Source organism: Pseudomonas sp. Seg1, from assembly GCF_018326005.1.
Classification (GTDB): Bacteria; Pseudomonadota; Gammaproteobacteria; order Pseudomonadales; family Pseudomonadaceae; genus Aquipseudomonas.
This window is the reverse complement of the sequence record NZ_AP021903.1, coordinates 1,271,929-1,387,271: the sequence shown is the minus strand read 5'-3', so window position 1 is coordinate 1,387,271 and position 115,343 is coordinate 1,271,929. Positions and strand designations below refer to the sequence as shown.

Annotated in this window: 96 protein-coding genes and 2 pseudogenes (2 of these 98 only partly in view); 47 read left to right on the top strand and 51 right to left on the bottom strand. The window is 58.3% G+C overall.

The features are described from left to right. From dnaE to rpsB, 16 genes are all read right to left on the bottom strand, one after another. Positions 1-1,534 carry the beginning of a DNA polymerase III subunit alpha gene (gene dnaE / locus KI231_RS05965; RefSeq protein WP_213027700.1) on the bottom strand. It extends 1,988 nt beyond the left edge of the window, so 1,534 of the gene's 3,522 nt are visible here — the first part of the coding sequence; it begins with the start codon at positions 1,532-1,534; its stop codon lies beyond the left edge, outside the window. Positions 1,535-1,610: 76 nt separating this feature from the next. Further along, positions 1,611-2,237, bottom strand: a complete 627-nt coding sequence (gene rnhB / locus KI231_RS05960; RefSeq protein WP_007908845.1) for a ribonuclease HII — start codon at positions 2,235-2,237, stop codon at positions 1,611-1,613. 11 nt (positions 2,238-2,248) lie between these two features. Further along, positions 2,249-3,379, bottom strand: a complete 1,131-nt coding sequence (gene lpxB / locus KI231_RS05955) for a lipid-A-disaccharide synthase (protein WP_213027699.1) — start codon at positions 3,377-3,379, stop codon at positions 2,249-2,251. 2 nt (positions 3,380-3,381) lie between these two features. Continuing rightward, positions 3,382-4,158 (bottom strand): acyl-ACP--UDP-N-acetylglucosamine O-acyltransferase, encoded by a 777-nt coding sequence (lpxA, locus tag KI231_RS05950; protein ID WP_103303027.1) that lies wholly within the window; start codon positions 4,156-4,158, stop codon positions 3,382-3,384. Continuing rightward, a complete protein-coding gene (gene fabZ, locus KI231_RS05945; RefSeq protein WP_003222142.1) occupies positions 4,155-4,595 on the bottom strand; it encodes a 3-hydroxyacyl-ACP dehydratase FabZ in 441 nt (146 codons plus the stop codon). The genes lpxA and fabZ overlap by 4 nt, the downstream gene beginning before the upstream one ends. 105 nt (positions 4,596-4,700) lie before the next feature. Beyond that, entirely contained in the window at positions 4,701-5,756 is a 1,056-nt protein-coding gene (lpxD, locus tag KI231_RS05940) for a UDP-3-O-(3-hydroxymyristoyl)glucosamine N-acyltransferase (RefSeq protein ID WP_213027698.1), read from the bottom strand. Positions 5,757-5,759: 3 nt separating this feature from the next. After that, complete coding sequence (locus KI231_RS05935) at positions 5,760-6,263, bottom strand: OmpH/Skp family outer membrane protein (protein ID WP_007908849.1); 504 nt, start codon at positions 6,261-6,263, stop codon at positions 5,760-5,762. Positions 6,264-6,308: 45 nt separating this feature from the next. Beyond that, positions 6,309-8,684 (bottom strand): outer membrane protein assembly factor BamA, encoded by a 2,376-nt coding sequence (bamA, locus tag KI231_RS05930; RefSeq protein ID WP_213027697.1) that lies wholly within the window; start codon positions 8,682-8,684, stop codon positions 6,309-6,311. A 74-nt stretch (positions 8,685-8,758) separates the two neighbouring features. After that, the gene (rseP, locus tag KI231_RS05925) at positions 8,759-10,111 is read right to left on the bottom strand and encodes a sigma E protease regulator RseP (protein ID WP_213027696.1); all 1,353 of its coding nucleotides are present in this window, start codon (positions 10,109-10,111) and stop codon (positions 8,759-8,761) included. A gap of 54 nt (positions 10,112-10,165) precedes the next feature. Next, the gene (gene ispC / locus KI231_RS05920) at positions 10,166-11,356 is read right to left on the bottom strand and encodes a 1-deoxy-D-xylulose-5-phosphate reductoisomerase (protein WP_213027695.1); all 1,191 of its coding nucleotides are present in this window, start codon (positions 11,354-11,356) and stop codon (positions 10,166-10,168) included. Further along, on the bottom strand, positions 11,353-12,159 hold the full coding sequence (locus KI231_RS05915; RefSeq protein WP_103303032.1) for a phosphatidate cytidylyltransferase: 807 nt from the start codon (positions 12,157-12,159) through the stop codon (positions 11,353-11,355). The genes ispC and KI231_RS05915 overlap by 4 nt, the downstream gene beginning before the upstream one ends. Then, complete coding sequence (gene uppS, locus KI231_RS05910; RefSeq protein ID WP_103303033.1) at positions 12,159-12,914, bottom strand: polyprenyl diphosphate synthase; 756 nt, start codon at positions 12,912-12,914, stop codon at positions 12,159-12,161. The genes KI231_RS05915 and uppS overlap by 1 nt, the downstream gene beginning before the upstream one ends. A 14-nt stretch (positions 12,915-12,928) precedes the next feature. Next, a complete protein-coding gene (gene frr / locus KI231_RS05905; RefSeq protein ID WP_096819627.1) occupies positions 12,929-13,486 on the bottom strand; it encodes a ribosome recycling factor in 558 nt (185 codons plus the stop codon). Beyond that, complete coding sequence (gene pyrH, locus KI231_RS05900) at positions 13,483-14,226, bottom strand: UMP kinase (RefSeq protein ID WP_011332683.1); 744 nt, start codon at positions 14,224-14,226, stop codon at positions 13,483-13,485. The genes frr and pyrH overlap by 4 nt, the downstream gene beginning before the upstream one ends. 209 nt (positions 14,227-14,435) lie before the next feature. Further along, positions 14,436-15,299, bottom strand: a complete 864-nt coding sequence (gene tsf, locus KI231_RS05895; RefSeq protein WP_103303034.1) for a translation elongation factor Ts — start codon at positions 15,297-15,299, stop codon at positions 14,436-14,438. Between the two features lie 203 nt (positions 15,300-15,502). Further along, a complete protein-coding gene (gene rpsB / locus KI231_RS05890) occupies positions 15,503-16,240 on the bottom strand; it encodes a 30S ribosomal protein S2 (RefSeq protein ID WP_103303035.1) in 738 nt (245 codons plus the stop codon). Between the two features lie 373 nt (positions 16,241-16,613). Here rpsB and map point away from each other — a divergent pair, with 373 nt between their 5' ends. The 4 genes from map (at position 16,614) to KI231_RS05870 (ending at position 22,455) form a co-directional block, all read left to right on the top strand. Next, on the top strand, positions 16,614-17,396 hold the full coding sequence (gene map / locus KI231_RS05885) for a type I methionyl aminopeptidase (protein ID WP_213027694.1): 783 nt from the start codon (positions 16,614-16,616) through the stop codon (positions 17,394-17,396). Between the two features lie 41 nt (positions 17,397-17,437). Further along, positions 17,438-20,140, top strand: coding sequence for a [protein-PII] uridylyltransferase (locus tag KI231_RS05880; protein WP_103303037.1), 2,703 nt, complete (start codon positions 17,438-17,440; stop codon positions 20,138-20,140). Between the two features lie 198 nt (positions 20,141-20,338). After that, positions 20,339-21,541, top strand: a complete 1,203-nt coding sequence (gene dapC, locus KI231_RS05875; protein ID WP_103303038.1) for a succinyldiaminopimelate transaminase — start codon at positions 20,339-20,341, stop codon at positions 21,539-21,541. 194 nt (positions 21,542-21,735) lie between these two features. Beyond that, positions 21,736-22,455: a M12 family metallopeptidase gene (locus KI231_RS05870; RefSeq protein ID WP_249412102.1), complete on the top strand. Its 720-nt coding sequence runs from the start codon at positions 21,736-21,738 to the stop codon at positions 22,453-22,455. Here the strand turns inward: KI231_RS05870 and KI231_RS05865 are convergent. After that, positions 22,448-24,079 carry a Na+/H+ antiporter gene (locus KI231_RS05865; protein WP_103303039.1) on the bottom strand — a complete coding sequence of 544 codons (1,632 nt, stop codon included), beginning with the start codon at positions 24,077-24,079 and terminating at the stop codon, positions 22,448-22,450. The two genes, KI231_RS05870 and KI231_RS05865, sit on opposite strands and share 8 nt — an antisense overlap. A gap of 293 nt (positions 24,080-24,372) precedes the next feature. Here KI231_RS05865 and KI231_RS05860 point away from each other — a divergent pair, with 293 nt between their 5' ends. The 4 genes from KI231_RS05860 to KI231_RS05845 all read left to right on the top strand — a co-directional run bounded on the left by KI231_RS05860 (position 24,373) and on the right by KI231_RS05845 (position 27,540). Further along, positions 24,373-24,735, top strand: a complete 363-nt coding sequence (locus KI231_RS05860; RefSeq protein ID WP_213027693.1) for an ArsC family reductase — start codon at positions 24,373-24,375, stop codon at positions 24,733-24,735. A 31-nt stretch (positions 24,736-24,766) separates the two neighbouring features. Beyond that, positions 24,767-25,801, top strand: coding sequence for a 2,3,4,5-tetrahydropyridine-2,6-dicarboxylate N-succinyltransferase (gene dapD / locus KI231_RS05855; protein ID WP_011332675.1), 1,035 nt, complete (start codon positions 24,767-24,769; stop codon positions 25,799-25,801). A gap of 132 nt (positions 25,802-25,933) precedes the next feature. Beyond that, on the top strand, positions 25,934-27,139 hold the full coding sequence (locus KI231_RS05850; protein WP_213027692.1) for an aminotransferase class V-fold PLP-dependent enzyme: 1,206 nt from the start codon (positions 25,934-25,936) through the stop codon (positions 27,137-27,139). Further along, a complete protein-coding gene (locus KI231_RS05845) occupies positions 27,136-27,540 on the top strand; it encodes a SufE family protein (RefSeq protein WP_103303042.1) in 405 nt (134 codons plus the stop codon). Before KI231_RS05850 ends, KI231_RS05845 begins: the two co-directional genes overlap by 4 nt. A gap of 115 nt (positions 27,541-27,655) precedes the next feature. Here KI231_RS05845 and tcdA read toward each other — a convergent pair whose 3' ends face one another. After that, positions 27,656-28,468 (bottom strand): tRNA cyclic N6-threonylcarbamoyladenosine(37) synthase TcdA, encoded by an 813-nt coding sequence (gene tcdA / locus KI231_RS05840; RefSeq protein ID WP_502937279.1) that lies wholly within the window; start codon positions 28,466-28,468, stop codon positions 27,656-27,658. Between the two features lie 220 nt (positions 28,469-28,688). Between tcdA and KI231_RS05835 the strand changes: the two genes are divergently transcribed. The 4 genes from KI231_RS05835 (at position 28,689) to KI231_RS05820 (ending at position 33,907) form a co-directional block, all read left to right on the top strand. Next, positions 28,689-31,280: a glycosyltransferase gene (locus KI231_RS05835; protein WP_213027690.1), complete on the top strand. Its 2,592-nt coding sequence runs from the start codon at positions 28,689-28,691 to the stop codon at positions 31,278-31,280. A 213-nt stretch (positions 31,281-31,493) separates the two neighbouring features. Continuing rightward, on the top strand, positions 31,494-32,645 hold the full coding sequence (gene dapE / locus KI231_RS05830) for a succinyl-diaminopimelate desuccinylase (RefSeq protein ID WP_122843241.1): 1,152 nt from the start codon (positions 31,494-31,496) through the stop codon (positions 32,643-32,645). Continuing rightward, positions 32,645-33,454: a putative RNA methyltransferase gene (locus KI231_RS05825; protein ID WP_213027689.1), complete on the top strand. Its 810-nt coding sequence runs from the start codon at positions 32,645-32,647 to the stop codon at positions 33,452-33,454. Before dapE ends, KI231_RS05825 begins: the two co-directional genes overlap by 1 nt. 75 nt (positions 33,455-33,529) lie before the next feature. Next, entirely contained in the window at positions 33,530-33,907 is a 378-nt protein-coding gene (locus KI231_RS05820) for a hypothetical protein (protein ID WP_103303048.1), read from the top strand. Positions 33,908-34,018: 111 nt separating this feature from the next. Here KI231_RS05820 and KI231_RS05815 read toward each other — a convergent pair whose 3' ends face one another. Next, on the bottom strand, positions 34,019-34,228 hold the full coding sequence (locus KI231_RS05815) for a cold-shock protein (protein ID WP_007908870.1): 210 nt from the start codon (positions 34,226-34,228) through the stop codon (positions 34,019-34,021). A gap of 238 nt (positions 34,229-34,466) precedes the next feature. On the opposite strand from KI231_RS05815, the gene plsB reads away from it, so the two are divergent. The 3 genes from plsB (at position 34,467) to KI231_RS05800 (ending at position 38,192) form a co-directional block, all read left to right on the top strand. Beyond that, positions 34,467-36,971 (top strand): glycerol-3-phosphate 1-O-acyltransferase PlsB, encoded by a 2,505-nt coding sequence (gene plsB, locus KI231_RS05810; RefSeq protein WP_213027688.1) that lies wholly within the window; start codon positions 34,467-34,469, stop codon positions 36,969-36,971. Positions 36,972-37,076: 105 nt separating this feature from the next. Next, positions 37,077-37,475 (top strand): YbaY family lipoprotein, encoded by a 399-nt coding sequence (locus KI231_RS05805; RefSeq protein WP_213027687.1) that lies wholly within the window; start codon positions 37,077-37,079, stop codon positions 37,473-37,475. Positions 37,476-37,502: 27 nt separating this feature from the next. After that, positions 37,503-38,192, top strand: coding sequence for a DUF4197 domain-containing protein (locus KI231_RS05800; protein ID WP_213027686.1), 690 nt, complete (start codon positions 37,503-37,505; stop codon positions 38,190-38,192). Here the strand turns inward: KI231_RS05800 and KI231_RS05795 are convergent. The 3 genes from KI231_RS05795 to KI231_RS05785 form a co-directional block, all read right to left on the bottom strand. Next, entirely contained in the window at positions 38,189-39,577 is a 1,389-nt protein-coding gene (locus tag KI231_RS05795; protein ID WP_213028752.1) for a Fic family protein, read from the bottom strand. The genes KI231_RS05800 and KI231_RS05795 overlap by 4 nt on opposite strands. Before the next feature lie 937 nt (positions 39,578-40,514). Continuing rightward, positions 40,515-43,583 (bottom strand): efflux RND transporter permease subunit, encoded by a 3,069-nt coding sequence (locus KI231_RS05790; protein WP_213027685.1) that lies wholly within the window; start codon positions 43,581-43,583, stop codon positions 40,515-40,517. 6 nt (positions 43,584-43,589) lie between these two features. Continuing rightward, positions 43,590-44,690: an efflux RND transporter periplasmic adaptor subunit gene (locus tag KI231_RS05785; protein WP_213027684.1), complete on the bottom strand. Its 1,101-nt coding sequence runs from the start codon at positions 44,688-44,690 to the stop codon at positions 43,590-43,592. A gap of 94 nt (positions 44,691-44,784) precedes the next feature. On the opposite strand from KI231_RS05785, the gene KI231_RS05780 reads away from it, so the two are divergent. Then, positions 44,785-45,420, top strand: coding sequence for a TetR/AcrR family transcriptional regulator (locus KI231_RS05780; RefSeq protein ID WP_213027683.1), 636 nt, complete (start codon positions 44,785-44,787; stop codon positions 45,418-45,420). A 131-nt stretch (positions 45,421-45,551) separates the two neighbouring features. On the opposite strand, the gene KI231_RS05775 is transcribed toward KI231_RS05780, so the two are convergent. Beyond that, the gene (locus KI231_RS05775) at positions 45,552-46,334 is read right to left on the bottom strand and encodes a class I SAM-dependent methyltransferase (protein WP_502937277.1); all 783 of its coding nucleotides are present in this window, start codon (positions 46,332-46,334) and stop codon (positions 45,552-45,554) included. Positions 46,335-46,427: 93 nt separating this feature from the next. Here KI231_RS05775 and KI231_RS05770 point away from each other — a divergent pair, with 93 nt between their 5' ends. Further along, entirely contained in the window at positions 46,428-47,048 is a 621-nt protein-coding gene (locus KI231_RS05770) for an energy transducer TonB (protein WP_213027682.1), read from the top strand. Between the two features lie 3 nt (positions 47,049-47,051). Here KI231_RS05770 and KI231_RS05765 read toward each other — a convergent pair whose 3' ends face one another. The 7 genes from KI231_RS05765 to ppc form a co-directional block, all read right to left on the bottom strand. Next, complete coding sequence (locus KI231_RS05765) at positions 47,052-47,744, bottom strand: extensin-like domain-containing protein (RefSeq protein WP_213027681.1); 693 nt, start codon at positions 47,742-47,744, stop codon at positions 47,052-47,054. A 2-nt stretch (positions 47,745-47,746) separates the two neighbouring features. Beyond that, positions 47,747-48,583: an isocitrate lyase/PEP mutase family protein gene (locus KI231_RS05760; protein WP_213027680.1), complete on the bottom strand. Its 837-nt coding sequence runs from the start codon at positions 48,581-48,583 to the stop codon at positions 47,747-47,749. Between the two features lie 33 nt (positions 48,584-48,616). Next, positions 48,617-49,477, bottom strand: a complete 861-nt coding sequence (locus KI231_RS05755) for a DUF72 domain-containing protein (RefSeq protein WP_213027679.1) — start codon at positions 49,475-49,477, stop codon at positions 48,617-48,619. Further along, on the bottom strand, positions 49,477-49,785 hold the full coding sequence (locus KI231_RS05750) for a hypothetical protein (RefSeq protein WP_103303061.1): 309 nt from the start codon (positions 49,783-49,785) through the stop codon (positions 49,477-49,479). The genes KI231_RS05755 and KI231_RS05750 overlap by 1 nt, the downstream gene beginning before the upstream one ends. 316 nt (positions 49,786-50,101) lie before the next feature. Continuing rightward, on the bottom strand, positions 50,102-50,776 hold the full coding sequence (tsaB, locus tag KI231_RS05745) for a tRNA (adenosine(37)-N6)-threonylcarbamoyltransferase complex dimerization subunit type 1 TsaB (RefSeq protein WP_103303062.1): 675 nt from the start codon (positions 50,774-50,776) through the stop codon (positions 50,102-50,104). A gap of 94 nt (positions 50,777-50,870) precedes the next feature. Then, a complete protein-coding gene (adk, locus tag KI231_RS05740) occupies positions 50,871-51,518 on the bottom strand; it encodes an adenylate kinase (RefSeq protein ID WP_103303063.1) in 648 nt (215 codons plus the stop codon). A 301-nt stretch (positions 51,519-51,819) separates the two neighbouring features. Then, positions 51,820-54,450, bottom strand: coding sequence for a phosphoenolpyruvate carboxylase (gene ppc / locus KI231_RS05735; protein ID WP_213027678.1), 2,631 nt, complete (start codon positions 54,448-54,450; stop codon positions 51,820-51,822). Between the two features lie 215 nt (positions 54,451-54,665). Between ppc and KI231_RS05730 the strand changes: the two genes are divergently transcribed. The 3 genes from KI231_RS05730 to lptF all read left to right on the top strand — a co-directional run bounded on the left by KI231_RS05730 (position 54,666) and on the right by lptF (position 56,625). Beyond that, the gene (locus KI231_RS05730) at positions 54,666-55,010 is read left to right on the top strand and encodes a pilin assembly protein (protein WP_103303065.1); all 345 of its coding nucleotides are present in this window, start codon (positions 54,666-54,668) and stop codon (positions 55,008-55,010) included. 366 nt (positions 55,011-55,376) lie between these two features. Next, positions 55,377-55,781 (top strand): DUF4398 domain-containing protein, encoded by a 405-nt coding sequence (locus tag KI231_RS05725; protein WP_103303066.1) that lies wholly within the window; start codon positions 55,377-55,379, stop codon positions 55,779-55,781. Between the two features lie 55 nt (positions 55,782-55,836). Then, positions 55,837-56,625, top strand: coding sequence for a lipotoxin F family OmpA-related lipoprotein LptF (lptF, locus tag KI231_RS05720; protein WP_016983302.1), 789 nt, complete (start codon positions 55,837-55,839; stop codon positions 56,623-56,625). Between the two features lie 261 nt (positions 56,626-56,886). Here lptF and KI231_RS05715 read toward each other — a convergent pair whose 3' ends face one another. The 7 genes from KI231_RS05715 to prfB form a co-directional block, all read right to left on the bottom strand. Beyond that, positions 56,887-57,216 carry a PA3694 family proteiin gene (locus KI231_RS05715; protein WP_194933264.1) on the bottom strand — a complete coding sequence of 110 codons (330 nt, stop codon included), beginning with the start codon at positions 57,214-57,216 and terminating at the stop codon, positions 56,887-56,889. After that, the gene (locus KI231_RS05710) at positions 57,213-58,118 is read right to left on the bottom strand and encodes an alpha/beta hydrolase (RefSeq protein WP_213027677.1); all 906 of its coding nucleotides are present in this window, start codon (positions 58,116-58,118) and stop codon (positions 57,213-57,215) included. The genes KI231_RS05715 and KI231_RS05710 overlap by 4 nt, the downstream gene beginning before the upstream one ends. Positions 58,119-58,299: 181 nt before the next feature. Beyond that, positions 58,300-59,577 (bottom strand): flavohemoglobin expression-modulating QEGLA motif protein, encoded by a 1,278-nt coding sequence (locus tag KI231_RS05705; protein ID WP_103303069.1) that lies wholly within the window; start codon positions 59,575-59,577, stop codon positions 58,300-58,302. A gap of 32 nt (positions 59,578-59,609) precedes the next feature. Next, positions 59,610-60,164: a hypothetical protein gene (locus tag KI231_RS05700; protein WP_213027676.1), complete on the bottom strand. Its 555-nt coding sequence runs from the start codon at positions 60,162-60,164 to the stop codon at positions 59,610-59,612. 155 nt (positions 60,165-60,319) lie between these two features. Continuing rightward, a complete protein-coding gene (locus tag KI231_RS05695) occupies positions 60,320-61,033 on the bottom strand; it encodes a TetR/AcrR family transcriptional regulator (RefSeq protein WP_103303071.1) in 714 nt (237 codons plus the stop codon). A gap of 105 nt (positions 61,034-61,138) precedes the next feature. Next, positions 61,139-62,641 (bottom strand): lysine--tRNA ligase, encoded by a 1,503-nt coding sequence (gene lysS, locus KI231_RS05690; RefSeq protein WP_213027675.1) that lies wholly within the window; start codon positions 62,639-62,641, stop codon positions 61,139-61,141. A gap of 111 nt (positions 62,642-62,752) precedes the next feature. Beyond that, positions 62,753-63,848, bottom strand: a protein-coding gene (prfB, locus tag KI231_RS05685; protein WP_098967418.1) for a peptide chain release factor 2 whose coding sequence is annotated in 2 segments (ribosomal slippage) — positions 62,753-63,775 and positions 63,777-63,848 — 1,095 coding nt in all. Because the reading frame shifts where the segments join, the coding sequence is not laid out codon by codon here. 251 nt (positions 63,849-64,099) lie between these two features. Here prfB and KI231_RS05680 point away from each other — a divergent pair. The 6 genes from KI231_RS05680 to KI231_RS05655 all read left to right on the top strand — a co-directional run bounded on the left by KI231_RS05680 (position 64,100) and on the right by KI231_RS05655 (position 73,414). Continuing rightward, positions 64,100-66,166 carry a type VI secretion system Vgr family protein gene (locus KI231_RS05680; protein ID WP_213027674.1) on the top strand — a complete coding sequence of 689 codons (2,067 nt, stop codon included), beginning with the start codon at positions 64,100-64,102 and terminating at the stop codon, positions 66,164-66,166. Then, entirely contained in the window at positions 66,163-66,858 is a 696-nt protein-coding gene (locus KI231_RS05675; RefSeq protein WP_213027673.1) for a DUF4123 domain-containing protein, read from the top strand. The genes KI231_RS05680 and KI231_RS05675 overlap by 4 nt, the downstream gene beginning before the upstream one ends. After that, positions 66,855-70,583 (top strand): toxin VasX, encoded by a 3,729-nt coding sequence (locus KI231_RS05670; protein WP_213027672.1) that lies wholly within the window; start codon positions 66,855-66,857, stop codon positions 70,581-70,583. Before KI231_RS05675 ends, KI231_RS05670 begins: the two co-directional genes overlap by 4 nt. Continuing rightward, the gene (locus KI231_RS05665; protein ID WP_249412101.1) at positions 70,580-71,644 is read left to right on the top strand and encodes a hypothetical protein; all 1,065 of its coding nucleotides are present in this window, start codon (positions 70,580-70,582) and stop codon (positions 71,642-71,644) included. Before KI231_RS05670 ends, KI231_RS05665 begins: the two co-directional genes overlap by 4 nt. A 140-nt stretch (positions 71,645-71,784) precedes the next feature. Next, positions 71,785-72,849 (top strand): hypothetical protein, encoded by a 1,065-nt coding sequence (locus tag KI231_RS05660; RefSeq protein WP_249412100.1) that lies wholly within the window; start codon positions 71,785-71,787, stop codon positions 72,847-72,849. A 40-nt stretch (positions 72,850-72,889) separates the two neighbouring features. Next, entirely contained in the window at positions 72,890-73,414 is a 525-nt protein-coding gene (locus KI231_RS05655) for an AP2/ERF family transcription factor (RefSeq protein WP_213027671.1), read from the top strand. Between the two features lie 45 nt (positions 73,415-73,459). On the opposite strand, the gene KI231_RS05650 is transcribed toward KI231_RS05655, so the two are convergent. From KI231_RS05650 to KI231_RS05620, 7 genes are read right to left on the bottom strand one after another with little or no spacing between them, the layout of a single operon-like run. Continuing rightward, positions 73,460-74,461, bottom strand: a complete 1,002-nt coding sequence (locus KI231_RS05650) for a response regulator (protein WP_103303078.1) — start codon at positions 74,459-74,461, stop codon at positions 73,460-73,462. Between the two features lie 48 nt (positions 74,462-74,509). Continuing rightward, positions 74,510-75,520, bottom strand: coding sequence for a chemotaxis response regulator protein-glutamate methylesterase (locus KI231_RS05645; protein ID WP_213027670.1), 1,011 nt, complete (start codon positions 75,518-75,520; stop codon positions 74,510-74,512). Next, a complete protein-coding gene (locus KI231_RS05640) occupies positions 75,517-77,805 on the bottom strand; it encodes a hybrid sensor histidine kinase/response regulator (RefSeq protein ID WP_213027669.1) in 2,289 nt (762 codons plus the stop codon). Before KI231_RS05640 ends, KI231_RS05645 begins: the two co-directional genes overlap by 4 nt. Continuing rightward, positions 77,802-78,485: a chemotaxis protein CheW gene (locus KI231_RS05635; RefSeq protein WP_213028748.1), complete on the bottom strand. Its 684-nt coding sequence runs from the start codon at positions 78,483-78,485 to the stop codon at positions 77,802-77,804. The genes KI231_RS05640 and KI231_RS05635 overlap by 4 nt, the downstream gene beginning before the upstream one ends. After that, complete coding sequence (locus KI231_RS05630; protein WP_213027668.1) at positions 78,485-79,753, bottom strand: CheR family methyltransferase; 1,269 nt, start codon at positions 79,751-79,753, stop codon at positions 78,485-78,487. Before KI231_RS05630 ends, KI231_RS05635 begins: the two co-directional genes overlap by 1 nt. Further along, on the bottom strand, positions 79,750-80,286 hold the full coding sequence (locus KI231_RS05625; RefSeq protein WP_213027667.1) for a chemotaxis protein CheW: 537 nt from the start codon (positions 80,284-80,286) through the stop codon (positions 79,750-79,752). Before KI231_RS05625 ends, KI231_RS05630 begins: the two co-directional genes overlap by 4 nt. Next, a complete protein-coding gene (locus tag KI231_RS05620; RefSeq protein WP_213027666.1) occupies positions 80,286-81,908 on the bottom strand; it encodes a methyl-accepting chemotaxis protein in 1,623 nt (540 codons plus the stop codon). The genes KI231_RS05625 and KI231_RS05620 overlap by 1 nt, the downstream gene beginning before the upstream one ends. Before the next feature lie 516 nt (positions 81,909-82,424). Here KI231_RS05620 and KI231_RS05615 point away from each other — a divergent pair. The 9 genes and pseudogenes from KI231_RS05615 to KI231_RS29910 all read left to right on the top strand — a co-directional run bounded on the left by KI231_RS05615 (position 82,425) and on the right by KI231_RS29910 (position 93,494). Continuing rightward, positions 82,425-82,940 carry an Hcp family type VI secretion system effector gene (locus KI231_RS05615; RefSeq protein WP_047601845.1) on the top strand — a complete coding sequence of 172 codons (516 nt, stop codon included), beginning with the start codon at positions 82,425-82,427 and terminating at the stop codon, positions 82,938-82,940. Positions 82,941-83,071: 131 nt separating this feature from the next. Further along, complete coding sequence (locus KI231_RS05610) at positions 83,072-85,162, top strand: type VI secretion system Vgr family protein (RefSeq protein ID WP_213027665.1); 2,091 nt, start codon at positions 83,072-83,074, stop codon at positions 85,160-85,162. Next, positions 85,159-88,383, top strand: a complete 3,225-nt coding sequence (locus KI231_RS05605) for a hypothetical protein (RefSeq protein ID WP_103307319.1) — start codon at positions 85,159-85,161, stop codon at positions 88,381-88,383. Before KI231_RS05610 ends, KI231_RS05605 begins: the two co-directional genes overlap by 4 nt. Beyond that, positions 88,380-89,633 carry a hypothetical protein gene (locus tag KI231_RS29920; protein WP_249412099.1) on the top strand — a complete coding sequence of 418 codons (1,254 nt, stop codon included), beginning with the start codon at positions 88,380-88,382 and terminating at the stop codon, positions 89,631-89,633. The genes KI231_RS05605 and KI231_RS29920 overlap by 4 nt, the downstream gene beginning before the upstream one ends. Before the next feature lie 2 nt (positions 89,634-89,635). Then, positions 89,636-89,761: pseudogene (locus tag KI231_RS29915) on the top strand (Hcp family type VI secretion system effector); the annotation flags it as partial. A 596-nt stretch (positions 89,762-90,357) separates the two neighbouring features. Next, on the top strand, positions 90,358-90,954 hold the full coding sequence (locus tag KI231_RS05595; protein ID WP_213028747.1) for a hypothetical protein: 597 nt from the start codon (positions 90,358-90,360) through the stop codon (positions 90,952-90,954). A 41-nt stretch (positions 90,955-90,995) separates the two neighbouring features. Next, positions 90,996-91,151, top strand: a pseudogene (locus KI231_RS05590) (Hcp family type VI secretion system effector); the annotation flags it as partial. 209 nt (positions 91,152-91,360) lie between these two features. Beyond that, positions 91,361-92,092, top strand: coding sequence for a hypothetical protein (locus KI231_RS05585; protein WP_213027664.1), 732 nt, complete (start codon positions 91,361-91,363; stop codon positions 92,090-92,092). Positions 92,093-92,444: 352 nt separating this feature from the next. Continuing rightward, positions 92,445-93,494, top strand: a complete 1,050-nt coding sequence (locus tag KI231_RS29910) for a hypothetical protein (RefSeq protein WP_249412098.1) — start codon at positions 92,445-92,447, stop codon at positions 93,492-93,494. A 1,007-nt stretch (positions 93,495-94,501) separates the two neighbouring features. Here the strand turns inward: KI231_RS29910 and KI231_RS05575 are convergent. Then, positions 94,502-95,221 (bottom strand): tellurite resistance TerB family protein, encoded by a 720-nt coding sequence (locus KI231_RS05575; RefSeq protein ID WP_213027663.1) that lies wholly within the window; start codon positions 95,219-95,221, stop codon positions 94,502-94,504. Positions 95,222-95,399: 178 nt separating this feature from the next. Here KI231_RS05575 and KI231_RS05570 point away from each other — a divergent pair, with 178 nt between their 5' ends. The 8 genes from KI231_RS05570 to KI231_RS05535 all read left to right on the top strand — a co-directional run bounded on the left by KI231_RS05570 (position 95,400) and on the right by KI231_RS05535 (position 105,457). Further along, positions 95,400-96,314: a LysR family transcriptional regulator gene (locus tag KI231_RS05570; RefSeq protein WP_007967749.1), complete on the top strand. Its 915-nt coding sequence runs from the start codon at positions 95,400-95,402 to the stop codon at positions 96,312-96,314. Positions 96,315-96,444: 130 nt separating this feature from the next. Further along, positions 96,445-97,902 (top strand): gamma-aminobutyraldehyde dehydrogenase, encoded by a 1,458-nt coding sequence (locus tag KI231_RS05565; protein WP_213028745.1) that lies wholly within the window; start codon positions 96,445-96,447, stop codon positions 97,900-97,902. An 83-nt stretch (positions 97,903-97,985) separates the two neighbouring features. Further along, a complete protein-coding gene (ydcS, locus tag KI231_RS05560; protein WP_213027662.1) occupies positions 97,986-99,137 on the top strand; it encodes a putative ABC transporter substrate-binding protein YdcS in 1,152 nt (383 codons plus the stop codon). A 259-nt stretch (positions 99,138-99,396) separates the two neighbouring features. Next, positions 99,397-100,434, top strand: coding sequence for an ABC transporter ATP-binding protein (locus KI231_RS05555; protein WP_213027661.1), 1,038 nt, complete (start codon positions 99,397-99,399; stop codon positions 100,432-100,434). Between the two features lies 1 nt (position 100,435). Then, positions 100,436-101,371, top strand: a complete 936-nt coding sequence (locus KI231_RS05550; protein WP_213027660.1) for an ABC transporter permease — start codon at positions 100,436-100,438, stop codon at positions 101,369-101,371. Beyond that, positions 101,361-102,170 (top strand): ABC transporter permease, encoded by an 810-nt coding sequence (locus KI231_RS05545; RefSeq protein ID WP_007967757.1) that lies wholly within the window; start codon positions 101,361-101,363, stop codon positions 102,168-102,170. Before KI231_RS05550 ends, KI231_RS05545 begins: the two co-directional genes overlap by 11 nt. A 164-nt stretch (positions 102,171-102,334) precedes the next feature. After that, positions 102,335-103,759 (top strand): gamma-aminobutyraldehyde dehydrogenase, encoded by a 1,425-nt coding sequence (locus KI231_RS05540; RefSeq protein WP_213027659.1) that lies wholly within the window; start codon positions 102,335-102,337, stop codon positions 103,757-103,759. 213 nt (positions 103,760-103,972) lie between these two features. After that, entirely contained in the window at positions 103,973-105,457 is a 1,485-nt protein-coding gene (locus KI231_RS05535) for an APC family permease (protein ID WP_213027658.1), read from the top strand. 75 nt (positions 105,458-105,532) lie between these two features. Here the strand turns inward: KI231_RS05535 and KI231_RS05530 are convergent, their stop codons facing one another. Together KI231_RS05530 and KI231_RS05525 are read right to left on the bottom strand one after the other, a co-directional pair. After that, positions 105,533-105,934 (bottom strand): type II toxin-antitoxin system VapC family toxin, encoded by a 402-nt coding sequence (locus KI231_RS05530; RefSeq protein ID WP_103306411.1) that lies wholly within the window; start codon positions 105,932-105,934, stop codon positions 105,533-105,535. Continuing rightward, positions 105,934-106,179, bottom strand: a complete 246-nt coding sequence (locus tag KI231_RS05525; protein ID WP_082341390.1) for an AbrB/MazE/SpoVT family DNA-binding domain-containing protein — start codon at positions 106,177-106,179, stop codon at positions 105,934-105,936. Before KI231_RS05525 ends, KI231_RS05530 begins: the two co-directional genes overlap by 1 nt. Before the next feature lie 419 nt (positions 106,180-106,598). Between KI231_RS05525 and KI231_RS05520 the strand changes: the two genes are divergently transcribed. Then, the gene (locus KI231_RS05520) at positions 106,599-107,111 is read left to right on the top strand and encodes a BRO-N domain-containing protein (protein WP_213027657.1); all 513 of its coding nucleotides are present in this window, start codon (positions 106,599-106,601) and stop codon (positions 107,109-107,111) included. 49 nt (positions 107,112-107,160) lie between these two features. On the opposite strand, the gene KI231_RS05515 is transcribed toward KI231_RS05520, so the two are convergent. Then, positions 107,161-107,346 carry a hypothetical protein gene (locus tag KI231_RS05515; RefSeq protein ID WP_103306409.1) on the bottom strand — a complete coding sequence of 62 codons (186 nt, stop codon included), beginning with the start codon at positions 107,344-107,346 and terminating at the stop codon, positions 107,161-107,163. 404 nt (positions 107,347-107,750) lie between these two features. Here KI231_RS05515 and KI231_RS05510 point away from each other — a divergent pair, with 404 nt between their 5' ends. After that, on the top strand, positions 107,751-109,379 hold the full coding sequence (locus KI231_RS05510) for a glucan biosynthesis protein D (RefSeq protein ID WP_103306408.1): 1,629 nt from the start codon (positions 107,751-107,753) through the stop codon (positions 109,377-109,379). A gap of 158 nt (positions 109,380-109,537) precedes the next feature. Here the strand turns inward: KI231_RS05510 and KI231_RS05505 are convergent, their stop codons facing one another. The 3 genes from KI231_RS05505 to KI231_RS05495 form a co-directional block, all read right to left on the bottom strand. Next, positions 109,538-110,644, bottom strand: a complete 1,107-nt coding sequence (locus KI231_RS05505; protein WP_213027656.1) for an NADH:flavin oxidoreductase/NADH oxidase — start codon at positions 110,642-110,644, stop codon at positions 109,538-109,540. Between the two features lie 268 nt (positions 110,645-110,912). After that, complete coding sequence (gene recJ / locus KI231_RS05500; protein WP_103306406.1) at positions 110,913-112,622, bottom strand: single-stranded-DNA-specific exonuclease RecJ; 1,710 nt, start codon at positions 112,620-112,622, stop codon at positions 110,913-110,915. Between the two features lie 55 nt (positions 112,623-112,677). Next, the gene (locus KI231_RS05495) at positions 112,678-113,220 is read right to left on the bottom strand and encodes a YaeQ family protein (RefSeq protein ID WP_007908961.1); all 543 of its coding nucleotides are present in this window, start codon (positions 113,218-113,220) and stop codon (positions 112,678-112,680) included. A gap of 146 nt (positions 113,221-113,366) precedes the next feature. Between KI231_RS05495 and KI231_RS05490 the strand changes: the two genes are divergently transcribed. Next, entirely contained in the window at positions 113,367-114,566 is a 1,200-nt protein-coding gene (locus tag KI231_RS05490; RefSeq protein ID WP_213027655.1) for a CaiB/BaiF CoA transferase family protein, read from the top strand. Further along, a protein-coding gene (locus tag KI231_RS05485; RefSeq protein ID WP_213027654.1) for a TIGR02285 family protein crosses the window boundary here: on the top strand, positions 114,520-115,343 show its 5' portion. The gene runs 130 nt beyond the window's last position; 824 of the gene's 954 nt are visible here — the first part of the coding sequence; it begins with the start codon at positions 114,520-114,522; its stop codon lies off the right edge, out of view. Before KI231_RS05490 ends, KI231_RS05485 begins: the two co-directional genes overlap by 47 nt.

The following is a 115,343-nucleotide window of genomic DNA, read 5'->3' as shown; positions in this document are numbered from 1 at the left end:
TACCGACGTTACGCACAACGCCTTCGAGCTTGCGCGCCATCTCCCAGATTTCCGCAGCCTCTTCATCGACCTTGATGAAGTCACGGAGGATTTCTTCCTGCTCGTAGGCTTTTTCCAGGGTCATGCCGACTTCGAACGGGATCATCTTCGACAGACGATCCGCCAGGCCGTAGGACTTGCCCTGCACCCGCGCCACGTCACGCACCACAGCCTTGGCGGCCATGGAACCGAACGTGATGATCTGGCTTACCGCGTTGCGGCCGTATTTCTCGGCCACATAGTCGATCACCCGGTCACGGCCGTCCATGCAGAAGTCGACGTCGAAGTCGGGCATCGATACCCGTTCCGGGTTAAGGAAACGTTCGAACAGCAGGTCATATTCCAGCGGATCAAGGTCGGTGATCTTCTGCACGTAGGCCACCAGCGAGCCGGCACCCGACCCACGGCCAGGACCGACCGGTACGCCGTTGTTCTTGGCCCACTGGATAAAGTCCATCACGATCAGGAAGTAACCGGGGAAGCCCATCTGGATGATGATATCCAGCTCGAAATTCAAGCGATCGACGTAGACCTGACGCTTGGCTTCATAGTCTTCGGTGGTGTCTTTGGGCAGCAGTACCGCCAGTCGCTCTTCGAGTCCGTCGAAGGAGACTTTGCGGAAATACTCGTCGATGGTCATGCCATCGGGAATCGGGAAGTTGGGCAGGAAGTGCGTGCCCAGTTTCACTTCGATGTTGCAGCGCTTGGCGATCTCGATGGTGTTTTCGATAGCGTCAGGAATGTCGCTGAACAGCTCGGCCATTTCCTCGGCGCTTTTGAGGTATTGCTGATCGCTGTAATTCTTCGAACGGCGCGGATCGTCGAGGGCGCGGCCCTCACCGATGCACACGCGGGTCTCGTGGGCGGCGAAGTCTTCCTGCTTGATGAAGCGCACATCGTTGGTCGCCACCAGCGGCGCACCAAGCTTGTCGGCCAGAGCCACGGCGCCGTGCAGTTGTTCTTCATCGTTGGGGCGATTGGTGCGCTGGATCTCCAGATAGAAACGATCCGGGAACACTGCCATCCATTCACGCGCCAGGGCTTCAGCCTCGGCCGGGTTGCCGCCGATCATCGCCATGCCGATCTCGCCTTCTTTGGCAGCGGAGAGCATGATCAGGCCTTCGTTGGCTTCGGCGACCCACTCGCGCTCGACAATGATCATGCCGTTGCGCTGGCCTTCGATGAAGCCGCGCGAGATCAATTCGGTGAGGTTGCGATAGCCCTTGGCGTTCATCACCAACAGGCTGATCCGGCTCAGCGGTGCGTCCGGATCCTTGTTCGACAGCCACAGGTCGGCACCGCAGATCGGCTTGATGCCCGCGCCCATGGTGTTTTTATAGAATTTGACCAGGGAACACATGTTGTTCTGGTCGGTGACCGCGACCGCCGGCATGTTCATGGCGGTCAGCGCCTTGACCAGTGGCTTGATCCGCACCAGCCCGTCGACCAGGGAGTATTCAGTGTGCAGGCGTAGATGAACGAATGAAGCCGGCATAGTGATCCTGTCCAGTTACATAGAGACAACAAGGCCCGGATTGTACCGGGCCTTGAATAAAACATCAGCCTTGCGACTAAACCTGCGTCAGACCTTCCAGCGCCTCATAAGCCTGACGCACCGGGGCGAACGAGCGCCGGTGGATCGGCGTCGGACCAAGACGCACCAGCGCTTCCAGATGAACGGGCGTCGGGTAGCCTTTATGGCCCCCAATGCCGTAACCCGGATAGATCAATTCAAACGCGGCCATTTCGCGGTCACGGCTGACTTTGGCCAGAATCGACGCAGCGGCAATCGCCGGCACCTTGCCGTCGCCTTGCACAACAGCTTCAGCGCGCATCGGCAGTTGCGGGCAGCGGTTGCCGTCGATCATCGCCAGTTTCGGCTGAATGTGCAGACCCGCCACTGCGCGCTGCATGGCCAGCATGGTCGCGTGGAGGATGTTCAACTCGTCGATTTCTTCGACTTCGGCGCGGGCGATGCACCAACTGAGAGATTTCTCGATGATCTCGTCGTAGAGCTTTTCGCGCTTGGCTTCGGTGAGTTTCTTCGAATCGTTGAGACCGAGGATCGGCCGGTTCGGATCGAGGATCACCGCCGCCGTCACCACTGCACCGCACAACGGGCCACGACCGACTTCATCGACACCGGCAACCAATTCTTCAACTTCGGCGACCAAGGTGAAATCCAGACCCATTTGCATATCTTTCTTGCTCATCGTGTTTGACCGATCAGGTTGAGGACGGCGTCCGCCGCCTGATTGGATGCGTCCCGGCGCAGGGTGCGATGAATCTCGTCAAAGCCGCGCGTCTGTTCCTCGCCACCCTCGATCAATGGCGACAAGGTCTGTGCGAGTGCCTCAACTGTCGCATCATCCTGCAACAATTCCGGCACCAGCAAGCGTTGGGCCAGCAGGTTAGGCAAGGACACATAAGGACTCTTGACCATGCGTTTGAGAATCCAGAACGTCAGGGGCGCCAGGCGATAAGCGACCACCATCGGCCGCTTGTACAGCAACGCTTCAAGGGTCGCCGTGCCGGAAGCGATCAATACTGCGTTGCACGCTGCCAAGGCCAGATGGGACTTGCCGTCGAGCAACGTCACCGGCAGATCGCGGCCGACCAACAGCGCCTCGATCTGCGCACGCCGTTCTGCGTTGGCGCACGGCATGACGAAACGCAAACCCGGGCGCATGGCACGCAGACGTTCGGCAGTATCGAGGAAAAGTGCGCCCAGCCGACTGACTTCTCCGCCGCGACTGCCGGGCATCAAAGCAACCAGCGGGCCATCGGGCAAGCCCAACTCGGCACGCGCTGCGGCTCGATCAGCTTCCAGAGGAATGGTATCGGCCAGCGTATGACCGACGAACCGCACCGGTACGCCCTTATCTTCATAGAATCTGGCTTCGAACGGCAGCAGGGTGAGCATCAGATCGCAGCCTTCACGGATCTTCAGCACACGCTTCTGCCGCCACGCCCACACCGACGGGCTGACGTAGTGCACGGTCTTGATCCCGGCCTGACGCAGTTTGAGTTCGATATTGAGGTTGAAATCCGGCGCATCGATACCGATGAACACGTCCGGTTTCTCGGCGATCAACGTGGCGATCAGATCCTTGCGGCGCTTGAGCAACTCACGCAGCCGGCCAAGCACTTCCACCAAACCCATGACCGACAAGCGCTCCATGGGAAAGTAAGACGTCAGGCCTTCAGCCTGCATCAACGGACCGCCGACACCGATGAATTCGACCGCCGGATGCTGTGCCTTGAGGGCGCGCATAAGACCGGCGCCCAGAATGTCACCGGAAGCCTCACCCGCCACCAGCGCAATACGCAAATTGGCCATGATCAGCGAGTGATGCCGCGAGTCGACGACTGGATGGAGTCGCGGAACACCGCAACTTCCGGGAATTGGGCCGCAGGCTCAACCAGCTCCGCCAGAGCCTGCTCGACCGTCAGTCCTTGGCGATAAACGGTTTTGTATGCGCGGCGCAACGCATGGATAGCGTCTTCGCTGAAACCGCGACGGCGCATGCCTTCGAAGTTCATGCTGCGCGCTTCGGCAGGGTTGCCAAATACGGTGACGTACGCCGGAACGTCCTTGCCGATGGCGGTACCCATGCCGGAAAAGCTGTGAGCACCGATGTGGCAATACTGGTGAACCAGGGTGAATCCGGAAAGGATCGCCCAGTCTTCAACGTGCACATGGCCGGCCAATGCGGTGTTGTTGACCAGAATGCAGTGATTGCCGATGACGCTGTCATGACCGATGTGGGCATAGGCCATGATCAGGTTGTGATCGCCCAGCGTGGTTTCCGAGCGGTCCTGCACGGTACCACGGTGAATCGTCACACCTTCGCGGATGACGTTGTGGTCACCGATCACCAGACGGGTTTCTTCACCCTTGTATTTCAGATCCGGCGTGTCCTCACCTACCGAGGAAAACTGGTAGATGCGATTGTGCTTGCCGATGCGGGTCGGGCCTTTGAGGATCACATGCGGCCCGATCACGGTACCCTCGCCGATTTCCACACCTGCGCCGATGATCGACCACGGGCCGACCTCGACGCCGTCTGCCAGTACGGCCGACGGATCGATGATTGCGCGAGGGTCAATCAAACTCATAGCTTGCGTTCCGCGCAGATGATTTCAGCGGAGCAGACTGGCTTGCCGTCGACCGAAGCCTGGCATTCGAATTTCCAGATCTGGCGCTTGCAGCTGATGAACTTGGCTTCGAGGATCAACTGATCACCCGGAAGCACAGGCTGGCGGAAGCGCAGCTTGTCGGAACCGACGAAGTAATACAGGGTGCCGTCGGCCGGTTTGACGTCGAGCATTTTGAAACCGAGGATCCCGGCAGCCTGAGCCATCGCCTCGATGATCAGCACGCCCGGCATGATTGGATGCGCCGGGAAGTGACCATTGAAGAACGGCTCATTGATGCTGACATTCTTGTAGGCGCGAATGCGCTTGCCTTCAGTGTCCAGTTCCACCACCCGGTCCACCAGCAGGAACGGGTAACGGTGAGGCAGGTATTCGCGAATCTCGTTGATGTCCATCATTTCGGGGGAAGCCTATGTAAAGATTGGGAGCGCGACTGACGCGCACTCCTCTAGCAAATCAAGGAGGCAGTCTAGAGGCTGTGCACACTTGATATGGAAATGGTATCAGCCATCTGATGAAGCATTGCCGTCAGGGGTCACTTCCCCTACGCGCTTTTCCAGCTGTTTCAAACGTCGCGCGATGTCATCGAGCTGACGGATGCGTGCCGCGCTTTTGCGCCATTCGGCCGCTGGTTGCATGGCTGTGCCGGAAGAATAAGCGCCCGGCTCGGTAATCGAGTGGGTCACCATGGTCATCCCGGTCAGGAAAACGTTGTCGCAAATATCAATGTGACCGACCAGACCGACACCGCCGGCGAGCATGCAGTGCTTGCCGATTTTGGTGCTGCCGGAGATCCCCACGCACGCCGCCATCGCGGTGTGATCACCGACCTGGACGTTGTGGGCAATCTGAATCTGGTTGTCGAGCTTCACGCCATTGCCGATCACGGTATCGGCCAGGGCGCCGCGGTCGATCGCGGTATTAACGCCGATTTCGACATCGTCGCCGATGGTCACGCCACCGATCTGGGCGATTTTCTGCCAGATACCTTTCTCATTGGCGAAACCGAAGCCTTCACCACCGAGCACCGCACCGGACTGGATCACCACCCGCTTGCCGATGCGCACATCGTGATACAGCGTCACCCGTGGAGCGAGCCAGCCGCCCTCACCGATTTCGCTGCGCGCACCGATCACGCAATGGGCACCCAAGGTCACTTGCGCACCAATCCGCGCACCGGCCTCGATCACCACGAAAGGCCCGACACTGGCGGTCGGATCAACCACCGCGTCTGCAGCAATCACCGCTGTGGGATGGATACCCGCTGTGGCTTTTGGCTTGGGATCGAACAAGTGAGAGAGACGTGCGTAAGCCAGATAAGGGTCCGGCACGACCAGCGCATTACCGGAAAAACCTTCGGCATCCGCGTCCTTGAGCAGCAATGCTGCTGCCTGCGAACCCGCCAGGTATTTACGATATTGAGGATTTGCCAGAAAGCTCAACTGAGCTGGGCCAGCCTCTTGCAAAGTGGCTAGCCCAGTAATTTGCTTCTCCGGGTCGCCACGCAGGGTGGCGCCGAGGAACTCGGCCAACTGGCCGAGCTTGATAGTCACGGTCATGGGTTACTTCAGCTGATTCATGCGCTCGATAACCTGGCGCGTGATGTCGTACTGAGGTTTGACATCAATCACTGCGCCACGCTCGAACACCAGGTCAAAACCACCTTTTTTGATGACTTCTTCCACTGCGCTATCCAGTTTCGGCTTCAGTTGCTTGAGCATTTCGCGGTCGGCAACGGCTTTGGCTTCGTTCAGCTCCTTGGACTGAAACTGGAAGTCACGGGCCTTTTGCTTGAATTCCAGCTCCAGACGCTCACGCTCGCCTTGCTGCATCTTGTCGCCACCAGCCATCAGACGATCCTGGATACCCTTGGCACTGCTTTCCAGAGTCTTCAGTTTGGTCAGTTGAGGACCGAACTTTTTCTCGGCATCCACGGCGTACTTCTTCGCCGCATCGGATTCGAGCAGGGCCATCTGATAGTTCAGAACGGCAATTTTCATGTCGGCAAATGCCGGACCTGCCACCATCAAGGAGGCCAGGAGAACCAATTGAGTCAACTTACGCACGATGCACTCCTACAAAATCCATTGTCGTTATCTTGGGTCAGACGCTTAGAACGTCTGGCCGAGGGAGAATTGGAACACTTGAGTTTCAGCTTCATCCGGTTTCTTGATCGGCATGGCCAACGCGAAGCTCAGAGGACCCAGTGCGGTGACCCATGTCACACCAACACCGACGGAACTGGCCATGTTGCTCAGGCTGATGTCGTTGCACTTGGTGTTCGACGACGAGCCATTGGCGTTGGTGGTGTCCTTGCACTGCGAATCGAATACGTTACCCACATCCCAGAATACCGACGTACGCAGGGAGCGTTGATCCTTGACGAACGGCAGCGGGAACAGAACTTCCACGCCGCCCTGAATCAGGACGTTGCCACCGAACGGCAGTGGGTCCTGGTCCGGGTCTATCGAAGTACCCGGGTTGGTGCCACGGCTCGGGGTACTGCGTGGACCCAGCGTACTGTCCTTGAAGCCACGTACCGAGTTGAAACCACCAGCATAGTAGTTTTCATAGAACGGCAAGCCGTCAGTCGAACCATAACCGTCGCCATAACCCAGCTCGGTATGCAGACGCAGGGTGTAGTTTTCGCTGATCGGCTGGAACAGCTGACCACGGTAATCAAGCTTGTAGAACGACAGGTCGCTGCCCGGAATGGTGGTTTCCAGGGTCAGGCTCTGGGAACGACCACGGGTTGGCAGTACGCCTTTGTTCAGGGTCGACTCGGACCAGCCGGCCGACGCCTTGAAGTTCAGGTAGTTGTCGCCTTCCTTGTTAACGAAGTCAAAAATCTCGTCAACGGTGTATTTACCGGTCTTGATCTTGTCTTGCTGCGCGGACAGACCGAAGGTCAGACGCGAAGTCTCGCTGATCGGGTAGCCCACGTTCACGCCGGCACCCAGGCTGTCTACCGCATAGCTGGCTACGTCGACGTCGAGGTCTTTGTAGTCGGTGGTGCGATAGAACGCGTTGTAACCCAGGCTCACGCCATCGGCGGTCCAGTACGGGTCAACATAGCCAAAGTTGTAGCGGCTCTGGTATTCGCTTCGGGTCAGACCGACGCTGACGCGGTTACCGGTACCGAGGAAGTTGTTCTGGGTAATCGAACCACCGAGGATCAGACCGGCGCTCTGGGCGAAACCGACGCTGGCAGTGATCGAACCGGAAGCCTGCTCTTCAACGCTGTAGTTCACATCAACCTGGTCATCGACACCCGGAACAGCCGGAGTCTCGACGTTGACTTCTTTAAAGAAGCCCAGACGCTCAAGACGGGTCTTGGACTGATCGATCAGGTAGGTCGAAGCCCAGCCACCTTCCATCTGACGCATTTCACGACGCAGCACTTCGTCTTCGGACTTGGTGTTGCCACGGAAGTTGATGCGGTTGACGTAGGCACGCTTGCCCGGATCGACAGCAAACAGGATGTCCACGGTGTGGTCATCATCGTGCGGCTGAGGCACGCCGTTGACGTTGGCGAAGGTGTAACCCTCGTTACCCAGACGGCGGGTGATCAGTTCGGAGGTGGTGGTCATCAGCTTGCGCGAGAACACCTGGCCTTTCTGCACCAGCAACAAGGACTTGACCTGATCTTCAGGGACTTTCAGATCACCGCTGAGCTTGACGTCGCGGACGGTGTACTTCTCGCCCTCGGTCACGTTGACGGTGATGTAGACGTGCTTCTTGTCCGGGGTGATGGACACCTGGGTCGAAGCGATATCCATGTTGATATAGCCGCGGTCCAGATAGTAGGAACGCAGACGTTCCAGGTCACCGGAGAGTTTTTCACGGGCATATTTGTCATCGTTCTTGAAGAACGACAGCCAGTTGGTGGTTTTCAGCTCGAACAGATCGGTCAGGTCTTCCTCGGGGAAAACCGTGTTACCCACCACGTTGATGTGCTGAATGGCAGCAACGGTGCCTTCGTTGATCTTCACTTTCAGACCGACGCGGTTACGCGGCTGCGATACCACTTCGGTATCAACGGTCGCCGAGTAGCGGCCCTGTGCAACGTACTGACGTTGCAGTTCGTTACGCACACCTTCAAGGGTAGCGCGCTGGAAGATCTCGCCTTCGGCCAGACCGGATTGCTTGAGGCCTTTCATCAAGTCTTCAGTGGAGATCGCCTTGTTACCCTCGATCTCGATACTGGCGACGGATGGACGCTCGACAACCGTGATTACCAGAACGTTGCCTTCGCGGCCCAGCTGGATATCTTGAAAGAAACCGGTTTTGAACAACGCACGAGTGGATTCCACCAGGCGACGATCATCCGCCTGCTCGCCGACGTTCAACGGCAAGGCACCAAAGACACTACCCGCGGAGACCCGCTGGAGGCCATTGACGCGAATATCAGAGATAGTGAAGGACTCGGCGTGAACTTCGGCGATCATCAATACGGTGAGAACCGCAGTTAGCAGCAGACGTTTCATGAAGTCCTTTCTTATTCCAACTGGCAATAAACAAACTGCCGCAAAATGCGGCAGATTCGCAATTCAGCGAAGCGTTACAGTCGACCCAGATCGTTGACCAGAGCAAGCAACATCACCCCGACCACCAAACTGATACCGATCTGTATCCCCCAACCTTGCACCCGATCCGACAAGGGACGACCACGCGCCCACTCGATCAGATAAAACAACAGATGCCCCCCATCCAGTACAGGAATGGGCAGCAAATTCAGAACCCCCAGGCTAATACTCAGATAAGCAAGGAAATTCAGGAAATCAGCGACGCCCGACTGGGCAGAAGCGCCCGCCACTTTAGCAATGGTTATCGGTCCACTCAAGTTTTTTACCGAGAGCTCGCCGAAGAGCATTTTCTTTAGCGAATCGAGCGTCAGAATGCTCATGGTCCAAGTGCGACGGGCACCCTCGCCAATTGCGGCCAACGGCCCGTAACTGACCTCGCGAATCATCTCCGGCGGCCAGTCGATGGCTTTCACGCCGGCACCCAGGTAACCGCTTGGCGACTTGCTTTCACCGCGAGCGGCCAAGGTCACCGGGACGTCGATTTGAGCACCATCACGCTCGACGCGCAGCATGATTTTGGTATCAGGACGCGTACGAACGGTATCCACCACTTGCTGCCAGTCATTGAGTGCCTGGCCATCAAGCGTCAGCAGACGATCACCGGTTTTCAGGCCAGCCGCCTGAGCCGGGCCCTTCGGATCAAGCTCGGCAAGCACCGGCGGCAAGGCCGGACGCCATGGACGAATACCCAGAGAACGGATCGGATCCGGCTCATCAGCACCCTTGAGCCAGTGATCCAGCGCCAGTTCGCGCGGCGAATCTGCAGTAGAACCCTGCTCACGGACCAGCAACTGCAACGAGCCGCTCTCACCGAGTCGACGAACCAGTTGCAGATTGACAGCAGCCCAGCCAGAGGTCGGCTCGCCATCAATCGCAACAATTTCCTGACCTGCGCTCAAACCAGCCTTGGCCGCAATGCTACCGGACTCGACCGCCCCGATCACCGGACGCACCTGCTCGCTTCCGAGCATGGCCAGCACCCAGAAGAACACCAAGGCCAAAAGGAAGTTGGCAATTGGGCCGGCGGCGACAATGGCGATACGCTGGCGAACCGACTTGCGGTTGAACGACTGGTCGAGTTGATCGACCGGCACTTCACCTTCGCGCTCATCGAGCATCTTCACGTAACCACCCAACGGGATGGCAGCGACGACGAACTCGGTGCCTTGCTTGTCGTGCCAACGCAGCAACGGCATACCGAAGCCTACGGAAAAGCGCAGAACCTTGACGCCGCAGCGACGCGCGACCCAGAAATGGCCGAATTCGTGAAAGGTGACCAGCACACCCAAAGCGATCAGGGTGCCGGCAATCATATAGAGCGCGCTCATCTACTTTCTCCGCAATCCCGTTCAGTGCCGCGTGAAGCCATTGTGTTTCTAAATCTATCGGTCGTGACGCTTCAACCATTGTTCCGCCAGGACTCGCGCCCTGGCGTCTGCCGTGAAGACCGCATCGAGATCGCCGAGTGCCACAACCGGCTCAAGACTCAAGACCTCCTCGATGATACTCGCGATTTCCAGATAACGAACCCGTCCGTCGAGAAACGCTGCGACCGCCACTTCATTGGCGGCATTGAGCATCGCCGGCGCGCTGTCGCCCGCCTCGGCAGCCTGCCGCGCCAGACGCAGGCAGGGGAAGCGCTCTTCGTCCGGCGCTTCGAAGTCCAGACGCGCGATCGCAAACAGGTCCAGCGGCGCCACGCCGGAATCAATTCGCTCCGGCCAGGCCAGTGCATTGGCAATTGGCGTACGCATGTCGGGATTGCCCAACTGCGCCAACACCGAACCATCGACATAATCGACCAGCGAGTGAATCACGCTCTGCGGATGGATCACCACCTCGACTTGGGACGGCTTGGCATCAAACAACCAGCAGGCCTCGATCAGCTCGAGACCTTTATTCATCATGCTTGCCGAATCCACGGAAATCTTGCGCCCCATGGACCAGTTCGGGTGCGCACAGGCCTGGTCAGGTGAAACATGCGCCAACTCACTCATGGGCGTCTGTCGGAACGGGCCGCCAGAGGCTGTGAGTAAAATCCGACGCACGCCGACGTTGCTTAATCCACGGGCGAAATCCTGTGGCATGCACTGGAAAATCGCGTTGTGCTCACTGTCGATCGGCAGCAGCACCGAACCGCTCTTGCGTACCGCCTGCATGAACAAGGCGCCGGACATCACCAACGCCTCTTTATTGGCCAACAGGATCTTCTTGCCCGCCTCGACGGCTGCCAGTGTCGGGCGCAAGCCTGCCGCACCGACGATCGCAGCCATGACCGCATCGACTTCCGGCGCAGAGGCGACCTGACACAGGCCCTCCTCCCCCACCAGCACACGGGTTGGCAAACCGGCTGCGCGCAAATCGTCCTGCAAACCGCGAGCGGCGGCGACTTCCGGCACCACGGCATACTGCGGCACATGACGTACGCACAAGGCCAGCAGCTCAGCCAGACGAGTGAACCCACTCAAGGCGAAAACCTGGTAACGCTCAGGGTGGCGAGCAATCACATCCAGAGTGCTCAGGCCGATCGAGCCGGTAGCCCCCAGAACGGTAATCTGCTGCGGGCGGCTCACGGTGCAGCCATCCACAGCAATACAGCGAAGACTGGAATAGCCGCCGTCAGACTGTCGATGCGATCAAGCACGCCGCCATGACCCGGCAGCAAATTGCTGCTGTCCTTGATGCCGGACTGACGCTTGAACATGCTTTCGGTGAGATCACCGACGACCGAGATAAATACGATCAGTGCCGCGCCAATCAGGCCTTTAAGCAACTCTGCCACTGTCCAGTCGCGCACCAGCCCGACAATGGCGGTAATCACCAGGCTCAGCGCCAGGCCACCATAAACGCCTTCCCAGCTTTTGCCCGGGCTGACCTGAGGCGCCAACTTGCGCTTGCCGAATGCACGACCCGAGAAGTAGGCGCCGATATCCGCACCCCAGACCAGCACCATCACCGCCATGATCAGCCAGTTGCCCAACGGGTACTGCTTGATCTGCACCAGGCCTTGCCAGGCCGGCAGCAGAATCAACAGGCCAATCACCAGTTTGGTGGCCGCACTGGACCAATGCTCGCTGGAGCGCGGGTATGTCAACACGAGAAACGTTGCCACGGCCCACCACAACACCGAAGCACCGAGCACCCAAGGCGCAAGACCGGGTAGCACATACATGACGAACAGCATCAATGCGACGACAGCGGCAAAGCCGACGCGGAACGATTGTGCGGTGAAGCCCGCCAGACGCGCCCATTCCCAGGCGCCGAGACTCACGACCAGACCAATGAACAGCGCAAAAGCGGAACCTTCGAGCAGGAAAAACCCGCACAAGGCAATCGGCAGCAGGATCAGCGCAGTGATGATTCGTTGTTTAAGCATTAAACCCGGGCTCCAGCTTCGACCTGCTCGCTCGTTTTACCGAAGCGACGCTGGCGCGAAGCGAAATCGGCCAGCGCATTGCGCATGGCATCGTGTTTGAAGTCCGGCCAGAACAGGTCGGAGAAGTACAACTCGGCGTAAGCCAGTTGCCACAGCAGGAAGTTACTGATGCGGTGCTCGCCACCCGTGCGAATGCACAGGTCCGGCAACGGCAGATCGCCGGTCGCCAGACAGGTTTGCAACAGATCAGGGGTGATGTCTTCCGGACGCAGATGCCCGGCCTGGACTTCACGGGCCAGACGCTGCGCAGCTTGCGCGATATCCCACTGACCACCATAGTTGGCGGCAATCTGCAGGATGAAGCGGTTGGCACCCGCAGTCATGGCCTCGGCTTCGCGCATCGCGGTTTGAAGCTCCGGATGAAAGCGCGAACGATCGCCAATGATGCGCAGGCTGATGTTGTTGTCATTGAGACGCTTGGCTTCACGACGCAAGGCCTTGAAGAACAGATCCATCAAGGCACTGACTTCATCGGCCGGGCGCTGCCAGTTTTCACTGGAAAAAGCGAACAGGGTCAACACTTCGACCTTGGCTTCAGCGCACACCTCAATAACGGCCCGCACAGCATCCACGCCCGCTTTATGCCCGGCGACACCTGGCATAAAGCGTTTTTTCGCCCAGCGATTGTTGCCATCCATGATGATCGCGACATGGCGCGGCACCGCGGACGGCGCAGTCTGCTTGGTCTTGTCCATTTAAAGCTCGACCCTTATACGGCCATCAGGTCTTTTTCTTTCTCTGCCAGCTTCGCGTCGATTTCAGCCACGAATTTCTTGGTCAGATCGTCGATCTCGCCAGTGGCGCGACGCTCTTCGTCTTCGCTGATCTCTTTTTCCTTGACCAGGTCCTTCAGCGAGCTGTTGGCATCACGACGAATGTTGCGCACGGCAACACGGGCGTCTTCAGCCACATCACGCGCCTGCTTGGTGAAACCGCGACGGGTTTCTTCGGTCAGGGCCGGCATGCTGATCAGCAGCAGCTCACCCAGGTTGGTCGGGTTCAGGTTCAGGCCTGCACTGCCGATCGCTTTGTCCACAGCACCGAGCATGTTGCGCTCGAACGCGACAACTTGCAGGGTACGCGCGTCTTTGACGGTGATGTTGGCGACTTGCTTGATCGGGGTGTCAGAGCCGTAGTACGGCACCATCACGCCTTCCAGAATGCTTGGGTGCGCTTGGCCGGTACGGATGCGGCCGAAGTTGTGAGCCAGGGACTCAACCGACTTCGTCATGCGCTCTTTAGCGTCTTTCTTGATTTCGTTGATCATTGTTGGACTTCCTCGATCAGAGTGCCTTCAGCGCCGCCATGCACGATGTTCAGCAGGGCGCCGGGCTTGTTCATGTTGAATACGCGCAGCGGCATTTTGTGGTCGCGGCACAGGCAAATAGCCGTCAGGTCCATTACACCCAGCTTGCGATCCAGGACTTCATCATAAGTCAGATGATCGAACTTCTCGGCATGCGGGTCTTTGAACGGGTCTGCGGTGTAGACGCCATCGACCTTGGTCGCCTTCAGAACGACGTCGGCATCGATTTCGATTGCACGCAGGCAGGCTGCCGAATCCGTGGTAAAGAACGGATTGCCGGTACCGGCCGCGAAGATTACGACGTCCTTGGAGTTCAGGTGGCGCATGGCTTTGCGGCGATCATAATGATCGGTCACGCCAACCATGGAAATGGCCGACATCACGATGGCCGAGATATTGGCACGCTCCAACGCATCACGCATGGCCAGGGCGTTCATCACAGTGGCCAGCATGCCCATGTGGTCGCCTGTAACCCGATCCATGCCGGCTTTGCTCAGCGCTTCACCGCGGAACAGGTTGCCACCGCCGATCACCAGACCGACCTGTACGCCGATGCCGACCAGTTGGCCGACTTCCAGCGCCATCCGATCCAGCACTTTTGGATCGATCCCGAACTCTTCCGAGCCCATCAGGGCCTCGCCGCTAAGCTTGAGTAGAATGCGTTTATAGCGAGCCTGATAACCACTGCCCTGCTGAGCCATTGCGAATCTCTCCTGCGGCGTATTTAAAAATTCTTTGCGAGCTGTTTACAGCTGGCGTTCACTCTAGCTTGGCGCTGCTTCAGCGCCATCGGAACATGGCTTTGTAAGTCAGTTCCAAGTGGAAACCAATTAAAAATTGATAACCCCATCTGAAAAGAGGCTGCGCGCGTGAGCGGGCAGCCTCTTTCGGGCGACAGTTGAAAACCGTCTTATTGCTTGGCGGCAGCCAGCTGGGCAGCAACTTCTTCAGCGAAGTTGTCGACCGGCTTCTCGATGCCATCACCTACTTTGTAGTAAGTGAAGGAAACGATTTCTGCGCCGCCTTTCTTGGCCAGCTCGCCAACCTTGATTTCAGGGTTCTTGACGAACGCCTGCTCAACCAGGCTCGCTTCTGCCAGGAACTTGCTGATACGGCCTTTGACCATGTTCTCAACAATGTTTTCTGGCTTGCCTTTGATTTTTTCTTCGTTCAGCTGCAGGAACACAGCTTTTTCACGCTCGATCGCTTCATCGGAAACTTGCGAAGGCAGCAGGAACTCAGGGTTGCTTGCAGCTACGTGCATCGCGATGTCTTTGGCCAGCTCGACGTCACCGCCTTTCAGAGCCACAACCACACCGATCTTGTTGCCGTGCAGGTACGAACCTACAACGTCACCTTCAATACGGGTCAGACGACGGATGTTCACGTTCTCGCCTACTTTGGCAACCAGTGCTTCGCGAGCGGCTTCTTGAGCAGCGATCAGCGGAGCAGCGTCGGTCAGCTTGTCAGCGAAGGCTTTTTCAACGCTGGCAGCAACAAAGTTTTTGAAGTCGTCTTGCAGAGCCAGGAAGTCGGTCTGCGAGTTCACTTCCAGGATAACGGCAGCTTTACCGTCGTCCTTGATTGCGATTGCGCCTTCAGCGGCAACGTTGCCAGCCTTTTTCGCAGCTTTGATCGCGCCCGAAGCACGCATATCATCAATGGCTTTTTCGATGTCGCCGTCAGCCTTTTCCAGGGCTTTCTTGCAATCCATCATGCCTTCGCCGGTACGCTCGCGCAGTTCTTTAACCAACGCTGCAGTAATTGCTGCCATTTTCAAATTCCTCTTGGATAGGTTTTCAACCATTCCACCCGATCGAACGGGCGTTCAATTCTTCCCGAACCACCGTTGTAGCCGCTGCACGTTACAGGTGCAGGGTGAGCGCTGCCACACGTGGGCGCCGACAACGGTTTTCGAGGTGGCAAAAAGGGGGCCAGGCCCCCTTTTTGCTTACTGAGTCAACGCCAGGGCGTTAATTACTCAGCTGCAGCCTGAGTTTCTTCAGCTGCGAATTCTACAGTGCCGCCGCCAACATTGTTGCGACCACGGATAACTGCGTCAGCCATCGAACCCATGTACAGCTGGATAGCGCGGATTGCGTCATCGTTGCCTGGGATGATGTAGTCAACGCCTTCCGGGCTGCTGTTGGTATCGACAACGCCGATTACCGGGATGCCCAGCTTGTTGGCTTCGGTGATCGCGATGCGCTCGTGGTCAACGTCGATCACGAACAGTGCGTCTGGCAGACCGCCCATGTCCTTGATGCCGCCCAGGGAGCGATCCAGCTTCTCAAGATCACGGGAGCGCATCAGCGCTTCTTTCTTGGTCAGCTTGGCGAAAGTACCGTCTTCGGCCTGAACTTCAAGGTCACGCAGACGCTTGATGGAAGCACGAATGGTTTTGAAGTTGGTCAGCATGCCGCCCAACCAGCGGTGATCGACGTACGGCGAACCGCAACGTGCTGCTTCTTCAGCAACGATCTTGCCAGCGGAACGCTTGGTGCCGACGAACAGAATCTTGTTTTTGCCCTGGGCCAGACGCTCTACGAAAGTCAGAGCTTCGTTGAACATTGGCAGGGTTTTTTCAAGGTTGATGATGTGAATCTTGTTACGCGCGCCGAAAATGTACTTACCCATTTTCGGATTCCAGTAACGGGTTTGGTGACCGAAGTGCACACCGGCCTTCAGCATATCGCGCATGTTGACTTGGGACATGATAGTTCCTTAATAAGTCGGGTTTGGCCTCCACGTATCCCAATGACCAACCAGTGGCATAAAGCCAAAAGCACCCAGGTCATCGTGTCGACACGTGTGTGGATTTAAGCCTTTCGGGGTATCCCCGGAAAGCGGCGCATTTTATATCACAGGGAAGGCAGAAACGGAACCCGAAATCTGCAATCGCACCAAGGACATGGGCTCGGCCCCCTTGGAATCGGCCCTGGGCGCACCATTGTATAGAGACAAGCGATACACGCAGGCGCGGATTTGCTCCTTCCGTCTGGTAGAATCGCGTTTTTCAGGGTCGCAAAACGCACAGCTGCCACCCTATCCGTATCAGCAAGCGCCGCCGAGCGCAGAGAGAGCCTGTATGACCGTCAACCTCAAAACCCCCGAGGACATCGCTGGCATGCGTGTCGCCGGCAAACTGGCCGCCGATGTGCTGGAAATGATTGCCGAACATGTCAAACCGGGCGTTACCACCGATGAGCTGAACCAGATCTGCCACGACTACATCGTCAACGTGCAGCAAGCCATCCCTGCCCCGCTCAACTACAAAGGTTACCCAAAGTCGATCTGCACCTCGATCAACCATGTGGTCTGCCACGGCATCCCGAATGACAAGCCGCTGAAAAACGGCGACACCTTGAACATCGACGTCACCGTGATCAAGGACGGTTACCACGGCGATACCAGCCGCATGTTCCACGTCGGCACCGTGCCGGTCTGGGCCGAGCGTCTGTCGCAGATCACTCAGGAATGCATGTACAAGGCGATCGAGATCGTCAAACCCGGCTGCCGCCTGGGCGACATCGGTGAAGTGATCCAGAAGCACGCCGAAAAGAACGGCTTCTCGGTAGTACGCGAGTTCTGCGGCCACGGCATCGGCAAGGTGTTCCACGAAGAGCCACAGATCCTGCACTACGGCCGCGCCGGCACCGGCATGGAACTCAAGGCCGGCATGACCTTCACCATCGAGCCGATGATCAACCAGGGCAAGGCCGACACCAAGGTATTGGGCGACGGCTGGACCGCGATCACCAAGGACCGCAAGCTTTCGGCGCAGTGGGAACACACCCTGCTGGTCACTGACACCGGCTACGAGATCTTCACCCTGCGCGCCGACGACACCATCCCGCGCATGTCGGCCTGACCCCCAGAACGCTCCCAGCCTTATAGAAGGAAAGCCAATCGATGCCGCAGGTGGATCCCGAACTCTTCGACCGCGGCCAGTTCCAGGCTGAACTGGCCCTGAAAGCGAGCCCTATCGCCGCATTCAAGAAGGCGATCCGCCAGGCCCGCGAAGTGCTCGACGCACGTTTTCGCAACGGCCGTGATATCCGTCGGCTGATCGAGGACCGTGCCTGGTTCGTCGATAACATCCTGCAAAAGGCCTGGGAGCAGTTCAACTGGAGTGAAGACGCCGACATCGCGCTGGTTGCGGTCGGCGGCTATGGCCGTGGCGAGTTACACCCCTATTCCGACATCGACTTGCTGATCCTGCTGGACAGCGCCGATCACGAAGTTTTCCGCGATTCCATCGAGCGTTTTCTGACGCTGCTGTGGGATATCGGCCTGGAAGTCGGCCAGAGCGTGCGCTCGGTCGACGAATGCGCCGAAGAGGCCCGCGCCGACCTGACAGTCGTCACCAACCTGATGGAAAGCCGCACCATCTGCGGTCCCGAGCGCCTGCGCCAACGCATGCTCGACGTCACCAGCACCGCACACATGTGGCCGGCCAAGGAGTTTTTCCTGGCCAAGCGCGCCGAACAGAAAGCTCGCCACCACAAGTACAACGACACCGAATACAACCTGGAACCCAACGTCAAAGGCTCGCCCGGCGGCCTACGGGATATCCAGACGATTCTATGGGTTGCCCGTCGCCAGTACGGCACCCTGAACCTGCGCGCCCTCGCTGGCGAAGGCTTCCTGGTCGAGAGCGAAAACGCCCTTCTCGCCTCCTCTCAGGAATTCCTCTGGAAAGTCCGCTACGCCCTGCACATGCTTGCCGGTCGCTCGGAAGACCGCCTGCTGTTCGATCATCAACGCACCATCGCCGGCCTGCTCGGCTTCGAAGGTGACGACGCCAAACAGGCTGTCGAAAACTTCATGCAACAGTATTTCCGCGTGGTGATGAGCATCGCCCAGCTCAGCGACCTGATCATCCAGCACTTCGAAGAAGTCATCCTCGCCCCTGAGGACGAAGCGCCGCCGCAGCCAATCAACTCGCGCTTCCAGTTGCACGATGGCTATATCGAGGCGCGCAACGACAACGTGTTCCGCCGCACGCCGTTCGCCATGCTCGAGATCTTCGTGCTGATGGCGCAGCAGCCGGAAATCAAAGGGGTGCGCGCCGACACCATTCGCCTGCTGCGCGAAAACCGTCATTTGATCGACGACAATTTCCGCAATGACATCCGCAACACCAGCCTGTTCATCGAGCTGTTCAAGTGCAAGATCGGCATCCACCGCAACCTGCGCCGGATGAATCGTTACGGCATTCTCGGGCGTTATTTGCCGGAGTTCGGTTTCATTGTCGGGCAGATGCAGCACGACCTGTTCCACATCTATACGGTCGATGCGCACACGCTGAACCTGATCAAGCACCTGCGTAAGCTTCAGTACACCCAGGTCTCGGAAAAATTCCCGCTGGCCGCCAAGCTCATGGCCAAACTGCCCAAGCCCGAGCTGATCTACATGGCCGGCCTGTATCACGACATCGGCAAAGGCCGGCATGGCGATCACTCGGAGATCGGCGCCGTCGATGCCGAAGCGTTCTGCCAGCGCCATCAATTACCGGTGTGGGACAGCCGCTTGATCGTCTGGCTGGTGCAAAACCATCTGGTGATGTCGACCACCGCGCAGCGCAAGGACTTGTCCGACCCGCAGGTGATTCATGACTTCGCACAAGCCGTCGGCGACGAAACCCGCCTCGACTACCTGTACGTGCTGACCGTGGCCGACATCAACGCAACCAACCCGACGCTGTGGAACTCGTGGCGTGCCAGCCTGTTGCGCCAGCTCTACACCGAGACCAAGCGTGCCCTGCGCCGTGGCCTGGAGAACCCGGTGGATCGCGAAGAGCAGATTCGCCAGACCCAGAGCGCGGCGCTGGACATTCTGGTGCGCGGCGGCACCGACCCGGACGATGTCGAACAATTGTGGGCGCAACTGGGCGATGACTATTTCCTGCGCCACACCGCTGGCGATGTGGCCTGGCACAGCGACGCGATCCTCCAGCAGCCGGCCGATGGCGGGCCGCTGGTGCTGATCAAGGAAACCACCCAGCGCGAGTTCGAGGGCGGCACGCAGATCTTCATTTACGCACCGGATCAACACGACTTCTTCGCCGTAACCGTGGCCGCAATGGATCAGCTCAACCTGAACATTCACGATGCCCGGGTCATTACCTCAAGCAGCCAATTCACCCTCGACACCTACATCGTGCTCGACAACGACGGCGAATCCATCGGCGACAACCCGGCACGGATCAAGCAGATCCGCGAGGGCCTGACCGAAGCCCTGCGCAACCCGGACGACTACCCGACGATTATTCAGCGCCGGGTACCGCGCCAGCTGAAGCACTTTGCCTTCGCACCGCAGGTGACGATCCACAACGACGCTCAACGACCGGTGACGGTGCTGGAACTCACTGCGCCGGATCGCCCGGGACTGCTGGCGCGAATCGGCGGGATCTTCCTCGAGTTCGACCTGTCGCTGCAGAACGCCAAGATTGCGACATTGGGCGAACGGGTAGAGGACGTGTTTTTCATCACTGATGCCCACAACCAGCCGTTATCCGACCCCTTGCTGTGCAGTCGCTTGCAGGATGCGATCGTTGAACAGTTGAGCGTCAATCAGGAACCCGATATCAAGCTTTCGCGCATCAGTATCTGAACTCACCCATTTCCCCCTGTGAAAGCGAATTTCTTGTGGTGAGGGGATTCATCCCCGATGGGCCGCGAAGTGGCCCCAAAACCTGCAACAGTGGTCTGCCAGACATACTATCAATCATGGTTTTGGGGGCTGCTCCGCAGCCCATCGGGGATAAATCCCCTCGCTACAGAAATCTCTTGCACATTAAAAGAGGCCCAAATGAACAACGCTCTGAACCAGCTCCAGCCCTACCCGTTCGAGAAGCTCCGCGCCCTGCTCGGCAGCGTGACGCCAAACCCGGACAAGCGTCCGATCGCGCTGTCGATCGGTGAGCCGAAACACCGTTCGCCAAGCTTCGTCGCCGAGGCGCTGGCGAACAGTCTGGATCAGATGGCCGTGTACCCGACCACCCTCGGTATTCCCGCCCTGCGCGAAGCCATCGCTGGCTGGTGCGAACGCCGCTTTGGCGTGCCAACCGGCTGGATCGATCCGGCGCGTAACGTGCTGCCGGTCAACGGTACCCGCGAAGCGTTGTTCGCGTTTACCCAGACCGTGGTCAACCGTGGCGACGACGCACTGGTGGTCAGCCCCAACCCGTTCTATCAGATCTACGAAGGCGCCGCGTTTCTCGCCGGAGCCAAGCCGCATTACCTGCCATGCCTTGATGAAAACGGCTTCAATCCTGACTTTGACGCGGTGTCGCCGGATATCTGGAAGCGCTGCCAGATCCTGTTTCTGTGCTCGCCGGGCAACCCGACCGGCGCACTGATCCCGGTCGAGACCCTGAAAAAGCTCATAGCGCTGGCCGACGAATACGACTTCGTCATCGCCGCCGACGAGTGCTACAGCGAACTGTACTTCGACGAACAGACCCCGCCGCCGGGTTTGCTCACAGCCTGCGTCGAACTGGGCCGCAAGGACTTCAAACGCTGTGTGGTGTTCCACAGCTTGTCCAAGCGCTCCAACCTGCCGGGCCTGCGCTCCGGTTTCGTCGCCGGCGACGCCGACATCCTCAAGGGTTTCCTGCTGTATCGCACCTACCACGGTTGTGCGATGCCGGTACAAACGCAACTGGCCAGCGTCGCTGCGTGGAATGATGAAGTGCATGTACGCGCCAACCGTGCGTTGTATCGCGAGAAGTTCGACGCGGTGCTGGAGATTCTCAGCCCGGTGATGGACGTACAACGTCCGGATGGCAGCTTCTACTTGTGGCCGAATGTGCAAGGCGACGATGCGGCGTTTTGCCGGGATCTGTTTGCCGAAGAACATGTGACTGTCGTGCCCGGCTCCTATTTGTCTCGTGACGTGGATGGCGTCAATCCGGGGGCAGGTCGAGTGCGGATGGCGTTGGTTGCGCCACTGGCGGAATGCGTTGAAGCCGCCGAACGCATTCGAAACTTCATTACCCGTCATCGCTCGTAAAACTTATATCCCGCACGGTGCAATGCCGTGCGGGAATACCCTGCTCGCTGTTTCACGCAGACGGGGATTTGTTATCAGTATCAAGTTACAACTTCGACCAGCCAAAAAAGTACAAAGCCTATTACCTTCCCTTTTCCAAACGCGACGCCTTACGGATCAAGGCACGACGTTCACAATCAATAAGGATATTGACCATGCACACCTGTCATTTTGTGAGAATGCTGGAGCCCGGCACTCGCCAGGAACAAGCCCGACAGAACCTCCCTCCGCAAACGCGCCACAGGCGTTCAGTCGCTTACTCAAACAGCTTCTGGGAAAACGCCAGTACGGTGACCTTCTCGTTCAAAGAGGACGTACCGGCCAATCTAAGGGTAAGGATAGAATTCTGCCTCAGGCGATGGGAGCCCTTTATCAGCCTGGCGCTCGAACTGGTCGATGACGGCGACGGCCAGATACGCATTGCAGTGGAAGGCAACGACAGTTACTCGGCCATTGGCACATGGGCCCTGCAAGAGGATCCGGACGAGCCCACCCTGGTGATAGGCAAAAGCCCTGATGATCGTTTTTTTGAGCAAACGATCCTGCATGAATTCGGCCATGCGCTGGGATTTCATCATGCGCATCTGCATCCCGACGCTAACATCCCGTGGGACAAACCCGCCGCCTATGACTTTTTCAAACAGAACCATGGCTGGAGCAAATCCCAGGTTGATCACAACTTCTTCAACCTTGACTCCAGGCAGTCGGCATTCCTCGGCAGCTACGACAGACACTCGATCATGCATTACCCGACTCCCGAATTTCTCACCTACAAAAAATGGGATATCGGCGACAACATGACCCTCAGCGAAGGGGACAAACTCTTCGCCAGACAAGCTTATCCCGCCCTTGACTACTGGCAACTGCCTACTTGACCTGCCCCAGATTCGCTTCACTCAGGTCAAGGTCAGCCAATACTTCCCTGAGCACGTCATCACCAATCTCATGTTGACGGCTGAGGCTGTACAGCTCCAGGCGTTGCGCGCGCAGCGCCTTCAAGCGTAAACGGCGTTCCAGCAGATCCATCTGGAACGCCAGCGCCTGGGCTTCGGCGGAATCGTTGAAGACGTCGAGTTGATGGCGGTACTCGGACATGATCCGCGCCTTCAATTCTGCCGACAGCGCCGCTTGCGCGGCATCCTGCGGGCCGACCTCTTCGGTTTCCAGCGCATGGATCGCCGCTTCGGCGGTCTTGCGCCAGGCGTCCCGGACTTCCTGACGGCGTTTATCGTCAGGGCTTTTTTCGATGCCGCGCAACAGCAATGGCAAGGCGATACATGCCGAGACCAGTGACAGCAGAATCACCCCGGCGGCAATGAAAATCAGCAGGTCACGCTCGGGAAATGCCTCACTCCCCATCAACATCGGCACCGACATCACACCCGCCAGCGTTACCGCGCCGCGTACACCGCCGACTGTCAGCAGCCAGCAGGAGCGGGCGGTCGGGACTTGCGTCAGATCTCCCTTGCCGCGCAATCGTCGCAACAGCACTGACAAACGCCAGATGCTTTGCACCCAGATAAATCGCAGCAGCACTAACGCGAGGAAAATCGCCAGCACATCGAGGCAGCGATACAGCAGCGTTGGCCACAGCGTCGGCTCATGGCTGACCACGGCTTTGATGATGTCCGGCAGTTGCAGACCCAGCAGCAGAAAAATCAAACCGTTGAAAGCAAACTCCAGCAGCGACCAGACGCTCCGGTTAAGCAGGCGCGTGCTGGTCTGGCGCGGCAACAGATCGAGCCAGCTCTGCATCATTCCCGCCGCGACCGCCGACAGGATGCCCGATACACCGAGACGCTCGGCCAGTACATAGGCGGCAAACGGCAACAACAGCATGAACACCACGTGAGTCGCCGGGTCATCCCAGCCTCGGGCGATCATCCATGCCCGCAATCGCCCGACCAGCCAGCTCAACGCGACGCCGACCGCCAAGCCTCCAAGTGCCACGACCACAAAGGTCAGGCTGGCGTTGGTCAGCGAGAAAACGCCCGTCACGGCGGCAGCCAAGGCAAACTTGAACGTCACCAGACCGGACGCGTCGTTCATCAACGCCTCGCCTTGCAACATATGCATCAACGGCGTGGGCAAACGGTTTTGCGAGATGGCCGACACCGCCACAGCGTCCGTTGGCGACAGCACAGCGGCCAACGCGAAAGCCACCGGCAGTGGAATTGTCGGCAGCAGCCAATGGATGAAGTACCCGGCGCCCACCACCGTAAACAGCACCAGCCCGACCGCGAGCGTCAGAATCGGTCCGCGCAAATGCCAGAGTTCACGTTTGGGCATGCGCCAACCGTCGGAAAACAGCAGCGGCGGCAAGAACAGAAACAGGAAAAGTTCGGGATCAAGGGCGACATGCAGACCCAGCGTCGGCCAGGCCAGCAAGGCACCGGCGGCGATCTGGACCAAAGGCAGCGGCAGCGGGATGACCCGTCCGACCAGACGGGAGACGCTGACCAGCATCAGCAGGATCAGGACGGTGTAGGCAGTTTGCATAAAGCGGAAATCTCAGACAATCGACAGCGTTGAACTGCCATATTAGCCGCTTAGGCTGTGCCTGACCGTTGCACCTATGTCGCAGCCCTGCCACAAATCCCTTCTAGGAGTGAGCCTGCTCGCGATAACGGTTTAACATTCAACAATGCCAGTGGCAGGTAAATCGCCATCGCGAGCAGGCTCACTCCTACAGGGTTTTGCGGTGGGAAATCGACCTCAGGCGCCGCGAAACCGTTTGGTCATGGCATAATCCGACACCATTTTTCTCCAGCACCTGTAAAGGGGGCGATTCCTTGACGGTTTCAAGTAAAACGTTGCACCTTTTCGGCATCAAAGCCTGCGACACCATGAAAAAGGCGCGCACCTGGCTCGATGAACACGCTGTCAGCTACGACTTTCATGATTACAAAACCGCCGGTATCGACCGTGAACACCTGACTCAATGGTGTGACGAGCACGGCTGGCAAACGGTGTTGAACCGTGCAGGCACGACCTTTCGCAAACTCGACGACGAACGCAAAGCCGATCTCGACCAAGCGAAAGCCATCGAACTGATGCTCGCTCAACCCTCGATGATCAAGCGCCCGGTGCTCGATCTCGGTGACCGAACCCTGATTGGCTTCAAGCCAGATATCTACGCGGCCGCGCTGAAGTAAGCAGCCCGTCACTCTTTGTAGAGGTATTCACATGTCCAACTCCCTGTTCAGCATCGCCTTCGGTGTCGGCACGCAAAACCGTCAAGGCGCCTGGCTCGAAGTGTTCTACGCACAGCCACTGCTCAACCCTTCGGCCGAACTGGTCGCCGCCGTTGCGCCGATCCTCGGCTACACCGAAGGCAACCAGGCCATCACCTTCACCACCGCACAGGCTGCGCAACTGGCTGAAGCAGTGAAAGGCATCGACGCCGTTCAAGGCAAATTGCTGACCCGCCTGGCCGAGAGCCACAAGCCGCTGGTCGCCACCCTGCTGGCCGAAGACGCACAACTGACTTCCACGCCTGAGGCGTACCTGAAGCTGCACCTGCTGTCCCATCGCCTGGTCAAGCCGCACGGCGTGAGCCTGGCCGGGATCTTCCCGCTGCTGCCGAACGTAGCGTGGACCAGCCAGGGTGCGATCGACCTGAGCGAACTGGCCGAGCTGCAACTCGAAGCCCGTCTGCGTGGCGAGCTGCTGGAAGTGTTCTCGGTGGACAAGTTCCCGAAAATGACTGACTACGTTGTCCCTGCTGGTGTGCGTATCGCTGATGCCGCACGTCTGCGTCTGGGCGCGTACGTGGGCGAAGGCACCACCGTGATGCACGAAGGCTTCATCAACTTCAACGCCGGCACCGAAGGCCCGGGCATGATCGAAGGCCGCGTATCGGCTGGCGTTTTCGTCGGCAAGGGTTCGGACCTGGGCGGCGGTTGCTCGACCATGGGCACCCTGTCGGGCGGCGGCAACATCGTGATCAAGGTCGGCGAAGGCTGCCTGATCGGCGCCAACGCCGGTATCGGTATTCCGCTGGGCGACCGCAACACCGTCGAGTCTGGCCTGTACGTGACCGCCGGCACCAAAGTGGCGCTGCTGGACGAGAACAACAATCTGGTCAAAGTTGTGAAAGCGCGTGAGCTGGCCGGTCAGACTGACCTGCTGTTCCGTCGCAATTCGGAAACCGGTGCCGTGGAATGCAAAACCCACAAATCGGCGATCGAACTGAACGAAGCGCTGCACGCTCACAACTGAGTGCTTGGATAATCCATTGTAGGAGTGAGCCTGCTCGCGATGCTTTTAGCGCCCTCACGGACGCCATCGCGAGCAGGCTCACTCCTACAGGATTTGGCGTACATCCCGCCCATTTCACCAGGGCTATAAACCGTGATGATTCCCTCCCCCTGGCGTGCCGATTTCCCGGCCATCGCCGCCCTGCAACGGCAAGACCAGACCTATCTGGACAACGCCGCCACCACGCAAAAACCTCAGGCCCTGCTCGACGCGCTGGCGCATTACTACGCCAACGGCGCGGCCAATGTGCATCGTGCGCAACATTTGCCCGGCGCCCACGCCACGCAAGCGTTCGAAGACAGTCGACTCAAAGTCGCGCAGTGGCTCAATGCCGGTGACAGCGGGCAAATCATCTTCACCCACGGCGCCACCAGTGCGCTGAATCTCCTGGCTTATGGCCTGGAACATCTTTTCCATCCGGGCGATGAAATTGTCATCAGCGCCCTGGAGCATCACGCCAACCTGCTGCCGTGGCAGCAACTGGCGCAACGTCGCCAGCTGAAACTGGTGATCCTGCCGCTGGATGACGACGGTGTGATCGACCTCGCCGCCGCTGTCCATCTGATCGGCCCGCGCACGCGTTTGCTGGCGGTCAGCCAGTTGTCCAACGTGCTCGGCGCCTGGCAACCACTGCCTGCACTGCTTGGCATGGCCAAGGCGCAGAACGCGCTGACCGTGCTCGATGGCGCCCAAGGCGTGGTGCACGGTCGGCATGACGTACAGGCGCTGGGCTGCGATTTTTATGTGTTTTCCAGCCACAAACTGTACGGCCCCGATGGCCTCGGCGTGTTGTTCGGCCGCAATGCCGCGCTCGGACAGCTGAAGCCGTGGCAGTTTGGCGGTGAGATGGTGCTGGAAGCCAACTACCACGACTCACGCTTTCGCCCTGCCCCGCTGGGTTTCGAGGCAGGCACGCCGCCGATTGCCAGTGTGATCGGCCTCGGCGCGACCCTCGATTATCTCGCCGGGCTGGATCAGGACGCGGTATCTGCTCACGAAGCCGCGTTGCATGACTACCTGCTGCGCGGCCTCGCCGCCCGCAATGGCATTCGCCTGCTGGGCAAGCCGCATCTGGCGCTGGCGAGTTTTGTCGTCGAGGGTGTGCACAACGCCGACCTGGCGCATCTGCTGACCGAGCAAGGCATCGCCGTGCGCGCCGGGCATCACTGCGCCATGCCGTTGCTGAAAAGCTTCGAACTGGCCGGGGCGATTCGGGTGTCGCTGGCGCTGTACAACGATTCCGAAGATCTGGAGCGGTTTTTTGAAGCGCTGGATCAGGCACTGGAGTTGTTGCGATGAAATTGCCGGCTGAAGCCGCCGAAGCGTTGCACACCTTTCAGAATGCCGCAGGCTGGGAACAGCGGGCGCGGTTGCTGATGCAGTTTGGTGATCGTCTGGCGCCGTTGAATGACTCGGACAAGTGCGAAGCCAACCGGGTGCATGGGTGTGAAAGTCAGGTGTGGCTGGTTGGGGAATTGCGTGATGGTCACTGGCAGTTCGCGGCGAGCAGCGATGCGCGGATGATTCGCGGGTTGGTGGCGTTGCTGTTGTTGCGGGTCAATGGACTGAGCGCTGATGAATTGCAGGAAGTTGATTTGCCGGACTGGTTCAATCAACTCGGCCTTTCGCGCCAGTTGTCGCCGTCGCGCAGCAATGGCCTGAATGCCGTGCTCCAGCGGATGAATGAGTTGGCAGGTTGATCGCTATCGCTGGCAAGCCAGCTCCCACAGGGTCCATGGTGTTCACAAATGTAGTGAACCTGCCAAATACCTGTGGGAGCTGGCTTGCCAGCGATGAGGTCATCAACTCCACCGATCAAACCTGAGGTTTCACTCGGTCAGCCGGGCGCCGGACACCCGCCACAATCTTGTCCACAGCCTTGGTCGCCGCGACCATGCCGAACGTCGCCGTGACCATCATCACCGCGCCAAAACCGCCCGCGCAGTCGAGCTTCACGCCATCACCGACAAAACTCTTCTGCAAACAGATACTGCCGTCCGGTTTCGGATAGCGCAGTTGCTCGGTGGAGAACACACACGGCACGCTGTAATGACGGGTCACGGTGCGTGAGAAGCCGTAGTCACGGCGCAACGTCGAGCGCACTTTCGACGCCAGCGGATCGTTGAACGTACGGTTCAGATCGCAGACCTGAATCAGCGTCGGATCAATCTGCCCGCCCGCGCCGCCGGTGGTGATGATCTGGATCTTGCGGCGCTTGCACCAGGCGATCAGCGCAGCCTTGGCGTTGACGGCGTCGATGCAGTCAATCACGCAATCGATGTTCGGCGTGATGTACTCGGCCATGGTCTCGCGGGTCACGAAATCCGCCACAGCGTGCACGCTGCAATCCGGGTTGATCCCGCGCAACCGCTCGGCCATCACTTCGACCTTGGGCTTGCCGACGGTGCTGTCCAGCGCGTGCAACTGCCGATTGGCATTGCTGACACAGACATCGTCGAGGTCGAACAGCGAAATTTCGCCGACACCACAACGGGCCATGGCTTCCGCCGCCCAGGAACCGACGCCACCGACGCCGACGATCGCCACGTGGGCGGCGCGCAAGCGCTCCAGGCCTTCGATGCCATACAAACGGGCGATGCCTGCAAACCGCGGATCTTCTGTACTCATGACCAATACCCCAAAAACCGGCGCGCATTATAGGGCTACGCAGCGACAAGTTTTAACCTTCGATCTACAAGTGTAAGAACTTAAGTCAAAGAGGATTGCCCAATATCGGGCATTTCCCTGTCTGTTGTACGACTTGTGAACTACCGGTGTAGGATGCGCGCCCCTTTGGCGTATAGCCTACCGATCCTCCGTTCCACAGCCTTTGGAACCTGAAACAGCTATGTCATCGCGTAAATTTGGACTCAACCTGGTGGTGGTTCTGGCAATCGCCGCCCTGTTCACCGGCTTCTGGGCGCTGATCAATCGCCCGGTCACCGCGCCGAACTGGCCGGAGCAGATCTCCGGTTTCTCCTATTCGCCGTTCCAACAGGGACAATTCCCGCAGAAGGATCAGTTCCCATCTGACGAGGAAATGCGCCGCGATCTGGAGATCATGAGCAAGCTGACGGACAACATCCGTATCTACTCGGTCGACGGCTCTTTGCAAGACATCCCGAAACTGGCGGAAGAGTTCGGCCTGCGCGTGACCCTCGGGATCTGGATCAGCCCCGACCAGGAGCGCAACGAACGGGAAATCACCCGCGCCATCGAACTGGCCAACACCTCGCGCAGCGTGGTTCGCGTGGTAGTCGGCAACGAGGCGATCTTCCGCAAGGAAATCACCGCCGAACAACTGAGCGTGCTGCTTGACCGGGTTCGCGCCGCGGTGAAAGTGCCGGTGACTACCTCCGAGCAGTGGCACGTCTGGGAAGAACACCCGGAACTGGCCAAGCACGTTGACCTGATCGCCGCCCACGTTCTGCCGTACTGGGAATTCATCCCGGTCGACAAGGCTGGCCAGTTCGTTTTCGACCGTGCCCGCGACCTGAAAAAGCTGTTCCCGAAAAAACCGCTGCTGCTGTCCGAAGTGGGCTGGCCGAGCAACGGCCGTATGCGCGGTGGTGCTGATGCGTCGCCAGCAGATCAGGCGATCTACCTGCGCAACCTGGTGAACAAGCTCAATCGCCAGGGCTTCAACTACTTCGTGATCGAAGCGTTTGACCAGCCGTGGAAGGCCAGTGACGAAGGTTCTGTCGGCGCCTACTGGGGCGTGTTCAACGCCGCGCGTCAGCAGAAATTCAACTTCGAAGGCCCGGTGGTAGCGATTCCGCAATGGCGCGTGCTGGCGGTCGGTTCGGTGGTGCTGGCGTTGTTGTCGCTGACGTTGCTGATGATCGACGGCTCGGCGCTGCGCCAGCGTGGCCGGATCTTCCTGACCTTTATTGCATTCCTGTGTGGTTCGGTACTGGTGTGGATCGGTTACGACTACAGTCTGCAATACAGCACGTGGTTCAGCCTGACGGTCGGTTTCCTCCTGGCACTGGGTGCGCTCGGCGTGTTTATCGTCTTGCTGACGGAGGCGCACGAATTGGCCGAAGCGGTGTGGATTCACAAGCGTCGACGGGAATTCCTGCCGGTCGAGGGCGACTCCAGCTATCGCCCGAAGGTCTCGATACACGTGCCTTGCTACAACGAGCCGCCGGACATGGTCAAACAGACTCTCGACGCCCTGGCCGCGCTCGATTACCCGGACTATGAAGTCCTGATCATCGACAACAACACCAAGGACCCGGCGGTCTGGGAACCGGTGCGCGACTACTGCGCAACCCTCGGCCCACGCTTCAAGTTCTTCCACGTTGCGCCATTGGCCGGTTTCAAGGGCGGTGCGCTGAACTACCTGATCCCGCACACCGCCAAGGACGCCGAAGTGATCGCGGTGATCGACTCCGATTATTGCGTGCACCCGAACTGGCTCAAGCACATGGTGCCGCACTTCGCCGATCCGAAAATTGCCGTGGTGCAGTCGCCGCAGGATTATCGCGACCAGAACGAAAGCACCTTCAAGAAGCTCTGCTACGCGGAATACAAAGGCTTCTTCCACATCGGCATGGTCACCCGCAATGACCGTGACGCGATCATCCAGCACGGCACCATGACCATGACCCGCCGTTCGGTTCTGGAAGAATTGGGCTGGGCCGACTGGTGCATCTGTGAAGACGCCGAGCTCGGTCTGCGCGTGTTCGAGAAAGGCCTGTCGGCGGCGTATTACCACGACAGCTACGGCAAGGGTCTGATGCCGGACACCTTCATCGACTTCAAGAAGCAGCGTTTCCGTTGGGCTTACGGTGCGATCCAGATCATCAAGCGCCACACCCGCAGCCTGCTGCGCGGCAAGGACACCGAACTGACTCGTGGCCAGCGCTACCACTTCCTCGCGGGCTGGTTGCCGTGGGTCGCGGACGGCATGAACATTTTCTTCACCGTCGGCGCGCTGTTGTGGTCGGCGGCAATGATCATCGTGCCGCAACGGGTCGATCCGCCGCTGCTGATTTTCGCGATCCCGCCGTTGGCGCTGTTCGTGTTCAAGGTCGGCAAGATCATCTTCCTGTATCGCCGCGCGGTTGGGGTGAACCTGAAGGATGCGTTCTGTGCGGCACTGGCCGGTCTGGCGTTGTCGCACACCATCGCCAAAGCGGTGTTGTACGGCTTCTTCACCAGCAGCATTCCGTTCTTCCGTACGCCGAAAAATGCCGACAACCATGGCTTCTGGGTGGCGATTTCCGAAGCGCGGGAGGAGCTGTTCATCATGTTGCTGTTGTGGGGCGCGGCGCTGGGGATCTTCCTGGTCAACGGCATGCCGAGCAATGACATGCGTTTCTGGGTGGTGATGCTGCTGGTGCAGTCGCTGCCGTACCTGGCGGCGTTGATCATGGCGTTCCTGTCGTCGCTACCGAAACCTGCGCCCGCGCCTGAACCGGCGCCGGTCGTCTAAATCCTCATCGATGCACTAAACGGCGGCCAATGGTCGCCGTTTTGCTTTAAGATAACCGCCATTTTGCGGGGCTCAGCTCTAATCCCTGTGGGAGCGAGCCTGCTCGCGAAGGCGTTGTAACAATCACCAACTATGTTGACTGACACACCGCATTCGCGAGCAGGCTCGCTCCCACATTGGTCCCTGCTCAAATTCATGATCCCGGAGTTTTCCATGACGGCCCACGCCGACCTTTCGCCGACCCTCCAACTCGCCATCGATCTGATCCGCCGTCCGTCCGTAACGCCGGTCGATGCCGATTGCCAGAAGCAGATGATGCAGCGCCTGGGCGATGCCGGTTTCACCCTCGAACCGATGCGCATCGAGGATGTGGATAACTTCTGGGCCACACACGGCAACAACGACGGCCCGGTGCTGTGCTTCGCCGGCCACACCGACGTGGTGCCGACCGGTCCGGTAACGGCGTGGCAGATCGACCCGTTCAACGCGGTGATTGATGAACACGGCATGCTCTGCGGTCGTGGCGCGGCGGACATGAAAGGCAGCCTGGCGTCGATGACCGTTGCCGCCGAACGCTTTGTCACCGACTACCCGAACCACAAGGGCAAGGTCGCGTTCCTGATCACCAGCGACGAAGAAGGCCCGGCGCATCACGGCACCAAGGCTGTGGTTGAACGCCTGGCCGCGCGCAACGAGCGTCTGGACTGGTGCATCGTCGGCGAACCGTCGAGCACCACTTTGGTTGGCGACGTTGTGAAAAACGGCCGCCGTGGCTCGCTCGGCGCCAAGCTCACCGTCAAAGGCATTCAGGGCCACGTCGCCTACCCGCACCTGGCGAAAAACCCGATCCACCTTGCTGCTCCGGCGCTGGCCGAACTGGCCGCAGAGCATTGGGATCACGGCAACGATTTCTTCCCGCCGACCAGTTTCCAGATTTCCAACGTCAATTCCGGCACCGGCGCGACCAACGTGATTCCGGGTGATCTGGTGGCGGTGTTCAACTTCCGCTTCTCCACCGAATCGACCGTCGAAGGCCTGCAGAAACGTGTCGCCGACATCCTCGACAAGCACGATCTGGACTGGCACATCGACTGGGCGCTGTCCGGCCTGCCGTTCCTCACCGAGCCGGGCGCGCTGCTCGACGCCGTGTCGGCGAGCATCAAGGACATCACCGGTCGCGAGACCAAGGCGTCGACCAGCGGCGGTACCTCCGATGGCCGTTTCATCGCGACCATGGGCACGCAAGTGGTTGAACTGGGCCCGGTCAACGCGACTATCCACCAGGTCAACGAACGCGTATTGGCGGCCGATCTCGACGTGCTGACCGAGATCTACTACCAGACCCTGATCAAGTTGCTCGCCTGATGCTTGCTTGCCCCATTTGCAGTGAACCGCTGAACACAGTGGACAACGGCGTGGTCTGCCCCGCCGGCCATCGCTTCGATCGTGCGCGGCAGGGTTATCTGAACCTGCTGCCGGTGCAGCACAAGAACAGCCGCGACCCTGGCGACAACCAGGCCATGGTCGAGGCGCGCCGTGACTTTTTGAACGCCGGCCATTACGCGCCGGTGGCCAAGCGTCTGGCCGAACTGGCGGCGAGCTATGCGCCAGATCGCTGGGTCGACATCGGTTGTGGCGAGGGTTATTACACCGCGCAAATCGCTGAGGCCCTGCCGGATGCCGACGGCTACGCGCTGGACATCTCGCGTGAAGCGGTCAAACGCGCCTGCAAGCGCAACCCGGCGCTGACCTGGTTGATCGCCAGCATGGCTCGCGTGCCATTGGCGTCGGGCAGTTGCCAGTTTCTCGCCAGCGTTTTCAGTCCTTTGGACTGGGAAGAAGCCAAGCGTCTGCTCAGCGTTGGCGGCGGGCTGATGAAAGTCGGCCCGACCAGCGGCCACCTGATGGAATTGCGCGAACGCCTGTACGACGAAGTGCGCGAATACACCGACGACAAGCATCTGGCCCTGGTACCCGAAGGCATGGCGTTGGCGCACAGTGAAACCCTGGAATTCAAACTGACGCTGGACAAGCCCGAGGACCGCGCCAACCTGTTGGCGATGACACCTCACGGCTGGCGTGCCAGTGCCGAGCGTCGCGCGGCGGTGATCGAGCAGGCCGAGCCGTTCGAGACCACCGTGTCGATGCGCTACGATTATTTCGTTCTTCAATAACTTTTGGTCTCGGGCCAATGCCCGGGGCCGGCTAAATCCGCGAATGGATTTTTCAGACCCGCAGTGAGGACATCCATGCGCCAACCGGATATCGAGATTTACCTGAAAGACGCCGACGTCGACCACAAGGCCATTTCGGCCTGGCTGGGCGAAGCGTTGGGCCCATGCAGCGACTGGGTGCAGAAAGGCCAGACCTACAAGTGCAAGGCCGGCAACGTGCCGGTGACCTGGCTGCCGAAAGCCGTCGGCAAGTGGAACAGCCTGTATCTGGAAAGCGACCAGACGCCTTGGGACGACGACATCGCCTGCGCTCGCGCAGCCTTTGCTGCGCTGAACGTCGAAGTGCGTTGTGCGCCGGGGACGTGGGTCGAGGAAGAAGGCGAAGAGACAGCAGATCGCTGGATTCGCATCAGCGAAGACGGTGAAGAAGAGATCACCTGGAAAACCGCCTGATACTGATCGTTCCCACGCTCCGCGTGGGAATGCAGCCCGGGACGCTCTGCGTCCCAATGCGGACGCGGAGCGTCCATTGAGGCATTCCCACGCAGAGCGTGGGAACGATCATCACAGACCTACAACATCCTCAGCCTGCAAACCCTTCTCGCCGGTGATCACCGCGTACTCGACCTGCTGACCTTCCGTCAGTGACCGATGCCCTTCGCCACGAATCGCGCGGTAGTGCACGAACACGTCCACCCCGTCCTCGCGCTGAATGAAGCCATAGCCCTTGGCGTCGTTGAACCACTTCACGTTGCCGGTTTCACGTGTTGCCATCTGTTCATACTCCTTTTTTATTATTGAACAGGCTTTTCGCAGGAAAGCCTTTGAGGAACGTCAGCCTGCGTCCGACGTCCATAAAAGGGCCCCGGCGGCAGATCGCCGAGTATATGACAGGCGGCAAAACTCTCAACAGGAGATTACTTCGCCGCTTTTTTGCCGATTTTCGATGAATCCGGCACACTAGCCACCGCCCGAGCACCTGCTCGGTTTTATCCACTCACGCAGAAGCCGTATGACCCGTTCCCCGTTCCGCCGTCTTGTGTTTGGCACCTTGCGCCGACTGTTGTATCTCTGGGTTCGCTCCGAGACGATCAACCAGTCGTCGTTCACCCTCAACCTCGACCGCAGTCGTCCGGTGTTCTACGTCCTGCAAAATCCATCGCTGACCGATCTGGCGGTGGTCGATACCGAGTGCACCAAGGCCGGCCTGCCGCGTCCGGTGCTGCCGGTGTCAGTGGGTTCGCTGATCGAGCCCGCCGCATTCTTCTATCTGACCCCGGACCCGGACTGGCTCGGCCGTCAGGACAAACGCGGTGCGCCGCCGACCCTGACGCGGCTGGTCAGCGCGCTCACGCAGAACGCTGCCGAAGACGCACAGATCATTCCGGTCAGCGTGTTCTGGGGCCAATCGCCGGACAGTGAAAACAGTCCCTGGAAATTGTTGTTCGCCGACAGCTGGGCCGTCACCGGCCGTCTGCGTCGCCTGCTGAGCATCATCGTCCTCGGGCGTAAAACCCGCGTGCAATTCTCCGCGCCGATCCACCTGCGCGAGCTGATCGAACACAACAAGGGCCACGAACGCACCGTGCGCATGGCCCAGCGCATCCTGCGCGTACACTTCCGCAATCTGAAAGCGGCAGTGATCGGTCCGGACATTTCCCACCGCCGCAACCTGGTCAAAGGCCTGCTCAACCAGCCGCTGGTCAAGCAAGCGATCCTCGACGAAGCCGAGCGCGAAAACATCTCGCCGGAAAAAGCCAAAGCCCAGGCCCTGCGCTACGGCAACGAGATCGCCTCGGACTACACCTACACCGCGATCCGCTTCCTTGAAGTGGTGCTGAGCTGGTTCTGGAACAAAATCTACGACGGCATCAAGGTCAACCACATCGAAGGCGTGCAAAAGGTCGCCCAGGGTCACGAAGTGATCTACGTGCCGTGCCACCGCAGCCACATCGACTACCTGCTGCTCTCGTATTTGCTGTTCCGCAACGGCTTGACCCCGCCGCACATCGCCGCCGGGATCAACCTGAACATGCCGGTGATTGGCAGCCTGCTGCGCCGTGGCGGCGCGTTCTTCATGCGCCGCACGTTCAAGGGCAACCCGCTGTACACCTCGGTGTTCAACGAATACCTGCACACCCTGTTCACCAAAGGTTTTCCGGTCGAGTACTTCGTCGAGGGCGGCCGCTCGCGCACCGGGCGCATGCTGCAACCGAAAACCGGGATGCTCGCCATTACCATGCGCAGCTTCCTGCGTTCGTCGCGGATGCCGATCGTGTTTGTGCCGGTGTACATCGGCTATGAGCGCGTACTTGAAGGTCGCACCTACCTCGGCGAACTGCGTGGCGCGAGCAAGAAGAAAGAGTCGATCTTCGACATCTTCAAAGTCATCGGCGCGCTCAAACAGCGCTTCGGTCAGGTCGCGGTGAACTTCGGCGAGCCGATCAAACTGGCGGAGTTCCTCGACGCCGAACAACCGGACTGGCGCCAGCAGGAACTTGGCCCGCAGTACAAACCGGCGTGGCTCAACGAGACCACCAACCGCCTCGGCGAAAAAGTCGCGCAGCATCTGAACGAAGCGGCGGCGATCAACCCGGTCAACCTGGTGGCCCTGGCGCTGCTGTCGACCAGCCGTCTGGCGCTGGATGATCGGGCGATGGCGCGGGTACTGGATCTGTATCTGGCCCTGCTGCGCAAGGTCCCGTACTCGCCGCACACCACATTGCCGGAAGGCGATGGTCGCGCGCTGATCGAGCATGTGAAGGACATGGATCTGCTGTCCGAACAAAACGATGCGCTGGGCAAGATTCTCTATCTGGACGAGCAAAATGCCGTCCTGATGACCTACTACCGCAACAACGTGCTGCACATTTTCGCCCTGCCATCGCTGCTGGCGAGCTTCTTCCAGAGCACCTCGCGCATGAGCCGCGAACAGATCCTGCGCTACACCCGCGCGCTGTATCCGTACTTGCAGTCGGAGCTGTTCATCCGCTGGAGCCTCGACGAACTCGACGCGGTGGTCGATCAATGGCTGGAAGCGTTCGTCGAACAAGGCCTGCTGCGGTTCGAGAAAGACGTGTACCTGCGTCCGGCACCGAGCTCGCGGCATTTCGTGCTGCTGACCCTGCTGTCGAAGAGCATTGCGCAGACCCTGCAACGTTTCTACATGACCGTCTCGCTGCTGCTCAACGCCGGCCAGAACAGCGTCAGCGCCGAAGAACTGGAAGACCTGTGCACGGTCATGGCCCAGCGCCTGTCGATCCTCCACGGCCTGAATGCCCCGGAGTTCTTCGACAAGAGCCTGTTCCGCCACTTCATCCAGACCCTGCTCGACCTCGACGTGCTGCGTCGCGACGAGGCCGGCAAACTGAGCTACCACGAACTGCTCGGCGAACTGGCAGAAGGCGCGGCCAAACGTGTGTTGCCGGCGGAGATTCGTTTGTCGATCCGTCAGGTCGCGCTGCATCGCAGTGAAGATGCGGCCGATCAACCGGCCATACAGCCCGAAGCCTTATGAAAACCTGTAGGAGTGAGCCTGCTCGCGAAAACGCTGGGTCAGACAACAGAGATGTTGAACCGCCATCGCGAGCAGGCTCACTCCTACATTGAAAGGAGATTTGCCATGAAAAAACTGACCGTTCTCGCTGCCGCTGCCCTGCTCAGCGCCTGCCAATCGACCACCCCCGCCGGCAAAACCAGCCTCGATGGTGAAGTGTTCTATCTGCAACGCATCGCCCTGCCACCGAGCGCGACCCTGAGCGTAAGCCTGCAAGACGTTTCGCTGGCCGACGCACCAGCCGTCGTACTCGACGAACAGAAAGGCCCGGTCAAAGGCCAGGTGCCACTGCCGTTCCACTTGAGCTACGATCCGGCACAGGTCAAACCCAGCCACCGCTACTCGGTCAGCGCGCGTATTGAGGTCAATGGTGAGTTGATGTTCATCACCACCGAAAACCACGCCGTGCAACTCGACGGCAACGATCCGCAGCCGCTGAAAATCCGCGTCGACGCCGTTCGTTAATTCATTTTCTGCAACAAGGAAGCCGCCATGCTCCGCCCTACCCTCCGCTTCGCCGGCCTCTGCGCGGGCCTGATGATCTCTGCCAACGTGCTGGCGCTGTCGCTCAGCGACCTGTCGCAACAAGACGCCACCGGCGGTCTCAAGGACGCCCTGACCCAAGGCGCGCAACTGGCCGTCAAACAACTGGGCACCCCGGGTGGCTTCAGCAACAACCCTGAGGTGAAGATCGAACTGCCGGGCAAACTCGGTAAAGCCGCCAGCAAAATGAAAGCCTTCGGCATGGGCGCCCAGGTCGAAGAACTGGAAACCGCGATGAACAAGGCTGCGGAAACCGCCGTGACCCAGGCCCAGCCGATCCTCGTCGACGCCGTGAAAAAAATGAGCGTGGCCGACGCCAAAGGCATCCTCAGCGGCGGCAGCGATTCGGCCACCCAATACCTCGACAAATCCAGCCGCGAACAGATCCGCGCCAAGTTCCTGCCCATCGTCAAACAAGCCACGGACAAGGTCGGCGTAGCGCAGAAATACAACGCCTTCGCCGGCCAGGCCGCGACCTTTGGTGTGGTGGACGCGAAGAGCGCCAACGTCGAAAACTACGTGACCGAACAAGCGCTCAACGGCTTGTTCGAAATGATCGGCAAACAGGAAGAAACCCTTCGCAAAAACCCGGCCGCTGCGGCGACGAGTCTGGCGAAGAAGGTGTTTGGCACCCTTTAAGCCGACTCCGAACGGGAGCGAGATCGCTCGCTCCCGTTTTTCAATTCATTGGCAATGTGCAAGAAGAACACCCACTCGGAGCCCATTTTTCTCTTCTCGAAAATCTGCAACTCGACCAGCCCGTTGAGCGTCGACATCGCTGAATTGCAAGAGCAGCCAAGATGCTCCATCACATTGCCTGCCGTAAACTCCTTCGCCACGCCGTTCTTGGCAGCCTGATACAGCGACCGCTGCGGCTCCGTCAGCCGCTCAAAGAATCCCGCCCTCGTCAGCCACCGCTCGAAGTCCTCGCTGAACGCCACGCTCTTGCGCCATGCCTCATCAAAACGGCTCACCGCCCGCACGATCACCGAACACTGGAACTCGATGAAGTAGGTCAGATCCAGCTCATCCGCCTCGGTATGCAGATATGAACGTCCATACTTCACCGGTGCATTACGCAACAACAGACTGATCGCAATGTAGCGAAACGCCGCGAACTCGTTCTTGAACATGAACCAATAAAACAACGCCCTCGCGACCCGGCCATTACCGTCACGAAACGGATGCTCATAGCCCAAGGCAAAGTGCAGCGTGATCGCCTTGATCAGCGGATGCAGATAGGCCTTATGGTGAGGTAACTCATGGGCAAGATTGATCCACTGCGAAAGCCGCTCCAGCCGCAAGACCAGCCCGGTGGCAGGGGGCGGCCGATGCACAGTGTTGCCTGCACCGTCCTGAACAACCACTTCATCATTCGCCCTGAACATACCGGGAGAATACTGCTCGTCATCAATCCCCTCGACGCCAACCCGATGCATCGCGCTGATCAACTCGACACTCAAAGGTTCGTAGCGTTTTTCCCAAGCGAAATTCATCATCCGGTAGTTACCCATGACCATACGCTCGTCCGGCGTACGCGGCTGGCGCTGACGCTTGAGCATGTCCTTGGCCACACGCGTGGTCGTCGCAGCACCTTCCAGCTGACTGCTGGCGATCGCTTCGTCCTCAATCAGATCATTCAGCAAATAACTGAAATGCGCCCGCTCGCCGATCTGACTGGTCATGTAGTCCAGCGCGGCACTGGTCGTCTGCCGATCCACAATCGAAAGGGTTCTCTGCGCCAACGGCGTTAGCAAATACTTGCCCCACTGCACCGGCTCTCCCAACGGCAGCAAATCGACGTACTGCGCAACCCGCGCCTTCTTGACAAGAGCCCAACACAAATTGACATCCAGCCCCGCCGCCCAGCGATAGCGCAACGCTTCAAAGGGCAGATAACGCCCTTGATCATCGAGCGGCTTGAGCAACGCGAGATAATCCGCCAAACGTTGCTTGTGAGGCGGACGCACCAATAAGTCGAAGACCCGGTCAGTTCTGCCTTTCAATGCTGGCGGCTTTTTCATCAAGACAAACTCAGGAACGCTGGAAAGCAGAGGCTGGAGTACAGCATCCGAGGCGCCGAGGCTCAATATCGGAGGTTTCTGAAAAAGATGTAGGAAGTGACGGAGGCAGAACGGGCCAAGGGTATTCAGATAGAAATGGAGCGGCTGGCAGGCCGCCATCGCTGGCAAGCCAGCTCCCACAATTTGGATTGGGTTCGTTCAGATAGAAATAGGGCGGCTGGCGGGCCGTCATCGCTGGCAAGCCAGCTCCCACAATTTAGATTGGATTCGTTCAGATAGAAATGGGGCGGCTGGCGGGCCGTCATCGCTGGCAAGCCAGCTCCCACAATTTGGATCGGGTGCGTTCAGATAGAAATGGGGCGGCTGGCGGGCCGTCATCGCTGGCAAGCCAGCTCCCACAATTTGGATTGGGTGCGTTCAGATAGAAATGGGGCGGCTGTCAGGCCGTCATCGCGAGCAGGCTCACTCCTACAGTTGGATTGCGCACATCTGCGAGCAACAGGTCGGCTGTCAGGCCGCCATCGCGAGCAGGCTTCCTCCCACAGAAGAGCAAGAGCAGATCGCTTCTGCTCTAACCACTCAACAGGATGAGCGTTAGCTCGGCTGCGGCTTTTGATCTTAGAGCCCGTCGGCAGGCTGAGTGGAGGGATTGATCCGGGGGGGGAGCGCAGCGACCGTTCGACGAAGTCGAACACATCGAGAGGAGGTGCAGCGAAGCAAACCGGAGGCGATGCCCCCGGATCAATCCCGTAACGAAGGGACCCGAGCCACAGCGAGGGCCGAACGTCAGGGCAAAGCCTTTTGGGTTACCTTTTCGGCGTTTGGAAAAGGTGACTCGCTGTAAGAGCGAAACCGCCAGCGACAACACCCGCAGAAACGGATATTCACCCAAAACCCAAGAACCTGGTCGGCCCGAAGGCCGCCAAGCCCAAAAAAATCAAGCCTCCCGCCGAACCCTGAACCAAGCCGCATACAAAGCAGGCAAAAACAACAGCGTCAGCGCAGTCGCAACAATCAACCCCCCCATGATCGCCACCGCCATAGGCCCAAAAAACACACTGCGCGACAACGGAATCATCGCCAGAACCGCCGCCAGAGCCGTCAACACAATCGGCCGAAAACGCCGCACCGTAGCCTCGATAATCGCCTGCCAAGGCTTGAGCCCAGAAGCAATATCCTGCTCGATCTGATCCACCAGAATCACCGAATTACGCATGATCATCCCGGACAACGCGATCGTCCCCAACATCGCCACAAACCCGAACGGCTGCCGGAACACCATCAAAAACAACGTCACCCCGATCAACCCCAACGGCGCCGTCAAAAACACCATCGCCGTACGCGAAAAACTGCGCAACTGCACCATCAAAAGCGTCAGCACCACGACAATGAACATCGGCACCCCGGCATTCACCGACTTCTGCCCGCGCTCCGAATCCTCCACCGTGCCGCCGACATCCAGCAGATAACCATCCGGCAACTCAGCGCGAATCGAATCCAGCGTTGGCATGATCTGCTTGACCAGCGTCGCCGGCTGCTCCTTGCCATAAATGTCCGCCCGCACAGTCACGTTCGGCAGACGATTACGGTGCCAGATAATGCCTTCCTCAAAGCCGTATTCCAGCGTGGCAATCTGCGACAACGCCACACTGCGACCGTTATCCGTCGGCACCGCCAGACTCGGCAACAACGACAGTTCAGTACGCTCATGCACCGTGCCGCGCAGCAGAATCTCGATCAACTCATTGTCTTCGCGGTACTGACTGACGCTGGACCCGGTCAACGAACTCTGCAGGAATTTCGCCAGATTCGCAGTGCTCACGCCAAGCGCCCGGGCGCGATCCTGATCAATGTTCAGGTAGACAACCTTGCTCGGCTCCTCCCAATCCAGATGCACGTTAACCACATGCGGATTCTCGCGAACCTTGGCCGCAACCTTGCGCGCCAAAGCACGGACTTCCTCGATGTGCTCGCCAGTGACACGGAACTGCACCGGATAGCCAACCGGCGGACCGTTTTCCAAGCGCGTGACCCGCGAGCGCAGCGCCGGGAATTGTTCGTTGAGGGTGTCGATCAGCCAGCTGCGCAAGGCTTCACGCTCCTCGATGTTTTTCGCCAGCACCACAAATTGCGCAAAGCTCGCTGCGGGCAACTGCTGATCGAGCGGCAGATAAAAACGCGGCGAGCCCGTACCGACATACGCCACATAATTGTCGATACCGGCGTGCTCCTTGAGCATCGCTTCAAGTCGCTTGACCTCAGCCGTGGTGTTCGCCAACGAAGCACCTTCAGCCAGTTTCAGATCAACCATCAGTTCCAGCCGATTCGAAGCCGGGAAGAACTGCTGAGGCACGAAGCGGAACAACATCACCGAGGCGACAAACAGCCCGACTGTCAGCAAGATCACGGTCTTGCGATGCGCTACGCACCACTCGACCAAACGACGAACCCGCTGATAGAACGGCGTGCCGTAAGGGTCCGGCTGACCACCAGCCGTGCCGTGTTTGGCCGCATGAATTTTCGCCAGATCCGGCAGGAGCTTTTCCCCCAGGTACGGCACGAACATCACCGCCGCCACCCATGACGCGAGCAGCGCGATGGTCACTACCTGAAAGATCGACCGGGTGTATTCGCCGGTGCCCGACTGCGCCGTGGCAATCGGCAGAAAGCCTGCGGCGGTGATCAGCGTTCCGGTGAGCATCGGAAACGCCGTGCTGGTCCAGGCATAGCTCGCCGCGCGGATCCGGTCGAAGCCCTGCTCCATTTTGATCGCCATCATTTCCACGGCAATGATCGCGTCGTCCACCAGCAGCCCCAGCGCCAGCACCAACGCGCCAAGGGAAATCTTGTGCAGGCCGATGCCGAGGTAATACATGCAGGCGAAGGTCATCGCCAGCACCAGCGGAATCGTCAGCGCGACGACCATGCCGGTGCGCACGCCGAGGGAGAAAAAACTCACCAGCAACACAATCGCCAACGCTTCGACCAGCACCTGGACGAACTCGCCAACCCCGGTTTTCACCGCCGCAGGCTGATCGGAGACCTTGCGCAACTGCATGCCGGCCGGAAGGTTTTTCTGGATGCGCGAAAACTCGCCTTCCAGCGCTTTACCCAACACCAGAATGTCACCGCCGTCCTTCATCGCCACGGCCAGACCGATCGCGTCTTCGCCCATGAAACGCATGCGCGGCGCCGGTGGATCATTGAAACCGCGACGCACGTCGGCGACATCGGAGATGCGGAACGTACGATCGCCGACCCGGATCGGAAAGTTTTTTATCTCATCGACTGTCTGAAAATTCCCCGAAACCCGTAGCTGCAATCGCTCGCTGCTGGTTTCGAAGAAGCCGGCAGTGGATACCGCGTTCTGCTCTTCCAGCGCCTGCTGCACCGCCGCCAGCGGCAAGCCGAGGGTGGCGAGTTTGACGTTGGACAGTTCGACCCAGATCTTTTCGTCCTGCAAACCGAGCAGATCGACCTTGCCGACATCCTTGACCCGTTGCAGCTGAATCTGGATGCGATCGGCGTAATCCTTGAGCACGGCGTAGTCGAAACCGTCGCCGGTCAACGCGTAGATATTGCCGAACGTGGTGCCGAATTCATCGTTGAAGAATGGTCCCTGAATGCCCGGCGGCAAGGTCTGGCGGATGTCGCCGACTTTCTTGCGCACCTGATACCAGAGGTCGGGGATTTCCTTGGAATGCATCGAATCGCGGGCAATAAAGGTGACCTGCGATTCACCGGGACGCGAGAACGAAACAATACGTTCGTACTCACCGGTTTCCATCAGCTTCTTTTCGATACGCTCGGTGACCTGGCGCGAAACTTCCTGCGCGGTCGCACCCGGCCAGCGGGTCTGGATGACCATGGCCTTGAAGGTGAATGGCGGGTCTTCACTCTGACCCAGTTTGGTGTAGGACAACGCACCGACGATCGCCAGCAAAAGCATCACGAACAGTACGATCTGGCGATTACGCAACGCCCATTCGGAAAGGTTGAAGCGCATCGGGACTTACTCCTTGTCCGCCAGATTGACCACACGGTTGGAGCGATCCACGGGACGCACCTGCTGCCCTTCGAGCAGCACATGCACACCTGCGGCGACCACCCAATCGCTGGCGTTCAAACCTTCGAGCACCGGCACGGTTTTCTCGCCGAACGGGCCGACGCGCACGGGCGTTTTCTTCAGCGTGTTGTTGGCGTTGACGACCCAGACGTAGGTCGCGCCGTTTTCAGCGGTCAGCGCCGACAGTGGAACGGACAGCGGCACGACATCGGCAGACTGCACGAACACCCGGGCGCTCTGGCCGAGCTCGGCCGGGACTTTGCCGCTGGTGAAAGAGATGCGTGCGGCGAAGGTGCGAGAGCGCGGATCGGCGGCGGGAGACAGCTCGCGGATCTGCCCGGCAAAACGCTGGTTCTGCTGCGTCCACAACTCGACCGTCACCGGCTGCCCGACCTTGAAGCGGCCAAAACTCTGCTCCGGCAGGCTGATCAACACTTCACGCTCGCCGTCTGTGGCGAGGGTGAATACAGTTTGCCCGGCCGCGACGACCTGGCCGACTTCCACCGAACGCTGGGCCACCACGCCATCCTGTGGCGCACGCAAAACCGCGTAACTGGCCTGATTGGTCGACACGTTGAATTCGGCTTTGATTTGCTTGAGACGGGCTTCGCCGGAGCGGTAGAGATTCTCGGCGTTGTCGTACGCGGAGCGGCTGACCATCTGCCGATCCATCAAGGTCTTGTAGCGATCACGCTCGGCGCGCACCAGATTCAGATTGGCTTCGGCAGCTGCGACTTGGGCGCGGGTGGCTTCCAGTTGCAGGCGCACATCCTGCGGATCGAGTTCGGCGAGTGGCTGATCGGCCTTCACGCGCTGGCCTTCGTCAACCAGTCGTCGGCTGACTTTGCCACCGATGCGGAACGCCAGACTCGGCTCGTAACGGGCGCGGACTTCGCCCGGATAACTTTCCATCGCCTGCGCCGAAGGCTCTGGCTGCACCACCATGGCCGGTCGCACGGCCACTTGCGTCACCTCTTCCTGACCGCATGCCGATAATAAAAATGCCAGACAGGCTGGCAACGCAAAGGACAACGCATGGCGGAACATGGTGACGGACCTTTCGCTAATGGTGCTTGGAATAATTATACTGGCCGGTATGTTATTAATAGCAAACTCACCAGTCCAGTATTAAAAGCGAAGAATGTCGAACAATCTTTCAGCTCCAAACGGCCCGGGCCGCCCCAAGGATCTGGCCAAGCGCCAGGCGATCCTCGACGCGGCGAAAATTCTTTTTCTGAGTCACGGCTATGCCAACACCAGCATGGACGCGGTCGCTGCCGAGGCCGGCGTGTCGAAGCTGACGGTCTACAGCCATTTCAACGACAAGGAGACGCTGTTTTCCGCCGCCGTGATGGCCAAATGCGAGGAGCAACTGCCACCGCTGTTCTTCGAATTGCCGGAAGGCATTGCCGTGGAAAATGTGTTGCTGAACATTGCGCGAGGCTTTCACCAACTGATCAACAGCGATGAGTCGGTGAATCTGCATCGTTTGATCATGGCGCTCGGCAGTCAGGATCCGAATCTGTCGCTGATCTTCTTTGAAGCGGGCCCGCAGCGCATGGTGCAGGGCATGGAGCGGCTGTTAACGCGCATCCACGAGACGGGCGCACTGAGCATCGACCTGCCGCGTAATGCGGCCGAGCATTTCTTCTGCCTGATCAAAGGCGCAGGGAATTTTCGCTTGTTGTATGGCTGCGGCGAGCCGCTGAGCGAAGAGGCTTCAGAGAGCCATGTGCGGGAAGTGGTGGAGTTGTTTATGCGGGCTTACAGACCCTAGTTTCTGCGGTGTCTGTACTGACGCCATCGCTGGCAAGCCAGCTCCCACAGGGATCAGAGTGCGATCACCAATTGTGTGCACACTACCAAAACCTGTGGGAGCTGCTTGCCAGCGATTGGCGCGACTCGGTCTCAAGGCTTGAGCGCTTTCTTCGGGTAGATGTCATACCGGCTGGATTTACCATCCAGCGCATGACTCGGCTTAGGCCCTTCAATACACGGCGCCTTGCGCGGGCGTTTGACCACCACACGATGGGTCGCCAATGCCAGTGCCGCTGCCAGCAGCGCCGGGGCATCCGGATCATCCCCGACCAGCGGCCGGAACAGGCGCATTTCCTTCTTCACCAGTGCGGTTTTTTCACGATGGGGGAACATCGGGTCGAGGTAGATCACCTGCGGCGGCTCGCCTTCCCAGTTGCGCATGACCTCGATGGAGTTGCCCTTGAGCAATTTCATCCGCGCCACGATCGGCGCCACATCGAAATCTTCCGCGCCACGCGCCAGACCATCCTCCAGCAACGCACCGATCAGCGGTTGGCGCTCGATCAGGCTCATCTCGCAACCAAGACTGGCCAGCACGAACGCATCCTTGCCCAATCCCGCCGTGGCATCCAGCACCCGCGGGCGCACGCCTTGGGCGATGCCGACAGCCTTGGCGATCATCTGCCCGCTACCGCCGCCGTACAACCGCCGATGCGCCGCGCCGCCCTCGACGAAGTCCACGCGTACCGGCCCCGGTGCATCCGGGCCGAGTTGCTGGAGCTGCAAACCCTGCTCACCGACCTGCAAGGCGAACTCGCCGTTGGCCACTTGCAACGGCAGACCCAGGCGTTCGGCCCACTGCTCGGCTTGCGCTTCAAACGTCGGGCCGAGGGCTTCGACATGGATGCGGCAGGCCGCGGGTTGCTCAATCATGGAAAACACGCTCAAAAAAGTTAAGGATCGGCAAAAACCGCCGATAACCCAATCAACGCGCATTTTGCCAGAGCTGAGCGTCAACCGAAAAAAATGTCAGGCATTCTTCCCACATCGATTGGCTACATTTCGCCCCATGGCGATTTCAGCCGTCAAAACACTCAAGCACTGAGCGGCGTCAGTCACCTGTGGCAGGATTTCTTTGCCCAGGCGCTGGCCGAACAGACGAGTGAAGTGGTGCCTGCCTGCGGCAAGTTTCCACCGGTTGACCTTAACAGCACTGAAGAGCCGACCGTGGGCAGCGAGTTGCACGCGCACATCATCGAGCAGCGCGAATGCAATGTCGTCGAAACCGAAGTGCGTCCGCCAGAGCCGTTGTTCCTGCCGATCGCCGAGTTCGAAACGGAGCTGCTGGACAAGCCGTTCCCACCGTTCCCGCCAGAAGAGCTCAAGGCTCAACAGTCGCAGCAGGATTTCGACAGCAGCTGGGTTCGCCCGATCGTGATGAACAACGGCCAACCGATTCCGGAACCGGGTGCTGCGCCGCAAAAGCGTCCGCTGTACCTGCCGATTGCCGAATTCGACCTCGATCTGCTGCAGAAGCCGTACCCGCCATTCCCGCCGGAAGAAATCGTCGAGCAGCAGAAAGCCCTGGACTTCGATAACGGCTGGGCGCGCCCGATCGTTTTGCAAAACCTGCGCATCGCCGCCTGACCCTCAGCGACACACGCTCCAGCGCCCGACATCGACATGAAAATGATTGCGATGGGCAGCGTTGTAATCCGGACTCAACACCACACTGAACGCCTCGCAGGCGCCGTCGCGCACCCTGCGGAGAAACTGCGCGTCCTGATTCTGCTTGGGCCAGTCCTTGAGCACGCTGATGGTTCGGCCATCCGCCAGCCGAAAGCCAGCGATATCCAACGCATCGGCACTGGCATGACGACTCAGTGCGCCGCTTTCGCGGTTGTAGATATTGCGGCAGGCGAAGCTGCCGAGGTGATCGAGGCGCACGACTTTCTCGCCGTAAACGGACTGTGCGGCGGGTTGCAGGGTATGGCGTTCGAACAGAGTGTAGGCGACTGCCAGCGGGCAACTGGCGAGGAAGCTGCTGCTGAGCGCCACTTCGCCGCCCTGCACGCGCAAGGCGCCGATCAGCGGACACTTGGCATCCGGGCTGTCGGACTGCGGCGTCACGCGCAACGCCGAGCTGCGCAGTGCCTGGGCGCAGAGTTCGGGGTCGCTGCGTAAACGCATCAGCTTGTAACCGGTCAGCCAGTTGGGCGACGCTTTCACATCCAGCGGCGCCCACGGATTCCACTGCGGCGGCACTTCCAGCCAGCCGCGCCAGACACTGACCATGGCAGCGCCAAACATCAGCAGAACGACCAGCGCAATCCACCGCGCCATGCTCAGCCTTTGAAAAACTGGTTGGCCTTGGCGTACGGCATCGACTTTGAAGTGAAGCCGAAAGTGCCGGACTGCTGAATTTCTTCGGCGGCGCGGAAGAACTCACCGAACGCCGCGAGCGCCAGCGCCGAACCGGTGCTAATGCGCCGTACGCCCATTTCCTCGAGTTGCTGCACGGTCAGCTTCAGCCCGCCGGACATCAACACGTTGACCGGTTTTGGCGCTACCGCGCGCACCACTGCCAGGACTTCTTCAGCACTGCGCAAACCTGGCGCATATAGCACGTCGGCCCCGGCCTCGGCGAAAGCCTGCAAGCGACGGATAGTGTCGTTGATGTCAGGATTGCCGTGCAGATAGTTCTCCGCGCGGGCGGTCAGCAGGAATGGAAATGGCAGCGTACGCACAGCGGCAACGGCCGCTTCGATGCGCGCCACGGCGTGTTCGAAGCAATAGATCGGCGCGTCTGCACGCCCCGTGGCGTCCTCGATCGAACCGCCCACCGCACCCGCCTCTGCTGCCCGCAGCAAACTCTTCGCGCACTCGGCCGGGTCATCGGCGAAACCGTTTTCCAGATCCACCGCCACCGGCAAATCGGTCGCCGCGACAATCGCGCGGACGTTGGCCAAGGTGTCATCGAGACTCAAGGCTCCATCGGCCTTGCCCTGGGAAAACGCATAACCGGCGCTGGTGGTCGCCAATGCCTGATACCCCAGACTGGCGAGCATCTTCGCCGAGCCGGCATCCCACGGATTGGGAATGACGAAAATCCCCGGGCGCTCATGCAGGGCTTTGAAGGCTTGGGCTTTACGGACTTGTTCTTGAAGGGCAGTGGCATCCATCGGCAGGCTCCCGGGCAGAAAAACGAGTTCGCCTCAGAGCAGGCCAAGTTGCTCCGCGGCGGGTTCTCTGTATAGCTCAGGCAGAGATGGCAGGCCAGGCAAACGTTGCATCAGTTGTGCGTGAAATCGTTGCGCCAGCTTCGCCGCCAACAGGTTGTCGGCGGTGTGCAGGAAGATGTAGGGCGTGCGGCCCTCTTCGATCCACTCGGCGATTTTCGCCACCCACGGCACCAGGAATGGATCGTTGGCTTCAAGCTCGGGATGACCGATGAAGCGCACTTGCGGGAACTGCGTGAACGCCGCCGGACGCGTCGGCACCCGCGGCTTTTTCGATTGTGCGTGGATCACCGAAGACTCGGTCGACAGGCAACTGAACAGCGCACGCGGATCGAGGCAGATACGCTCGACGCCACGGTCCAGCAGCAGGCGATTGAGCAGCCGCTCGCTCTCGCCCTTGGCGAAGAACTGTTCATGCCGCACTTCGACCGCCAACGGGTAATCCAGCGCATCGATGAACGCCGCCAGCTCCGGCAGCCGATGCGGCGTGAAGCTTTTCGACAGTTGCAGCCACAGCGGCGCTACACGCTCGCCGAGGGGTTTGAGCAATTGCACAAAGGTGTCGGCGGCGGTCAGTTGATCGCGCAAGTCGCCACTGTGGCTGATGTCACCGGGAAACTTGGCGGTAAAGCGAAAATGCGCAGGCATGATTTCGGCCCAACGCTGCACGGTGGCCGGCGAAGGACTGGCGTAGAAAGTGGTATTGCCTTCAACGGCGTTGAACACCTGGCAGTAGAGGCCCAGGAAGTCGGAGGTTTTGGCGTCTTGCGGGTACAGATACTCGCGCCAGGCGTTTTCGCTCCAGGACGGACAACCGAGGTAGTAAGGCAGATCCATCAGATGTACAGATCGAGGCCCAGCACGTCTGCATCCCAATCGACAAAACCGGCGGTGCTCAGGTAGCTGGCGAGGGCCATGGCTACGCTCTTTTTCATCGCGCGGTGATAAATCATGTCTTGCTGACGGGCAGGCAGATTGGACAGGCGTTGGGCAGAGGCTTTGGCAGCGCGGGCGGCCAGTTGCTCTTCAGTCGGGAATTCCACCTCGCCATCGATATCGTCGACGGATTCATCCAGCGCCGGATTGCCTTTGCGAGGCTTGCGCTTGATCGGGTAGGACTGAGAGGAGAGGCCGTCTATACGCATAAATTCATGCTCGGTATCGATGATGGCAATTTAGCGGCACTTGACCGACTTAGCAAACCGCCGAGTGATAACTAGAACACATAAAGCGCAAAAGGTTTAAAGCGCGGGGTTTGAAACTGACGATTGGCAGAATTTGGAAAAGGCATTTATTCAGGGAAAAGCTTGTGGAGGCTTTTTGTGGTGAGGGGATTCATCCCCGACCGGCTGCGCAGCATGCTGATAATGCAGTTTCACTGGAGGAATGCAGAGGGAGCGCTGCGCACTCCATCGGGGATAAATCCCCTCGCCACAAGTGAACAGCAAGGATCCGGGTGAATCAGCGGGCTTTGGGGGTGGCGACTTTGTCGCGCAGGTAAACCGGCTGCGCATCATCCGCGGGAATCGACTCGCCGCGCTCCCAGGCAAAACGCGCCAGGGTCAGCAAGTCTTCAGCGTGGGGCAGCATGCCGGCATCGGAGCCGGTCAGGTTGACGGCGATGCGTTCACCGTAGCCCCAACCAGTGCCCGCACCAAACCAGTCGCCGCTGGCATCGGTCGGCAGCGCGGCAACTTCCGGCGGCAACACCGCTTCGGCGCCGACCAGACGCATTTCGCCAGCCGTCTCGCGGTAGCAACCCCAATACACTTCATCCATGCGCGCATCGATCGCGGCCGCGACCTGACTCACGCCATGCTCACGAAATGCCCGCTGCGCGAGCACCGCCAGATTGGACACCGGCAACACCGGACGATCCAGCGCGAACGCCAGACCCTGCACCACACCAATGGCGATCCGCACACCCGTGAACGCGCCCGGGCCGCGACCGAAAGCAATCGCATCCACCGCTTGCAGCGTGGTGCCGGCGTCGGCCAGCAGTTGCTGGATCATCGGCAACAACTTCTGCGCATGCAGGCGCGGGATCACCTCGTAATGGCTCGTGACCTTGCCGTCATGCAGCAAAGCAACGGAGCAAGCTTCAGTCGCGGTGTCCAGGGCCAGCAAGGTACTCATCGATGTATCCAGAACAGGGTGGGGAAAAAAGTGCGTCAGTATAAACAACTACGGCCCGCAAGCGGGCCGTGGATGATGCAGCCGATCAGCTTTTTCAGCTCAGCGCTTCAAGCACCTTGGCGGTGATCGCTTCGACCGAACCGACGCCAGGAATGTGGCTGTACTTCGGCTTGCCGTTGGCAGCCGACAGCTTCTGGTAGAAATCCACCAGCGGCTTGGTCTGCGAGTGGTAGACCGACAGGCGATGACGCACGGTTTCTTCCGTGTCGTCCTTGCGCTGTACCAGCTCATCGCCGGTGATGTCGTCTTTGCCAGCGATTTTCGGCGGGTTGTAGACGATGTGGTAAACGCGGCCGCTGGCCTCGTGCACACGACGACCGGCGATACGCTGAACGATTTCTTCGTCTTCAACGGCGATTTCGACCACGGCGTCCAGCTCGACACCGGCAGTGACCAGTGCTTCAGCCTGCGGAATGGTGCGCGGGAAGCCGTCGAACAGGAAACCGTTGGCGCAGTCTGGCTGGGCGATACGATCCTGGACCAGTGCGATGATCAGGTCATCCGACACCAGGCCGCCGGCATCCATGATGCTCTTGGCTTGAACGCCCAGCGGAGTACCGGCCTTGACCGCTGCACGCAGCATGTCACCGGTGGAGATTTGCGGAATGCCGAATTTTTCGGTGATGAACTTAGCCTGAGTACCTTTACCGGCCCCGGGAGCTCCCAGCAGAATGACGCGCATTAGATGTGCTCCTCAATTTTTTTATAAAAAGCTTTTACAAAACAAAGGACTCGCCACTTGGGACGAATCCTGAAAAATACGGGTCGTGGCCGCACAAACGGCCAAAGGCTGATCAAGATACACAGCAGGCTGCGCCCACACAAGACGCCAAAAGTCGGAGAAACCGACGCCCGCCGAGCCCCCGCTACAAGGTGACCCAAGTCGCAACCCCATCATTAACTGTCGCCTTGCGGCACATTCCCCCTCAACGCGAAGCGGCACCCGAGGTTGACTGCGGGTGCCGCGCGCCACAGCAAAAACCTTAGCCGGTATTTCGCAAACCGGCGGCAATCCCCGCCACAGACACCAGCAGCGCCTGTTCCACGGGGCTGCCCTGCTCGACATTCTGCTGCCGCGAACGAGCCAGCAACTCGGCCTGCAATAGATGAAGCGGGTCGAGGTAGGTGTTGCGCAGACGGATGAATTCCAAGGTATCGGGGCTATGTGCCAGCAGTTGCGACTGACCGGTCAGGCCAAGCACCACCGTGCACGCCTGCGACAATAGGTCGCGTAAGTGCGCGCCCAACGGCAGCAACGCCGGCTCGACCAGACGTTGGTCATAAGACAGCGCAATATCGGCGTCTGCCTTGGCCAGCACCATTTCCAGCATGTCGATGCGCGTGCGGAAAAACGGCCACTGTTCGCGCATCTGCCCGAGCAGTTCGCCCTCCCCGCGCGCCAATGCCTTGCTCAACGCGGTTTCCCAGCCGAGCCAGGCGGGCAGCATCAGGCGCGTTTGCGTCCAGCCGAAAATCCACGGAATCGCCCGCAGGCTCTCGATGCCGCCGGCACGCCGCTTGGCGGGACGACTGCCGAGCGGTAAACGACCCAGCTCCTGCTCCGGCGTGGACTGGCGGAAATACTCGACGAACTGCGGATTTTCCCGCACCACCTGACGATAAGCGCTGACGCCGTCGGCGGCCAATTCGTCCATCAGATGACGCCACTCGGGCGTAGGCGGCGGTGGTGGCAGCAACGTCGCTTCAAGCACCGCCGCGAGGTAAAGATTGAGGTTTTGCTCGGCGATGTCCGGCAGGCCGAATTTGAATCGAATCATTTCCCCTTGCTCGGTGGTGCGGAACCGTCCTGCCACCGAACCCGGTGGCTGCGACAGGATCGCAGCGTGGGCCGGACCACCGCCACGCCCCACAGTGCCACCGCGACCGTGGAACAACAGCAGCTCGACTTGCTGCTCGCGGCAGATTTCCACCAGCCGTTCCTGCGCGCGGTATTGCGCCCATGCCGCTGCGGTCGTGCCGGCGTCCTTGGCCGAGTCGGAATAACCGATCATCACTTCCTGCGGGCCTTGCAGCCGCACGCGGTAACCCGGCAACAGCAACAGCCGCTCGATCACCGGGCCGGCGTTATCGAGGTCGGCGAGGGTTTCGAACAGCGGCACCACACGCATCGGCCGCAGTACACCGGCCTCTTTGAGCAGCAGCTGCACGGCCAGCACATCGGAAGCCGCGCCGGCCATGGAGATCACGTAGGAACCCAGCGAGGCACCCGGTGCGGCGGCGATTTCCTTGCAGGTGTTGAGCACTTCCGCCGTGTCGGCGGAGGGTTTGAAATGCGCTGGAAGCAATGGGCGACGATTGGCCAACTCTCGACTCAGAAAGGCAATGCGGGCGTCTTCGTCCCAGTCTTCGTAACGACCGAGGCCCAGATAATCGGTGATTTCCGTCATCGCCGCGCTGTGCCGCGATGAGTCCTGGCGCACATCGAGACGCACAAGGAACAAGCCGAACGTCACCGCCCGGCGCAGACAATCGAGCAGCGGCCCGTCAGCGATCACGCCCATGCCGCACTCGTGCAGCGAGTTGAAGCACAGCTCCAGCGGATCGAGCAGATCGCGATTGTTGTGCAATACATCGGCAGGCGCCGGCGTTGTCGCCGTCAATGAAGCATGCGCCCAGTTGCGCGTGGCGCGCAGGCGTTCACGCAATTGCTTGAGCACTGCGCGATACGGCTCGGCACTGTCGCCAGCCTTGGCTTTCAGCGCATCGCTGGCCTGTTGCATCGACAGTTCGGCGGCGAGGTGATCGACATCGCGAAGGTACAAATCGGCGGCCATCCAGCGCGCCAGCAACAGCACTTCGCGAGTCACCGCGGCGGTGACATTGGGATTGCCGTCACGGTCGCCGCCCATCCACGAGGCAAAGCGAATCGGTGCGGCCTCCAATGGCAAACGCAGGCCGGTCGCGGCATGCAGCGCTTGGTCGGCCTTGCGCATGTGGTTGGGAATCGCCTGCCACAGCGAATGCTCGATCACCGCAAAACCCCACTTGGCTTCGTCTACCGGCGTCGGTCGCGTGCGGCGAATTTCTTCGGTGTGCCAGGCTTCGGCGATCAGCCGTTGCAAGGTGTTCTGGATCTGCTCGCGTTCGGCCGTGGTCAGGTCGCGATGATCCTGTGCGGCAAGTTGCGCGGCGATCGCGTCGTACTTCTGGATCAGCGTGCGGCGCGCCACTTCGGTCGGGTGCGCGGTCAGCACCAGCTCGATTTCCAGTCGCGCCAGTTGCCGGGCCAACGACTCGGCGCTGTGGCCTTCGTTACGCAAGCGCGCAAGCAATTCCGGCAGGACACGGGATTCGAACGGCGCCGGCTGCGACTCTTCGCGACGATGGATCAATTGATACTGCTCGGCGATGTTCGCCAGATTCAAAAACTGGTTAAACGCCCGCGCCACCGGGAGCAATTCGTCTTCGCTCAATTGATTGAGGCTGGCGCTCAGTTCGGCGTCCATCGAGCCGCGGCGATCGGCCTTGGCGCCCTTGCGAATCTGCTCGATCTTGTCGAGAAAGTCCTCGCCGTACTGGTCTCGAATGGTGTTGCCCAGCAGCTCTCCGAGCAGGTGAACATCTTCGCGCAAGCGTGCATCAATATCGGTCATCAGCAGTTCTCCAGCGGTAATCCGGGCGGCCTAGAAACGAGTGCATGGCCTAGAGAGTGCCGCTCTGCGCCGCTTCTTACAAGCCGGCCGACGAAGGGACTTTAAACCTTGTCACCGAAAGCTAGTCTCAACAGTAAGCCGCACAACGGCTTGCCGCCGGCCCCGGCCGGACACTCACCAAGGCCTGCCACCCGCAGGCGCGACATGAGGTTTTTATGAAAATTCGTGAGCTCGCCCAGCATTGGGAAGAAAACGCCAAGGGTCGCCTGACCGACACTGGCTACACGATTCATCTGGATGTCGAAGCGGCTGCGCGCCTGGCGGCGATTGCCGAGATGTACCCCAAACGCCACCCCGAAGAGCTGCTCGGCGAACTGATTGGCGCCGCGCTTGAAGAGTTCGAAGCGAGCCTGCCGTACGTGAAGGGGTCGACCGTGGTGGCGACGGATGAGGAAGGTGATCCGTTGTATGAAGACGTCGGGCCGACGCCGCGGTTTCTGGCGTTGTCGCGCCGACATTTACATGACCTCTCGGCCGCAGACGGCAAACAGAAACACTGATCCGAAATTGCGTTAAACCTGTGGGAGCGGGCTTGCCCGCGATAGCGCCACTTCAGTCAAAGATGCGTTGAATCCGGTGGCCCCATCGCTGGCAAGCCAGCTCCCACAGGGGCTTTATTTTTCCTGTAGCACTACGTCGTATTCCCCCGCGCGTACCACTCCAAACCGTCAAAGTTCCCGCTTTAGAGCCTTGTCCATTCGGTCAAAGTTTTTTTTGGCGATAGGCCATCTTTTCTGAACTTTTGAAAATCGCCTCCGGTCGGAAGCTGTAACCACTCCTGGAACGAGCGTTTCAAAAACGCGCTTTCACACGACGCTTTCGGCTCCTCGACCAGGATGGATTTAGATGTTTTCAGGAGATGCCTAATGGAGTTGAAGACCATGAAAAACCAAACCTCGTTTACCCACCTGCGCGGTCTGAAACTGGCGGCCCTGGCAATCGGCACCAGCTTCGTACTGGCCGGTTGCGCCGGTAACCCACCAACCGAGCAGTACGCTGTGACCCAATCGGCGGTCAACAGTGCGGTCAGCGCCGGTGGTACCGAGTTCGCCGCAGTCGAGATGAAGCAAGCGCAGGACAAATTGAAACAAGCCGAAATCGCCATGCACGACAAGAAGTATGACGAGGCCCGTCGCCTGTCCGAACAGGCCGAGTGGGACGCTCGTGTAGCCGAACGCAAGGCTCAAGCCGCCAAGGCCGAACTGGCTGTGAAGGATTCCCAGAAAGGTGTTCAGGAACTGCGTCAGGAAAGTCAGCGCCCAGTGCAGTAAGCGCGCATCCCGACCGCAAAGCTGAAACTTTTATTGATAGAAAGGACGACAAATTATGCGTAAGCAACTGATGATCCCCGCTCTCCTGGCTGCAAGCGTTGCCCTGGCTGCCTGCTCCACCCCGCCTAACCCGAATCTGGAACAGGCACGCACCAACTACGCCGGCCTGCAAGCCAACCCGCAAGCGAGCAAAGTAGCCGCTCTGGAAACCAAAGACGCCAGCGATTATCTGGACAAGGCCGACAAGGCTTATCTGGACAAGCAAGACGCCGCCAAGGTTGACCAACTGGCCTACCTGACGAACCAGCGTGTGGAAGTAGCCAAGCAGACCATCGCTCTGCGCACCGCTGAAAACAACCTGAAGAACGCCGCAGCGCAACGTGCCCAGGCCCGTCTGGACGCTCGTGATCAGCAGATCAAACAGCTGCAGGACAGCCTCAACGCCAAGCAGACCGATCGCGGTACGCTGGTGACTTTCGGTGACGTGCTGTTCGCCACCGACCGTGCCGACCTGAAATCCAGCGGTCTGGTGAACATCAACAAACTGGCGCAATTCCTCCAGGAAAACCCTGATCGCAAAGTGATCGTCGAGGGTTACACCGACAGCACCGGTACCGCCAGCCACAACCAGTCGCTGTCCGAGCGTCGCGCCAACTCCGTGCGCACTGCGCTGGTGAAAATGGGTGTTGATCCAGCGCGTATCGTCACTCAAGGCTACGGCAAGGAATATCCGGTTGCCGAGAATGGCAGCGCTTCGGGCCGTGCGATGAATCGTCGTGTGGAAGTGACCATTTCCAACGACAACCAGCCTGTGATGCCACGTTCGGCTGTCAGCTCGAACTAAGCATTACTCGGTAATGTAAAAGCCCCGCCTGAGTGATCAGGCGGGGCTTTTTTGTGGGAGCTGAAATCGCGGCCCCTCACCCCAGCCCTCTCCCGAGGGAGAGGGAGCCGAATGGGGGATGCTCAATAGCTGCGTCGACCTGGGAGTGTTTTGCCGAATCCATAGTCGACACTCTCTTTCAGGTCGGCGTAACTCGAAAGACAGCTCGGTCAGTCCCCTCTCCCGAGGGAGAGGGTCAGGGTGAGGGCTGAACCTGCAGAATCACTCTTGCAGCTTCTGCGGGGTCTCTTCGCCCATGCAACGCACGGCTTTTTTCTGCGCATTGATCAGTACACCGGTCAAACCCTTTTGCTCGGTATCGAACAACACCAGCACGCCATCGATGCACTGCGCCACTTGCGGTGCCGGGTCGAGCGAAACCTTGTAGTCCTCACCCGGCACCGTCTTGAGCATGGTGAATTCGTTGAGCAGCAACGCATCCTCAGGCTTGGCGAAATGCAGGTAACCGTAGTACCACAGCGCCCCGACGGTGCCGAGGATGCTGCAGATACCGGTGATGATCAGTGGGATGGCGTTACGTTCTTCAGTCATTGCGGACTCTCGTCTTCAGCATTCGGGGGTGTCGGGTAATAGGGGATTTCGCCGAGGCGGCGCAAGCCGTTGAAGTGCTCGGGATCGTCGAGGTAACGCAGCATCACCTGGCGCCAGATCGGGTCGCCGAAAGTCTGCACATGACCGCCACGGGTCAATTGCAGCACACGCGGCGGCGGCGCAGCTTGATACAAGCGGATGCCATTGGAAAGCGGCACCAGTGGATCATCGATGCTGTGGAAGATCAGTTTGGGCACGCCATTGAGCTGCGGCATCGAGTTGATCGCACTGTCGCCATCCGGCACCAGCCACGACAGCGGTACCTGAAACGGCCAGGTCAGCCACGAGGTGCTAAGGGCATATTGGCCGACGCTGCGGTAACTGGCGGGCACGCCGTCGAGGACCAAGGCTTTGAGCTGCTTCTGCCGCTCTGGATGCTGCACCAGCCAATGCACGGCCATCGCGCCGCCAAGGCTTTGGCCGAGCAGGATCAACGGCTTGCCTTTGACCTCAGGGGCCTTGTCGAGCCAGGCGAACGCGGCGTCGATGTCCTGATAAATCGCCGGCAGGCTAGGCTCACCCTCGGACAAGCCATAACCGCGATAGTCCACCAGCAGCACTTGATAGCCGTTTTTCGGCAACCACCAACTGCCACCCAAGTGCATCGGCAAATTGCCGCCGTTGCCGTGCAGGTGCAGGACCGTGCCTTTGACTTCCACACCCGGTTTGGCCGGTAGCCACCAGGCGTTGAGCTTCAAACCGTCCGCCGTTGTCAGGGTAACGGTGCGGTATTCGAGTTTGGCTTTTTCCGGGGTGAAAATCTGCCCAGGCTCGGGGTAGAACAACAGCGAACTGCAACCGCTGAGGGTCAGGAGCAGGCAAAGAATGCCGAGGATTCTCATCCGGTGAAACCTCGCGAAGGAAATTGGCAAACAAACGATTCAGAGAAAAACAAATAACCCTGTGGGAGCTGGCTTGCCAGCGATGGCGGTGGGTCAGCCAACATCAATTTTGACTGACAGAATGCAATCGCTGGCAAGTCGAATCGTCGAACCGCAGCTCCCACAGGGGATTGTGTTTGGGTTAAAGGATATTGGAGTAATCCGCTTCGATCCGGTCCAGGCTCAAATGGTTGAGGAAGTTGGAGAAACACATCCACGCCGACAACGCGTTCAGGTCGCGGAACTGGTCCGGCAGATACTTCGGCGGCACGACAAGCCCCTCATCGACCAACTGACGCAGGGTACGCATGTCTTCCAGCGTGGTCTTGCCGCAGAACAACAGCGGGATCTGCTCAAGCTTGCCCTTACGCACGGCCAACTGAATGTAGTTGTAAACCATGATGAAGCCCTTGAGGTAGGACAAGTCTTTGGTGAATGGCAGACCGGTCGGCGTCGATCCACGGAAAACCCGACTGGCGTTGCCGTAGCTTTCCGCCATTTCGAAGCCCTGTTCGCGGAAGAACTCGAACACCTGCAAGAAGTCCGCGCCCTCCTCGACCATGTGGATGGCGCGGGTACGGTTGGTCAGTTTGCGCAAGCGGCTCGGGTAGGAGGCGAAGGTGATGATTTCCATCAGAATCGCCAAGCCTTCCTGAGTCACCGTCGACGAGGGCGGGCCCTTGGACAGGAAGGTGCAGATCGGCTGGTTCAGACCGTTGAGTGTGGTGCCGACGTGGACCAGGCCTTCGTGGACCTCCAGCGCGCGCACATCGCGGTCGTTGAACAGCGCATCGGTGCGGATCTTGATGTAGTCGGCGCCCGCCGCCGCGTCGGCAACGATGCCGTCGGACTCGAACACGCGGATGGTTTCCTCGGCCTCGCCGAACACCTTGTTCAGGCGGGTTTGCAACAGATGCACGGCATCTTTGGCGGTGAGGATTTTCGGCTCGTCCTTCAGATCGCCACGGCCATCGATGTTGTTCAGATAGTCGGACATCATCAGGCCGAGGTCGGCCAGGGTCGGATCACCGGCGTGAAACGCATCGGACGCGGCGCCGTACAGCTCTTGCGAGATCAGGCCGAAATCCTCGGTGCCGCGCGCTTCGAGCATGCGCACCACCATGCGGTATTCCTTGCACATGCGCCGCATGATCTGGCCGACCGGGTTGAACTGGCCGAGTTGGCGGGTGATGTCGCGCTCGATGTTCTGGAATTCCAGTTTGACCTTGCTTGAATCGAACGACAGCGGCCGATTGAGGTAGTAGTCGCGATCCACCGCCGGCATTTCCTTGCCCTTGCCCTTGAGAAAGCCCTTGCGGATGTTCTCGTCCCACTTGACGGCATCGAGGACGCGGATCGGCGTCTGCGCCAGCACGATGCGATCAGACAATATGCGTATCGACTGCTGGTAATCGTCCACCCGAAACTCCTGTAGAAAACCTGACCTGTGAATTATTTGGCGCGAGCCTGGCGCTGATAGCGCGCCGCTTCAACAAAAACATCGGAATTAGCCGGATCATCGAGGTAAGCGAAGACCTTGTCGAGGCTGCTGTCGACCTCCACGCCGTCGCCATCGTCGGTCTGGAAGGACCGACCGTCGAGGGCTTTTTGCTGGATCGTTTGATTGATCTGTTCGAGATCGAGGTTGTACACCACCAGTTCGTGCTTGTCGGTGAGTTCGAACCCGGCGATGGTGTAATGGCCACCGTAGCGGGCCGGCACTTTCGCTGACAGATACCAACGGCTGCCATGGCGCGACACGGTGAACGGATAGGCTTCGCGTTCGCGGGGTTTGGCCTTGAAGTACGTGACGGCCTGATAGCGATCGTTACCGACGCGGGTCAGTTCAAGGTTCATCGGCTCGCCCCAGGCATTGATGCTCGACCACTTGCCGAGCAGGCCCTTGGGCGCCGGATCACTGGCGGGCAGCGGCTCTCTGAACGTCACCAGACAGCCACTGAGCAGCAGGAACGACAAGGCGATCAGCACGCCACGCCAGGCTTTCATTCAACACTCCCTATGAACGTACCACCCTGAACATCACTACAGTCCCCTGTGGGAGCGAGCCTGCTCGCGAATACGGTCTGACATTCAACATCTGTGTTGCCTGACACACCGCTTTCGCGAGCAGGCTCGCTCCCACAGGGTGATGCAGCAGCCAATCAGACTGACGCGAGTACGAGGTGCATATACCGCGTCAGAATGCCGAGCATGTCTTGTTCGTCCAATGGCTCGGCGTCGTTGAGCAGGCCCTGATATTCCATCCGTCCGATAATCGCCGTCAACACCTTGGCATCCTGCTGCGGTTCACGCGAGCCCAATACCTGGAACAACTGGCAGGTGCCTTGTAACAGAATCTGCTGATGGGAGCGCACCAGAATCGCCAGACGCGGGTTGAGCAGCGCTTCCTGACGGAAGGCCTGTTCGGCCATCAGATGCTCGCGACGATTAACCAGTTGCCGATGCACGTAATCGGCCATCAGCCGCGCAATATCATCCGCCAGTTGTGAGCGCGACTCGGGGCTGCCGTCACCGCTGACGACCATTTCACGCAACAGACCTTCGTTGTTGATCCACAGCTTGGCCATGTAAGCCGCACTGCGTTCGACGTATTGAGCGAAGGTATCGGTGAGCAGGTCATCGATGTCCTTGAAGTAGTACGTGGTCGCCGACAGCGGCACACCGGCCTCGGCGGCCACGGCGCGGTGACGCACGGCGCGCACACCGTCACGCACGACGATGCGCATCGCCGCATCGAGAATATCCTGGCGACGCTGTTCGCTGCCCTGTCGGCTGGCCTTACGGCCCTGGTACTGAACACTTTCAGCGACCGCAGTGGCGATACCCGCTGCACCTTCTTGAGCGATTGCAACCATCACGACAGGACTTCCTCTGCTATTTCAAAAGTAACCAATTGATACATTTGTACCAGACAGGCAATAAAAAGCCGCCTGTTTTAGGCGGCTTTTTAACTGAAACGTTTACGCTTGCGGTCGCATGTGCGGGAACAGGATCACATCGCGGATCGACGGCGAGTTGGTCAGCAACATCACCAGACGGTCGATGCCGATACCTTCACCGGCAGTTGGCGGCATGCCGTACTCCAGCGCGCGCACGAAGTCGGCGTCGTAGTGCATGGCTTCGTCGTCGCCGGCGTCCTTGTCCGCCACCTGCGCCATGAAGCGCTCGGCCTGGTCTTCCGCGTCGTTCAACTCGGAATAGGCGTTGGCGATCTCACGGCCGCCGATGAACAGCTCGAAACGGTCGGTGACGTTCGGGTTGTCATCGTTGCGACGGGCCAGTGGCGACACTTCGAACGGGTACTGAGTGATGAAGTGCGGCTGCTCGAGTTTATGCTCGACCAGTTCTTCGAAAATCATCACTTGCAGCTTGCCCAGACCTTCGAAGCCCAGCACCTTGGCGCCGGCCTTCTTGGCGATGGCGCGCGCCTTGTCGATGTCGTTCAGGTCATCGGCGGTCAGCTCAGGGTTGTACTTGAGGATCGAGTCGAACACCGACAGGCGCACGAACGGCTCGCCGAAGTGGAACACCTTGTCGCCGTACGGCACGTCGGTGCTGCCCAGAACCAGCTGCGCCAGTTCGCGGAACAGTTCTTCGGTCAGGTCCATGTTGTCTTCGTAGTCGGCGTAAGCCTGGTAGAACTCCAACATGGTGAATTCAGGGTTGTGACGAGTCGAAACGCCTTCGTTACGGAAGTTGCGGTTGATCTCGAACACTTTCTCGAAACCGCCTACCACCAGACGCTTGAGGTACAGCTCGGGGGCGATACGCAGGAACATTTCCATGTCCAGCGCGTTGTGGTGGGTTTCAAACGGTTTGGCTGCGGCGCCGCCCGGGATGGTCTGCAGCATCGGCGTTTCGACTTCGAGGAAGTCGCGCTTCATCAGGAAGCTGCGGATGTGCGCGATCACTTGCGAACGCACGCGGAATGTCTGGCGCACGTCTTCGTTGACAATCAGGTCAACGTAACGCTGACGGTAGCGCTGTTCGGTGTCGGTCAGGCCGTGGTGCTTGTCCGGAAGTGGGCGCAGCGACTTGGTCAGCAGGCGCACTTCGGTCATTTCAACGTACAGGTCGCCTTTGCCGGAACGGGCCAGGGTGCCGACGGCGGCAATGATGTCGCCCATGTCCCAGGTTTTCACCGCGGCCAGGGTTTCTTCGGACAGGGTTTTACGGTTGACGTAGACCTGGATGCGGCCGGTCATGTCCTGAATCACCATGAACGAGCCACGGTTGAGCATGATGCGACCGGCAACCTTGACCGGGATTGCAGCCTCTGCCAGCTCTTCCTTGGTCTTGTCCGCGTACTTCTTCTGCAGTTCTTCGCAGTAGTTTTCGCGGCGGAAGTCGTTCGGGAAAGCGTTGCCCTTGGCGCGCTCGGCAGCAAGCTTTTCCTTGCGCAGGGCGATCAGGGAGTTTTCTTCCTGTTGCAGGGCTTGCGGATCGAGTTGTTGGTCGCTCATGTCTTTAAATTTTCCATCACAGGTTCGTTGCCCCCAGCCTGCGGCTGGGGATCGCGGGCAGGCCCACTCCTACAGGGATCGTGTTGAATCAGCGATCCTGCAGCTTATTTCTTAAAGCCCCGATTTCAGGCTGGCTTCCAGGTACTCATCGATGTCGCCATCGAGCACCTTGTCGCAGTCGCTGCGTTCGATGTTGGTGCGAAGATCCTTGATGCGCGAGGCATCAAGCACGTACGAGCGGATCTGGTGACCCCAGCCGATGTCGGACTTGGTGTCTTCCAGCGCCTGGGACGCCGCGTTGCGTTTCTGCATCTCCTGCTCGTACAACTTGGCCCGCAGCATTTTCATGGCGGTGTCCTTGTTGGCGTGCTGGGAACGTTCGTTCTGGCAGCTGACCACGGTGTTGGTCGGTACGTGGGTGATACGTACGGCCGAGTCGGTGGTGTTTACGTGCTGACCACCGGCACCGGAGGAACGATAGGTGTCGATCCGCAGGTCTGCCGGGTTGATTTCGATTTCCACTTTGTCGTCGATCTCTGGCGAGACGAAAACCGCAGAGAACGAGGTGTGACGACGGTTGCCGGAGTCGAACGGACTCTTGCGCACCAGACGGTGTACGCCGATCTCGGTGCGCAACCAGCCAAAGGCGTATTCGCCCTTGATGTGCACGGTCGCGCCTTTGATACCGGCGACTTCACCGGCCGACAGTTCCATGATGGTCGCGTCGAAACCGCGTTTGTCAGCCCAGCGCAGGTACATGCGCAGCAGGATGTTGGCCCAGTCCTGGGCCTCGGTGCCACCGGAACCGGCCTGGATGTCCAGGTAGGCGTTGTTCGGGTCCATTTCATGGCTGAACATGCGGCGGAATTCGAGCTTGGCGAGGTTTTCCTCGAGACGGGCCAGTTCGGCGACGACATCGCCCACTGCGCCTTCGTCGTTTTCTTCGACGGCCATGTCCAGCAAGTCGCGGCAATCGGCCAGACCGGCGTTCAGTTCGTCGAGGGTATCGACGATCTGCGCCAGCGCCGAGCGCTCACGGCCCAGTTCCTGGGCGTATTCAGGTTTGTTCCAGACACTCGGATCTTCAAGCTCGCGATTGACTTCAGTCAGACGCTCATGCTTTTGATCGTAGTCAAAGATACCCCCGAATAGTTTCGGAGCGCTCGGACAGGTCCTTGATGGTGTTCAGGATCGGATTGATTTCCATGACGGGCAGCACTCGTTGGCGAACTTTTGAAAGCCGGCGAGTATAACGTAATCAGGCTGTGACGGCAGCCCGTCTGGCGGACTGAATACGCCTTGATTGCGCGTTTACAGGCGCAAACACAAGGCACTTTCTCCAGAAAAATCCCACACGGCAAAGGACTAGTCCTACAACAGAAACAGAATTGCCCGGCATTCAACGCACTTTCACTCATTCACAGTCCCGCCCTTCTAAATCAGCACAAGGGACGTGTGATGTTCAGCCCTGCCAACCAAGCCTCTTTCTTCCTGGACATCGAGGGGTTCGAACACGACCTGCAGGTCCTTGAGTTCACTGGCAAGGAAGCTATCAGCCAGCCCTTTCGCTTTGATTTGACACTGGTCAGTGAACGCCCCGACCTCGACCTGGAAAGCCTTCTGCATCGTCTGGCCTTTCTCGGTTTTGACCGTCACGGCAGCGGCATTCATGGCCAGATCTACAGCGTCGGCCAGGGCGACTCCGGCAAACGCCTGACGCAATACCAGATCAGCCTGATGCCCAGCCTTGCCTGGCTGGGCCACCGTTTCGAGCAGAAAATATTCCAGAAACTCAGCGTGCCGCAGATCATCGCCCAGGTTCTGGAAAGCCACGGCATCCTGCGCAATGGCTATCGATTTGCCCTCGGTACGGACTACCGCCCACGAGACTATTGCGTCCAGTACGACGAGAGTTGCCTGCATTTCCTGCAGCGACTGTGCGAAGAAGAGGGCCTGCACTACCACTTCGAGCACAGCCGCGCGGGGCATGTGCTGGTGTTCGGCGATGATCAGACCGTCTTCCCCAGGCTGCACCGCCCCACCAGCTACCTTCAGGACAGCGGGATGGTCGCTGATGAGCAAGTGATCAACGCGTTCACCCTCTCGTTCAACACCCGCCCCACTGCCGTGACCCGTCGCGACTACGACTTTGAAAAGCCTTTGCTGCAACTGGAGAGCACTGCGAAAGATCCTTCGCCGTTGCGACTCGAAGACTACGGATTTCCCGGCCAATTCACCGACCGCGAACACGGCAATCAGCGCGCCCGACGAGCACTTGAACGGCACCGCAGCGATTATCGGCAAGCCACCGGACGCAGCGACCAGCCCATGTTGCTCAGTGGCCACTTCCTGTCCTTGACCGGCCACCCACGCCAGGAATGGAACGACCTGTGGTTGCTGACCGAAGTCATCCACACCGCGAAACAACCGCAAGTGCTTGAAGAGTCGGTTACCAGCATCCCGAGCGACGGCTTTTCCCAAGGCTACCGCAACACCTTTCTCGCGACCCCATGGGATACCCCTTTCCGCCCCTCGCTCGTGCACCGCAAAAAAACCATCACTGGCTACCAAAGCGCCGTGGTCTGCGGCCCGCCCGGCGAAGAAATCCACTGCGACGAATATGGCCGTGTCCGTGTTCAGTTCCCGTGGGACCGCGATGGCGACCACAACGATCATTCCAGTTGCTGGGTGCGCGTTGCCAGCGGCTGGGCTCACGACCGTTATGGCAGCGTGCTGATCCCCCGCGTCGGTATGGAAGTGCTCGTCAGTTTTTATCAGGGCGACCCGGATAACCCGTTGATCGTCGGCTGCCTGCCCAATGGCACCAATCGCCCTGCGCTCGACCTTCCCGCCGAACACACTCGCAGCACCTTCAAGACCCAAAGCAGCCCTGGTGGCGGAGGCTTCAACGAACTGCGCGTGGAAGATCGCAAGGGGTCCGAGGAAATTTCCATCCGCGCCCAACGCGATTTCGTCCAACACGTGCTGAACGACCAGCGGGTGCAAGTCGACAACCAGTGCAGCGTCGTAGTCGGCGGCAATGCCCGGCATGAACTGCACGCAGAAGAACAACACATCACCCACGGCAACCGACAGACGGAAATCAGACAAGACGACCACCTGACGGTGCATGGCGACCGGCATATTCGCACCACCAACCATCGGTTGAGCGCTCAACAGCAAGTCCACGTCAGCGCCGACCAGCGCATCGTTATCGACGGCGGCACCAGCGTCACGATTCAGGCCGGTGGCGGCTGGATCACGATCAATGCGACAGGCATTTTCAGCAGCGTGCCGGTTGAGCAAGGAGGGGCACCAATGCCGCTGATGGCGGCCGCACCGGTGGCGCTCGACGCGAGCGAACCACCTCTCCCCGACACCGTTTCAACCGCACTCCTCAAGCAACTGCTCGGCGACGAAGCGTTGATTGAACTGTGCCAGATGCCCAACGGCGGTACGCCGATGGACTGCCCGCTGAGCGACTGTCAATGCCGCAAAGCCTTGGGCAATGGAGCTCGCTCATGAATACCTGGATTTTGCTCGAGCGCCCTGCTGCGCAACTCGAAACGCTCTATCGCCTGACGACACATCCCGACACCCAGAAGCTGTTCGCCGGCACGTCACTCAACGGTTTTGCCGAACACAGCCCACTGCTGGTCCGTCTCGACAACCAGTCAATACTCACTCAGGCCATCGAGCAGACCCCGGCGCAATGGCCCGGGCTGCTGATTGAAAGTGCGTGTGACATGTCCTCGGTTCTCGCGCATTTGCGGCAGATCCTGTTCGTCAACTTCGACCAGCAACGCAAAGGCGTGCTGCGCTACAGCAACCCGACCGTCGCCAGTTATTTTTTTGCCGCGTGTACCGCGCAAGACCTCAGCCTGTGGCTCGGTCCGATCAACGAACTGCGTTGGTTCGGTGCGACATGGGCCACTCAAGCGACAGGCGAGTCTGGCTGGCAGCAACTGAACAACCTCCACGCCAACGACTGGCACATCGAACGCACAAACCGGGCCATGGTGCTGAGCGCCGCCCAGGAAGAGGCCCTGACGCGCCAGCGCAATGAACAGTTTCTCTATCGCTGGTGGCGGCAACATCCACAGCACTCCTATGTGCAGGCGGCGCAGTTGATGGCGCAAGCCCTGACTCAGGGCATCGACGACAGCGACGCGATCAGCGCCTTCCTGAGCGCCCATTGCACGCAGGCCCAGTCATGACGCGCCTGGGGAAGTTGACCGGAGGCCCCGGCTGCGAACGCGACAAGCTGATTGTTCAAGTAATTGGCACGGCACATGGCAATAACCAGCGCCTGCTGATCGTCGATCAATCCGGCGTCGAACCTCTTCTGGCCCTGACCGATGAAGCCGTACGCGAAACAGACCGCTTGACCAGCGTTCACAGCGAATTGTTTGTGTGGGATTGGTCGGCACGGCTCAAGCATCAGTTGTGGCTGGAAATTGCTACTCGCCAAGGCCCGCCCATTCGCCTGCCGTTGCTGGAAGACTTGCGTGTCACTCCGCGCCAACTGGAAGTGCAGTGCAATCAGATCGTGCCGACCCTGCCGTTCTCCGCCCTGCCCGGCACTCGTAGCCACTACGACCTCGGCACGCCGGTGCTGTGTCGCAGTGGTTACGTCTATGTGTTTTACCGTGATCGTCTTTGGCGCGAACTGGAAGTGCAGCAAGACGGCGAACTCACGACTTACCGCGATATCGACCTACAGGCCTATCGCCAGAACCAGGAATTCAGCAGCGATTACCGACAAGCCAGTGGTGTCGATCTCAGCGAGATCTGGCTGCCCGCGACCTGGAACAATCAACCCGCCGAAGCCGTGCAAATGTGTTTCAGCGAAATCCAGCTCAGCGCCGCGCGCATCAAGCGGCTTGAGGAAGATCCTGCGTTGCGCGCTCTGCGGTGTCAGAGCCCAACGCTGCTGTGCGAGAGCCAGACGTTTGAACGGCTATTCGAGGAGAAACCCGATGGTGCGGCGATGCTAGAGACTTTCAGTCGCTTCGACGCGTGGAATGCACAAGCGTCCGATGCGGCGACGAAAGCCAGCATTACTTGGCGCAACCTGGCCGAGCGGGCCTTTCCCGTCGCGCTGATCGCCCCGCAACGGGCACGCCAAAGCGGTTTCGAATACGTTTTTGAGCATCCGGGCCGCTACGTTTGCGACCTCTCGGGGCAATTCGCGGCGCAGCGTAAAACCGAGGCCCAGGCCTGTCTTGATCAGTGGGAGCAAGGCGCCACACCTACGCTGCCTGAAACGTTCGAAAGCAGCGCGTGGGCCGATTGCCTCACCACGTTGCTGGATCAATTGCGCGGTAACCCGCCGAGCGCCGATGAAACGGATCTCTGGCAGCCCCAGCCTTCTGTCGTCGACGTACTGCAAGCGGCTCGGCAACGACGCGTGTGCGGCGTGCTGCTGGAAGACCCGCGCTACCGCGTGCGGCATCTGGTTTCGCAGATCCAGCAACAACAGCAACTGCTGGCGCGGCATGCCGAGCGCGCCAGCCTGCACCCGCACCACGCCAGCGCGGTCATGGTTCAGCAACTGATCGTGCCAGCGAGCATCGGTGGCCAGAAAAATCCGTTGCACGCCTGCTTCGACAAGGTGAAAGAGGCCGGCCGCCGCGACATCAACCGCTTCACCGCCACCGCAGAACGCGCGCTGCTCTGGCAGCAACTGAACAGCGCGCAGGCGCTGCTCGCCGAGTGCCTGCAACAACCGGTCACCCAGCAAACCCTGGCCGATCATTTGAGCCTGGAGGGCTTTGACTACCTCGCCGCGTTGTTTGCCGTCAGCCAGGTGTTCGCCAGCCTGGCGACCGTGCCGGCACAACTCGATCCGCTGGCTAAAAATGGCGATGTCACCAACGCGCTGACCGGACTGAGCCTCTACAGCCCGCAGGCCAGTATCGGCCAGACATTGCTCAACGACATCGCCCACGACCCGGCGCATCCACTGCACGGGATGCTTTGGCCGGCCGTTGATGAAGCCGCGCTGGCGGCGCCTTATGTGCCGCCCACAGAGAAAATGCTTAACGAGGGCGATGGCCGTTTACGCGCCGAACACCTCGCCGAATTCGAGACCGACCCGGGGCCTTACTACCCGCAGCTCGAACACCTCGACGGGCACTTGCTGGAAGGATTACTGGCCAGCGGCAGCCTGAACAGCACACTGACTGGCCAATCGAAAGCGGCGGCCAGCACGCTGGTCAGCATTTATGAAAATCTCGCGGGCGCCGTTGAAACCGCCAGCGGCGCGATGAAAACCCAGATCGTACACGCCCCCACCAGCGCCTACCTGCACGGTCTTGGCGTGGGGTTGCTGCGCAGTTTGATGCCCAAGACCTTTGGCGAAATGCATTTCATCAATCGCCGTGACGCTGATCCGCAGCGGTATTACCTCTTCGGCTTGTCCGACGTGCCGGCCGGAGATCAGCGACCACGGCGGCTGATGGGGGAATACCTGGATGCTCAGGGACGACCGTTGAAGGCGGGGAACGCTGCGGACGTGTTCGAGACGCCGAGCGCTTCTCGCATGGCTCATTACAAATTATTGGTGATGCCGGTGGGGCATTCGACGGTGCGGAGTCTGAGTGAACTGAATCAGCGGATTAATGCCGTGCAAAAAGAGGATGTGGAGGCGCGGGGGGCGGATGACGCGAGAGTGAAAGGCGCGTTGCAGCGGGGGGTGGATGAGCATGGGGCGTTGCGGAACAGCAGGGTACATCGCGTGTTGGGCTCGTTGCCTTTTGCGGCTGGGGTTTTGATGCTGGAGGTTTGGAATGTCAGGACGGAGTGGGCGGCGGCGGAGCAGGTGAGACGGGAGAAGGGAGTATTCCGAATACTTTTATCTGGATTCGGAGCGGGTGTAGATCTAGTTATTGCGCTGGAAATGCTGACGGTAAAACTTGCGGGAACCGAATCCGTTTTAGCGGTTGGCCGCAAGGTTCTTTTTACTATTTCAAAGGACGCTGCAGAAAAAACCTTAGGTGCTCTAGCGGCAGAGTATTTAGCCAAGGAGTTTACCGGGCGAATATTTGCTCAAATAGGTTCTGGATTAATTCTTGCCGCCATTTGCCTGACAGACGCCTGGTATGCCTACAGATGGGGCGATGACGCCAGTTGGGCATATTTGATGATGGCAATGGGTGGAGCCGTCAGCGCTCTCAGCGGCATGATCGTCACCACCGTCACCTTCCTTGGTCTTGGCCCGGCAGGGTGGCTAGCGCTGATATTGATCGTGATCGGCGCCGGAACTGCATGGTGGCTGACCGACAAACCTATCGAGGAATGGCTGGTCAACGGCCCTTTCGGCACGCAAGTTCATTCGGGCAATGCGCATCTACTAGATCCGCAGAGCGGCTTTTATTACCTGATCAGTTTGTTCGCCGATATCCGGATTAACGTGGGCTCCAACCCCGAATTCATCCCCAATGCCAAAATGGACATTCACGCTAAAACGCCGTTTCAGGTGACCTCATCCAACACCTGCATTCGAATTGAAAGTAACTTACCGGGTTTAGTTTCAAATTTAGGTACGTTCAACATCAACGCCCACTGCCGGCTCAACACATTTGAAGTCAGAGGCGGTCGCATTAAAAGCGAAACCGTGCCGTTCACAAAGCTGCTCAACAGCCAACTTGCCCAACCTAAAGCACAAAGGCTGTTACCGCAGGGACTGGAACTGTTTTTCGAAACCCCATCTAATTACGCCTTCGATTTGGTAACAGGATTATCTGGCACCTCACAACAGTGGCAAGTAAGAGCACAATGTGTACTAGAACAGAAAAATCAAATCTGGTACTTTCCTGCTCCACCACCAAAGGATGGCACACCATTTAGCGAGTTCCACAAAAAACCAACATTTGACGGTGAGGGTAAACTTTTCTGGGCAGATGAGATTACAAATAAATCGCGGAATAGTGATTCATGACTGATCAATCGTGGTACGCCAAGGCTGCTTACGGGGCGAATGAAGTCCCGCAACAAGAACCCTCGGCTGGACGTCCGTGGATAATGCGTTTCGCCAAAATCAGACTGCCTTGGGGTAATGCGGATGAACTGATACCTGTAAACATCCTTGAAAAATTCACACCAAAAAAACTTCGTCTTCATGACGACCTCAAGAAAAAGCGTGAAGAAAATTTCACCACAAGCGCCTACGCACCGGCCCTATACGAACTTATAGACTTTCACATAAGGGATAATCATGAGTGCTTCAGGTACACACTTCTTCCCGCCAGTTCCCACTTCTGGTTATACATGAATCTTTTGGGCAAATGGATTTTTTACATATGTTTTATATTTAGCATTCCCGGACACATCTCATTAACTTTGTTGGTAGATGAAAGTTGGTGGGAATTCACTAAGAACTCATTTATCGAGTACTACTCCTGGTTTCTCGGCGTACCACTTCTATGCTGGGCAATCGGCTCAATCGTCATAAAACACTTCCCCAGCCTCTGGCTAAAACCCTCCCGAGGCCCGCTCTGGGAACTCAACCGCCGCACCGGGCTGGTCACCGTCTTCGACTACAAAAACAACGGTGAATATAAAAAGAACGGCACCATCGGTGAACTCACCGCACCCTTCTACGAGTTCGACGCCTACATCGCCACGTCCCCGGACAGTCAGGGCATGCCGATGAATGTGCTCTACCTCGCCCATCGCTACCGCAACATCATGATCAACTTCGGCGCGCTGCTCTGCCCCGGCCCCGAGACTCAACCCGCGTGCGCCCTGTGGGATTTCATCCAGAACTACATGGACGTCAGCCGCCCCCTGCCCGACCTGCCGCAATACGAGGAATACCGCCACCTCGACCCCACCACCGCCGAATACGACCGCCTCACCGGCCGCAACCCGCGTTTCTGGATCGACATGGACGATGCAAAGTTCAAACAGGTAGTCAGGGAGATGCATCAACGCGTGAACAACATCGACACGTTTCAGCGGCCAAACCTGATGGCGAGGTATGTGACGTATGTCGATTGATGGGAGTGCGGGCACTTTCACGCGCCACCGCCCAAGGATGGCACGTCGTTTAGCGAGTCCCACAAAAAACGGGAGTTCGGCGGTGAAGGCAAACTTTAATGGGCAGATGAGATTACAAATAAATCGCGGAATAGTAATTAATGAATGATGAATCGTGGTACGCCCAGACTGCTTACGGGACGAATGAGGTTCCGCAACAAGAACCCTCGACTGGCCGTCCGTGGATTATACGTTTCGCCAAGGTCAGACTGCCTTGGGGTAACGCAGATAAACTAATACCTGTAAATATTCTCGAAAAATTCACACCAGAAAAACTTCGTCTTCATGAAGGATTCAAGAAAGAACGTGAAGAAAAAATCGCCACAACCCCCTATACCGCCAGTCAGGATGAATTTATTGACTTCCATATTAGGGATAACCACGAAAGGTTCAGATTTGCCCTTCTTCCCGCAAGCTCCCACTTCTGGATGTATATGTCTGGAGGGGGCCGTTTTTTGTTTTTTTTGTTCCTTTTAGTCAGCATCCCAACTTATTTTTTAGGAATATCAACAGGAGATGAGTCTATTTGGGAATCTACACAAATCATGTTTAAAGTTTTCTTCTCCTGGATTCTCGGCGTACCACTTCTATGCTGGGCAATCGGCTCAATCGTCATAAAACACTTCCCCAGCCTCTGGCTAAAACCCTCCCGAGGCCCGATCTGGGAACTCAATCGCCGCACCGGGCTGGTCACCGTCTTCGACTACAAAAACAACGGTGAATATAAAAAGAACGGCACCATCGGAGAACTCACCGCCCCCTTCTACGAGTTCGACGCCTACATCGCCACGTCCCCGGACAGTCAGGGCATGCCGATGAATGTGCTCTACCTCGCCCATCGCTACCGCAACATCATGATCAACTTCGGCGCGCTGCTCTGCCCCGGCCCCGAGACTCAACCCGCGTGCGCCCTGTGGGATTTCATCCAGAACTACATGGACGTCAGCCGCCCCCTGCCCGACCTGCCGCAATACGAGGAATACCGCCACCTCGACCCCACTACCGCCGAATACGACCGCCTCACCGGCCGAAATCCGCGTTTCTGGATCGACATGGACGATACAACGTTCAAACAGGTAGTCAGGGAGATGCACCGACGCGTGAACAACATCGACACGTTTCAGCGGCCAAACCTGATGGCGGGGTATGTGACGTATGTCGATTGATCAGTCCGACCGACTCTCAGCAACTGAACAAGAGCCCAACATGAGCAACGACCGCCCTGCTGAAGCTACGTGCAGCAACTCCTACGCCATCATCCGAATCCGCCACAAGAAGTCTGGAGCGATGGCATGGCGTGTTTTTCTTTATCGGGAAGGCAGTGTGAAGGTTCACAAGGAGTTCCCATTTATCAGCCATGGAGGTGAACACCCGGCGCATGCCGCTGCCGTGAAGTTTCGCAATGAGCAGATGCTCCGTTTCCCACCCCCTCTGAGCTGTACGATTCGTCAAAAGCTCCGCTCAAGTAATACCAGTGGCCTGGCGGGTGTTTCAAGACAGAAAAACGGCAAGAACACCTACTGGATCGCGCAGACAACGGCCCGTGACGGTAAAAGGCTGACCCGGTCATTCAACGTCAACACGTTCGGTGAAGAACAGGCAAAACAACGGGCAATCGATGCGCGGACAGAACAACTGGCGACGATCGAACATCGGGTTTTTCGTCAACAGGGCGCCGAAAAGCTTTACGGTGAATTGCTGCTGGCAGCCTCGACCGGTAAAGAACAATGAAACAGCGCAGGGAATGCATTTATCCCTCAGAGCTGTCCTGACCCGCTATTCGATACCCACCTGATTTCTCCCGTTGTTCTTGGCCAGATACAACCCGCGATCCGCCGCCGAGATCAGCAGCCGGCAATCGCTACCCGCCTCGGGCACCATGGTCGCCAGACCGATACTGATGGTCAGGCTCGCACCGTCGCCCGGGGTGTTGTGAGGAATCTTCAGCGCCGCCACAGTCTGGCGCAACTTCTCCGCCACCAGCCGTGCACCGCCCGGCGAGGTGTTCGGCAGCACCAAGGCAAACTCCTCACCGCCATAACGTGCCGGCAAATCCGACGGTCGCGCGCTGGCATCGCGTATCGCCGTGGCGACCTTGCGCAGCGCCTCGTCGCCTTCGACATGGCCAAAACTGTCGTTGTACGACTTGAAATAATCGACGTCGATCATCAGCAACGACAACTGGCTCTGATCACGCAGCGAACGGCGCCATTCCAGTTCCAGGTACTCGTCGAAGTGGCGGCGGTTGGACAGTCCGGTCAGGCCGTCGGAGTTCATCAGGCGTTGCAGCACCAGGTTGGTATCGAGCAACTGCTGCTGGCTCACCCGCAACGCACGGTACGCCGCATCCCGCTGCAACAAGGTCATGTAGGAGCGCGAGTGATAGCGGATGCGCGCCACCAACTCGATGGTGTCCGGCAGTTTCACCAGATAATCGTTGGCCCCGGCGGAAAACGCCGCGCTCTTGATCAACGGGTCTTCCTTGGTCGACAGGACGATGATCGGGATGTCCTTGGTGGCCGGGTGATTGCGGTATTCGCGTACCAGACTCAGGCCGTCGAGGCCGGGCATCACCAGATCCTGCAGGATCACCGTCGGCTTGATCCGCACGGCTTGCGCGATGGCCTGATGCGGGTCGGAGCAGAAGTGGAAGTCGATGTTCTCTTCGTTCGACAGCCCACGGCGCACGGCTTCGCCGATCATCGCCTGATCGTCCACCAACAACACCATGGCGGCGTTTTCGTCGGTTTTAATGTCGTCGATCTGTAAGTCATTCATGGGCGGTCACCTGAGTACTGCGGGGGCCAGGATTGCGGATAAATCGGTTCATTTGGGGAAAATCTCCAGCAATCGTGGCGCTATCTTTTCCAGTGGGCGAATTTCGACGGCGGCATCAATGGCCGCGGCGGCCTTGGGCATGCCGTACACCGCACTGCTGTGCTGGTCCTGCGCGATGGTCAGATAACCCTGCTGGCGCATGAGCTTAAGCCCTTGCGCCCCGTCGCGTCCCATCCCGGTCAATAAAACCCCGACCGCATCACCGTTCCAGTAACTGGCGACGCTTTCGAAAAACACGTCGATGGAGGGTCGGTAGATCTCGTTGACCGGTTCGGCGGTGTAGGCCAGCGTGCCGTTTTTCAACAAGCGAATATGGTGGTTGGTGCCGGCCAACAGCACCGCGCCAGCTTGCGGCGGCTCGCCTTCGCGGGCGAGGCGCACGTCCAGGCCACTGGCGCTGGCCAGCCATTCGGCCATGCCGGCTGCAAACACCTGATCCACATGCTGCACCAGCACGATGGCCGCGGAAAAGTTGCGCGGCAAGCCTTTGAGCAACACTTCCAGTGCCGCCGGCCCGCCTGCGGAAGAACCGATTGCCACCAACCGCTGGCACGAGCCCGAGCTGCGTTGTGGTGTCGGCACCGGACGCGAACGCGGGGTTTTCTCGCCGATCAACCAGCCAATATTGAGGATCTTGCGCAGCAATGGCGCCGCCGCTTCTTGAGCGTTGCCGGCACCGAGGGCCGGGGTGTCGACCACGTCCAGCGCGCCGTGGCCCATGGCCTCGAAGACCCGGTGCACGTTCTGCTGGCGGTCGACCGTGACAATGACGATCGCGCACGGGGTTTCGGCCATGATGCGCCGGGTGGCTTCGACGCCGTCCATCACCGGCATGATCAGATCCATCAGGATCAGATCCGGGGTATTTTGCGCGCACAGTTGCACCGCTTCGGCGCCGTTGTAAGCGACCCAGACCACCTGATGCGCCGGCTCGAAGGCCAGCGCCCGGCGCAGCGCCTCCACCGCCATGGGCATGTCGTTGACGATTGCGATCTTCATGCCCGCGCTCCTCCGATAAGCTCAACCACTGCGTCGAGCAGGGCGTCGTCATGAAAACTGGCTTTGGCTAAATAATAGTCGGCGCCGGCGTCCAGTCCACGGCGCCGGTCTTCTTCGCGGTCCTTGTACGAGACCACCATCACCGGCAGCGATTGCAGACGGTTGTCGCGACGCAACAGCGTGACCAGTTCGATGCCGTCCATGCGCGGCATGTCGATATCGGTGATGAGCAAATCGAAGTCCTCCGAACGCAGTGCGTTCCAGCCGTCCATGCCATCCACCGCGACGGCCACGTCGTAGCCACGGTTGAGCAGCAGCTTGCGTTGCAGTTCGCGCACAGTCAGCGAGTCGTCGACCACCAGTACGCGCTTGCGTGCCGCTTCTGCGACCTGATTGCCGTGGCGGGCGATGCGTTCCAGGCGTCCGGTATTGAGCAGCTTGTCCACCGAACGCAGCATGTCCTCGACATCAACGATCAGCACCACCGAACCGTCATCGAGCAAGGCGCCGGCGGAGATGTCCTGCACTTTGCCCAGACGCTCGTCCAGAGGCAATACCACCAGCGTGCGCTCGCCAATGAAGCGTTCGACCGCCACCCCGTAGACCGCATCGCGCTCGCGGATGACCACGACTTTGAGGGTTTCACCGCTGTTCTGGCTGGCCGGGCGGTTGAGCAACTGGCTGGCGGCGACCAGGCCGACGTGCTGGCCTTCATGCCAGAAATGCTGACGACCTTCGACCTGCACGATGTCGTCCGGCGCCAGATCACACATGCGCTCGATGTGCGCCAGCGGGAAGGCATAGGCCTCTTCGCCGACTTCCACCACCAGACTGCGCACCACCGACAGGGTCAACGGTACTTCGAGATGAAAACGACTGCCCTCGCCCGCCGTCTGCTCCAGCACCACCGCACCGCGCAATTGACGAACCATGTGCTGAACAGCATCAAGCCCGACGCCTCGCCCGGACACTTCGGTGACGGTGTCGCGCAGGCTGAATCCCGGCAGAAACAGGAACGTCAGCAGCTCTTCTTCGCTCAACTGCGCGGCAGTCTCCGCCGGTGATAATTGTCGTTCGATGATGCTACGGCGGACCTTTTCCAGATCGACGCCGTTGCCGTCATCGCTCAATTCCAGGACCAGCAAACCGGCCTGATGCGAGGCCCGCAGGCGGATCAGGCCTTCCTCGGACTTGCCCTTGAGCAAACGCTGCTCCGGGGTTTCGATGCCGTGATCGACCGCGTTGCGCAACAAATGCGTGAGCGGCGCCTCAAGCTTTTCCAGCACATCGCGGTCGACCTGGGTTTTCTCGCCTTCGATCTCCAACCGCACCTGCTTGCCGAGGCTGCGCCCCAGGTCACGCACCATGCGCGTCTGACCGCTGAGCACATCGGCAAACGGCCGCATGCGACAAGCCAGAGCGGTGTCGTAGAGCACTTGTGCGCGCTGGCTGGCCTGCCAGGCAAACTCGTCGAGTTCGGCGTTCTTTTCTGCCAGCAGTTGCTGGGATTCGGCGAGCAAGCGCCGCGCATCTTCCAACGACTCCAGGGCCTCAAGGCTCAGTGCATGCTCCTTGAGATGCACGTTGAGATTTTCCAGGGCGCGCAGGCCGTTGTTCTGCATGCGCTTGAGGCGTTGCATGGTCGCCAGATGTGGCTTGAGGCGCTGGGTTTCGACCAGCGACTTGCTCGACAGGTCGAGCAGGCTGTTCAAGCGTTCGGCGGTGACGCGCAATACGCGCTCGCCACCTTCGGTGGTGCGTTTGTTCTTGCGTGGCGTCGGCTCGGATACCTCGACAGGGATTTCCACCGAAGGCGCCAGCAGCGGTTCGATTCGGGGCGGCGGCTCAAGCTGCAACTCGGCCATGACCGGGGCAGCCACCGGGGTGACCGGGGTCGAAGGGTCGAGCAATTGCCCCATCAAGGCGACATACGCCTCGATGTCTGGCGGTTGCGGTGCGTTCGCCGGTGTCGCGATGCGCATCAGCAGGTCGGTGCCCTGCAACAACGCGTCGATGTGTTCCGGGCGCAGCAACAAACGCCCCTCCTGCGCGCTGACCAGACAGTCCTCCATCACATGCGCGACGCTGACGCCGCTGTCGATGCCGACGATCCGCGCCGCGCCCTTGAGCGAGTGCGCCGCGCGCATGCACGACTCCAGTTGATCGGCCTGGGTCGGATTGCGCTCCAGCGCCAGCAGCCCGGCACTGAGTACCTGGGTCTGGGCTTCGGCTTCGAGGCTGAACAGCTCCAGCAGGGAGGCGTCGCGCATTTGTTCGGGGGTCATGTGAGGCTCCGGGTCACGGCGAACAGCAGCTGTTCTTCATCCAGCCAACGCAGACTGCGACCTCGATATTGCAGGACGCCACGGGTGTATCTGGCGTTAGCCTGCGCGCCGGAACGTGAGGCGGCGTCGAGTATTCGTTCATCGATGGCGTGGATGCCGTCGACCTCATCCACCGGTACTACGACCGGCCCGCCATCGGCAGCGATGATCAGCATGCGCGGCATGATCCGCGCACCGTTGGCCGGGGCCGAGTTACCGTCCAGATCCAGCAGCTCGACCAGCGACAGGCACGCTACCAACGCTCCGCGCACATTCGCCACACCGAGCAAGGCCCGCGAGCGCTGGTGCGGCAACGAGTGAATCGCCTGCAACGGCGCCACTTCTACCAGGCTGCGAGTGGCCAATCCGAGCCATTCTTCGCCGAGACGGAACATCAGCAGCGAACGGGTCTTCAGATCGGTTTCAAGCGCCGTCGCCACTGGATCGCGCTCGTCCTGCTGCAAGGCATAACGATCGAGCAGGCGCGTGGCGGCGGCGGAATACACCGAGCAGTTACGGCAATGAATATGTTCTTCCAGCAACGGACACGACTTGTCGCCGTGGATGCCGATGCGGTTCCAGCAGTCATCGATGGCCCGGGCGTCTTCGTGGGTGACGTTCAAGGTGTCGGACGCGATCATCATTTACGCTCACTGTCGGCGGTACGGCCGCTGCGGGCGGCGCGTTCCTGCAATCGTCTGGCACCGGCGCTGTCACCCTGGGCCTGCAACAAGGCGGCCAGGTGCATCAGCGCTTCGGGGTGTTGCGGTTCGAGGTACAAAGCCTTGCGGTAGTAACCCTGGGCTTCGAGGGCCAGACCTGCAACATCGCTGAGCAGGCCGAGCCAGTAAAACACCTGCGCCACCGGTTCATGGCTGCGCAAATACTGCTCGCACGCAGCGCGGGCCTCGGCGCTTTTGCCTTCGTTGGCCAGTGCGGCGATGTTGGCCAATAGCGTGGCCGCGTCGGGATTCGCACTTTTGCTGGTCACCGGCATCGACGTCACGGAGGCAAAGGGTCGATTACGCACGGGCGGCGGCGGTGTGCTGCGCACGGGTTGGCGTACCGGCAATGGGACGGGTGCGGGAATGGGCACCGGCTCGGGCTGCGGATCGCTGTGGCGACTGAAGGCAAACGACTGCGGGATACCAATCGAACGCATGCCCAACCGCCCGAGCAGACTGCCCTCGGCCGGACCGATGAACAGCACGCCGTCGACATGCGTCAGGCGCTTGAGCACTTCGAACACTTGCTTCTGGGTCGGCTGATCGAAATAGATCAGCAGGTTGCGGCAGAACACGAAATCGAAGGCTGGCTCACTGGCCAATAGCGTTGGATCGAGCACATTGCCGACCTGCAAACGCACCTGCTCGCGGACGATTTCGTTGACCCGATGGCCGTCCTGTTCAGGTGTGAAGTGCCGCTCGCGATAGTCCAGATCCTGGCCGCGAAACGAATTCTTGCCGTACAGCGCCCGCCGCGCCTTGTCCACCGACAGCGGGCTGACGTCCATGCCGTCGACCTTGAACTGATGCGGTTTGAGCCCGGCATCGAGCAAGGCCATGGCAATCGAATAGGGTTCTTCGCCGGTCGAACACGGCAGGCTGAGGATGCGCAGCGCGCGCATGTTGTTCAATTCGGCGAGGCGCTTGCGTGCCAGTTTGCCCAGCGTGGTGAAGGATTCCGGATAACGGAAAAACCACGTTTCCGGGACGATCACCGCTTCGATCAGCGCCTGTTGTTCGTCTCGCGAAACTTGCAGCAACTGCCAATACTCGTCGGCATGCGCCGCTTGCGAGAGCGTCGTGCGCTGGCGCACGGCACGTTCAATAATTGCCGGACCGACCGAGGTGACGTCGAGGCCGATACGCTCCTTCAGGAAGTCGAAAAAACGCTGATCGCTGCTCATGGCTGTGCCTCAAGCTGCGCCGGATCACGCGGCGGATTGGGGAACAGCAAAGTGCGCACCGAATCATCCAGCAAATCATTTACCCGCACCCATTGCACCAACCCCTGAGCATCCTCGCGCACCGGGCCGAGGTACGGCGCCTCACGGTTATCGAGGCCGTAAGGCTGAAACTCGTGCGGATGGCAACGCAGGGTGTCGGTGGCCTGCTCAAGAATCAGTCCGAGCCATTGCGTCGGTTGCGTTTCGTCCGGGCGGTAATGCACCAACACCAATCGCGTACTGGTGCGCGCCTCGGCAGGCTGACCGAACGTCAGCGCACTCAGGTCGATGACCGGCACCACCGCGCCACGATAGGCAAACACCCCGGCGACCCAATGCGGCGCGCGGGCAATCGGCTTCAACGGCAGGCGCGGCAGCACCTCCGCCACCTCGGTGGCGCGCAAAGCGTAGCGCTCGCTGCCAATACGAAACAGCAGGAACAACGCCGGCTTCACCACTTGCGCGGCGCTGCGTTTGGCGATGATTTCACTCATCAGACTTTGAATCGCGAGACGCCGCTGCGCAGCCCGACGGCCACCTGGCTCAGTTCGTCGATGGCGAAACTGGCCTGACGCAACGACTCGACGGTCTGGCTGCTGGCGTCGCCCAGTTGCACCAGCGCATGGTTGATTTGCTCAGCGCCAGTGGCCTGCGCCTGCATGCCTTCGTTGACCATCAACACCCGCGGCGCCAGCGCCTGCACCTGGTGGATGATCTGCGACAGCTGCTCGCCGACCTGCTGCACTTCGGACATGCCGCGACGCACTTCTTCCGAGAACTTGTCCATGCCCATCACGCCTGCGGATACCGCCGACTGGATCTCGCGCACCATTTGTTCGATGTCATACGTGGCGACGGCAGTCTGATCCGCCAGACGCCGTACTTCGGTGGCAACCACGGCGAAACCGCGGCCGTATTCGCCAGCTTTCTCCGCCTCGATCGCCGCGTTGAGCGAGAGCAGGTTGGTCTGGTCGGCGACCTTGACGATGGTCACCACCACCTGATTGATGTTGCCGGCCTTCTCGTTGAGGATCGCCAGTTTGGCGTTGACCAGATCGGCCGCGCCCATCACCGAATGCATGGTGTCTTCCATGCGCGCCAGGCCCTGCTGGCCGGAGCCGGCGAGCACCGAGGCCTGATCGGCGGCGGTGGAGACTTCGGTCATGGTGCGCACCAGATCCCGCGAGGTGGCGGCGATCTCACGGGACGTCGCGCCGATCTCGGTGGTCGTGGCAGCGGTTTCGGTGGCAGTGGCTTGCTGTTGCTTGGAGGTGGCGGCGATCTCGGTCACCGAGGTGGTCACCTGCACCGAGGAGCGCTGCGCCTGAGAAACCAGCGACGTCAGCTCGGTCATCATGTCGTTGAAGCCGGTTTCCACTGCGCCGAATTCGTCTTTGCGCTCAAGGTTCAAACGGCTGCTCAAGTCGCCGGTGCGCATGATTTCGAGGATTTGCACGATGCGGTTCATCGGCGCCATGATCGCGCGCATCAGCAGCAAGCCACAGGCACCGGCGGCCAGCACGGCCACCAGCAGCGAGATGAACATGCTGATCTTCGCTGCCGCGACGGCATCGTCGATATTGGCCATGGCCTGATCGGCGACTTTCTTGTTTTCGCTGATGATGTCGTTGAGTTTCATGCGCCCGGTGTACCAGGTCGGTGTCAGCTTTTCGCTGAACAGCTTGACCGCGTCGGCTTCCAGATTGCGCTTGTGAAGATCCAGCACCTGATCCTGAATCTGCATATAAGCGTCGTGATATTTCTCGAACGCGGCGAACTCGACCCGATCCTCGTCCGTGGTGACGGTATTGCGGTAGTTGGCCATCTGCTCTTGCAGGCGGTTTTCGAACGCCTTGTAGTCGGCGGCATCTTCGCTACTGATGCCCTGCCCTTCCTTGAGCCCGAGCAACTCCTGAGTCTGCAGGTAACTGTCGACCCAGGCGCCGCGGATCATCGAGCTGTAATAAACCCCGGGGATCGCGTCGTCGCGCACGCTGCTTTCACTGCTTTCAATCTTCAGCAGCCGCGAATACGACACGACCACCATCAGCAACATGATCGCGATAATCACCGCAAAGCTCGCCAAAATGCGTTGGCGCAACGTCCAGTTCTTCACAGTGATTCCTCGTGCCTAGGTCGAAATGCGGGGAGTATAGCCGAGGGCAGTGTTTCATTAATAAGACGCTTTTTAACCCCCGGGCCGGCCCGGCGTGGTTTGCCGGGCGGCTCTGGGGTGGGACTGTCCGCCAATCCGGGGCTGGCGTACCAGTGACGGAATGACAAAAGGAGGCGATGGATCGGTCATTCGTGACCGGCCAATGGCGGCGAAGAGCCATGATGCGCAAGAAGTTGCGCACTTGTTTTCAATTTTCAGCTACCAACTTGGCTACAGCCCATACGCCACAAGGCCTGTAGCCAAGTGCGCAAGAAGTTGCGCAGTACTGCGCAACTTCTTGCGCACTTTTACCCTGAATCCCCGCTGAAAAATCCTACAAAGCGCAGGCCAGAGCGGTTTCACCCCCGGCTCCCGGGGACCTCACAAAAGCTGGCACGCTCCTTGATAACAGTCAGGCACCCACCGGGCGATTTCGCCTCCCGGGCACCTTAAATTTATCCGCAAGGAGAGCATCCCATGGCAACACCAGCGTACATGTCGGTTACCGGCGAAAAACAAGGCCTGATCACTGCAGGCGCTTTCACCGCCGACTCCGTTGGCAACACCTACCAGGAAGGCCACGAAGACCAGGTCATGGTTCAGGCTTTCAGCCACGACGTGATCATCCCGCGTGACCCGCAATCCGGTCAGCCAACCGGTCAGCGCGTTCACAAACCTGTTGTGATCACCAAGGTCTACGACAAGGCTTCGCCTCTGCTGCAAGCCGCTCTGACCTCGGGCGAGCGCATGAGCGAAATCGTTATCCAGTGGTACCGCACTTCGGCTCAAGGTACTCAAGAGCACTACTACACCACCAAACTGGAAGACGCGATCATCGTCGCCATCAACAACAAAATGCACAACTGCCAGGACCCAGGCAACTCGCACTTCACCCACCTGGAAGAAGTGCAGTTCACCTACCGCAAAATCACCTGGACCCACGAAGTATCCGGTACTTCGGGTTCCGATGACTGGCGTGCTCCAGTCGTTTAATTACGGCTGATCGCTTCACACATCGGCCAGCTCTGCTGGTCGATGTTGTTTACGCCCCTCCAGAATTTCGCGTACGTTGACCCGCTTTGCGGCCGTCGACGAGCGCCGCTGTACAGCACGAGGAACAACGGATGTTCGCGCCGGCCAACGAAACTCACTTTGCCCTGACCATCGAAGGTCTTTCCGCCGACTTTCAGGTGTTTACCCTGCAAGGCCGGGAGGCCATCAGCCAGCCTTTTGTCTTCGAGGTGGAACTGGTCAGTGAGCAGCCGTCGCTGGACCTTGAAACCCTCCTGCACAAACCGGCCTTCCTGCAACTGTCGCCCGACGGCAGCGGCATCCACGGCCAGATCTACCGCGCCGCGCAAGGCGACTCGGGCAAGCGCCTGACCCGTTATTCCGTGACCCTGCGCCCGCAACTGGCGTACCTCGCGCACCGCATCAACCAGCGCATCTTCCAGAACCTCAGCGTGCCGAAAATCATCGGCATGGTCCTCGAAGAGCACGGCATCCAGAGCAACGCCTACGAATTCCAGACCCACTCGATCTACCCCGAGCGCATCTACTGCGTGCAGTACGACGAGTCGGACCTGCACTTCATCCAGCGCCTGTGCGAGGAAGAAGGCATTCACTACCACTTCCAGCACAGTGCCACCGCGCACAAACTGATCTTCGGCGATGACCAGACGGTGTTCCCGAAACTCAAACCCGTGGCCTATCAGCAAGACTCCGGCATGGCCGCCAGCGACCCGGTGATCAAGCGCTTCGACCTGCGCCTGGAAACCCGCACCAGCCGCACCACGCGTCGCGATTACGACTTCGAAAAACCGCGAATCACCCTCGAAAGCGAAAACCGTGGCGACGCCCTGCCCGACCTCGAGGACTACGACTACCCGGGCCGCTTCGTCGACCGCGAACGCGGCAAGCACCTGGCCAAACGCGCCCTCGAACGCCACCGCAGCGACTTCCAACTCGCCGAAGGCAAAAGCGATCAACCGTTGCTGGTCAGCGGCCATTTCCTCGCACTCACTGCGCACCCGAAAGCCAAGTGGAACGACCTCTGGCTGCTCACCGAAGTCCTCCACGAAGGCAAACAGCCGCAAGTCCTCGAAGAGTCGGTGACCAGCGACACCACCGCGCTGAAAGACGATTTCCACCAGGGCTACCGCAACCGCTTCCAGGCCACCCCGTGGGACGTGCCCAACCGCCCGCCCCTGCGCCACCCGAAACCGCGCATCCTCGGCAGCCAGAGCGCCGTGGTCACCGGCCCCAAAGGTGAAGAGATCCATTGCGACCAGTACGGCCGCGTCAAGGTCCAGTTCCACTGGGACCGCGAAGGCCAGGCCGACGACAAGACCAGCTGCTGGCTCCGCGTCTCCAGCGCCTGGGCCGGCGCCCAGTACGGCGGCATCGCCATCCCGCGCATCGGCATGGAAGTACTGGTGACGTTCCTCGAAGGCGACCCCGATCAACCGCTCATCAGCGGCTGCCTGTACCACAAGGAAAACACCGTTCCCTACGAACTGCCGGCGAACAAGACGCGCAGCACCTTCAAAACCCTGAGCTCCATGGGCGGCAGCGGTTACAACGAACTGCGCATCGAAGACAAGAAAGGTCAGGAGCAGATCTACCTGCATGCCCAGCGCGATTGGGACGAAAACATCGAGCACGACCAGAAGATTCGGGTCGGCAACGAGCGTCACGACACGGTCGAGAAGAACAGCTACACGGAATTCAAGGCCGAAGAACACCACACGGTTTTTGAGGACCGCAAGGTTGAAGCGCAGGCCAATGATCACCTGACGGTGGGAGTGAATCAGCACATCAAGATTGGTACAGGGCAGTTCATTGATGCGGGGCAGGAAATCCATCTTGATAGCGGCATCAAAGTCGTGCTGGAAGCGGGAGCTGAGCTGACGCTGATCGGAGGGGGCAGCTTTATCAAGATCGACGCCGCTGGCGTTACCATGAGCGGCCCGGTGATCAACATCAACTCCGGCGGCAGCCCCGGAAGCGGTACTGGCGCTGCTGCGGTACTTCCTGTACCGCCCAAGCCGGCCGATACCGCACCGGTCGGGCAAACGCTGGGCAACGCACCGGTCAACACGGCCGCACCAAGAAAAACCAGCGAGAAAGGCAAAGAGGCGCTCATCGTAGACGTGTGGGGAGACCCGGATTTGGGTAGTCAATTGCAATTGTTGGGGCCAGAGGACAAGGCATGAGTGAGTTCAAGGACAAGTCCATTACCGAAGGGACGCGCAAGAAGACTGACTACGAAAATGCGCAAAAATCGAGGTTGGCGCTTAACGTAGAACGCACCGATGGCGGCAAGCTGCAGATTCCGATCATGGTCGATGCTAGGACCACTGAAGAAGAAGAGAAGTATCAGCACAACACCTTGCTTGCAGTCACACCGCTGGCGCGGCTGCCTGGGCATGACAAACTGACTGAAACGCTGAAGGGCGCACTCCCCCGCCCCGGCCGTATCTATGTGTTCCTAAAAAACAAACTGTGGCGAGAACTGGAAACCGACGGCAAAGGTCAGTTGTTCGAAGTTGATGTAGCCCACTGGCGCAAGATTGCCGAGAAAAAAGGTGATGCAGACAAGCGCGACCCAGTGTGCGTTAAACAGTTCTTGATACTGGTTCCGATGTTTCTACAGGGTAGATTCGTTGGCGATCAACTGAGCATGGCTTACAGTGAGCTGCCTTGGACGTGGGAGTACATCGAATGGCTCGAAAAGGATGCGGGGCGGATCAAGGCTCGCAGTCAAAATATGGCACCTGCCTGGGCGGCGACTGCAGGTGAGACGCAGCATTGGAAGGCTTCTTTGATTTACCCGGCGACACCAATAAAGGGTATTACCAAAGGACTCCGAGCGCGAGAACTGCACGTAGAAACCTTGCTGGAAGATCCAAGTCTATTCACTCCCGATTTGACGACTCTGCCAGCTACTACACTCATCAAACAACTGGAAAAGTACCAACAAGAGCTCGCGGGGCATCTGAACACTACCCCGCCCTCGCCTCCCGATGCTTTACCCGCAAGTACCGATGTGCTCAGCGAGTATAAACTCCGTGACTACCCGCATTTGGTGGGGTTCATCGTCGACGATCCATTGTTTACATTCCGTCATGCTGTCGCTCAGTGCAGATTGGCAGTCGAACTGCTTCAAACTCTCAACGCACTTGTTCCATATCAACCTTTTGGTCACTACGCCGAACTCCTCTATCAAGAAGTGCTGTCACCTGCAGGCAGTTTGAAAGACTTGCTACCGCACGTCGATGAGGATGGATTAAAAAAGACCACCCTCCATGCTGAGCGTGAAAAAGCTCGAGAAGTTATCTATATCCAGCAAGAACGCATGCTTGACTTAGTTAACAAAAGCTTGCCTTCAATCTGGAATGACTACACCTACAGTAAGGATGAACGGCTGTTAGAGCCCTACGCTCTATTGGTTGAACTGTTGGAAATACTAGGTTGCTCGGCAAAAAAATCTGATCCCCGGTGTATTGAGCCAGAGGACAGCAAAGTCAGTGCGGCGGTGTTAAAGCTGAGTAGAGACTTGGCTGCCGCAACTAACGCTCTGACCAAAGATTTGCTGCCGACGACTAACGGTGAATTACCAGCGACAGCGAGCAAACTTGCTGCATTCAAGAGTACTGAAAAAGAAGCGAATCCGGAAAACCTTGGGCTAAGTTCTCTATCATTGTTCAGCAATTTATACATCGGACAGAACGTAGCGCTCGCAGTAGATGAAGTAGCCGCGCATATTGCCCACGCCACCGCTGCCATAGCAAAAAAAGTAGCTGAGAGCGAAAATATTACTCAAGTTGAAATGGTCAGAGTATTCGGACCAAGCTTTACGTTCGCCAACAAACTTTCCAGTAAAGCAAAAAATCTGAGGTTGATCACTCAAGGTGAAGCCTTGGGTCAGAACCTGGTTGTATTGGGTATACATGGCGCCGGATTGAGTTTCGGAGTCACGCCGGACGAACGAACTACTCTCACGCGTAAAAACTTCCTTGTGGCGAATTTTGAAGGAAGAAACGGACAAATCGTTGGCACGACAAGCGGCAAAGTAGCGGAACGCCTGTCCTTCGCTAAAAAAGAGCTTGGATATGTAATGGTGGTGGCAGGTTCTGCAGATGATCCGATTGTTCAAGAATATATGCGTTGGCGCATGGCGATGCCTGCTATGGCATCGGCAGAGAAACTGAAAAAAAATATCGCTCTTCCTGGGATAGCAACGGCATTTGCGGCATTTAGTTTATATGCTAATACGGTGGGTGCTAAATCGATCTATGACAATGGCGAGCGCGCTAGATTTGGCGTTGGCGTGCTAGCTGCGTCAGCTGACCTCGGATTGGCAGCAAACAATGTGGCATTAAAGATTTTAGAAAACTCAAAGGCGAATAAATCACCTTGGCTTGCGTTCTGGGAGGATGGCCGTTTTGATACAAAAAACTTAAGCAAACGTCTAGCACAAAACCTCCTTAAAAGGACAGGAGATACATGGCTAAATTGGACACGTGTAGGCTCAGTCGTGGCCATTGCTGCAACCACAGTGCTGTTCATATGGGATGCAGGCCGTTCTTTCCAGCAAGGAGAGAATAAAGTAGCGATGGCCTACAGTATAGCCGCGCTGGGGTCTGGAATGTGGGCTTTTTATTCAATAGGATTGTTAGCCAGCCCGTGGATATTAACTGCAGGTGTTATTTTATTCGTCACTGGCTTGATCGGCAGCGTATTACTAACCAATAGCCCACTGGAGCAAGTTGTTAAACAAGGTCCATTTGGCGACAGCAAGGGGCTGACACACTTGAACAACCCAGTAATTGCCTACCAACAATTACTAGGCTTTTTGGGAGCACCACGATTCAAAATTACGCGACTGCGTGACTGGCAAAAAGAAGCAAAGAAAGAAGAACAAGAAAAAATAACTCTTACAGCTAATGAGCTCAATGTAAAGTTAAACCCATACGACTGGATTGTTGAGCTACAGACACCTCTGCTAGGTCACTTCGAAAACGGAATAAACTTCAAAATAAGAGCTAAAGAAATAGTAAGAACACTACAAAACAATACGGGATGGAACTACCGACCACCAGTGGACATAACTCGTGAAAAACTTGGCGGCGTAGTACTAGATGATTCACGCATAATCTACATACTTGCCCATCAAAATCAAGTAATAGAGGAAAATAACATTAGACGCAACTTTACCACTTGCGAATACAGCCTGAAAGTTTACGGGCAATTTGAGCTTGGACAACCTCAATGCCTAGCAGAAGATCCATTCCCTGAATACCGTAATATTATTTTACCACAACCGAAGCCAAGCTCATGGGAGCCATACCCTGGTCCTCAGCCAACTAATAAAGATGGGGCAGACGACGTGCCTTATTGGTTGATAGAACAGAGAGATTTCTTAAAAATATGAACCCTAAAGAACTTCAAGCCAATAGATACGGAATTGCGGCGTTCAATAGTCAGGTAATTCCTAAATTACCTGCTCACAAACGGACGGAAGAATCGAAGAGTTTCGGATTACTTCGAAGCACTCTCCACTGGGGAAACTATGCAAATCTTGAGCCCTGGCAGGACGTAAGTGCACAGCTTCATCAACTCAATAACCGTGAGAAAACTAAAGATGAAAACGAAACCTACTCAAAAACCAATGAACACTGGCACTTTGACAACTCAAGTAAAATCCAAATATTGCACCCATTTTTAAAATGGAGTTGCATAGCCTTTGTACCTTGGATATTTTGGACGTTAGTTATGTCCGGGGCAATATCCCGACCTCTAGATCACATGATGAAGAACCATAGTACGTACTCCTCAATGGCGATCGCTTCAATCATTCCACTACTCGCCCTTCTAATGATGGGATTTAGCTCCTGGTTCATGTGGTCTGACGAACCAAAATATAAAAAATACCTAACCCAAATGTCGTTTGGCATCCTGACATGCACTACGGCATCAGTTATCGATTATGGCAATCCTGTGTACGGCGAAAATCTTCTGATAGGAAGTGCAGCCATGGTAGTTAGCGTAGTCATGGGACTGGTAGGATGGGACTACTTATTTGTTAAGTATCTACAATTTTTCCAGCACGATGGCAGCGAATTCAATAGGAAAACGGGAATACTCACCGTCGCTCGCCGTTTTCGTCCAGCCTTCTCTGCGCCATTTTATGAATTCGATGCATCGATGGAATTGCGACCATCTCCCCACGGCAACAGCAGTACGGCTATTTGGTTACATCACCGTTACAGTGATTTCGAGATTTTTCTTGGAGGCAAGGTCCAATCGTTAGGAATGAGTCGTGAAGAATGCTTGGCATTCTGGGATACCTTGCAGCGCTATATGGACGTAAGTCAACCATTGCCGGAATTACCACTCCTTGAACAATTCCGCCATCTAGATCCGACCACTGCGGCTCATGACAAACTCTCCAACCGACCACCACGCCGTTGGCGCGATACTAAATACAAAGTATGGGATCGCACCGAACGACCTGCCATGATGAAAAAAAACCTGAATTATCCTTGGCAAACTGAAGCCTGCATTTTGGCGGCCGAAATTGATTCCACGTTGAGTATCGAAGACTACTATCATTCTCAAGAGAAGAAAGGCATTAATTCCACCCCTAAAGCAACTGATTACGATAATATTCACCGCCCATGATTATCTATATTGCCAATATAAACAAAATGCACTCTTGTCAGGATCCAGGCAACTCGCACTGCTCCCACCTGAAAGAAGTGCAGTTCACCTACCGCAAAATCACCTGGACAGCCGAGCTTTCTAAATGACTGGTAGGGCAAACATACCTTATGCAACAGGTGCCTACCGCAGCAATAGCGATTCACCATTACCTCCTCCGAAATGGGCTGAGGATGCTAATAGGTCAGGGAACTTTGACACGCATCTAGCCTTTGGTCATTACGCTAACTTAGAACCTGCGACCGAGATAAATAATCAGTTACAAGGTGAAGAGCGAACGATATATCGGCAACAACAAAACCAAGGAAAAGAGGAAGGAACCTATTGCGACGCCAAGCGCTGGCGCTTTCAAAATTCAAGCAAGATTCCACAGATTATTCTTGCATGTAAAATGATGTGCTTTTTCTTCATATGGGTTCTTTGGGGAACGGGACTCATAGTTGAGTTCCTACCTGACACCGGACGTAAAGACTTCAATGCATTTCTGATTCTAGTGTCATCGTTTCTAGTTGCCGCGCTAATGATTAGCTCACTCGCTCTTTACATGAACGGAAAAATAGCCGTTCATTACTTGCAAATAATAGGTTTTTTTACATTATCCATATCTGCCTACTCACAGACGGGGGCGCTATGGGGTAGTGATAAGCTACATATTTACTTATGGTTCGGCACCCTTCTTTACTTTTTGGGTGCTGTTGGCTTCAATTGCCTGCTGTGGGTTTATAGCAAGTTGAGCACCCACGACGGAAGCGAGTTCAACCGCCTTGACGGTATGCTCCGTTTCAAGCGTCGCTTCCGTCGACTCTTCGTTGCCCCATTTGAAGAGTTCGATCCGGTGCTGCAACTGCTTCCAAGCGGTTATGGCTCCCACGACTACGCGTTGTGGCTGCATCATCGCTATACCGACACCAAAATTTGCTTGGCGACCAAGGTTCACTCGCTGGGATTGGATCAGGCCAACACACTCGCTTTTTGGGATTGTCTACAGCGTTACATGGATATCACGCAGCCACTACCTGACCTGCCTGTGCTTGAGCAAAGTCGACATCTTGATCCCGTGACAGTGGCCCACGACGCAAAAACTGGCCGCAACCCACGACGATGGAGAGATCAGTCGGAGAAAGGATGGATCACAGGCGGCCAGAAGGCTCTGGCCAAGCAGTTGCAGGAATATCCGTGGCAAAAAGAACCCTGCATCGTTAAAGCGCGTATCGATCCATCGTTGACGATTGAGGCGTATTACCGCGCTCAAGAAGCAAACGGGATACATGCCACTCCGTAAGCCGATGACTTCGATAATATTCATCGTTCATGATTACCTATGTCGCCATCAACAACAAAATGCACAACTGCCAGGATCTAGGCAACTCGCACTTCACCCACCTCGAAGAAGTGCAGTTCACCTACCGCAAAATCACCTGGACCCATGCAATATCCGGTACTTCGGGTTCCGATGACTGGCGTGCTCCAGTCGTCTAATTACGATTGATCGCTTCACACATCGGCTAGCTCTGGTCGATGTTTTTTTCTAACGAAGGAGATCGAGGTATAGATATCAACTAGAACTATCTAGCGAAGGGGTAAAGGATCAAAAAGACACACGCATCAAGGCGTTAGCACTTTCTAGTACAAACATTAGGCGGTCGAATGCAGGGCGCGGTGGTGCCAATTCCGCTTAAGGAGGTTAAATGACTACTTTAATACCAGACAAAAACGCCATCGAACAAGCACCAATCACGGGCGATGTCCAAATGTCTTGGACAATCAAAGCATTACCTCACAATACTTCAATCATGGACATGGGCATGATTGTACTTACCCTAATCGGACTAACCGCACTCTTAAATGGAATATATGAAATATTTTATCTTGAGCTCCCACTACGGCAACGCTCAACATTCCTAAGCGCACACTTCGGAATTGTATGTCTATGTATGACTCTATATTTCTGGACCTTAGTTATACGGCAAAAATATATATACCACTATGTTGTTACCGACAAAGAAATCGATGTCAAATACAAAACCCACTTCCCGAAGTTTGCGGGAACCTTCTTCAAATGGCTATCTGGGATATTCATCTTCACAGTTTTCATATTTATTATCTTTAATCCATCAGCAGCATGGCTACTGGCCGGTCCCGCTGGAATTTCTATTGTGAGCGCCATACATCTTTTAAATTGGAAAAACCCAACAAAAAGTTTAAGATTCACTTGGGATCGACCAAATCTAGTAATTACCGATAGAAAGCGGAACTTAGTTGCCATTCAGCGCCGTCACAACCCAGAAATGCGCCTTGAAGATAACTACCTTTATATACCGGTACACCTACATAAAGCTGATATTGACAAATTCTTAGTACTCGCAAAGAAATTTACTCGGCCGTCTACAGATTTTGAAGAGGGCCGCGACAAAAATTAATTATTTTTGCAAGATCAAAAAAAACAGCAACTAGGTCTTAGTTTAAAACCTGAACTGACCAATGAGCAAACATATGTCAGACATGCATTAAGCTTAGCAAATATTAACCCCCTTATCGCTCGGCTCGTCGTACCTGAAAACTGGTGCGGTGAGCAGTCTCAACTTAAACTGCGATTGAGTGTTCAGCCTGACACTGCGAATGCTCCCCTGAAAGCTACGGACGAATACCTGTATTACCCCATATCCTTAAGTTTTCTTGGGGCTGGAAAAAATAGCGTCGTTAATGGCGAGCCATCCGTCCGAGCCAGTCGAATACCATTACAGTGGGTCGACGTGAAACCGGAGAATCTGCATGCTTGAAAACAAATATGATCGGCTGCCTCACGCAGGTGATGTCGAGAGAGAACCGGGAACTGAGATAGTCTATTTATCACCGAAACCGGTACCGACCGGAGTGCTACCTTTCAGTGCGCGCCAACTGCACCGCTATGCCAATGAGGTTTTCTTAGACTTTGCCATCTCCCGAGGAAATTTTGAGTTTATGGCCCGAGCAGGAATTGGGGCGGTAATGTTCCTGTTAATTTTTCTGTTTTTTACAACGGGGTTTGGGTCTTGGATAAGAAGAGATGTAGAGCCGTTTTGGAGTAGTTGGCTTGATTTCTTTACAAGCATTGCTGTCTGGGGTTTTGTGGGAGCACTTGCAACTCTTTACCTTTGCGTATTTTTCTTTGCAATTCGCCAAGCCAGCAATCAACCTCCCATACGCTTCAATCGCCAGCGTCGGGAAGTGGTTTATGTTCCCAAGAAGGGAATGACCCCTCGTTATGTGCCGTGGGAAGAGGTTATCGCGAGCGTTTCAGTTAGCAAGCTGATCACCCAATATGCTGTAATCCCCGAGTTCAAACTTATGATCGGACTTCGCGACAAAAATGGCGATGTGCTTTGGGTCAGTGTTCCAAGTGGAAATTTGAACCAAGCCATAGCTGAGTGGGAGGCGATACGTGTCTATATGGAGGAAGGGCCTCAAGCGTTAACCATGAAGCAATCAGATGAATTCGAAGCAGGATCAGTCGCGTATTTTCATATGTGTAGACAAGGGTACCGTTCTCATCATTCATTCCTTCGGTATATCTGGGGATTTTTGATTATTCAGTTTTTCAGTGGCTGGACGATACCTTGTTACATCGCAGCCTGGATCAATAACCGCCCCAAAGCCGCCTTCCCTAGAGAAATCCTGGAATGGTCAAGATCTCTCCCCCTCGAGCAATACGCTATGCCAAGCGAAGCGTTGCTCAAGGAGAGCGCCGAAATCAGGAAGGCCTTCGCCAAAGGTCAGAACCTGTTGGATTACTTCAAGGTGAAGCTTGCAGAGCCATCTCGCGAGACCGAATCCACCAACTGATGAATAGTGCCTTTGACGATAAATACGACCGACTTCCTCACGCCGGAGACTTCGAAACAAAATCCGGCATTGAAGTGGTTTATATTTCGCCACGGCCCATCCCCACAGGAATGCCACCGTTTAGTGCACGTCAACTGCATCGTAATGTGAACTAAACTTTTCTGGACTTCGCTATCGGGCAAGGTAATTTTGAATTTATGTCACGAACCGGCATCGGGTCGATAATGCTAATCGTGACACTATTATTCTTTATCTCAGGATTCGCGTCTTGGATTAGAAGGTATGAAGAACCCTTCCTTTATGCTTGGTTGAAATTTTTCTTCAACCGCGTGCTGTGGTCGATTATCAGATCAATCTCTCTAACATACATTTATTTTTTCTTTCAGGCAGCGCACCAAGTATCTCTTTAGCCACCCATCCGTTTCACTCGAGAGCGCCGCGAAGTTGTATTCACCCCCAAAAAAACACGATAACCGGTGCTATATACCTTGGGAGGATGTCATTGTTTGCGCATCTGTTGGAAAGCTCATTACTCAATATTCAGTAATGCCTGAATTTAAATTACTGATTGGCTAAAGAGATGCCAACACAGGTGATGTGCTGTGGTCTGTGATCCCGAGTAGCAACTTGAGTCTTGCCGTTTCTGAGTGGGAGGCAATTCGTGTCTACATGGAGGAAGGAATGGTTTCCTTACCACCAGATTAATCAGATGAGTTTGAGGAAGGTACTGTCGATTTTTTCCATCTATGCCGTCGCATCTGCCGTGCGGATCACTCCTTCGTACATGAGACTGTCTCCGAATGGAAAGCCATACGCGTCTACATGGAAGAAGGCCCTTCAGCACTCCCGACACCTTAACCTGAGGAGTTTGAAGAGGGTACTGTCGCTTACTTCCACATGCGCCCTAAGGGATACCTCTCGCGATGCAATCGACAAGTACATTTCCATCACCATAAAACTGCAAAAAAAATCGCAGCTCAAAGCTGCGATTTTTCTTTTTCTACTGTTTAAACAACCGCCAACCGCACCTGCTTCTCCAACTCCACCTTCAACCCCGGCTCCAGTTTCAACTGTTTCGCCAGCTCATCCAGATAGCTCTTCTCCATGAAGTTCTCCTCGTCCACCAGCATCACGCTGGCGATGTACATCTCCGCAGCCATCTCCGGCGTGCTGGCAGCGCGGGCGACGTCGGTGGGGTCGAGAGGTTTGTTGAGTTCGGCGTGGAGCCAGTGTTGTAGCTCTTGGTCGTTGTCGAGTTTGCTGAACTCGCCTTCGATCAGTTGGCGCTCGCGGTCGTCGATGTGGCCGTCGGCTTTGGCGGCAGCGACCAGGGCTTTGAGGATTGCCTGGCTGTGTTGTTCGGCTTGCGCGGGTGGCAAGCGGTCGAGGGTTTGTGGCTCGGTTTGCGGTGCGGTGCCTTTTTGGGCGTTGTAGTTGCCGTAGGCTTTGTAGGCCAGCACACCCAGGGCGGCGAGGCCGCCATAGATTGCGACTTTACCGCCGACCTTGCGCACTTTCTTGTTGCCGAGCAGCAGGCCCATTGCGCCGGCCGCCAATGCGCCACCGCCCGCACCTGAGAGCAGACCGCCGAGGGCGCCTTTGCTGGATGATCCGCCAAGCAAGCTGCCCAAGGCGCCGGACGATTTGTTCTGCGAGCCGCCGGCCTTGTTTTGCAACAGATCCTGGCCGGATTTGAGTAGTTGATCGAGCAATCCACGGGTGTTCATGTTCCGCCTCCAAAACAGGGGTTATCCGGATCTATAAGGCCCTCAGCCTAGTTCGAAAGTGCCCCTGCCCTGTTTGCGAGTGTGCTTCCAGATGTTGCTCAGTAGGCGCAAGGCGTTCGCGAAAATAGATATACACTCAGGCCAATCTATAAAAACCGCCCACTGGGTACCCCTTCTCATGATGACCTTGCGTCAGATTCGTCACTTCATCGCCGTGGCCGAAACCGGCTCGATCTCCGCCGCCGCGCAAACCGCGTTTATCTCCCAATCGACTCTGACGCTGGCGATCCAGCAACTGGAGGAAGAAATAGGTGTCAGCCTGTTCAGCCGTCACGCTAAAGGCATGACGCTGACACACCAAGGTCATCAATTCCTGCGCCAGGCGCACCTGATTCTGGCGACCGTGGACAACGCCAAGCGCAGCCTGCAACAGAGCACTGATCAGGTTGCCGGGCAGTTGATCGTCGGGGTGACCAGTCTGGTCGCCGGTTATTACCTCGCGGATCTACTGACTCGATTTCAACGGGCCTATCCCAACGTTGAAATAAGAGTGATGGAGGATGAACGGCCCTACATCGAGCATTTGCTGGTCAGCGGCGAGATTGATGTCGGTGTGCTGATCCTCTCCAACCTCGAAGACCGCCATGCCTTGCAGACGGAAGTGCTGACTCACTCCCCACACCGTTTATGGCTGCCGGCGCAGCATCCGTTGCTGGAACACGACAGCATCAACCTCGCCGACGTTGCCCGCGAACCGCTGATTCAACTGAACGTCGATGAGATGGATCGCAACGCTCAGCGACTTTGGCGCGGCGCCGGGCTGCAACCAAAAATCACCCTGAGAACCGCCTCCACCGAAGCCGTGCGAAGCCTTGTTGCGGCGGGCTTGGGCGTTTCGATTCAGCCGGACATGACCTATCGCCCATGGTCACTGGAGGGCGACATCATCGAGGCGCGGCCCATTGCCGATCTCAATCAGACCCTCGATGTCGGTCTGGCCTGGCGCCGTGGTACCGCGCGCCCGGCTCTGGTCGATCCCTTCCTGACCGTCGCCCGTGAACAACCCCACGGCGGCCGCAAGCCATCTATTTAATCGAATGCAACCTTCAGTATTTAGAATTTGTCGACCTCGGAGCCGCGCACTAGTCTTGCTGCATCTATAAGACGTTCGGCTCCCGGTCACAGGGAGCGTCATGAATACACAAGAAAAGAGATCGCGGAAAATGGCTGGCGTGCAACCCCCGATGTGTACCGCGTTGTTGATCAACGGCGAACTGGTCGCCGGGGAAGGTTTCGTCGAGCCGATCCTCAACCCGGCAACCGGCGAAATCCTCACGCACATCGCCGAGGCCAGCACCGAGCAGGTCGAAGCCGCGATCCTTGCCGCCCACCGCGCCTTTGACGGCTGGTCGCGCACCACGCCGCAGCAACGCTCCAACCTGTTGCTGGACATCGCCAATGCCGTCGAAAAACACGCCGATCACCTCGCCCGCCTCGAATCGCTGAACTGCGGCAAGCCACTGCACTTGGCTCGTCAGGACGATCTGACCGCGACCGTCGATGTGTTCCGTTTCTTCGCTGGCGCCGTGCGTTGCCAGACCGGCCAGCTCAGCGGCGAATACCTGCCCGGCTACACCAGCATGGTCCGTCGCGATCCGATTGGCGTGGTCGCCTCGATTGCGCCGTGGAATTACCCGATCATGATGGCCGCGTGGAAAATCGCTCCGGCCCTTGCCGCCGGCAACACGCTGGTGTTCAAACCGTCCGAACACACGCCGTTGTCGATTCTGGCGTTGGCGCCTGCGTTGGCCGAAATCCTCCCGCGTGGGGTGATCAACATCATCTGCGGTGGCGGCGAAGGCGTCGGCAGCCATCTGGTCGGCCACGCTAAAGTGCGCATGGTCTCGCTGACCGGCGATATCGTCACCGGCCAGAAAATCCTCCAGGCCGCTGCGAAAACCCTGAAACGCACGCACCTCGAACTCGGCGGCAAAGCCCCGGTGATCGTCTGCAACGACGCCGACATCCAGGCCGTCGTCGAAGGCGTGCGCACCTACGGTTATTACAACGCCGGTCAGGATTGCACCGCTGCTTGCCGGATCTACGCCCAGGCCGGCATCCACGACAAATTGGTCGCTGAGTTGGGCGCAGCAGTCAGCAGCCTGCGCTTCGCCGGCAAACGTGATGCCGATAACGAGATCGGCCCGCTGATCAGCACCCGCCAGCGCGACCGCGTCGCCAGTTTCGTCGAACGCGCCCTTGGTCAGCCGCACATCGAACGCGTGACCGGTGCGGCGGTGCATTCCGGCGCCGGTTTCTACTATCAGCCGACGCTGCTCGCCGGTTGCAAACAGAGCGATGAAATCGTCCAGCGCGAAGTGTTCGGCCCGGTGGTCACCGTGACCCGTTTCGACGAACTCGCGCAAGCCGTCGACTGGGCCAACGATTCGGAATACGGCCTCGCCTCGTCGGTGTGGACACAAAATCTGGACAAGGCGATGCAGGTTGCCGCGCGCCTGCAATACGGCTGCACATGGATCAACAGCCATTTCATGCTGGTCAGCGAAATGCCCCACGGCGGGCTGAAACGCTCCGGTTACGGCAAAGACTTATCCAGCGATTCGCTTCAGGACTACAGCGTGGTGCGGCACATCATGGCCCGCCACGGTCAGCATCTCTGACTACGCTAATAACAAGCCGAAAACGGCATGCTTCACCGCGTTCAAAACTGCCCCGACCATAATTTAAAGAAGAGGGTTCAACCATGTTCGTGCACAAGACCGCACTGCTCAGTGCAATCACCACGGCCTTGCTGGCCAGCGCCAGCCTGCAAGCGGCAGAACCGCTGAAGGCTGTCGGCGCTGGCGAAGGTCAGCTGGATATCGTCGCGTGGCCGGGTTACATCGAACGTGGCGAGAGCGACAAGGCCTACGACTGGGTGACCGGTTTCGAGCAGGAAACCGGCTGCAAGGTCAATGTGAAGACGGCTGCGACCTCCGACGAAATGGTCAGCCTGATGGCCAAGGGCGGTTACGACCTGGTCACAGCATCGGGCGATGCGTCGCTGCGGTTGATCGTCGGCAAGCGCGTGCAACCGATCAACACCGCGTTGATCCCGAACTGGAAGACTCTCGACCCGCGCCTGAAAGATGCGCCGTGGTACGTGGTCAACAACCAGACCTACGGCACCCCGTACCAGTGGGGCCCGAACGTGTTGATGTACAACACCAATGTGTTCAAGACGGCGCCGACCAGTTGGAACGTGCTGTTCGACGCGCAGGATCTGCCCGATGGCAAGCCGAACAAGGGCCGCGTGCAGGCCTATGACGGCCCGATCTACATCGCCGATGCGGCGCTGTATCTGAAATCGACCAAGCCTGAACTGGGCATCAGCGATCCGTATCAACTGACCGAAGCGCAGTACAAAGCCGTGCTCGATCTGTTGCGCGCACAGCAGCCGCTGATCCACCGCTACTGGCATGACACCACGGTGCAGATGAGCGACTTCAAGAACGAAGGTGTTGTCGCTTCCAGCGCATGGCCGTATCAGGTCAACGGTCTGATGAACGAGAAGCAGCCAATTGCTTCGACCATTCCGAAAGAAGGCGCTACTGGCTGGGCTGATACCACCATGTTGCACGCCGAGGCCAAGCACCCGAACTGCGCGTACAAGTGGATGGACTGGTCGCTGAAACCGAAAGTCCAGGGTGATGTGGCGGCGTGGTTTGGTTCGTTGCCGGCGGTACCGGCGGCGTGCAAGGAGAGCGAACTGCTCGGCGCCGAGGGCTGCAAGACCAACGGCTTTGATCAGTTTGACAAAATCGCCTTCTGGAAAACCCCGCAGGCTGAGGGCGGCAAGTTTGTGCCGTATAGCCGCTGGACCCAGGACTACATCGCGATCATGGGCGGCCGCTAAGCCCGAGAGCAACTCGGTCAAGCTCCCTTTCCCTCTCGCCTCCTGGAGAAGAGGGAGCTAAAAGCGGATGGCATTCACCGTTAGATGCCGATCATTCCCACGCTCTGCGTGGGAATGCATCCGGACGCTCCGCGTCCATTTGCACGAGGTGACGCAGAGCGTCACAGGCTGCATTCCCACGCAGAGCGTGGGAACGATCACTCGAAAAAGTCCAGGCAGGGCCGCTGCGACGGCCTTCGCCTTTTTGGAGCACCGCACCATGACGCTTGCAGTCCAGTTCACCAACGTTTCCCGGCAGTTTGGCGAAGTGAAGGCCGTTGACCGGGTTTCCATCGATATCGAGGACGGCGAGTTCTTTTCCATGCTCGGCCCTTCCGGCTCGGGCAAGACCACCTGCCTGCGCCTGATCGCCGGGTTCGAACAACCGAGCGCCGGCTCGATCCGCATTCACGGCGCCGAAGCGGCCGGTCTGCCGCCGTATCAACGTGATGTAAACACGGTGTTTCAGGATTACGCGCTGTTCCCGCACATGAACGTCCTCGACAACGTCGCCTATGGATTGAAGGTCAAAGGCGTCGGCAAAACCGAACGGCACAAACGTGCCGAAGAAGCCTTGGACATGGTCGCCCTCGGCGGCTACGGCGCACGCAAACCGGTGCAGTTGTCCGGTGGTCAGCGCCAGCGTGTCGCCCTCGCCCGCGCGCTGGTCAATCGTCCGCGCGTGCTGTTGCTCGATGAGCCTTTGGGTGCACTCGACCTGAAACTGCGCGAGCAAATGCAGAGCGAACTGAAGAAGCTGCAACGCCAACTCGGCATTACTTTTATCTTCGTCACCCACGATCAAACCGAAGCGCTGTCCATGTCCGATCGCGTCGCCGTGTTCAACAAGGGCCGCATCGAACAGGTCGACACGCCGCGCAACCTGTACATGAAACCGACCACCACTTTCGTGGCTGAATTTGTCGGCACTTCAAACGTCATTCGTGGTGATCTGGCTCGCCAAATCAGCGGTCATCCGCAGCCGTTTTCGATCCGTCCGGAACACGTGCGTTTCGCCGAGGGCCCACTCGCCAGCCACGAAATCGAGATCAGCGGATTGCTCCACGACATCCAATATCAGGGCAGCGCCACGCGCTATGAATTGAAACTGGAAAACGGCCAGACCCTAAGCATCAGCCACGCCAATAACCAGTGGATCGACAGCAGCGCACAACACCAGACCGGCCAGCGCCTCAGTGCGCGCTGGGCGCGGGAAGCGATGATCCCGCTGCACGACACCGTAACAAGCGGGGTGTGACATGAGCACGCTCGCGATGACTCAATCGCCGCCGTTGCGCAGGTTTTCCAACCTGCTCTATCGCAAGCCAAATCTGTATCTGTCGATGCTGCTGGTGCCGCCGCTGCTGTGGTTCGGCGCGATCTATCTGGGCTCGTTGCTGGTGCTGTTGTGGCAGGGGTTCTACACCTTCGACGACTTCACAATGGCGGTCACCCCTGACCTGACCGTGGCGAATTTTGCCGCGCTGTTTCAGCCTTCGAATTTCGACATCATCCTGCGCACGCTGAGCATGGCCATCGTCGTGTCGATTGCCAGCGCCATCGTCGCGTTTCCGATCGCCTATTACATGGCGCGCTACACCACCGGCAAGACGAAAGCGTTTTTCTACATCGCGGTGATGATGCCGATGTGGGCCAGTTACATCGTCAAGGCCTACGCGTGGACATTGCTGTTGGCCAAGGGCGGTGTGGCGCAGTGGTTTGTGCAGCACCTGGGACTTGAGCCGGTATTGCAGTTCATCTTGGGGATTCCCGGCGTGGGCGGCAGCACCTTGTCGACCTCGCATCTGGGGCGGTTCATGGTGTTCGTCTACATCTGGCTGCCGTTCATGATCCTGCCGATTCAGGCTTCGCTTGAGCGCTTGCCGCCGTCGCTGTTGCAGGCTTCCGCCGACCTTGGCGCCAAGCCGCGCCAGACGTTTATGCAGGTGATTCTGCCGCTGTCGATTCCCGGAATTGCGGCCGGTTCGATCTTTACTTTTTCGCTGACATTGGGCGACTTCATCGTGCCGCAACTGGTCGGCCCGCCGGGTTATTTCGTCGGCAGCATGGTGTACGCGCAGCAAGGTGCGATCGGCAACATGCCAATGGCCGCCGCGTTTACGTTGGTGCCGATTGTGTTGATCGCCATCTACCTGTCCATCGTTAAACGACTGGGGGCCTTCGATGCACTCTGAAAAGGCTTCACTAGGTTTACGCATCGCGGCCTGGGGCGGGTTGGTGTTTCTGCACTTCCCGATCCTGATCATCTTTCTTTACGCCTTCAACACCGAGGAAGCGGCGTTCAGCTTTCCGCCGAAAGGCTTCACGTTGCACTGGTTCAGCGTGGCGTTTTCGCGGCCTGACGTTCTGGAGGCGATCAAGCTTTCATTGCAGATCGCAGCCATCGCCACATTGATTGCGATGGTGCTTGGCACGTTGGCTTCGGCAGCTCTGTACCGCCGGGACTTCTTCGGCAAGCAGGGCATTTCGCTGATGCTGATCTTGCCGATTGCGCTGCCGGGGATCATCACCGGGATCGCGCTGCTGGCGACCTTCAAGACGCTGGGGATCGAGCCGGGGATGTTCACCATCATCGTCGGCCACGCGACCTTCTGTGTGGTGATCGTCTACAACAACGTCATCGCCCGCCTGCGCCGTACTTCGCACAGTTTGATCGAAGCTTCGATGGATCTCGGCGCCGATGGCTGGCAGACCTTTCGCTACATCATCCTGCCGAACCTCGGCTCGGCGTTGCTGGCTGGCGGCATGTTGGCGTTTGCGCTGTCGTTCGACGAAATCATCGTCACTACGTTTACCGCCGGGCATGAACGCACTTTGCCGTTGTGGCTGCTCAATCAACTGAGCCGACCACGGGATGTGCCGGTGACCAACGTCGTCGCGATGCTGGTGATGATGGTGACCATGCTGCCGATCCTTGGCGCTTATTACCTGACTCGGGGTGGCGAGAGTGTCGCGGGCAGTGGCGGCAAATGAATTCATAACCGACACCACAATCCCCTGTGGGAGCGGGCTTGCCCGCGATGGCGGTGCGTCAGCCACCATCAATTTTGAATGGGAAGGCCTCATCGCGGGCAAACCCGCTCCCACAGGGTTCTCGATTCGGCCAGAACAACAAAAGTGTTAGTGAGGACAAACCCATGCAAACCAAACTCTTGATCAACGGCCACCTGGTCAACGGCGAAGGCCCCGCCCAACCGGTGCTCAACCCGGCACTCGGCGAAGTGCTAGTGGAAATCAACGAAGCCACCGAAGCCCAGGTCGATGCCGCCGTACGCGCCGCCGACAATGCCTTCGCCGACTGGTCGCAAACAGCGCCGAAAGACCGCTCCCTGCTACTGCTCAAACTCGCCGACGCCATCGAAGCCCACGGCGAAGAACTGGCCAAACTCGAATCCGATAACTGCGGCAAACCCTACAGCGCGGCGCTCAACGACGAGATCCCGGCGATTGCCGACGTGTTCCGCTTCTTCGCCGGCGCCAGCCGTTGCATGAGCGGTTCGGCGGGTGGCGAATACCTGCCCGGTCACACCTCGATGATCCGTCGCGATCCGGTCGGCGTCATTGCCTCCATCGCGCCGTGGAACTACCCGCTGATGATGGTCGCCTGGAAAATCGCCCCGGCGCTGGCTGCGGGTAATACCGTGGTGCTCAAGCCGTCGGAACAAACCCCGCTGACCGCGTTGCGTCTGGCCGAACTGGCGTCGGAAATTTTCCCGGCCGGTGTGCTCAATCTGGTATTCGGCCGTGGTCCTACCGTCGGCAGTCCGTTGGTTACACACCCGAAAGTGCGCATGGTTTCGCTAACGGGCTCCATCGCCACGGGCGCCAATATCATTTCCAGCACCGCCGACAGTGTTAAACGCATGCACATGGAACTGGGCGGCAAGGCGCCGGTGATCATCTTCGACGACGCCGATATCGATGCGGCAGTTGAAGGCATTCGTACCTTCGGCTTCTACAACGCAGGGCAGGATTGCACCGCTGCGTGCCGGATCTATGCGCAACAAGACATCTACGACAAGTTTGTCGAGAAGCTTGGCGCGGCGGTGAGCACAATCAAGTACGGCTTGCAGGATGATCCGTCGACTGAGCTTGGGCCGTTGATCACTGCGCAACATCGCGACCGTGTTGCCGGGTTTGTCGAGCGAGCGGTGGCACAGCCACACATTCGCTTGATCACTGGCGGCAAGGCTGTCGACGGCAACGGGTTCTTCTTTGAACCGACCGTACTGGCCGATGCGCAGCAGGACGACGAAATCGTCCGCCGCGAAGTGTTTGGGCCGGTGGTTTCGGTGACGAAGTTCACCGATGAAGCGCAGGCGCTGGAGTGGGCCAACGATTCGGACTACGGCCTCGCTTCCTCCGTATGGACGGCGGATGTAGGACGCGCACATCGCATGTCGGCGCGTTTGCAGTACGGCTGCACGTGGGTGAACACGCACTTCATGCTCGTCAGCGAAATGCCCCATGGCGGTCAGAAGTTGTCAGGTTACGGGAAAGACATGTCCATGTATGGGCTGGAGGACTACACCACGGTTCGGCATGTGATGTTCAAGCACTAAAAGCATCGCTGGCAAGCCAGCTCCCACAAGGTTCAGTGCAGCCCTTGTGGGAGCTGGCTTGCCAGCGATGGCGTCACCTCGGTTTCAGGAAGGAAACCGGCATTACGCACCACCAGGATCCCAAAACAATAACTACCGATCCGGGCGGTGCCTGCATGGCCCCGCCACGGCCTTGGCCATCCGAAATCTGCCGATTTCACGGAGCAAACACATATGAGTGCCTCACCCGATCTCGCCGCAGCCGTTGCCGACAGCGATGCCGAACAACTGCGCAAACTGGGCTACACCTCGAACTTCAACCGCAGCATGAGCCTGTGGGAAAACTTCGCTTTAGGCTTCACGTATCTGTCACCGGTCGTAGGGGTTTATACCCTCTTCGGCCTGTGCCTCGCCGCTGGCGGGCCACCGATGTTCTGGGCCTACTTGCTGGTCGGTTGCGGCCAATTGCTGGTGTGCCTGATCTTCGGCGAAGTGGTTTCGCAGTTCCCGATTTCCGGCGGCGTGTACCCTTGGGCGCGCCGTTTGGTGGGCAAGAAATGGGCGTGGATGGTCGGCTGGATCTACTCCATCGCCCTCTGCGTGACCATCGCTGCAGTCGCCGTCGGTGCTGGACCGTACCTGGCCGCCATGCTCGGTTTTGAGCCGAGCAACAACACCAACATTGTCATTGCTTTGGTGCTGACCCTGTTCGCCACGCTGGTCAACCTCAGCGGCACCAAAGTGCTGGCACGGATCGCCATGTTCGGCTTCCTCTGCGAACTGGTCGGCGCGGTGATCGTCGGCGTTTACCTGCTGATCTTCGAACGCCACCAGCCGCTCAGTGTGCTGTTCAACACCTTCGACATCAGCGTCGACGGCTCGTACCTGCCGGCGTTCCTCACGGCTTCATTGGCGGGAATGTTCCTCTACTACGGCTTCGAGGCTTGCGGTGATGTCGCCGAAGAAACCCCGAACCCAAGCGCAAAAATCCCGGTGGCCATGCGCATGACCATCTACATTGGCGGCATCGCCGCGATGTTCGCTTGCCTGGCGCTGATCCTCGCCGTGCCGGATATGCAAGCGGTGATCAACGGCACCGACAAAGACCCGGTCACCACCATCCTCAACAATGCGTTCGGCCCGATCGGCTCTAAAGTGGTGATGGGCGTGGTGATGATTTCCTTCATCTCCTGCGTCATCAGCCTACAAGCAGCGGCGAGCCGCCTGCTGTACTCCTACGCTCGCGACGAAATGGTCATCGGCAGCCGACTGCTGAAGAAGATTTCTCCTACCACCCAGGTTCCGGTTGCCGCACTGTTCGTGTCCGGCGTCCTGCCCGCCCTGATCATCGCCCTCGGTTTCTTCCTGCAAGACGCAGTGGCGACCATCGTCAGTTTCGCCGCCATCGGTATCTACCTCGCGTTCCAGATGATCGTACTGGCCGCGCTGTACGCCCGCAGTAAAGGCTGGAAACCGAGCGGCAAATTCACCCTTGGTGCTTGGGGCTGGCCAGTGAATATCGGCGCGCTGGTGTATGGCGTTGGCGCAATCATCAACATGGCCTGGCCACGTACACCGGATGCGGCTTGGTATGTGAACTATGCGATGGTGTTGAGCACTGCGATCGTGATTGGCTTGGGCCTAGTTTATATGTGGATTGGCAAGCCGTATGACCATGGCAAGGCGCCGGCTGGGGATGCGTGGAAGGTGAGTCGATAAAGCAGAATCGCCCCGGTAGATTCATTGTTACCGGGGCGATTTGCGAGACCGCACGTCGTGTAGCAATCCATAAGCTCAGGACGGCGTTATCAATTCGACTGAAGGGAAATAATTGCGGTAACGCTTGGAGTCTCTTGTCAACAAGGGCAATTTTTTAACGGCCGCATGTGCTCCGATGAAAAAATCCGCCAGAACATTATGCTTTCCACCGCCAACCTTCCGATACTTCACGAAGGCCTTACCAGCTAAAAACAGTGCGGGTCTGGGAATGTCCTGCATGACCAATCCCAGTTGATTCACTACTCCGTCCAATGCCTCAAACGTCGAAAATGTCTGTGATAGCTCTGCATAAACTATCGGATTGATAGCTAACTCATGGATCAGTGATTGAGCACGAAGTTGCTGAATCGACCAATCGGCCCAGACCGGATCGTCTTCGAGCACATCAATCAACACATTCGTATCGACCAGCACCATCAATCATCCCCTCGGAGCAAGGCCATTAAATCATCGGTTCGCCATTTGATATCGGCTTTGCCCCTTACGGCATCAAATCGATCAGGAGCTCGCGCTTTTCCCGATTCGCGCTTAGCACTATGCAGAACCACTTCGCCATGATCGTTGACGCTGAACTCAATGGCCGAGCCCGGCGTAAGATGCAAAGCATCACGAATTGGCTTGGGAATTGTGACTTGCCCCTTGCTGGTCATGGTCGTCGACATGTCATACCCCTAAAGTATTACTCAATGGAACAACGTATTACTTGATCGAGATATCCGCAACCGCCGCTTATCGCAGGATTATTTTTACCGTATTGCAGGCCTCGACCTCTTAGCCCTGGTGGCACCCATGCAGTTCATTCCGTGGACCCAAATAGATAAAGGAAAAACTAAGGCTTGGGCGGTCGGTTGCTGCTGACACTACAAAATCAGGCATTTCCTACAGATACTGCCTTCAGAAATAAGCCCGCCTTCCTACAGAAGGTATCGATAGAGCCGACTTGGCGTCTTGGGTGGCTAGCCGATAGGCTTTCTCTCGGCGGCGAAATCAGCGGCCCGGTGTCGGAGCCGGAGTAAATATCAAAACGGCGTGACCGCACTCATTTGAGTGGCGGCTCTATTCTCAACATTGGAGTCGACAAATGCCTAACCACGTCCAAAATCTTTCTGAAAGTTCTGACTTCTTCACCCCCACAATCTTCACCCGCCACAACCGCTTCCTCCACGCCTTCATGCAAGACCACGAAGCCTGGTTCTGTGTTCAGGATCTCGGTCGTCTGATGGGCTATCCGCTAAACGAACGCCTCACCCTGAAACTCGATCCCGATCAGCGCCGCCATGTCCTCCTGCGTCGGGATGGCGAAATTATCGATTGCGCGATGGTCAGCGAATCCGGCCTGTACGCCCTGCTCGTCCATCACTTCGTCCCGGAAAACCGACACCTGCGCCAATGGCTGAGCCATGAAGTGATCCCGACGCTGCGCGAAACCCAATCAAGCCCTGTGGAAAACCACCCGAGCTTGAGCTCAATGCATTGGGCAGGCGTTACTGTGCCGTTGCTGCACTGGCAACAGCAGGCGTGGGTCAAATGGCGGGATGCGCCGGAGTTGATGCACGGCCAGCGGCCGTATCCAGTATTGGGAACGTGTAGCTGATCCAAATAAAAAGGGGCAGACCTTTAAGTCCGCCCCTTTTTATTTCCACTCAAAACCGCGAAACACTCCTCATCGCATCCACCAGGTACCTCATCGCGATCCGGTCGCTCTCCGAAAGCTCTCGATAACGCTCCACCAGCTTCAGCTCATCAGAGCTGAGCCGGCGTCTTTTGCGGCCGCTGCCGAGGCAGGGAAAGATGCCCAACATGTCGGTGATGCCTTGTATTTTTGCCATGGACGATGTCCTTCTCTAATACGTCAAAGAACTGCTCAACAACCACATCGCCCTGCCCCTTTCAGCAGCGTCGTGTGCCCCACCGGTCTGAAGGTTCGCGACCGGTCATGCCCATAGAATAGAAATTAAATCGGCGCTGAAAAGGGTTATTTAGAGTAATTAGTCGAAAAAAGCAGATATGCCGTGTAATTCAGAAAGCCCTGTCGGAAAAAATACTGACATGTCTTGTTTCATTGCCAGATTGAGCCTTGTAATCAATCATTTCTGCTCGACAATCGAACCGTTTAAGCTAGCCGGCATCTGTTTATAGTCCGTTGCGTTTGGCCGAAGGCTTGTCCGAACCGTAATTTCTGATCCAGCACGTGCCAGGAAAGGCGCGGGATTGCACACGACAGGTTGTATTTATGCACCGCAGGAATTTGCTCAAAGCGTCCATGGCCATTGCGGCTTACACCGGTCTGTCGGCCACCGGCCTGCTGGCTAGCCGTGCCTGGGCTGGCAATGGTGGCGCGGCTGATGGCGAGGCTCAGGCCTTTGACTTCGAAGCGCTCAAGCGTCAGGCCAAACAATTGGCCGGCAACGGCTATCAGGACACCAAGCAGGTGTTGCCGCCGACCTTGGCGACCATGACCCCGCAAAACTTCAACGCGATCCGCTACGACGGCGAGCATTCGTTGTGGAAGGAGAACAAGGGCCAACTGGACGTGCAGTTCTTCCACGTTGGCATGGGTTTCCGTCAGCCGGTGCGCATGTATAGCGTCGATGCCAAGACCCGTACCGCCCGCGAGGTGCATTTCCGCCCGGCGTTGTTCAACTATGAAAACACCTCGGTCGACACTCAACAGTTGAAAGGCGACTTGGGTTTTGCCGGCTTCAAGCTGTTCAAGGCGCCGGAGCTGGATCGACATGACGTGCTGTCGTTCCTCGGCGCCAGCTATTTCCGTGCAGTGGATGCGACTGGCCAATATGGCCTCTCCGCACGCGGTCTGGCGATCGACACTTACGCGAAAAAACGCGAAGAATTCCCTGACTTCACCAAGTTCTGGTTCGAGACACCGGACAAGAACGCCACGCGGTTCGTGGTCTACGCCCTGCTCGATTCGCCGAGCGCCACTGGCGCGTACCGCTTTGACATCGATTGCCAGGCCGAGCGCGTGGTGATGGAAGTCGACGCGCACATCAATGCGCGCACGGCCATTGAGCAACTGGGTATCTCGCCGATGACCAGCATGTTCAGCTGCGGCACCCACGAGCGCCGCATGTGCGACACCATTCACCCGCAGATCCATGATTCGGATCGCCTGGCGATGTGGCGCGGCAACGGCGAATGGATCTGTCGACCGCTGAACAACCCGGCGACTCTGCAATTCAACGCGTTTGCCGACACTGATCCGAAAGGTTTTGGCCTGGTGCAGACCGATCACGAGTTTGCCAACTATCAGGACACCGTCGACTGGTACAGCAAGCGCCCGAGTCTGTGGGTAGAACCTACAACCGCATGGGGCGAAGGCTCTATCGATCTGCTGGAAATTCCTACAACCGGCGAAACCCTCGATAACATCGTGGCGTTCTGGACACCGAAAAAACCGGTGGCCGCCGGGGATTCGCTGAACTATGGCTACAAGCTTTACTGGAGCGCACTGCCGCCAGTGGGTACGCCGTTGGCGCGAGTGCATGCCACCCGTTCCGGCATGGGGGGGTTCACCGAAGGCTGGGCGCCGGGCGAGCATTATCCGCCAGTCTGGGCCCGTCGCTTTGCCGTGGACTTCACCGGTGGCGGCCTGGATCGCCTGCCGCAGGGCACCGGGATCGAACCGGTGGTGACCTGCTCGAACGGCAAGGTGCAGGACTTCAGCGTGTTGGTGCTGGATGACATCAAGGGTTACCGGATCCTGTTCGACTGGTATCCGACCAGTGACAGCGTTGAGCCGGTGGAGCTGCGGTTGTTCATTCGCACCAATGACCGCACGTTGAGCGAGACCTGGTTGTACCAGTACTTCCCGCCGGCGCCGGACAAGCGTAAGTATCCTTGATGACTTGAGGTGCCTGGACGGGCCTCATCGCTGGCAAGCCAGCTCCCACAGTGTTCAACGTTGACACGTTGGCCGTGTTTCAACACAAAACCTGTGGGAGCTGGCTTGCCAGCGATGGCGGCTCCCCAGGCACTGCATAATCAAAAGATGAAAATCAATCAATCGCGCAAATCAGACTCATGAATCGGCTGATCACGATGAGTCGCGCGCTGATACTGCGCCGGCCACACCGCTTTGCGTCCACCGAGGTCATCATCGGCATGCAGCGGCCAGTAAGGATCACGCAGCAGTTCACGGGCGAGAAAGATGATGTCGGCCTGACAGGTACGCAGGATGTGTTCGGCTTGCGCAGGTTCGGTAATCATTCCCACAGTGCCGGTGGCGATGCCTGACTCTTTGCGTACACGTTCGGCGAAACGCGTCTGGTAGCCCGGTCCTACGGGAATCTCGGCGTTGGCGGCGGTGCCTCCGGACGAAACGTCAATCAGATCCGCGCCCAGGGTGTGCAGACGTCGCGCCAGCTCAACGGTTTCGTCCGGGTTCCAGCCGTCCTCGACCCAGTCGGTGGCCGACACGCGGACAAACAGCGGCAATTCCTCCGGCCAGACAGCGCGGACGGCTTCGGTGACTTGCAGTACCAGCCGAATGCGGTTTTCGAACGAACCGCCGTACTGATCGCGACGTTGATTGCTCAGCGGCGAAAGAAACTGATGCAGCAGATAACCGTGCGCGGCATGCACTTCAACCACACTGAACCCCGCCGTCAACGCACGTTTGGCGGCATCGACAAACGCCTGAATGACCTCGGCTACCTGCCCCTCATCGAGCTGTTTCGGTTGTGTGTGTTGCGGGTCAAAGGCAATCGGCGAAGGCCCGACCGGGGTCCAGCCGCCATCGTCGAGTTTGACGCTGCCGTGCTTGCCAATCCACGGCCGATGGGTGCTGGCCTTGCGCCCGGCGTGGGCCAGCTGGATGCCGGCGACAGCGCCCTGAGACGTGATGAAGCGGGTGATGCGTTGCAGCGGTTCGATCTGTTCGTCGTTCCACAGGCCGAGGTCTTCGGCGGTTATCCGTCCGTCGGCGGTGACTGCCGTGGCTTCGGTGAATACCAAGCCGGCGCCACCCACCGCGCGGCTACCGAGGTGGACCAGGTGCCAGTCGTTGGCCAGGCCATCGACGCTGGAATACTGGCACATGGGTGATACGGCGATGCGGTTGGGCAAGATCAGTTGGCGCAGGGTAAAGGGTTCAAGCAGCAGACTCATGGGGCACCTCTCGAATCAGTGGGCAGGCTCCAGGGTTCTGTTTGAAAAGTCGACGAGTGACAGAAAAAGGTACAGCACCCGCCCCCGCGGGCAAAAAAATCGACAAGACGTCACAAGGCCAATCAAGCAGTGCTTAGAGCCTAGTCGACAACCGGGGATGAGGGAGGGTTCAGAGTGATTCAGTGTGTGAAAGGGTGCTTTCGCGAGCAGGCTCGCTCCCACAAAGACAACACCGTACCTGTGGGAGCGAGCCTGCTCGCGAATGGCGTCAACGCGGTTCGATGTGGGCAATCATCAGTTGCACGGTTTCGTTGCCCCGGAACTCGTTCACATCGAGTTTGTAAGCCAGCTCAACCCATTGAATGGTCGGATTCGGCCAGACCTCGCGGTCGATACCGAACGCAATACCGTCGAGCTTCACCGACCCGCATTCGCTTTTCAGCACCACTTTCAGGTGCCGTTCGCCCACGACCCGCTGCTCGACCAACTGGAACACACCGTGAAACAGCGGCTCCGGGAAGTGCTGCCCCCAAGGTCCGGCGTGACGCAGGGCGCGAGCCAGTTCAAGGTGAAACTCTTCAACCGCCAGCGTGCCGTCCGAGAGCAAGCGCCCGGTCAGATCTTCTTCGCGAAGTTGCCTACGGACTTCAGCGTCGAATGCCTCGGCAAACAACGGAAAATTCTCCTGCGGCAAGGTCAGACCCGCGGCCATCGCATGGCCACCGTACTTGCTGATCAACTCCGGATGCTGCGCCGCTACCACGCTCAAGGCATCGCGGATATGAAAGCCCTGCACCGAACGCCCCGAGCCCTTGAGCAGGCCGTCGCCAGCATCAGCGAAGGCGATGGTCGGGCGGAAATAACGCTCTTTCATCCGCGAGGCGAGAATACCGATAACGCCCTGGTGCCATTCCGGATCAAACAGGCACAGACCAAACGGCATCGATTCGACCGGCAAGTCCTTGAGCTGCGCCAGCGCTTCACGCTGCATGCCCTGCTCGATGGATTTGCGATCCTGGTTCATGCCATCCAGTTGTGCGGCCATTTCCCGCGCCATATTGGCGTCGGCGGTGAGCAGGCATTCAATGCCCAGGCTCATGTCATCCAGACGCCCGGCGGCGTTCAGGCGCGGGCCGACGATAAAACCGAGATCGGTAGAGGTAATGCGTGCAGCGTCTCGCTTGGCCACTTCAAGGATCGCTTTGATCCCCGGCCGTGCGCGACCGGCACGAATCCGCTCCAGACCTTGATGCACCAGGATTCGGTTGTTAGCGTCCAACGGCACCACGTCGGCGACGCTGCCCAGTGCCACCAGATCCAGCAGTTCGCCGATATTCGGCTGCGGCTTGCTCTCGTACCAACCAAGACTGCGCAAGCGCGCACGCAATGCCATCAACACATAGAAAATCACCCCGACCCCGGCCAGCGCCTTGCTCGGGAATTCGCAGCCCGGCTGATTCGGGTTGACCAGCGCATCGGCCAGCGGCAGTTCGTCGCCGGGCAAGTGGTGGTCAGTGATCAGCACTTTGAGCCCATGACGCTTGGCGGCGGCGACGCCTTCGACGCTGGAGATACCGTTGTCGACCGTGATCAGCAACTGCGGCTCACGGGTCATGGCGACTTCGACGATTTCCGGGGTCAGGCCGTAGCCATATTCAAAACGGTTCGGCACTAGATAATCGACATGCGCCGCGCCCAACAGTCGCAGGCCGAGCACGCCGACGGTACTGGCTGTCGCGCCGTCCGCGTCGAAGTCGCCGACGATGAGGATGCGCTGGCGTTGTTCCAGCGCGGTCACCAACAAGTCCACCGCTGCGTCGATGCCCTTGAGCTGCTGGAACGGAATCAACCGCGCCAGACTTTTATCCAGCTCCGCCTCGGACTGCACGCCCCGCGCCGCGTACAGGCGGGTCAGCAGCGGCGGGATATCACCAAGAAATGGCAGAGTGGCAGGCAGTTGACGAGGTTCGATACGCATGGGGTGACGGAGACTTCTCTTTAATACGTGTGATTAATCAGTTGAGGGCGAGGGCTCAGCCGCGCTCGCCTTGTAGCCATTGCAACTGGACTTCGTGCTGACCACGGTCGTCGGTGACGAAGATCGTCCCTTCGCTGATCATCACGTCCCACTTGATAACGCGAGGCATGTCCTTGGCCAAGGTCTCCAGCACTTCCTGCGGGACGGCGGCGATGTTGACGTTTTTCAGGTTCTTGATCGCCGGAATCACTTTGGTTTCCCAGACGCGCAGGCTGCCGTAGGCGAGCAGACTGGTGCGTTCGGTGCGACGCGAGCACCAGGTCAGGCGATCGGCATCTGGCTGGCCAACTTCGATCCAGTGCAGAACACGATCATCCAGGCTCTTTTCCCACAGCGCAGGTTCATCCACGTCCGACAGACCACGGCCAAACGACAACTGCTCGTTGTACCAGAGCGCGTAGGCCAGCAGCCGCACGGTCATGCGCTCTTCGGTCTCCGAAGGGTGACGGGCGATCGTCTGCTTGACGCTCTCGTAGACACTGCGGTCGAGGTCGGTGAGGTTCAGTTCGAATTTATAGGTAGTGGACGGCTGGGCCATGAACGGGCTTCTTGATACGAGGAAAGTCGGCAAGTCTAACCGATGCTGTAGGCAATCATCGAATTGATGGCGATCAACTTTGGGCGCCTGACAGCCGGCTATGTTAAAACGCTGTATCCGTTCAGCCTTGTCCTACAGGATTCAGTATGCCGTTCGCCAACAAACCGCTCAGCGGTGTGAAAGTCATTGAATTGGGTACGTTGATCGCCGGGCCGTTTGCTTCACGGATTTGCGGCGAGTTCGGCGCTGAAGTGATCAAGATCGAATCGCCGGACGGCGGTGACCCACTGCGCAAGTGGCGCAAATTGTACGAAGGCACCTCGTTGTGGTGGTTCGTTCAGGCACGCAACAAAAAGTCGCTGACGCTGAATCTCAAGCATCCCGATGGTTTGGCGATCCTGAAAAAACTGCTCAGTGAAGCCGACATCCTCATCGAGAACTTCCGCCCCGGCGTACTGGAAAAACTCGGCCTGAGCTGGGAAACCCTGCACGCGCTGAACCCGAAACTGGTAATGGTGCGCCTGTCCGGTTTCGGTCAGACCGGGCCGATGAAAGATCAGCCGGGCTTCGGCGCGGTGGGCGAATCCATGGGCGGTCTGCGCTACATCACCGGTTTCGAAGACCGGCCACCGGTGCGCACCGGGATTTCCATTGGTGATTCGATTGCCGCGCTATGGGGCGTGATTGGCGCATTGATGGCGCTGCGTCATCGCGAGGTCAACGGTGGCGTGGGCCAAGTGGTCGACGTTGCGTTGTATGAAGCGATTTTCGCAATGATGGAAAGCATGGTGCCCGAGTTCGATGTGTTCGGTTTTATCCGCGAGCGCACCGGCAACATCATGCCCGGCATCACGCCCTCCTCGATCCACACCAGCGCCGACGGCAAGCACGTGCAGATCGGCGCCAATGGTGATGCGATTTTCCAACGCTTCATGCGGGTGATCGGTCGTGAAGACTTGGCCAACGACCCGACACTGGCCAGTAACGACGGGCGTGACTTACGTCGTGACGAGCTGTATGGCGTGATCGATCGCTGGGTCAATGCGCTGCCGCTGCAAACCGTGCTCGACCTGCTCAATCAGGCCGAGGTACCAGTCAGCCGCATCTTCAGCGCCGAGGACATGTTGAGCGATCCGCAATACCTGGCCCGGGAAATGTTCCTGCACGCCAAGCTGCCCGACGGCAAACCCTTCAAGATGCCCGGCATCGTGCCGAAACTCTCTGAGACGCCAGGCTCGTCCGAATGGGTCGGACCGCAGCTCGGTGAACACAATGCGCAGGTACTCCACGATCTTGGCTATGACGAACAGCAGATCGCCCGACTGCGCGAAGACGGAGCCATTTGAGCTGAAACGCCAGCCGACATCGAACACCCATCGTGCCCACCACTGGTGGACGTGGCGGTTGTTCGGCTTATTGTTTCTGCTGGCCCTGCCCACTTGGACGCAGGCCAAACCGACGTTGATCTGGTTACTGCGCGACTTACCGCCCTTGACGATTTTCGAAGGCTCGAAAAAAGGTCAGGGCGTCATCGATCACTTGATGCCAATGCTCATCGCCGGCATGCCGCAATACGAACACACCCTGATGCGGGTCAACCGTGCCAGGGGTATGCAAATGCTCCACGAAGCTTCCTTCACCTGCGACCCGTCGCTGATCTGGAGCAAGGAGCGAGCGCAATGGATCGCGTTTTCCATCCCGGCCTTCCGCGCTGTCAGTAATGGCCTGGTGGTGCGTCAGAAAGATCGCGAGGTGCTGGCACCGTTTCTGGTGGACGGGGAAATCGATCTGGCGGCGCTTTTGGCCAATGGCAAAGAGAAGGTCGGTGTCGTGGCGGAGCGCAGTTACGGTGAGCGAGTCGACAACCTGTTGCGACAGGCCCCACAGGACGCACTGACATCCCATTACGGCAACGACGCCCTCAACAGTCTTCTATCGATGCAGCGACTGGGTCGGTTACAGGTGGTGTTGGGCTATTGGCCGGAGATCCGTTATCAGGCTCATCTGGCGCAAATAGCCGAAGACGATTTGCTGTTCTATCCAATCCGTGGCAACGGTAAATACCTGTCGGGGTACATCGGTTGCTCAGACACCGCTCAGGGCCGCCAGGCAATCAGCGAAAT

Excerpts from the sequence above, each read along its gene's own strand:
- rnhB (WP_007908845.1), bottom strand. The coding sequence starts at position 2,237 with ATGCAAATGGGTCTGGATTTCACCTTGGTCGCCGAAGTTGAAGAATTG.
- lpxB (WP_213027699.1), bottom strand. The coding sequence starts at position 3,379 with ATGGCCAATTTGCGTATTGCGCTGGTGGCGGGTGAGGCTTCCGGTGAC.
- lpxA (WP_103303027.1), bottom strand. The coding sequence starts at position 4,158 with ATGAGTTTGATTGACCCTCGCGCAATCATCGATCCGTCGGCCGTACTG.
- fabZ (WP_003222142.1), bottom strand. The coding sequence starts at position 4,595 with ATGATGGACATCAACGAGATTCGCGAATACCTGCCTCACCGTTACCCG.
- lpxD (WP_213027698.1), bottom strand. The coding sequence starts at position 5,756 with ATGACCGTGACTATCAAGCTCGGCCAGTTGGCCGAGTTCCTCGGCGCC.
- bamA (WP_213027697.1), bottom strand. The coding sequence starts at position 8,684 with ATGAAACGTCTGCTGCTAACTGCGGTTCTCACCGTATTGATGATCGCC.
- rseP (WP_213027696.1), bottom strand. The coding sequence starts at position 10,111 with ATGAGCGCGCTCTATATGATTGCCGGCACCCTGATCGCTTTGGGTGTG.
- KI231_RS05915 (WP_103303032.1), bottom strand. The coding sequence starts at position 12,159 with ATGCTTAAACAACGAATCATCACTGCGCTGATCCTGCTGCCGATTGCC.
- uppS (WP_103303033.1), bottom strand. The coding sequence starts at position 12,914 with ATGGACAAGACCAAGCAGACTGCGCCGTCCGCGGTGCCGCGCCATGTC.
- frr (WP_096819627.1), bottom strand. The coding sequence starts at position 13,486 with ATGATCAACGAAATCAAGAAAGACGCTAAAGAGCGCATGACGAAGTCG.
- pyrH (WP_011332683.1), bottom strand. The coding sequence starts at position 14,226 with ATGGCTCAGCAGGGCAGTGGTTATCAGGCTCGCTATAAACGCATTCTA.
- tsf (WP_103303034.1), bottom strand. The coding sequence starts at position 15,299 with ATGGCAGCAATTACTGCAGCGTTGGTTAAAGAACTGCGCGAGCGTACC.
- rpsB (WP_103303035.1), bottom strand. The coding sequence starts at position 16,240 with ATGTCCCAAGTCAACATGCGCGATATGCTGAAGGCCGGTGTGCACTTC.
- map (WP_213027694.1), top strand. The coding sequence starts at position 16,614 with ATGACCGTCAACCTCAAAACCCCCGAGGACATCGCTGGCATGCGTGTC.
- KI231_RS05880 (WP_103303037.1), top strand. The coding sequence starts at position 17,438 with ATGCCGCAGGTGGATCCCGAACTCTTCGACCGCGGCCAGTTCCAGGCT.
- dapC (WP_103303038.1), top strand. The coding sequence starts at position 20,339 with ATGAACAACGCTCTGAACCAGCTCCAGCCCTACCCGTTCGAGAAGCTC.
- KI231_RS05870 (WP_249412102.1), top strand. The coding sequence starts at position 21,736 with ATGCACACCTGTCATTTTGTGAGAATGCTGGAGCCCGGCACTCGCCAG.
- KI231_RS05865 (WP_103303039.1), bottom strand. The coding sequence starts at position 24,079 with ATGCAAACTGCCTACACCGTCCTGATCCTGCTGATGCTGGTCAGCGTC.
- dapD (WP_011332675.1), top strand. The coding sequence starts at position 24,767 with ATGTCCAACTCCCTGTTCAGCATCGCCTTCGGTGTCGGCACGCAAAAC.
- KI231_RS05845 (WP_103303042.1), top strand. The coding sequence starts at position 27,136 with ATGAAATTGCCGGCTGAAGCCGCCGAAGCGTTGCACACCTTTCAGAAT.
- tcdA (WP_502937279.1), bottom strand. The coding sequence starts at position 28,468 with ATGAGTACAGAAGATCCGCGGTTTGCAGGCATCGCCCGTTTGTATGGC.
- KI231_RS05835 (WP_213027690.1), top strand. The coding sequence starts at position 28,689 with ATGTCATCGCGTAAATTTGGACTCAACCTGGTGGTGGTTCTGGCAATC.
- dapE (WP_122843241.1), top strand. The coding sequence starts at position 31,494 with ATGACGGCCCACGCCGACCTTTCGCCGACCCTCCAACTCGCCATCGAT.
- KI231_RS05825 (WP_213027689.1), top strand. The coding sequence starts at position 32,645 with ATGCTTGCTTGCCCCATTTGCAGTGAACCGCTGAACACAGTGGACAAC.
- KI231_RS05820 (WP_103303048.1), top strand. The coding sequence starts at position 33,530 with ATGCGCCAACCGGATATCGAGATTTACCTGAAAGACGCCGACGTCGAC.
- KI231_RS05815 (WP_007908870.1), bottom strand. The coding sequence starts at position 34,228 with ATGGCAACACGTGAAACCGGCAACGTGAAGTGGTTCAACGACGCCAAG.
- plsB (WP_213027688.1), top strand. The coding sequence starts at position 34,467 with ATGACCCGTTCCCCGTTCCGCCGTCTTGTGTTTGGCACCTTGCGCCGA.
- KI231_RS05805 (WP_213027687.1), top strand. The coding sequence starts at position 37,077 with ATGAAAAAACTGACCGTTCTCGCTGCCGCTGCCCTGCTCAGCGCCTGC.
- KI231_RS05800 (WP_213027686.1), top strand. The coding sequence starts at position 37,503 with ATGCTCCGCCCTACCCTCCGCTTCGCCGGCCTCTGCGCGGGCCTGATG.
- KI231_RS05795 (WP_213028752.1), bottom strand. The coding sequence starts at position 39,577 with ATGAAAAAGCCGCCAGCATTGAAAGGCAGAACTGACCGGGTCTTCGAC.
- KI231_RS05790 (WP_213027685.1), bottom strand. The coding sequence starts at position 43,583 with ATGCGCTTCAACCTTTCCGAATGGGCGTTGCGTAATCGCCAGATCGTA.
- KI231_RS05785 (WP_213027684.1), bottom strand. The coding sequence starts at position 44,690 with ATGTTCCGCCATGCGTTGTCCTTTGCGTTGCCAGCCTGTCTGGCATTT.
- KI231_RS05780 (WP_213027683.1), top strand. The coding sequence starts at position 44,785 with ATGTCGAACAATCTTTCAGCTCCAAACGGCCCGGGCCGCCCCAAGGAT.
- KI231_RS05775 (WP_502937277.1), bottom strand. The coding sequence starts at position 46,334 with ATGATTGAGCAACCCGCGGCCTGCCGCATCCATGTCGAAGCCCTCGGC.
- KI231_RS05770 (WP_213027682.1), top strand. The coding sequence starts at position 46,428 with ATGTCAGGCATTCTTCCCACATCGATTGGCTACATTTCGCCCCATGGC.
- KI231_RS05765 (WP_213027681.1), bottom strand. The coding sequence starts at position 47,744 with ATGGCGCGGTGGATTGCGCTGGTCGTTCTGCTGATGTTTGGCGCTGCC.
- KI231_RS05760 (WP_213027680.1), bottom strand. The coding sequence starts at position 48,583 with ATGGATGCCACTGCCCTTCAAGAACAAGTCCGTAAAGCCCAAGCCTTC.
- KI231_RS05755 (WP_213027679.1), bottom strand. The coding sequence starts at position 49,477 with ATGGATCTGCCTTACTACCTCGGTTGTCCGTCCTGGAGCGAAAACGCC.
- KI231_RS05750 (WP_103303061.1), bottom strand. The coding sequence starts at position 49,785 with ATGCGTATAGACGGCCTCTCCTCTCAGTCCTACCCGATCAAGCGCAAG.
- tsaB (WP_103303062.1), bottom strand. The coding sequence starts at position 50,776 with ATGAGTACCTTGCTGGCCCTGGACACCGCGACTGAAGCTTGCTCCGTT.
- adk (WP_103303063.1), bottom strand. The coding sequence starts at position 51,518 with ATGCGCGTCATTCTGCTGGGAGCTCCCGGGGCCGGTAAAGGTACTCAG.
- ppc (WP_213027678.1), bottom strand. The coding sequence starts at position 54,450 with ATGACCGATATTGATGCACGCTTGCGCGAAGATGTTCACCTGCTCGGA.
- KI231_RS05730 (WP_103303065.1), top strand. The coding sequence starts at position 54,666 with ATGAAAATTCGTGAGCTCGCCCAGCATTGGGAAGAAAACGCCAAGGGT.
- KI231_RS05725 (WP_103303066.1), top strand. The coding sequence starts at position 55,377 with ATGGAGTTGAAGACCATGAAAAACCAAACCTCGTTTACCCACCTGCGC.
- lptF (WP_016983302.1), top strand. The coding sequence starts at position 55,837 with ATGCGTAAGCAACTGATGATCCCCGCTCTCCTGGCTGCAAGCGTTGCC.
- KI231_RS05715 (WP_194933264.1), bottom strand. The coding sequence starts at position 57,216 with ATGACTGAAGAACGTAACGCCATCCCACTGATCATCACCGGTATCTGC.
- KI231_RS05710 (WP_213027677.1), bottom strand. The coding sequence starts at position 58,118 with ATGAGAATCCTCGGCATTCTTTGCCTGCTCCTGACCCTCAGCGGTTGC.
- KI231_RS05700 (WP_213027676.1), bottom strand. The coding sequence starts at position 60,164 with ATGAAAGCCTGGCGTGGCGTGCTGATCGCCTTGTCGTTCCTGCTGCTC.
- KI231_RS05695 (WP_103303071.1), bottom strand. The coding sequence starts at position 61,033 with ATGGTTGCAATCGCTCAAGAAGGTGCAGCGGGTATCGCCACTGCGGTC.
- lysS (WP_213027675.1), bottom strand. The coding sequence starts at position 62,641 with ATGAGCGACCAACAACTCGATCCGCAAGCCCTGCAACAGGAAGAAAAC.
- KI231_RS05680 (WP_213027674.1), top strand. The coding sequence starts at position 64,100 with ATGTTCAGCCCTGCCAACCAAGCCTCTTTCTTCCTGGACATCGAGGGG.
- KI231_RS05675 (WP_213027673.1), top strand. The coding sequence starts at position 66,163 with ATGAATACCTGGATTTTGCTCGAGCGCCCTGCTGCGCAACTCGAAACG.
- KI231_RS05670 (WP_213027672.1), top strand. The coding sequence starts at position 66,855 with ATGACGCGCCTGGGGAAGTTGACCGGAGGCCCCGGCTGCGAACGCGAC.
- KI231_RS05665 (WP_249412101.1), top strand. The coding sequence starts at position 70,580 with ATGACTGATCAATCGTGGTACGCCAAGGCTGCTTACGGGGCGAATGAA.
- KI231_RS05660 (WP_249412100.1), top strand. The coding sequence starts at position 71,785 with ATGAATGATGAATCGTGGTACGCCCAGACTGCTTACGGGACGAATGAG.
- KI231_RS05655 (WP_213027671.1), top strand. The coding sequence starts at position 72,890 with ATGAGCAACGACCGCCCTGCTGAAGCTACGTGCAGCAACTCCTACGCC.
- KI231_RS05650 (WP_103303078.1), bottom strand. The coding sequence starts at position 74,461 with ATGAATGACTTACAGATCGACGACATTAAAACCGACGAAAACGCCGCC.
- KI231_RS05645 (WP_213027670.1), bottom strand. The coding sequence starts at position 75,520 with ATGAAGATCGCAATCGTCAACGACATGCCCATGGCGGTGGAGGCGCTG.
- KI231_RS05640 (WP_213027669.1), bottom strand. The coding sequence starts at position 77,805 with ATGACCCCCGAACAAATGCGCGACGCCTCCCTGCTGGAGCTGTTCAGC.
- KI231_RS05635 (WP_213028748.1), bottom strand. The coding sequence starts at position 78,485 with ATGATCGCGTCCGACACCTTGAACGTCACCCACGAAGACGCCCGGGCC.
- KI231_RS05630 (WP_213027668.1), bottom strand. The coding sequence starts at position 79,753 with ATGAGCAGCGATCAGCGTTTTTTCGACTTCCTGAAGGAGCGTATCGGC.
- KI231_RS05625 (WP_213027667.1), bottom strand. The coding sequence starts at position 80,286 with ATGAGTGAAATCATCGCCAAACGCAGCGCCGCGCAAGTGGTGAAGCCG.
- KI231_RS05615 (WP_047601845.1), top strand. The coding sequence starts at position 82,425 with ATGGCAACACCAGCGTACATGTCGGTTACCGGCGAAAAACAAGGCCTG.
- KI231_RS05610 (WP_213027665.1), top strand. The coding sequence starts at position 83,072 with ATGTTCGCGCCGGCCAACGAAACTCACTTTGCCCTGACCATCGAAGGT.
- KI231_RS05605 (WP_103307319.1), top strand. The coding sequence starts at position 85,159 with ATGAGTGAGTTCAAGGACAAGTCCATTACCGAAGGGACGCGCAAGAAG.
- KI231_RS29920 (WP_249412099.1), top strand. The coding sequence starts at position 88,380 with ATGAACCCTAAAGAACTTCAAGCCAATAGATACGGAATTGCGGCGTTC.
- KI231_RS05585 (WP_213027664.1), top strand. The coding sequence starts at position 91,361 with ATGACTACTTTAATACCAGACAAAAACGCCATCGAACAAGCACCAATC.
- KI231_RS29910 (WP_249412098.1), top strand. The coding sequence starts at position 92,445 with ATGCTTGAAAACAAATATGATCGGCTGCCTCACGCAGGTGATGTCGAG.
- KI231_RS05575 (WP_213027663.1), bottom strand. The coding sequence starts at position 95,221 with ATGAACACCCGTGGATTGCTCGATCAACTACTCAAATCCGGCCAGGAT.
- KI231_RS05570 (WP_007967749.1), top strand. The coding sequence starts at position 95,400 with ATGATGACCTTGCGTCAGATTCGTCACTTCATCGCCGTGGCCGAAACC.
- KI231_RS05565 (WP_213028745.1), top strand. The coding sequence starts at position 96,445 with ATGGCTGGCGTGCAACCCCCGATGTGTACCGCGTTGTTGATCAACGGC.
- ydcS (WP_213027662.1), top strand. The coding sequence starts at position 97,986 with ATGTTCGTGCACAAGACCGCACTGCTCAGTGCAATCACCACGGCCTTG.
- KI231_RS05555 (WP_213027661.1), top strand. The coding sequence starts at position 99,397 with ATGACGCTTGCAGTCCAGTTCACCAACGTTTCCCGGCAGTTTGGCGAA.
- KI231_RS05550 (WP_213027660.1), top strand. The coding sequence starts at position 100,436 with ATGAGCACGCTCGCGATGACTCAATCGCCGCCGTTGCGCAGGTTTTCC.
- KI231_RS05545 (WP_007967757.1), top strand. The coding sequence starts at position 101,361 with ATGCACTCTGAAAAGGCTTCACTAGGTTTACGCATCGCGGCCTGGGGC.
- KI231_RS05540 (WP_213027659.1), top strand. The coding sequence starts at position 102,335 with ATGCAAACCAAACTCTTGATCAACGGCCACCTGGTCAACGGCGAAGGC.
- KI231_RS05535 (WP_213027658.1), top strand. The coding sequence starts at position 103,973 with ATGAGTGCCTCACCCGATCTCGCCGCAGCCGTTGCCGACAGCGATGCC.
- KI231_RS05530 (WP_103306411.1), bottom strand. The coding sequence starts at position 105,934 with ATGGTGCTGGTCGATACGAATGTGTTGATTGATGTGCTCGAAGACGAT.
- KI231_RS05525 (WP_082341390.1), bottom strand. The coding sequence starts at position 106,179 with ATGTCGACGACCATGACCAGCAAGGGGCAAGTCACAATTCCCAAGCCA.
- KI231_RS05520 (WP_213027657.1), top strand. The coding sequence starts at position 106,599 with ATGCCTAACCACGTCCAAAATCTTTCTGAAAGTTCTGACTTCTTCACC.
- KI231_RS05515 (WP_103306409.1), bottom strand. The coding sequence starts at position 107,346 with ATGGCAAAAATACAAGGCATCACCGACATGTTGGGCATCTTTCCCTGC.
- KI231_RS05510 (WP_103306408.1), top strand. The coding sequence starts at position 107,751 with ATGCACCGCAGGAATTTGCTCAAAGCGTCCATGGCCATTGCGGCTTAC.
- KI231_RS05505 (WP_213027656.1), bottom strand. The coding sequence starts at position 110,644 with ATGAGTCTGCTGCTTGAACCCTTTACCCTGCGCCAACTGATCTTGCCC.
- recJ (WP_103306406.1), bottom strand. The coding sequence starts at position 112,622 with ATGCGTATCGAACCTCGTCAACTGCCTGCCACTCTGCCATTTCTTGGT.
- KI231_RS05495 (WP_007908961.1), bottom strand. The coding sequence starts at position 113,220 with ATGGCCCAGCCGTCCACTACCTATAAATTCGAACTGAACCTCACCGAC.
- KI231_RS05490 (WP_213027655.1), top strand. The coding sequence starts at position 113,367 with ATGCCGTTCGCCAACAAACCGCTCAGCGGTGTGAAAGTCATTGAATTG.